Source organism: Thermoplasmatales archaeon, from assembly GCA_026127925.1.
Lineage (GTDB): Archaea > Thermoplasmatota > Thermoplasmata > Thermoplasmatales > Thermoplasmataceae > JAKAYB01.
Genome location: JAJSLM010000001.1, coordinates 346,029 through 441,057 on the forward strand (window position 1 = coordinate 346,029; position 95,029 = coordinate 441,057).

96 protein-coding genes and 6 tRNA genes are annotated in these 95,029 nt (G+C 41.0%); 68 read left to right on the forward strand and 34 right to left on the reverse strand.

The features are described 5' to 3' along the window. Nucleotides 1-7: 7 nt before the first annotated feature. From LVQ96_01730 to LVQ96_01750, 5 genes are all read right to left on the reverse strand, one after another. Nucleotides 8-739 (reverse strand): ABC transporter ATP-binding protein, encoded by a 732-nt coding sequence (locus tag LVQ96_01730; protein ID MCW6169874.1) that lies wholly within the window; start codon nucleotides 737-739, stop codon nucleotides 8-10. A 292-nt stretch (nucleotides 740-1,031) separates the two neighbouring features. Then, nucleotides 1,032-1,400 (reverse strand): MarR family winged helix-turn-helix transcriptional regulator, encoded by a 369-nt coding sequence (locus LVQ96_01735; protein MCW6169875.1) that lies wholly within the window; start codon nucleotides 1,398-1,400, stop codon nucleotides 1,032-1,034. Then, a complete protein-coding gene (locus tag LVQ96_01740; protein MCW6169876.1) occupies nucleotides 1,393-2,037 on the reverse strand; it encodes a hypothetical protein in 645 nt (214 codons plus the stop codon). The genes LVQ96_01735 and LVQ96_01740 overlap by 8 nt, the downstream gene beginning before the upstream one ends. Further along, entirely contained in the window at nucleotides 2,034-2,840 is an 807-nt protein-coding gene (locus LVQ96_01745) for a hypothetical protein (GenBank protein MCW6169877.1), read from the reverse strand. The genes LVQ96_01740 and LVQ96_01745 overlap by 4 nt, the downstream gene beginning before the upstream one ends. Further along, on the reverse strand, nucleotides 2,837-3,628 hold the full coding sequence (locus LVQ96_01750) for an ATP-binding cassette domain-containing protein (GenBank protein ID MCW6169878.1): 792 nt from the start codon (nucleotides 3,626-3,628) through the stop codon (nucleotides 2,837-2,839). Before LVQ96_01750 ends, LVQ96_01745 begins: the two co-directional genes overlap by 4 nt. Nucleotides 3,629-3,854: 226 nt before the next feature. On the opposite strand from LVQ96_01750, the gene LVQ96_01755 reads away from it, so the two are divergent. From LVQ96_01755 to LVQ96_01810, 12 genes are all read left to right on the forward strand, one after another. Continuing rightward, nucleotides 3,855-3,928 (forward strand) — tRNA-Lys (locus LVQ96_01755). A gap of 18 nt (nucleotides 3,929-3,946) precedes the next feature. After that, nucleotides 3,947-4,210 (forward strand): DNA-directed RNA polymerase subunit H, encoded by a 264-nt coding sequence (locus LVQ96_01760; GenBank protein MCW6169879.1) that lies wholly within the window; start codon nucleotides 3,947-3,949, stop codon nucleotides 4,208-4,210. Beyond that, the gene (locus LVQ96_01765; protein ID MCW6169880.1) at nucleotides 4,207-7,803 is read left to right on the forward strand and encodes a DNA-directed RNA polymerase subunit B; all 3,597 of its coding nucleotides are present in this window, start codon (nucleotides 4,207-4,209) and stop codon (nucleotides 7,801-7,803) included. Before LVQ96_01760 ends, LVQ96_01765 begins: the two co-directional genes overlap by 4 nt. Next, entirely contained in the window at nucleotides 7,800-10,463 is a 2,664-nt protein-coding gene (gene rpoA1, locus LVQ96_01770) for a DNA-directed RNA polymerase subunit A' (GenBank protein ID MCW6169881.1), read from the forward strand. The genes LVQ96_01765 and rpoA1 overlap by 4 nt, the downstream gene beginning before the upstream one ends. Continuing rightward, a complete protein-coding gene (rpoA2, locus tag LVQ96_01775; protein MCW6169882.1) occupies nucleotides 10,460-11,995 on the forward strand; it encodes a DNA-directed RNA polymerase subunit A'' in 1,536 nt (511 codons plus the stop codon). The genes rpoA1 and rpoA2 overlap by 4 nt, the downstream gene beginning before the upstream one ends. Nucleotides 11,996-12,015: 20 nt before the next feature. Next, complete coding sequence (locus LVQ96_01780; protein MCW6169883.1) at nucleotides 12,016-12,444, forward strand: NusA-like transcription termination signal-binding factor; 429 nt, start codon at nucleotides 12,016-12,018, stop codon at nucleotides 12,442-12,444. Between the two features lie 56 nt (nucleotides 12,445-12,500). Further along, nucleotides 12,501-12,851 (forward strand): translation initiation factor eIF-1A, encoded by a 351-nt coding sequence (gene eif1A / locus LVQ96_01785; protein MCW6169884.1) that lies wholly within the window; start codon nucleotides 12,501-12,503, stop codon nucleotides 12,849-12,851. A 2-nt stretch (nucleotides 12,852-12,853) separates the two neighbouring features. Then, on the forward strand, nucleotides 12,854-13,633 hold the full coding sequence (locus tag LVQ96_01790) for a serine protein kinase RIO (protein ID MCW6169885.1): 780 nt from the start codon (nucleotides 12,854-12,856) through the stop codon (nucleotides 13,631-13,633). 19 nt (nucleotides 13,634-13,652) lie between these two features. Further along, the gene (locus tag LVQ96_01795; protein ID MCW6169886.1) at nucleotides 13,653-14,219 is read left to right on the forward strand and encodes a KH domain-containing protein; all 567 of its coding nucleotides are present in this window, start codon (nucleotides 13,653-13,655) and stop codon (nucleotides 14,217-14,219) included. 46 nt (nucleotides 14,220-14,265) lie between these two features. After that, nucleotides 14,266-14,340 (forward strand) — tRNA-Met (locus LVQ96_01800). 115 nt (nucleotides 14,341-14,455) lie between these two features. Beyond that, nucleotides 14,456-15,478, forward strand: coding sequence for a methyltransferase (locus LVQ96_01805; GenBank protein ID MCW6169887.1), 1,023 nt, complete (start codon nucleotides 14,456-14,458; stop codon nucleotides 15,476-15,478). Between the two features lie 210 nt (nucleotides 15,479-15,688). Further along, nucleotides 15,689-16,009: a hypothetical protein gene (locus LVQ96_01810; protein MCW6169888.1), complete on the forward strand. Its 321-nt coding sequence runs from the start codon at nucleotides 15,689-15,691 to the stop codon at nucleotides 16,007-16,009. Between the two features lie 18 nt (nucleotides 16,010-16,027). Here LVQ96_01810 and LVQ96_01815 read toward each other — a convergent pair whose 3' ends face one another. Next, nucleotides 16,028-16,750, reverse strand: coding sequence for an ABC transporter permease (locus LVQ96_01815; protein ID MCW6169889.1), 723 nt, complete (start codon nucleotides 16,748-16,750; stop codon nucleotides 16,028-16,030). Beyond that, nucleotides 16,740-17,579 carry an ABC transporter ATP-binding protein gene (locus tag LVQ96_01820; GenBank protein MCW6169890.1) on the reverse strand — a complete coding sequence of 280 codons (840 nt, stop codon included), beginning with the start codon at nucleotides 17,577-17,579 and terminating at the stop codon, nucleotides 16,740-16,742. Before LVQ96_01820 ends, LVQ96_01815 begins: the two co-directional genes overlap by 11 nt. Nucleotides 17,580-17,725: 146 nt before the next feature. Between LVQ96_01820 and LVQ96_01825 the strand changes: the two genes are divergently transcribed. From LVQ96_01825 to LVQ96_01855, 7 genes are all read left to right on the forward strand, one after another. Next, nucleotides 17,726-18,010 (forward strand): DUF357 domain-containing protein, encoded by a 285-nt coding sequence (locus LVQ96_01825; protein ID MCW6169891.1) that lies wholly within the window; start codon nucleotides 17,726-17,728, stop codon nucleotides 18,008-18,010. Between the two features lie 108 nt (nucleotides 18,011-18,118). Beyond that, the gene (locus LVQ96_01830; protein MCW6169892.1) at nucleotides 18,119-18,598 is read left to right on the forward strand and encodes a 30S ribosomal protein S13; all 480 of its coding nucleotides are present in this window, start codon (nucleotides 18,119-18,121) and stop codon (nucleotides 18,596-18,598) included. Between the two features lie 6 nt (nucleotides 18,599-18,604). Then, nucleotides 18,605-19,219 (forward strand): 30S ribosomal protein S4, encoded by a 615-nt coding sequence (locus tag LVQ96_01835; GenBank protein MCW6169893.1) that lies wholly within the window; start codon nucleotides 18,605-18,607, stop codon nucleotides 19,217-19,219. Next, nucleotides 19,216-19,599, forward strand: a complete 384-nt coding sequence (locus LVQ96_01840) for a 30S ribosomal protein S11 (GenBank protein MCW6169894.1) — start codon at nucleotides 19,216-19,218, stop codon at nucleotides 19,597-19,599. The genes LVQ96_01835 and LVQ96_01840 overlap by 4 nt, the downstream gene beginning before the upstream one ends. Further along, the gene (locus tag LVQ96_01845) at nucleotides 19,553-20,425 is read left to right on the forward strand and encodes a DNA-directed RNA polymerase subunit D (protein ID MCW6169895.1); all 873 of its coding nucleotides are present in this window, start codon (nucleotides 19,553-19,555) and stop codon (nucleotides 20,423-20,425) included. Before LVQ96_01840 ends, LVQ96_01845 begins: the two co-directional genes overlap by 47 nt. A 79-nt stretch (nucleotides 20,426-20,504) precedes the next feature. Next, on the forward strand, nucleotides 20,505-21,323 hold the full coding sequence (locus LVQ96_01850; GenBank protein MCW6169896.1) for an NAD(+) kinase: 819 nt from the start codon (nucleotides 20,505-20,507) through the stop codon (nucleotides 21,321-21,323). Then, nucleotides 21,310-21,672 (forward strand): Mov34/MPN/PAD-1 family protein, encoded by a 363-nt coding sequence (locus LVQ96_01855; GenBank protein ID MCW6169897.1) that lies wholly within the window; start codon nucleotides 21,310-21,312, stop codon nucleotides 21,670-21,672. Before LVQ96_01850 ends, LVQ96_01855 begins: the two co-directional genes overlap by 14 nt. 59 nt (nucleotides 21,673-21,731) lie before the next feature. Here the strand turns inward: LVQ96_01855 and prpB are convergent, their stop codons facing one another. Further along, nucleotides 21,732-22,643: a methylisocitrate lyase gene (gene prpB / locus LVQ96_01860; GenBank protein ID MCW6169898.1), complete on the reverse strand. Its 912-nt coding sequence runs from the start codon at nucleotides 22,641-22,643 to the stop codon at nucleotides 21,732-21,734. Nucleotides 22,644-22,712: 69 nt separating this feature from the next. Next, nucleotides 22,713-24,050 carry an MmgE/PrpD family protein gene (locus tag LVQ96_01865; protein ID MCW6169899.1) on the reverse strand — a complete coding sequence of 446 codons (1,338 nt, stop codon included), beginning with the start codon at nucleotides 24,048-24,050 and terminating at the stop codon, nucleotides 22,713-22,715. A gap of 79 nt (nucleotides 24,051-24,129) precedes the next feature. Here LVQ96_01865 and LVQ96_01870 point away from each other — a divergent pair, with 79 nt between their 5' ends. Then, complete coding sequence (locus tag LVQ96_01870) at nucleotides 24,130-24,342, forward strand: hypothetical protein (protein MCW6169900.1); 213 nt, start codon at nucleotides 24,130-24,132, stop codon at nucleotides 24,340-24,342. 159 nt (nucleotides 24,343-24,501) lie between these two features. Beyond that, complete coding sequence (locus LVQ96_01875) at nucleotides 24,502-25,170, forward strand: hypothetical protein (protein ID MCW6169901.1); 669 nt, start codon at nucleotides 24,502-24,504, stop codon at nucleotides 25,168-25,170. A 240-nt stretch (nucleotides 25,171-25,410) separates the two neighbouring features. Here the strand turns inward: LVQ96_01875 and aspS are convergent, their stop codons facing one another. Then, the gene (aspS, locus tag LVQ96_01880; protein MCW6169902.1) at nucleotides 25,411-26,697 is read right to left on the reverse strand and encodes an aspartate--tRNA(Asn) ligase; all 1,287 of its coding nucleotides are present in this window, start codon (nucleotides 26,695-26,697) and stop codon (nucleotides 25,411-25,413) included. Between the two features lie 76 nt (nucleotides 26,698-26,773). On the opposite strand from aspS, the gene LVQ96_01885 reads away from it, so the two are divergent. After that, entirely contained in the window at nucleotides 26,774-28,084 is a 1,311-nt protein-coding gene (locus LVQ96_01885) for a nodulation protein NfeD (protein MCW6169903.1), read from the forward strand. Between the two features lie 260 nt (nucleotides 28,085-28,344). Beyond that, nucleotides 28,345-29,328 carry an ROK family protein gene (locus tag LVQ96_01890; GenBank protein ID MCW6169904.1) on the forward strand — a complete coding sequence of 328 codons (984 nt, stop codon included), beginning with the start codon at nucleotides 28,345-28,347 and terminating at the stop codon, nucleotides 29,326-29,328. 102 nt (nucleotides 29,329-29,430) lie between these two features. Here the strand turns inward: LVQ96_01890 and LVQ96_01895 are convergent, their stop codons facing one another. Then, nucleotides 29,431-30,126: a helix-turn-helix domain-containing protein gene (locus LVQ96_01895; GenBank protein MCW6169905.1), complete on the reverse strand. Its 696-nt coding sequence runs from the start codon at nucleotides 30,124-30,126 to the stop codon at nucleotides 29,431-29,433. Nucleotides 30,127-30,259: 133 nt separating this feature from the next. Then, a tRNA-Thr gene (locus LVQ96_01900) sits at nucleotides 30,260-30,333 on the reverse strand. Between the two features lie 297 nt (nucleotides 30,334-30,630). Between LVQ96_01900 and LVQ96_01905 the strand changes: the two genes are divergently transcribed. The 11 genes from LVQ96_01905 (at nucleotide 30,631) to LVQ96_01955 (ending at nucleotide 38,939) form a co-directional block, all read left to right on the forward strand. Continuing rightward, nucleotides 30,631-32,799, forward strand: a complete 2,169-nt coding sequence (locus LVQ96_01905) for a minichromosome maintenance protein MCM (GenBank protein MCW6169906.1) — start codon at nucleotides 30,631-30,633, stop codon at nucleotides 32,797-32,799. Then, a complete protein-coding gene (locus tag LVQ96_01910) occupies nucleotides 32,796-33,101 on the forward strand; it encodes a DUF424 family protein (GenBank protein MCW6169907.1) in 306 nt (101 codons plus the stop codon). The genes LVQ96_01905 and LVQ96_01910 overlap by 4 nt, the downstream gene beginning before the upstream one ends. 5 nt (nucleotides 33,102-33,106) lie before the next feature. Then, nucleotides 33,107-33,796, forward strand: a complete 690-nt coding sequence (locus LVQ96_01915) for a ubiquinone/menaquinone biosynthesis methyltransferase (GenBank protein MCW6169908.1) — start codon at nucleotides 33,107-33,109, stop codon at nucleotides 33,794-33,796. A gap of 128 nt (nucleotides 33,797-33,924) precedes the next feature. Continuing rightward, nucleotides 33,925-35,595: a pyruvate kinase gene (gene pyk, locus LVQ96_01920; protein MCW6169909.1), complete on the forward strand. Its 1,671-nt coding sequence runs from the start codon at nucleotides 33,925-33,927 to the stop codon at nucleotides 35,593-35,595. 84 nt (nucleotides 35,596-35,679) lie between these two features. Further along, nucleotides 35,680-36,474 (forward strand): peptidylprolyl isomerase, encoded by a 795-nt coding sequence (locus LVQ96_01925; GenBank protein MCW6169910.1) that lies wholly within the window; start codon nucleotides 35,680-35,682, stop codon nucleotides 36,472-36,474. Further along, complete coding sequence (locus LVQ96_01930) at nucleotides 36,455-37,261, forward strand: RNA methyltransferase (protein MCW6169911.1); 807 nt, start codon at nucleotides 36,455-36,457, stop codon at nucleotides 37,259-37,261. Before LVQ96_01925 ends, LVQ96_01930 begins: the two co-directional genes overlap by 20 nt. A 175-nt stretch (nucleotides 37,262-37,436) precedes the next feature. Continuing rightward, on the forward strand, nucleotides 37,437-37,805 hold the full coding sequence (locus tag LVQ96_01935; protein MCW6169912.1) for a 50S ribosomal protein L18e: 369 nt from the start codon (nucleotides 37,437-37,439) through the stop codon (nucleotides 37,803-37,805). 5 nt (nucleotides 37,806-37,810) lie between these two features. Continuing rightward, nucleotides 37,811-38,224, forward strand: coding sequence for a 50S ribosomal protein L13 (locus LVQ96_01940; GenBank protein ID MCW6169913.1), 414 nt, complete (start codon nucleotides 37,811-37,813; stop codon nucleotides 38,222-38,224). A gap of 2 nt (nucleotides 38,225-38,226) precedes the next feature. Continuing rightward, complete coding sequence (locus tag LVQ96_01945; protein MCW6169914.1) at nucleotides 38,227-38,637, forward strand: 30S ribosomal protein S9; 411 nt, start codon at nucleotides 38,227-38,229, stop codon at nucleotides 38,635-38,637. Nucleotides 38,638-38,644: 7 nt separating this feature from the next. After that, nucleotides 38,645-38,863 (forward strand): DNA-directed RNA polymerase subunit N, encoded by a 219-nt coding sequence (locus LVQ96_01950; protein ID MCW6169915.1) that lies wholly within the window; start codon nucleotides 38,645-38,647, stop codon nucleotides 38,861-38,863. Between the two features lie 3 nt (nucleotides 38,864-38,866). Next, nucleotides 38,867-38,939, forward strand: a tRNA-Pro gene (locus LVQ96_01955). Nucleotides 38,940-39,577: 638 nt separating this feature from the next. Here LVQ96_01955 and LVQ96_01960 read toward each other — a convergent pair. The 8 genes from LVQ96_01960 to LVQ96_01995 all read right to left on the reverse strand — a co-directional run bounded on the left by LVQ96_01960 (nucleotide 39,578) and on the right by LVQ96_01995 (nucleotide 44,996). Beyond that, nucleotides 39,578-39,799, reverse strand: a complete 222-nt coding sequence (locus LVQ96_01960; GenBank protein MCW6169916.1) for a hypothetical protein — start codon at nucleotides 39,797-39,799, stop codon at nucleotides 39,578-39,580. A 93-nt stretch (nucleotides 39,800-39,892) separates the two neighbouring features. Then, nucleotides 39,893-40,081, reverse strand: coding sequence for a 30S ribosomal protein S27ae (locus tag LVQ96_01965; GenBank protein MCW6169917.1), 189 nt, complete (start codon nucleotides 40,079-40,081; stop codon nucleotides 39,893-39,895). Next, nucleotides 40,078-40,383 (reverse strand): 30S ribosomal protein S24e, encoded by a 306-nt coding sequence (locus LVQ96_01970; GenBank protein ID MCW6169918.1) that lies wholly within the window; start codon nucleotides 40,381-40,383, stop codon nucleotides 40,078-40,080. Before LVQ96_01970 ends, LVQ96_01965 begins: the two co-directional genes overlap by 4 nt. Then, nucleotides 40,371-40,880 (reverse strand): DUF359 domain-containing protein, encoded by a 510-nt coding sequence (locus LVQ96_01975; GenBank protein MCW6169919.1) that lies wholly within the window; start codon nucleotides 40,878-40,880, stop codon nucleotides 40,371-40,373. The genes LVQ96_01970 and LVQ96_01975 overlap by 13 nt, the downstream gene beginning before the upstream one ends. Beyond that, nucleotides 40,858-41,052, reverse strand: coding sequence for a DNA-directed RNA polymerase subunit E'' (gene rpoE, locus LVQ96_01980; protein MCW6169920.1), 195 nt, complete (start codon nucleotides 41,050-41,052; stop codon nucleotides 40,858-40,860). The genes LVQ96_01975 and rpoE overlap by 23 nt, the downstream gene beginning before the upstream one ends. Nucleotides 41,053-41,154: 102 nt before the next feature. After that, nucleotides 41,155-41,736: a DNA-directed RNA polymerase gene (locus tag LVQ96_01985; GenBank protein ID MCW6169921.1), complete on the reverse strand. Its 582-nt coding sequence runs from the start codon at nucleotides 41,734-41,736 to the stop codon at nucleotides 41,155-41,157. A gap of 252 nt (nucleotides 41,737-41,988) precedes the next feature. Next, nucleotides 41,989-43,476 (reverse strand): hypothetical protein, encoded by a 1,488-nt coding sequence (locus LVQ96_01990; GenBank protein MCW6169922.1) that lies wholly within the window; start codon nucleotides 43,474-43,476, stop codon nucleotides 41,989-41,991. After that, nucleotides 43,473-44,996, reverse strand: a complete 1,524-nt coding sequence (locus LVQ96_01995; protein MCW6169923.1) for a hypothetical protein — start codon at nucleotides 44,994-44,996, stop codon at nucleotides 43,473-43,475. The genes LVQ96_01990 and LVQ96_01995 overlap by 4 nt, the downstream gene beginning before the upstream one ends. Nucleotides 44,997-45,450: 454 nt before the next feature. Here LVQ96_01995 and LVQ96_02000 point away from each other — a divergent pair, with 454 nt between their 5' ends. The 9 genes from LVQ96_02000 (at nucleotide 45,451) to LVQ96_02040 (ending at nucleotide 54,815) form a co-directional block, all read left to right on the forward strand. Beyond that, complete coding sequence (locus tag LVQ96_02000) at nucleotides 45,451-46,614, forward strand: acyl-CoA dehydrogenase family protein (protein ID MCW6169924.1); 1,164 nt, start codon at nucleotides 45,451-45,453, stop codon at nucleotides 46,612-46,614. Between the two features lie 17 nt (nucleotides 46,615-46,631). Next, nucleotides 46,632-47,660 carry a hypothetical protein gene (locus LVQ96_02005; protein ID MCW6169925.1) on the forward strand — a complete coding sequence of 343 codons (1,029 nt, stop codon included), beginning with the start codon at nucleotides 46,632-46,634 and terminating at the stop codon, nucleotides 47,658-47,660. A gap of 34 nt (nucleotides 47,661-47,694) precedes the next feature. Next, nucleotides 47,695-48,957, forward strand: coding sequence for an arginine deiminase family protein (locus LVQ96_02010; GenBank protein MCW6169926.1), 1,263 nt, complete (start codon nucleotides 47,695-47,697; stop codon nucleotides 48,955-48,957). Between the two features lie 142 nt (nucleotides 48,958-49,099). Then, nucleotides 49,100-49,756: a 30S ribosomal protein S3ae gene (locus LVQ96_02015; GenBank protein ID MCW6169927.1), complete on the forward strand. Its 657-nt coding sequence runs from the start codon at nucleotides 49,100-49,102 to the stop codon at nucleotides 49,754-49,756. Between the two features lie 9 nt (nucleotides 49,757-49,765). Then, nucleotides 49,766-49,859 (forward strand) — tRNA-Met (locus LVQ96_02020). A 308-nt stretch (nucleotides 49,860-50,167) separates the two neighbouring features. Then, on the forward strand, nucleotides 50,168-51,322 hold the full coding sequence (locus tag LVQ96_02025) for a hypothetical protein (protein ID MCW6169928.1): 1,155 nt from the start codon (nucleotides 50,168-50,170) through the stop codon (nucleotides 51,320-51,322). Nucleotides 51,323-52,144: 822 nt separating this feature from the next. Next, nucleotides 52,145-52,579 (forward strand): hypothetical protein, encoded by a 435-nt coding sequence (locus tag LVQ96_02030; protein MCW6169929.1) that lies wholly within the window; start codon nucleotides 52,145-52,147, stop codon nucleotides 52,577-52,579. Between the two features lie 703 nt (nucleotides 52,580-53,282). Next, entirely contained in the window at nucleotides 53,283-53,624 is a 342-nt protein-coding gene (locus LVQ96_02035) for a DsrE family protein (GenBank protein ID MCW6169930.1), read from the forward strand. A gap of 9 nt (nucleotides 53,625-53,633) precedes the next feature. Beyond that, nucleotides 53,634-54,815: an MFS transporter gene (locus tag LVQ96_02040; GenBank protein MCW6169931.1), complete on the forward strand. Its 1,182-nt coding sequence runs from the start codon at nucleotides 53,634-53,636 to the stop codon at nucleotides 54,813-54,815. Here LVQ96_02040 and LVQ96_02045 read toward each other — a convergent pair. Both LVQ96_02045 and LVQ96_02050 read right to left on the reverse strand, forming a co-directional pair. Further along, nucleotides 54,808-55,182, reverse strand: a complete 375-nt coding sequence (locus LVQ96_02045; protein ID MCW6169932.1) for a hypothetical protein — start codon at nucleotides 55,180-55,182, stop codon at nucleotides 54,808-54,810. The two genes, LVQ96_02040 and LVQ96_02045, sit on opposite strands and share 8 nt — an antisense overlap. Then, nucleotides 55,179-57,734 carry a penicillin acylase family protein gene (locus tag LVQ96_02050; GenBank protein ID MCW6169933.1) on the reverse strand — a complete coding sequence of 852 codons (2,556 nt, stop codon included), beginning with the start codon at nucleotides 57,732-57,734 and terminating at the stop codon, nucleotides 55,179-55,181. The genes LVQ96_02045 and LVQ96_02050 overlap by 4 nt, the downstream gene beginning before the upstream one ends. Before the next feature lie 169 nt (nucleotides 57,735-57,903). Between LVQ96_02050 and LVQ96_02055 the strand changes: the two genes are divergently transcribed. From LVQ96_02055 to LVQ96_02075, 5 genes are all read left to right on the forward strand, one after another. After that, complete coding sequence (locus LVQ96_02055; GenBank protein MCW6169934.1) at nucleotides 57,904-59,733, forward strand: amino acid permease; 1,830 nt, start codon at nucleotides 57,904-57,906, stop codon at nucleotides 59,731-59,733. Nucleotides 59,734-59,894: 161 nt separating this feature from the next. Next, on the forward strand, nucleotides 59,895-60,992 hold the full coding sequence (locus LVQ96_02060; protein ID MCW6169935.1) for a DUF763 domain-containing protein: 1,098 nt from the start codon (nucleotides 59,895-59,897) through the stop codon (nucleotides 60,990-60,992). A gap of 615 nt (nucleotides 60,993-61,607) precedes the next feature. After that, on the forward strand, nucleotides 61,608-66,749 hold the full coding sequence (locus LVQ96_02065; protein MCW6169936.1) for an ATP-dependent helicase: 5,142 nt from the start codon (nucleotides 61,608-61,610) through the stop codon (nucleotides 66,747-66,749). A 62-nt stretch (nucleotides 66,750-66,811) separates the two neighbouring features. Further along, nucleotides 66,812-67,081: a hypothetical protein gene (locus LVQ96_02070; GenBank protein ID MCW6169937.1), complete on the forward strand. Its 270-nt coding sequence runs from the start codon at nucleotides 66,812-66,814 to the stop codon at nucleotides 67,079-67,081. 3 nt (nucleotides 67,082-67,084) lie between these two features. Further along, entirely contained in the window at nucleotides 67,085-67,588 is a 504-nt protein-coding gene (locus LVQ96_02075; GenBank protein ID MCW6169938.1) for a winged helix-turn-helix transcriptional regulator, read from the forward strand. Nucleotide 67,589: 1 nt separating this feature from the next. On the opposite strand, the gene LVQ96_02080 is transcribed toward LVQ96_02075, so the two are convergent. The 3 genes from LVQ96_02080 to LVQ96_02090 all read right to left on the reverse strand — a co-directional run bounded on the left by LVQ96_02080 (nucleotide 67,590) and on the right by LVQ96_02090 (nucleotide 70,413). Continuing rightward, nucleotides 67,590-68,537 (reverse strand): hypothetical protein, encoded by a 948-nt coding sequence (locus tag LVQ96_02080; GenBank protein ID MCW6169939.1) that lies wholly within the window; start codon nucleotides 68,535-68,537, stop codon nucleotides 67,590-67,592. A gap of 313 nt (nucleotides 68,538-68,850) precedes the next feature. After that, entirely contained in the window at nucleotides 68,851-69,009 is a 159-nt protein-coding gene (locus tag LVQ96_02085) for a hypothetical protein (protein MCW6169940.1), read from the reverse strand. 393 nt (nucleotides 69,010-69,402) lie between these two features. Continuing rightward, nucleotides 69,403-70,413 carry a zinc-binding dehydrogenase gene (locus LVQ96_02090; protein MCW6169941.1) on the reverse strand — a complete coding sequence of 337 codons (1,011 nt, stop codon included), beginning with the start codon at nucleotides 70,411-70,413 and terminating at the stop codon, nucleotides 69,403-69,405. Nucleotides 70,414-70,514: 101 nt separating this feature from the next. On the opposite strand from LVQ96_02090, the gene LVQ96_02095 reads away from it, so the two are divergent. Continuing rightward, complete coding sequence (locus LVQ96_02095; GenBank protein MCW6169942.1) at nucleotides 70,515-71,240, forward strand: HesA/MoeB/ThiF family protein; 726 nt, start codon at nucleotides 70,515-70,517, stop codon at nucleotides 71,238-71,240. Nucleotides 71,241-71,434: 194 nt separating this feature from the next. Here LVQ96_02095 and LVQ96_02100 read toward each other — a convergent pair whose 3' ends face one another. Together LVQ96_02100 and moaC are read right to left on the reverse strand one after the other, a co-directional pair. Beyond that, nucleotides 71,435-71,923 (reverse strand): molybdenum cofactor biosynthesis protein MoaB, encoded by a 489-nt coding sequence (locus tag LVQ96_02100; GenBank protein MCW6169943.1) that lies wholly within the window; start codon nucleotides 71,921-71,923, stop codon nucleotides 71,435-71,437. Beyond that, nucleotides 71,895-72,347, reverse strand: coding sequence for a cyclic pyranopterin monophosphate synthase MoaC (moaC, locus tag LVQ96_02105; GenBank protein MCW6169944.1), 453 nt, complete (start codon nucleotides 72,345-72,347; stop codon nucleotides 71,895-71,897). The genes LVQ96_02100 and moaC overlap by 29 nt, the downstream gene beginning before the upstream one ends. A gap of 84 nt (nucleotides 72,348-72,431) precedes the next feature. On the opposite strand from moaC, the gene LVQ96_02110 reads away from it, so the two are divergent. After that, on the forward strand, nucleotides 72,432-72,944 hold the full coding sequence (locus LVQ96_02110) for a hypothetical protein (protein ID MCW6169945.1): 513 nt from the start codon (nucleotides 72,432-72,434) through the stop codon (nucleotides 72,942-72,944). A gap of 169 nt (nucleotides 72,945-73,113) precedes the next feature. Here LVQ96_02110 and LVQ96_02115 read toward each other — a convergent pair whose 3' ends face one another. Continuing rightward, complete coding sequence (locus LVQ96_02115) at nucleotides 73,114-74,271, reverse strand: fructose-1,6-bisphosphatase (protein ID MCW6169946.1); 1,158 nt, start codon at nucleotides 74,269-74,271, stop codon at nucleotides 73,114-73,116. Nucleotides 74,272-74,706: 435 nt separating this feature from the next. On the opposite strand from LVQ96_02115, the gene LVQ96_02120 reads away from it, so the two are divergent. The 3 genes from LVQ96_02120 to purQ all read left to right on the forward strand — a co-directional run bounded on the left by LVQ96_02120 (nucleotide 74,707) and on the right by purQ (nucleotide 77,603). After that, nucleotides 74,707-76,260, forward strand: a complete 1,554-nt coding sequence (locus LVQ96_02120) for a site-2 protease family protein (protein ID MCW6169947.1) — start codon at nucleotides 74,707-74,709, stop codon at nucleotides 76,258-76,260. 401 nt (nucleotides 76,261-76,661) lie between these two features. Next, nucleotides 76,662-76,811 (forward strand): 50S ribosomal protein L40e, encoded by a 150-nt coding sequence (locus LVQ96_02125; protein ID MCW6169948.1) that lies wholly within the window; start codon nucleotides 76,662-76,664, stop codon nucleotides 76,809-76,811. A gap of 39 nt (nucleotides 76,812-76,850) precedes the next feature. Continuing rightward, nucleotides 76,851-77,603 (forward strand): phosphoribosylformylglycinamidine synthase subunit PurQ, encoded by a 753-nt coding sequence (gene purQ, locus LVQ96_02130; protein MCW6169949.1) that lies wholly within the window; start codon nucleotides 76,851-76,853, stop codon nucleotides 77,601-77,603. Here purQ and fliE read toward each other — a convergent pair. Continuing rightward, complete coding sequence (fliE, locus tag LVQ96_02135; protein ID MCW6169950.1) at nucleotides 77,595-78,134, reverse strand: flagellar hook-basal body complex protein FliE; 540 nt, start codon at nucleotides 78,132-78,134, stop codon at nucleotides 77,595-77,597. The genes purQ and fliE overlap by 9 nt on opposite strands. 5 nt (nucleotides 78,135-78,139) lie before the next feature. After that, complete coding sequence (locus tag LVQ96_02140; protein ID MCW6169951.1) at nucleotides 78,140-78,433, reverse strand: hypothetical protein; 294 nt, start codon at nucleotides 78,431-78,433, stop codon at nucleotides 78,140-78,142. A 196-nt stretch (nucleotides 78,434-78,629) separates the two neighbouring features. Here LVQ96_02140 and LVQ96_02145 point away from each other — a divergent pair, with 196 nt between their 5' ends. Further along, a complete protein-coding gene (locus LVQ96_02145) occupies nucleotides 78,630-80,525 on the forward strand; it encodes a 2-oxoacid:acceptor oxidoreductase subunit alpha (protein MCW6169952.1) in 1,896 nt (631 codons plus the stop codon). Continuing rightward, entirely contained in the window at nucleotides 80,515-81,441 is a 927-nt protein-coding gene (locus LVQ96_02150; GenBank protein ID MCW6169953.1) for a 2-oxoacid:ferredoxin oxidoreductase subunit beta, read from the forward strand. Before LVQ96_02145 ends, LVQ96_02150 begins: the two co-directional genes overlap by 11 nt. Before the next feature lie 2 nt (nucleotides 81,442-81,443). On the opposite strand, the gene LVQ96_02155 is transcribed toward LVQ96_02150, so the two are convergent. Continuing rightward, nucleotides 81,444-82,025 (reverse strand): LysE family translocator, encoded by a 582-nt coding sequence (locus LVQ96_02155; GenBank protein MCW6169954.1) that lies wholly within the window; start codon nucleotides 82,023-82,025, stop codon nucleotides 81,444-81,446. Nucleotides 82,026-82,443: 418 nt separating this feature from the next. Between LVQ96_02155 and LVQ96_02160 the strand changes: the two genes are divergently transcribed. After that, nucleotides 82,444-83,079: a class I SAM-dependent methyltransferase gene (locus LVQ96_02160; GenBank protein ID MCW6169955.1), complete on the forward strand. Its 636-nt coding sequence runs from the start codon at nucleotides 82,444-82,446 to the stop codon at nucleotides 83,077-83,079. 32 nt (nucleotides 83,080-83,111) lie between these two features. Here LVQ96_02160 and LVQ96_02165 read toward each other — a convergent pair whose 3' ends face one another. Further along, nucleotides 83,112-84,413 (reverse strand): ORC1-type DNA replication protein, encoded by a 1,302-nt coding sequence (locus LVQ96_02165; GenBank protein MCW6169956.1) that lies wholly within the window; start codon nucleotides 84,411-84,413, stop codon nucleotides 83,112-83,114. Nucleotides 84,414-84,489: 76 nt separating this feature from the next. Continuing rightward, entirely contained in the window at nucleotides 84,490-85,779 is a 1,290-nt protein-coding gene (locus LVQ96_02170; protein MCW6169957.1) for a bifunctional folylpolyglutamate synthase/dihydrofolate synthase, read from the reverse strand. A 107-nt stretch (nucleotides 85,780-85,886) separates the two neighbouring features. Here LVQ96_02170 and LVQ96_02175 point away from each other — a divergent pair, with 107 nt between their 5' ends. The 5 genes from LVQ96_02175 (at nucleotide 85,887) to LVQ96_02195 (ending at nucleotide 89,211) form a co-directional block, all read left to right on the forward strand. Continuing rightward, the gene (locus LVQ96_02175; GenBank protein ID MCW6169958.1) at nucleotides 85,887-86,603 is read left to right on the forward strand and encodes an alanyl-tRNA editing protein; all 717 of its coding nucleotides are present in this window, start codon (nucleotides 85,887-85,889) and stop codon (nucleotides 86,601-86,603) included. A 13-nt stretch (nucleotides 86,604-86,616) separates the two neighbouring features. Beyond that, the gene (locus LVQ96_02180) at nucleotides 86,617-87,735 is read left to right on the forward strand and encodes a hypothetical protein (GenBank protein MCW6169959.1); all 1,119 of its coding nucleotides are present in this window, start codon (nucleotides 86,617-86,619) and stop codon (nucleotides 87,733-87,735) included. A 117-nt stretch (nucleotides 87,736-87,852) separates the two neighbouring features. Continuing rightward, nucleotides 87,853-87,924: transfer RNA gene (locus LVQ96_02185), tRNA-Cys, on the forward strand. Nucleotides 87,925-87,950: 26 nt separating this feature from the next. Then, the gene (locus LVQ96_02190; GenBank protein MCW6169960.1) at nucleotides 87,951-88,823 is read left to right on the forward strand and encodes a hypothetical protein; all 873 of its coding nucleotides are present in this window, start codon (nucleotides 87,951-87,953) and stop codon (nucleotides 88,821-88,823) included. Continuing rightward, on the forward strand, nucleotides 88,813-89,211 hold the full coding sequence (locus tag LVQ96_02195; protein ID MCW6169961.1) for a hypothetical protein: 399 nt from the start codon (nucleotides 88,813-88,815) through the stop codon (nucleotides 89,209-89,211). Before LVQ96_02190 ends, LVQ96_02195 begins: the two co-directional genes overlap by 11 nt. Here LVQ96_02195 and LVQ96_02200 read toward each other — a convergent pair. Next, the gene (locus LVQ96_02200; protein MCW6169962.1) at nucleotides 89,192-89,614 is read right to left on the reverse strand and encodes a hypothetical protein; all 423 of its coding nucleotides are present in this window, start codon (nucleotides 89,612-89,614) and stop codon (nucleotides 89,192-89,194) included. The two genes, LVQ96_02195 and LVQ96_02200, sit on opposite strands and share 20 nt — an antisense overlap. 125 nt (nucleotides 89,615-89,739) lie before the next feature. Between LVQ96_02200 and LVQ96_02205 the strand changes: the two genes are divergently transcribed. The 7 genes from LVQ96_02205 (at nucleotide 89,740) to LVQ96_02235 (ending at nucleotide 94,467) form a co-directional block, all read left to right on the forward strand. Further along, nucleotides 89,740-89,883, forward strand: a complete 144-nt coding sequence (locus tag LVQ96_02205) for a hypothetical protein (protein ID MCW6169963.1) — start codon at nucleotides 89,740-89,742, stop codon at nucleotides 89,881-89,883. Between the two features lie 2 nt (nucleotides 89,884-89,885). Further along, nucleotides 89,886-91,742 carry a hypothetical protein gene (locus tag LVQ96_02210; protein ID MCW6169964.1) on the forward strand — a complete coding sequence of 619 codons (1,857 nt, stop codon included), beginning with the start codon at nucleotides 89,886-89,888 and terminating at the stop codon, nucleotides 91,740-91,742. After that, nucleotides 91,742-92,272, forward strand: coding sequence for a hypothetical protein (locus LVQ96_02215; GenBank protein MCW6169965.1), 531 nt, complete (start codon nucleotides 91,742-91,744; stop codon nucleotides 92,270-92,272). Before LVQ96_02210 ends, LVQ96_02215 begins: the two co-directional genes overlap by 1 nt. A 1-nt stretch (nucleotide 92,273) precedes the next feature. Further along, the gene (locus tag LVQ96_02220) at nucleotides 92,274-92,603 is read left to right on the forward strand and encodes a hypothetical protein (protein MCW6169966.1); all 330 of its coding nucleotides are present in this window, start codon (nucleotides 92,274-92,276) and stop codon (nucleotides 92,601-92,603) included. Further along, on the forward strand, nucleotides 92,600-92,875 hold the full coding sequence (locus LVQ96_02225; GenBank protein MCW6169967.1) for a hypothetical protein: 276 nt from the start codon (nucleotides 92,600-92,602) through the stop codon (nucleotides 92,873-92,875). Before LVQ96_02220 ends, LVQ96_02225 begins: the two co-directional genes overlap by 4 nt. A gap of 556 nt (nucleotides 92,876-93,431) precedes the next feature. Next, a complete protein-coding gene (locus LVQ96_02230; GenBank protein ID MCW6169968.1) occupies nucleotides 93,432-93,932 on the forward strand; it encodes a winged helix-turn-helix domain-containing protein in 501 nt (166 codons plus the stop codon). Nucleotides 93,933-93,966: 34 nt separating this feature from the next. After that, nucleotides 93,967-94,467, forward strand: coding sequence for an IS630 family transposase (locus tag LVQ96_02235; GenBank protein MCW6169969.1), 501 nt, complete (start codon nucleotides 93,967-93,969; stop codon nucleotides 94,465-94,467). Nucleotides 94,468-95,029 lie beyond the last annotated feature (562 nt).

A 95,029-nucleotide genomic window follows, 5' to 3' on the forward strand; every position in this document is an offset into this window, starting at 1 on the left:
TATTCCATTACGAAATGCCTCTTGTCATGATCCTTTCCACAACGTCTTCTATGCGTTCGTCAACAGTTGCTAAATCCTGAAGTTCTTTAATACTCCCCTGCCAGGTGATTTTCCCATGGCTCAGTATTATGACGTTTTTGGTTAATCTTGTTGCTATTTCCATAATGTGTGTAGAGACAAAATACGTTGCATTGAGTTTTTCAAGCAGCCTTATGACTGCGCTCTGAGTCGGGATATCAAGATAATTTAACGGCTCATCAAGTAAAATTACTTTTGGGTTATGAACGATAGCAAGAGCTACTGATACTTTCTGCCTATTCCCTCTGCTCAACGTTACAACCTTGGAATGTTCATACTCGAACAGATCTAGTTGTGACATCAGTTCACCTGCTCTCTGATAGGCATCTTTTATTCCCCTAAGTGCAGCAATGTACTCTATGTTCTCTCTCACAGTTAACGTGGGATAAGGATAGGCATCTTCAGGCAAATAGCCAAATATTCTTTTTGCTTCTGTGCTTGTTGGATCAAAACCACCTATTTTTGCTTCCCCGGAGGTCGGTTTCAAAAGTCCAACTAAAATCTTTAAAGTAGTCGATTTCCCCGCTCCATTGGGGCCAAGAAGTGCATATCTGTCCCCGCATGAAATTTTAAAAGTAACCTCATCCAACGCCGTGACAGTGGGGAAGTTCTTTACTACATGGTCAAATTCTATACAGTTTCCAGTTAACAATTCCTCCAATTTTAGCCACACTCAGAAGTTCGTAATATCTTTAATCTATTAAACGCTTTTAATATTTTATTATATAAGTTCTAAAATTATTTAGCTGAGTTCTTGGTCAAAGCAGTCTATTTATAAGAATATATGTTTTCCTCTTTCTTTGAATGGCGCATTCATGAATATAATTTTTCTGAACGTGTAAAGATCATCTGTTTATAAGGTCCTTATGGCTTAATCTGTTCTGTGTTACACAGATGATAATCATTTTCTGCAACGGTCTTGTTTCGCCAACTAACTTATTATGTTACACGTACTATTTTTGAGGAGTTCCATCGGCAGAAAAAGTAGAGTTTTTTTCTTCTTTATCCTCCAACTCCAACTCGTTAATTGCTGAAATGTATTTGCGAACAGTTTCGAATCCCTTTTCCGTAATCTTAATTGTTACTCTTTTTGATGAGAAGAATGAATGCTCAATGATTGTAACATAGCCTGATGAACTTAACTTCAGGAGGTGATTACCTAAACTCCCCTTTGCGAGTCCCGTGAGTTTTGACAATTCAGTAAAACCAAGCTTTCTGTTCATGGACAATGATATGAGAATAAGAAGACGAGGAGATGATTTAAGAGCTCTATCATTAAAGATCGAAGACAGTCTTTTCAAAGAATCTGGTTCATTAGTCATCTATGATCATCACACTCTGGAAATAGGCATTATATATCCCGGCTATGCCGCAAGCCAACCACGTGATTGCTACGAGTATCCATACTACAGTTAAAATCAAGTAAATCCCGGACTCAATACCAGCAATACTGATTCCACAACCAGCGACAAAACTAATTAAAGCGACCCATGTTTCTGGGTGAAATTTTGTCATACTTTTTCTCACGGTGCTGATTATCGCCCAGGGGACAAATAATGCGAGAATAACATACAAAAGCGCAAAATAGCCAACAAAACCAATTACCGCTAAGAATGTGAGGACAAGCATAACCACCAAAAAAAATAAAATAAAAATGCCCCAGTCCTTCCATGTAGGCTGCTGTTTAAAAATTCTGGAGACCTTAAACGCCTTGTTGAATATATACCCTGTAAGGAGCATAATAATAAGAGAACTCAAGATGTAAAAGGCGGGGAGAATCCAGTTATTAAGGGAAAAAACAGGATAAAGTAAACTAGGCAATGTATAAAGGAAGAAGGCTACGGCCCATCCGAGGTAGTAGAGGCCAAACGAACGTCTAAAGATATAATCTTCGAAGTCAAAGGCTTTTTCTATAAGAGATCTACTTTCTTTCAAATATTTCTCGTCTTCAGAGATCATATCTGCCTCATCCCCTCGGTGTCCTGTGGCTTAATGTGCCTGAAAATATAAATATCTATCGCAAATAACACCAGTTCCCATAGAACAAGGCTCATCAAGAGGGTGAACCAGCTTAGGGTTTCAGGATGAGACGAAACAAAACTGCTTATCGGTTGTTGATTTGCAAAGGCAGCCTGGATAAGGCTCGGCCCTGAGTTCCATGGAGATAAGTACATCAACAGTTTTGGCGGAGAAGCATAAATCATAAGATAGCTTAATGAAAAAACTAGAACCATGGGTATGAATGATAGAAATTGTACGATCTTTACGTTACCGTATGAGATCACGAGTAGAACAAGCATTACAGATATGAGCATGAAGAAGACCCCAACAAGTACAGCGATTCCAAAGGTCTTCAAAAAGGATAGATATGTGGGGAAGACATTTACTTTTAAAGAAAGGTAGAACATGGAGGCTGTAAAAACAATCCCTATCACGACCAGAACCAGTGAGACAAAAATCCACGCAAGTAGAAGATCCAGAAGGTACCTTGATCTCAAAAGTTTCGTATATTTGAATGAGAATATTAGTGCATTTGTTGACCACGCCATTGACATGGCTAATGTTACGGAAACAGAGGAAAATGAGATTAGGGCTATCAATGCGTACCAAGCCGAAGTAATGGGCATAGCAGTTAAAGGCGTGAGGAAGGATCTATCCATGACAAATGCACCTAATGCCGCCCACATTAAACTGAAGAACCCTCCCCAGAACCAGAGAAATTTGTTTGTCACCAACGAATGAAAATAATATTTGGCAATCATTTAACCACGTCCTGTATTGAATTTACTAAATCTGTTGAGGACGACAGAGGGGTATCTCCCTTATCCAGGGTTACGCAGAAAGTGCCGTAACATGTTCGGATAGTTGAAAGTGCTGATGGCACGTCCCCCCTGGTAAGGTATAACCTGTTTATGTCACTCGAATTAAACTTGCCATACAAATTACCATCAATTATTAAGTAAAGCCCCCAATCCGGAAGCGATTTTAAGGCGCCGAAATCGTGTGTGTTTATAAGCACACTGCCTTGAAAGTTTTTCAGGTCATTTACCATCATGAGCCGTCTGCGCACATCAAGACTCTCAAATGGTTCATCAAGAAGAGCAAGTTTATATCCAATCTCCAAAGCCATTATGTTGCAGAATGCCTTATCCTGTCCTGTGCTAAGTTCATTTGTTCTTTTTGTAAGTACATCCAATAGTTCGTAACTCTCAAAGTGTTTGAAAACCTTTTCAGAATCGATACCGGATATAGAACAGTACATCTCTACCTTTTTTTTCACAGTAAGATCTAATAGACGATAGACGGTGTCAAGGTTACACGCGACACCCGTCACGCTATTTGCATTTTTAAGATCAATGCCAAATACTCTTATCTCACCTTTTGTTGTCTTTGCGAGGCCCATGATACCCTTTATCATCGTGGTCTTCCCAGATCCGTTTGAGCCAACTATTGCAATTTTCTCAGAATCAATACGAAGGTTTATGTTTGAAAGAACATTTTTCATACCCTTCGAATACGCCAAACTTATGTCATTTAATTCGAGTTCCATTTGAAGTGTTATCAAGTTTCATTATTAGAATGGATTCAGGTGTCTAAATTTCAGACTATATTGAATAGCGAATCGTGAATAGAAGTCCCCCTATCATCTAGCGATCCCTATATCTAATCGTTAGCAGCAAAAACATTCATCACATTCAGTTTCTCTCACTAGCGGGTTCCTTCATCCATCTTAACAAGGTTTATAAGCAAAGCATTTATCACATTGAGCTTAATATGGGCCCATAGCTCAGCCAGGTAGAGCATCTGGCTTTTAACCAGGTGGTCAGGGGTTCGAACCCCCTTGGGCCCGTGCCGGAGGAAGAAAAACATGAGTAAATTTAACGTGTTGCAACACGAATTAGTTCCAGAACATCACCTAATTTCAAAGGATGAAGAGGATAAGGTTTTAAAGGAGTTAGAGATAACGAGAGACCTTTTGCCAAAGATAAGCAGGAGTGATCCAGCAATAAAGGCGCTTGAAGAAATTCATGGTCCGCTCGAAAGCGGTAGAATAATTAAAATAATTCGTAAGAGTCCTACGACTGGATACTCCGTTTATTATAGGGTCATCGCGGATGAGGTCTTTAAATGAAGGAACTTGTTGACTATTTTTTTAAAAATGAAAGTGTTGTCAGCCATCAAATAGATTCTTACAATAATTTTGTCGCTTCTCTGGGCAATCCAAACAGCGTAATGCAGCAGATTGTGGATGAGACGAAAGTATCGGATGAAGATTTACTAGGCACAATTGTGCTCGATCCATCTAAAGTCGGAGGTCGTGATATTAAAGTCTATTTTGGCCGTACACGGGACAATGGTAAATTCGTAGGTGAACAGACAATCTGGGTCGAGCGTCCGGAAATCAAGGAGGCGTCAGGAGCATCAAATCAAATAGTCCCTAACGAAGCAAGGCTTAGGGATCTCAATTACATGGCACCCATTTTTTTGAAGGTCAGGGTTGTAGAGGACGGGCAGGAAAAAGATTCGGAATCAATAAAGATTGGAGAAGTCCCCGTAATGGTTCGATCGAAAATATGCACACTTTATGGCAATAATCTGGATCAATATATAGAAAAAAATAATGGTCCAACAAACGTTTCCAGGAAGGAAAAGCTACAATATGTTGGGGAAGATCCAGACGATTCTGGCGGTTATTTTATCATCGGCGGTTCTGAAAGAGTAATAGTTTCTCTAGAGGATCTTGCACCAAATAAAATCCTCGTAGAATACGAGGAAAAGTATGAGACACGCGTTGAAGTTGCTAAGGTATTCTCCCAGAAATCTGGTTTCAGGGCAATGACCGCTTTGGAGAGGGGAAACGATGGCGTGATCAACGTTTCTGTTCCCAGCGTTGCGGGTTCTATTCCTTTAGTTATCCTGATGAAGGCACTCGGTATGTCGAAAGATGTCGATGTCCATAACTCAATAGCATCCCTTCCTCAGATTGAGCCTATTATTTATGCAAATATAGAAGAATCAAAAAGCCCGAAGGTCTTCCCTCCGAACGGTGTTAACACAACAGAGGATGCGATAACCTATCTCGAAAAGAGATTTGCTGCTGGTCAGGCAAAAGAATTCAGAGAGAAGAAAATATCACAGATGCTTGATAGATCTCTGCTCCCGCACCTCGGTGATGGAGTTGAGGATCGACTTAAGAAGGCAATATACCTCGGTAGGATGGCCCGTTCACTTCTTGAACTTCATGTTGGAGTAAGGAAAGAGGACGATAAGGATCATCTTGCAAATAAGAGGATAAAACTGGCCGGGGATCTCCTTGATGAATTATTCAGGAACGCATTCCAATCGATTATGAAAGACCTGAAGTATCAGTTGGAAAGAACGTACAACAGGAAGAAAGGCATAAGACTTAAACCGGCCGTAAGACAGGATCTTCTTACACAAAAGATGCTTCACGCTATGGCCACTGGAAACTGGATCGGTGGACGTACCGGTGTATCGCAGCTACTGGACCGTGTTTCCAATGTAAGCACATTGAGCCATCTCAGGAGAGTTATATCTCCATTGACTAGATCACAGCCACATTTCGAGGCTCGTGACCTTCATCCAACACAGTGGGGACGAATCTGTCCTAACGAGACACCCGAAGGGCAGAATTGTGGCTTGGTTAAGAATGCGGCACTTATAATTAACGTTACAGAGGGTATAGATCCCGAGGAGGTTATGGCCTTTTTGAGATCGGCAAAGGTTGGCGAAGTTAAAGGTGAAAATGCCGAGACAGGGCGGGTCTATCTCAACGGAGATCTCGTGGGCTATTACGATGATCCAGAGACACTTACCAGAGAAGTCAGAGAGGAACGAAGAAACGGGAACCTTTCCTCTGAAGTGAATGTGCGTTACGATCCTTCGACACGTGAAGTTATAATAAACTGTGATCGTGGGCGATTAAGAAGACCGCTTTTAGTCACAAGAAACGGTGACACAGTCGTAACAGATCATATGCTTAAGGAACTTGAAGAAGGTGAGGTAGGCATAGAGGATCTTCTGAAGAAAGGTGCAATCGAATACCTGGATGCAGAAGAAGAAGAAAACGTGTTTATTGCAGTTTATGCATATAACATACCTGAGAGATGCCCAAAATGCTCAGAATTTTTATCGAGAAACAGCGTAAGATGGATTAACCCTGGTCAGGGAGCTGAGAATCCAATTATCCTAGAATGCGGTCACTGCCACGCAAACTTTGAGGTAGAGAGACTCCTTACAGACAAGCATACACACCTTGAGATTGATCCGTTCCTTATCCTAGGAGTTGTTGCTTCCATAATCCCATACCCCGAACACAACTCTTCACCGAGAATTACTATGGCTGCAGCCATGACAAAGCAGTCTATCGGTCTATCATCTACAAATTTCAGGATAAGGTCCGATACTAGGGGGCATGTCCTTCATTATCTTCAGGTCCCGCTTGTAAGAACGCGGGTCATGGATTTTATAAAATATGAAAAAAGGCCAGGTGGTCAAAATTTTGTTGTTGCAATATTGTCTTACCAGGGTTATAACATCCAGGATGCACTTGTTTTCAATAAAGCGTCCGTTGAAAGGGGCTTGGGAAGAAGCACATTTTTCAGGACTTATAGCGCCGAAGAACGGCGTTATCCTGGTGGGCAGGAAGATAAATTCGAGATTCCGTCACACGATGTTCTAGGTGCACGTTCTGAGGAATACTACAAGAATCTTGATGAGAGCGGAATCATTTTCCCAGAATCCTATGTGGAAGGGTCCGATGTTCTCGTCGGGAAGACTTCTCCTCCAAGATTTCTTGAGGAAGGTGCCGAAAAACTTGGTCCGCAGAGACGAAGAGAATCCTCTGTTACGATGAGGCCGAATGAGAAGGGATACGTTGACAATGTTATACTTACAGTCTCTGAGAGTAACAGCAGGGTGCTTAAGATCAGGGTCAGGAGCGAGAGAATACCGGAACTCGGTGATAAATTCGCATCCAGGCATGGTCAAAAAGGCGTAATTGGTGCCCTCGTACCGCAGGACGATATGCCTTTCACCGAGGAAGGCGTCATTCCAGATCTGCTTATCAATCCTCATGCCATCCCTTCAAGAATGACCGTCGGTCACCTTCTTGAGATGATTGGTGGCAAGATTGCATCTCAGCAGGGAAGGATTATCGATGGAACCATTTTCGGTGGCGAGCCCGAAAAGAGCTTGAGGGAGGGACTTATCAAAAGTGGGTTCAGATACTCTTCAACCGAGGTGATGTACGATGGAATAACGGGTGAAAAATTCAAAGCAGATATATTCACCGGTGTGATCTATTACCAGAAACTGCATCACATGGTCGCAGGGAAATTCCATGCAAGATCCCGTGGTCCGGTCCAGATCCTGACAAGACAGCCCACAGAAGGAAGATCGAGGCAGGGGGGTCTCAGGTTCGGAGAAATGGAAAGGGATACGCTTATTGCTCATGGTGCTGCAATGGTTATCAAGGACCGCTTACTCGATCAGAGCGATGGTACAATCATATATGTGTGCGGAAATCCTTCATGCGGGCATATAGCTATTCTTGATCGCAGAAAAGGAACGCTTAGATGTCCGGTCTGTGGCAACACGGGAAATATCTACCCCGTTGAAACCAGCTACGCATTTAAACTGATGAGGGATGAGCTCAGTTCTATGGGCGTTATGATGAGACTTATTTTGGGTGATCTTAAATGAACGAGGGTATTTCAAAAAGAATAAACAGGATTCAATTCGCGCTTCTTTCACCAGAGGAAATCAGGAAAATGTCCCAGGTGAAGGTCATTACAGCTGATACGTACGACGATGACGGCTACCCAATTGAAAGAGGATTGATGGACCTTCATATGGGTGTTATCGAGCCCGGTTTGAAATGCGCCACCTGCGGCGGCAAAGTGGATGAATGTCCAGGGCATTTCGGGCACATCGAGATGGCCATGCCTGTTGTGCACGTTGGCTTTATCAAAGAGATCAAAAGTTTCCTTGATGCGTGCTGTGGTGTCTGTGGAAGAATAAAATTGACAGAACAAGAGATGAGCGATTATCGCGTCAAACTGACAGAAGAATCCATATCAAACAGTGAACCTGAGCATTTTGCACTGATGTCAAAGAAGGTAACTGATTTGGCAGGCGATAGACTTGTTTGTCCGCATTGCGGGGCGCAGTTAAAGAAGGTTATACTGGATAAACCGACGACGTTCAGAGAAGAGGGAATTAAGGTAACACCAAAGGAGATTAGAGAGCGACTGGAAAGAGTTCCGGATGGTGATTTGATATTTTTCGGCCTCAACTCTGAGGTTGCAAGACCCGAATGGATGGTTCTTACTGTTCTCCCGGTACCACCAATTAACGTGCGTCCTTCAATCACATTGGAAACCGGAGAGAGAAGCGAAGATGATCTCACACACAAACTTGTGGATATCATAAGGATAAGCCAGAGATTAAGGGAGAGTAGAGACAATGGTTCGCCACAGTTAATAATAGAAGATCTATGGGACCTTCTTCAGTTCCACGTTACAACGTATTTTGATAACCAGACAGCTGGAATACCACCTGCTCGTCACAGATCGGGTAGGGCTCTCAAGACGTTAGTCCAAAGGCTCAAGGGTAAGGAGGGAAGATTTAGGTCAAACCTTTCTGGTAAGCGTGTTAACTTTTCTGCCAGAACCGTGATCTCGCCAGAACCTTTCTTATCGGTGAACGAGGTTGGTGTTCCTGAAAAAGCAGCCAGAGAACTGACGGTGCCAGTATCGGTGAACGTATTCAACATAGATGAAACCAGGGCTCTCGTAAAGAGGGGTCCGGAGCCACGCGATGAATTCGGGAAGTACGTTGCAGGAACGAATTATGTCATTCGCCCCGACGGAAGGAGAATGAAGGTTACGCCACAGAACGCGGAAGAAAACTCTACGCGTATAGAACCTGGATGGACGGTTGAACGTCAGCTCCAGGAAGGCGACATAGTCCTTTTCAACAGGCAGCCTTCACTTCACAGGATGTCAATGATGGGTCATACTGTCAGGATTCTCGACGGCCAGACTTTCAGGTTTAATCTAGCAGATTGCACGCCATATAACGCTGATTTTGACGGCGACGAAATGAACATGCATATAGTTCAGAAGGAAGAGGCCAGGGCTGAAGCCCGCATAATAATGAAGGTCCAGGAACAGATCATGTCACCCAGATTTGGCGGGCCAATAATAGGGGGCATTCATGATCACGTAACCTCTCTTTTCCTTTTGACTCATGGAAACCCACTCTTTACAGAGGAGGAGACAATTCACATACTCAGTTACGTGGAAATAGATCGTCTTCCTGAACCTGAAATAGTTGACGGGAAGAAACATTACCATGGAAGGGATATTTTCTCATTAATATTGCCCTCTGGAATAAATCTTAAATTCAGAAGCAAACTGTGCGCTGGCGCAGGCGAAAAATGCGAATATGAGAACGATCCGGAAGATAAGGACGTGCTGATTATCGACGGAAAGTTGCTCCATGGAACGATAGACGATGCAGCCATTGGTGCTTTCTCTGGTGCGATTATAGATCGTATTTTCAGGAGCTTCGGACCAAAGGAGACGGCACGATTTATTGACAGGATGACAAAGCTTGCGGTAGGCTTTATCTCTTTTAGAGGATTCTCAACGGGAATCAGTGATTATGACTTGCCGGAGAGTGCCATAGAGAGGATCAACGAAATCGCAGAAGATGCAATTAAAAAGATAAACAAACTTATTGATATATACCGTGCTGGGGAACTTCAATCGTTGCCAGGACGTTCTATAGAGGATACGCTGGAAATTGAAATCCTATCGGCGGCTGGTTCCGCAAGGGATGAATCTGGTAAGATAGCAAGCCAATTCCTTGGTCTCAACGATCCGTCGGTTATCATGGCCAGATCTGGTGCAAGAGCAAAGATGCTGAACATCTCCGAGGTTGCCGGTATGGTTGGGCAGCAATCCGTCAGAGGCGGTAGAATTAACAGGGGTTATTATGGCAGGACGCTCCCTCACTTTGAAGTCAACGATATAGGTGCAATGTCCCGTGGCTTTGTTCAATCCTCCTATAAAGAGGGCCTGAATCCAATAGAGTACTTTATGCACAGCATAGGAGGTCGGGAAGGTCTTGTCGATATAGCCGTGAGAACATCCAGGAGCGGTTATATGCAACGTAGACTGATCAACGCTTTTGAGGATCTCAAGGTTGACGAAGAGAGGATGGTGAGGGATACCATTGGCTCCATTGTGCAGTTCAAATACGGAGAAGATGGCGTAGATCCTACAAGAAGCGATCATGGTGACACAGTAGACATCGATCAAATGGCATTTGACATAAAACAGGAGGCCAAGAAATGACAGTACTTATATTCAAGGATTCCAAAAAGAACGTTGAATTATTCTCGAAAAAAATGCCATCAAAGTATGCAGTAGACTTCGAGGTTCCAGACGAAATATCAGAAGCCTATGTGACAACGGACGGGAAATCATTCATCTATCGTTTGTCCCTGGGGGAGAAATCGTCATTCGAGGATTCAAAGAATATTTTGAAGAAAAAGAAGACCGGTTTAAAGAGCATTATAGAAATAACGAAGGTGGAAAAGACAGAACCCCTCAGGATCGCGAGCTTCAAGAAGTCAGGAAAAAAGTTGGGTTCATTTACGAATTTCGATCTCGTAGACTTGCAGTCTATAAAGATGTTAGAGAAGGCAGATTACGCCCTCACACTGGCACCAGATATACAGGGCATAATCAAAGAGGCCAAGGAAAGGAAAATAGATATGCCTGAATCTCTGGCTGAAAATCTTGTCAAGTACAAAAAGGAGTTCTCAAAAAAGGAGTTTTCTGAGCTCCTTGATCGCGTAGGCAAGGAACTTTCAATAAACATGATCGATCCACATGAGGCAGTTGGAATTATAGCTGCCCAGAGTATAGGCGAACCAGGTACCCAGATGACGATGAGAACATTCCACTTTGCGGGTGTCAGGGAGATGAACGTCACACTCGGTCTGCCGAGGCTGATCGAGATCGTTGATGCCAGAAGAACTCCAAGCACTCCCAGCATGACAGTATTCCTGAAAAAGGAATATGAAGAAAATGAGGACATGGTTCTCAGCGTAGTGAAGGAGCTCGAAAGCACGACGGTTCTTGATGTATCAGATATCGTCACAGACATTTCTGAGATGAAGCTTGTCATTCGTCCGGACAAGGGAAAGATGAAGGAACGCCTTGTTGTAAACGACGATCTCGTCAGTGCTTTATCCAAGGTTAAGGGAATAGTAATAGACAATTCGGATGGAAAAGACATAGAGATAAGATTGCAGAAGGAATCATTCAGTAAGCTCTATCAAATGCAGGAGCAGATCAAGATTCTTACCATAAAGGGAATACCTGGAATAAAGAGGGCAATAGCAAGGATAGAACCATCCTCAGGTAAATGGGTAATCTATACTCAGGGATCAAACCTCAAGGAAGTGCTTGAAGTCGATGAAGTTGACTCGAACAGGAGCTACACGAATGACATAATAGAGATCTATAACGTTCTTGGTGTTGAGGCTGCAAGAAATGCAATATTTAACGAAGCACTCAGGACCTTGAGTGAACAGGGTCTCGAAGTTGATCGCAGGCACCTTATGCTTGTTGCTGATATGATGACATTCGGCGGTTCTGTAAGAGCTGTAGGCAGACAGGGAATTTCCGGGAAGAAGAGCAGTGTCTTGGCCAGGGCTGCATTTGAAATAACTACAAAGCATCTGCTCAAGGCAGGATTAATCGGCGAAATTGATCCTCTTACAGGGGTCGCAGAGAACATAATAGTTGGGCAACCAATTACGCTTGGCACAGGTGCTGTAGACCTTGTTTATAATGGAAGGCGAAGTGCTCAGAAATAAATTGGTTATGGTAAATTCTTATGAAGGAAATAACAATTGACAACAAACTGATGGGGTATATCGCCCTTTTTGAAAAACTCGGTAAGATTGACGTCAAGGAATGCCTTGAAAATGACGATATGGTCCTTTTCCTGGTAGGGGAACACAAGATGGGTGAGATGTTCAAACGGAATCCAAATGTCATGTCCGAACTGAAAGAGAAGATAAACAAGCACATTCTCGTTGCAGAGGTATCAAAGGACCTTCTAAGCATGGTTAAAAATCTTTATTATAGATTCAAAGTGAAGGAGATCTATATCTCGTGGAAAATGGAGCAGACCGAGGTTGTTGTCTCCGTCGAGCAGACCGAGGTCGGGAAAGTGATTGGAAAGGAAGGCAGGAACATAAAACTCTTCAAGGAAGCGCTTTCCAGATATTTCAATGTTAAGAGTCTCAGCATCAAGCAATAATGAGTGCATAATTTCTGTTAATTTTATATTTTAGTTGGTAATTTAGAATGGTAGCAATGAATAACGATCAAGGCAATGAAAATGAAGGCATCGGCATTGGTGAGGGCGAGAATGCAATAAGAGTTATACTGCCGAATAAGAGAAAGGGCGAGATGTTTGGCGTAGTTGAAAAACTGGCCGGCGCTTCCCATGTTAACGTCCTTTGTGAGGACGGTTTTACGCGTAACACAAGAATTCCAGGAAAAATGAAGAAGAGGATGTGGATCCGTGAAGGTGATCTAGTCATCGTTAAGCCATGGCAGTTCCAGACGGAAAAGGCGGACGTAGTTTATAGGTACACGCAAACTCAGGCAAATTATCTCAGCCGAAGCAATATATTGCCGGATATTATAAACATTTTCAAATAATTATGAATGATGAAAGCGCGCTTGAACAGCTTCTGAAATCAAATGAGTATCTTCATCACATCGATATGGACAGGAAGACTGCGGATCTTGTTTTTGATCGCAGGACAATAAAAGCAATATATAAATTGATGAGCGACCGTACGATCGAATACCTGGATTTTCCGATATCCTCCGGAAAGGAATCGGTTGTGTTCAAGGTGTATGCCAAGGGAAGGCCATTCGCGCTTAAAGTCTACAAACTCTCCACGCTGAGATTTGGGTCCGTTTGGAGATACATAGAGGGGGATCGTAGGTTTTCCAAGGAACAGATAAAGAGATCGAACATCGTCTTCATATGGGCAAAGAAAGAAATCGTGAATATGCAAGAACTAAGGCGATATAAAATTCCGGCACCCAAACCGATATTGTATTATCGGAACCTTGCGCTAATGTCATACATCGGTTCGAAAGTTTCTCCTGCGCCGATGCTGAAGGAATATTCTGGGGACTTCAATAAGGTATTTGAGGAAATCGTTGCATCTATGGCGGTGATGAATCAGAAGGCGCACATTGTGCATGCAGATCTGAGTGAATACAATATACTGTGTTTTCGCGGAAAATTCTACTTCATAGATCTTGGGCAGGCGGTCTCGATAGAGCATCCATGGGCAGAATATTTTCTTCAGAGAGACATACGTAACATGGTAAACTTTTTTACGAAAAAGGGAATTAAGACAAGTGTGGACGAACTATACAAGAGCGTCACGGGCAATGTGAGAACGAAGGAGTTCATAGTACAGTAGGTTTGAGGAAGGTGAAATTTTGAAAACAAATGAAAGGACTTACCTTTCATCAATAAAAATCCCGAGGGACAGGATCGGTGTCCTCGTCGGCCAGAAAGGGAAGATCAAAAGGAAGATAGAATCGATGGGTGAAGTTCAGCTCGATGTGGATTCGAAAGGCGGCGACGTCGAGGTCTATCAAGTAGGGGATCCCCTTAAATCATCCAGGAGCATAAATGTCGTTCAGGCCATAGCTCGTGGATTCAGCCCTGCGAATGCCGCTCTGTTATTTTCTGAGAACGAAGAGCTCGTAGTCATACCTCTGAGGGATTTTGCAAAACCAGGCTCAAGACGCATTGAGGACATTAAGGGCAGGATAATCGGGACAAAAGGAAGCACAAGGCGCATCATCGAGGATCTCACGTCATGCAAGATATCTGTTTACGGCGATACGGTATCATTGATCGGGGATTATCTCTCACTTGAAGCTTCCTTGAAAGCCGTAAACATGCTGATTAACGGAAGCAGGCACAGAACGGTTTACACGTTTCTGGAGAAGAATGCCAGGCAACTCAGGTTGCAGAGGATCGAGGAAAGTTTTGGATGATTCGCCCACGACAATATTATATCATTTTTTAGTATACCCTCTGGAGAGCGGGGTAGGGTAGTTAGGAAATCCCGACGGGCTCATAACCCGTAGATCAATGGTTCAAATCCATTCCCCGCTATTTTTCTGTCGCAGGTTTATATTTTTTCATACCATTCACATAGGCCTTCGCTCAGGCACATTTCTCGTGTCCTTGCGATGGTATAAAATTCTAATATATGATGGAGCGTAAGACATTGGCGAGTACAGGAAGAAGAGTGAGAAGCCCCTACCTAAAGGTTCCGAAGGTAGAAGCATCCAGAACCATCAAAAGGCTGAAGCGTGAAAGGAAATTAAACTCTGAGTTGGAGATCATTCAAAGGGCGAAATTTATACTCGTCCCACTCCTAGATGATCAGATTCCTTTTTCTGGGTACGGGAATTTTCATTACAGAAAGAACAAGATAATCAGTAAATACATTTCCTTCAAGGCATTCAATGAAACATTTATCAGCCCAAAGAAGTTCAGATGGGTCAGGATTGGCAGGTCCCTGATCATAAAGAACTCTTATCTGCGCTCCAGAAGGAAGAGAAACCTGTCATTGATAGCCAGGGTACTCAATGTGGATACAATCTATGTGGATAACGGTATATCGGATGACCTGATGCGCATCCCCAAATTATCGCCCATTTTTGGCAAAGGGGGAATCACGGTGCATAAGGAAAATGGTGTAATTTTCACGCTTGACCCTGGTAAGGCAATGTTTTCTCCAGGAAATGTCAATATTCGTGGAACACCTTTTCCAAAAAATCTTGTGCATGGCATAGCCTTAGACATGTTTGCCGGGATCGGTTATTTTTCGCTTCCTTTGGCAAAGAAAAACCCGGACCTGAAAGTCTATGTGGCAGAAATTAATCCCGTATCTTTTACTTATCTCGAACGCAACGTCTCAGCCAATGGTCTTTCTCACAGCGTGATTCCATTCAATGGCGATTGCAGACTGGCTTTCCCTGATGTAATTGCAGATATCATAATTATGGGGCATTTTGAATCCATATATTATTTAAGTGCGGCACTGCTTCACTCCCACCCAGGAACTGTGTTAAACATGCACATAGTTGCTGATTCAAGGAAACCACAGTCAGCGTTCCACGAAGTCAATGAACGTGCCAAGGCATTAGGAGCAATTTTGGACCTTATAAGTACTGTAAGGGTAAAGTCCTACGGTCCTGGAATGGATCATTTGTCCACTCTCTGGAGAGTTTCCAGATTCGTGTGATAAACCACATTATAAATTTTCGGATTGCAAATGGTTATGTACTCCAGAGGTGCAGTAATTACCCAATTCGTAAGAGAAAATAGTGAATAACTTCGAAGGAAAAGACAAACAGGTTCCATAAGTCATCTCCAGTCATTAAAGTGCATAACTTATTAATGCTGGCCGAGCAATAAGAAGTAATAAATAATTTCGTTGCATATGTAAATTAGTTTGGTAAACAATAATTATAAAGCGAGAGGTAGAAGAGGCGCAAGTTTTTACGAAAAACGAAAGGATGGATACAATAGACCTGTGAGAAAATTGAACATGAGAAAGAGTGAGGAATTCAATTATCTTTTGGGAAAACTTGTTGAACCTCTTTCAGACAGCGTGAAAGGTTCGATCATGGGATCAATCTACGCCATTGCATCTAAAAAAGGTGTAAAGGAAGCCAAGGAATTTATCGATAAGAAACATGATGAAGGCGTGATTAGCGCTGAACTTCAAAAGAAACTCATTGACCTTGTCTCGACGTATGGAAAAGTGCGCTGATTCTTAGCAGTTGTTGTTTTAGTTTTCCCTCCATCTTGTGAGGAATCTTGCGAGCACGAAGAGAACTACGGTTTCTAGGATAAGTACTGGTACCTCGAGGAACAGCATAGGTGACAGATGGAAAATGGATTGTGCTATAACCGCTGCAGGGGTCACCGGAGAGATTGAGAGCGCATAGAGGGCATATCGAGGTATATAGTTATATGGGTAGAATGTTGGTGGCAGGACCGTCATAGCCACCGACAATATGGCTGCGATGCCCCATACATTTCTTACATGTTTTATCATCCCCGATATTATGAAAGAAATTGATGATGTTGCTATGACAAGAAGCACCAGCACACCAATGAGAATAAATATCGCTATGGTGTTGAAAACATGGAATATAACACCAAGGATCGAATAGAGGGCTATTCCAGGAATAGAAAACATGAGATAACTTAGAGTAAGCGCCAGCATGTAGTCCGAAGGAGAGACCCTTGTCGGGACATAAAGATCCTGCATTCTCAACTGCAGCCTCATGAACGCGGCATCACCGGCGCTTGACAGTGCGACAGATGCCACGGTTATTACGAATCCTCCAACAATAGCAAACTTTACGAGTTCCCCCTTAGTTATTATGAATACTATGAATAGCAGGGAAAGAGGTGTCATCAGCGCCGCTATTATGTACGATGGTCCTCGCGGGATTGCTTTAAGGCCGTAATACCATGCCATGAGGCCAACATATTTAAGATTCAAGGAACACCCCCATGCTTATGAAAAGATCATCAAGGGTGATCTGTTTTATCGTGAATCCCATGCTTATGTACTTTTCTGCGTCATCTCTCTTGATATACCTTATGAATGTACCACCGACTTTGATGCAGTCATTGCGTTCTTCGTGTGTTTCGGCCCTGAGCATTCCATTAAATTTTCTGAGAAGCTCTGTTGGCTTACCGTGCTCTATAACGTTCCCATGATCCATCAGGATGAGGTCTTCAGAAAGCTGCTGTGCTTCTTCCATGTAATGCGTGGTGAGGATTACCTCTGATCCTATCCTTCCTATCGCTGACCATACCTCAAGTCTCGATATTGGATCGAGCCCTGTTGTGGGTTCGTCTAGAAAAACAACATCAGCATTTGAGGCCAGTGCCATTGCCACAAAGACCTTTCTCTTCATCCCTCCGGAGAGTGTGTCGGTCGGGCTGTTCTTGAACTCCCGAAGATCAAGTTCATCAAGTGACTTATTCGTCTCATCTCCAGCCTCCTTGAAGGAGAATCCTCTTCCGACCAGATACAATTTTACCTGCTCATATGCAGTCATTATGCCTACAAGCGATGCTTCCTGAGGAATACTGACCACAGATCTTCTAATCTCCTTTGTGTTTTTCAATATGTCAAGGCCGTTAATGCTAGCTGATCCAGAGGTCGGCGCAAGCTGGGTAGAAAGAATCCTTATAAACGTAGTTTTCCCGGCACCATTTCTACCTATTATGGAGGTAATGCGCTTGCTTGTCTGGATGTCAATAGCATTCAGGGCTACGAGACTCCCGGAATATCTCTTCGTAAGTTTCTCGGTTACTATCATGAAAGGAAATTATGTATATGTGCGATGTATAAAACTTAATTGCTAAAGAATACAAGTGTGAATAACCCGCTTATGAACGTTTTCTCTAAATTTACATACGAATCGCAGAAGAATAAGATTATAATCCCATGTCATTCTTATGTGTCGTGGTAACTAAAGAAAAGGTAGAGGAGTATATAGAAATTGAAAGGAAGGCGCTGGACAAGCTCAGGATCTCACCACCAGAAAATTCTTTTCTGCGTGAATTTGCGGATGATGCCCTTACCATGATAAGGAGCTACTTTGTGGACGCTAAGCATTTCTTGGAAAAGGAGGACCTTACAAACGCTTTTGCAGCCCTAAATTACTCCTACGGCTGGATAGATGCCCTTGTAAGGCTCGGGATATTCGACGGCGGCAATGATCACACACTGTTCACTCTATATAAATAGAAGATGGTGAATAAGTTAATATGCCGCGTTAGCATAAAAGAGAGCAAAAATGAAATTTCTTAATATAAGAAGCAATAACGGTAACACTCTTAAAATGGATAGGTATTAATGGTAGACAAGAAGAAAGATAAGGATGATGAAAACTTTCATTACATCGTCAGAATCGGAAACAAGGATTTAAATGGTGAGAGATCAGTAAGACTGGCACTTGCTGACATTAAGGGTATCGGGGATCGCCTAGCAGAGGTAGTTTCTATTAATCTTAAATTGGATGGATCAAAGAGGCTAGGAGATCTTGACGATGATCAGATCGATAGACTGAAGAAATACGTGGAATCAAAGCAGTATGAGGCTGTCCCGGAATGGATGGTCAATCACAGGTACGATGAAATCACGGGCGCCACGCAGAATTTAATATCCACAGATCTTGAAACACAGATTACTGATGATATTAACTATATGAAGAAAATAAAATCATACAAGGGGATAAGACACGAGAAGGGAAAGAAGGTAAGAGGGCAGAGGACAAAATCAAATGGTAGAAAGGGCCTTTCTGTCGGTGTCCAGAGAAAGAAGGAGGCACAGTGATTATAAATGGGAGATCCAAAATTTCCGCATAAGAAGTATTCCACGCCCAGGCATCCGTGGGAGAAAATAAGAATTGACGAGGAGAAGATTTTACTATCAAAGTACGGCTTGAAGAATAAGCGCGAACTTTGGACGGAGATGGCAACCCTGAAGTCATTCAGGAGTCAGGCCAGAACTCTTCAGGCCAGATTGAGGACAAACGATCCTAATGCAATGAAGCAGTTCCAGTTGATGATAAGAAGATTGAACAGGTACGCTCTTCTTCCGGAAAATGCCACTCTGGATGATGTTTTGTCCTTAACTATCGATAATATCCTTTCACGCAGGTTGCAGTCTGTTGTATTCCAAAAAAATCTTTCCATAACAACAAAGCAAGCCAGGCAGATGGTTACCCATGGCCACATATTGGTGAATGGCAGAAGAGTAACGATCCCCAGTATGCTTGTGCAGAGGTCGGACGAGGATAGTATATCCTATGCACCAGATTCTCCATTTACTGACGAGATCCATCCTATCAGGAAGGCGATCTCAGATTCTCAGGGTGTACAGGAATCCAGTGAAGAACCAGAGGAATCTGCAAGTGAAGAGAAACCGCAAAATCCGGGAGCTGATGTGAAATGAACAAAACAGGCGTTGCGCATATTTTTGCTTCCCAGAATAACACAATTATCATTGTGACTGATATGACCGGTGCAGAGACCATAGCTAAAGCTTCTGGCGGAATGGTAGTAAAGAATGACAGGGACGAATCCAGCCCATATGCCGCAATGAAGGCAGCAGATCTCATCGCTCAGAAATTAAGGGAAAAAGAGATTTCCGACATAATAATAAAGGTAAGAGCTCCTGGCGGAAGCAGATCCAGAATACCAGGACCTGGCGCACAAGCGTCTATTAGGGCTCTTTCCAGGGCAGGTTTTAAGATAATCAGGATAGAGGAGGTAACTCCTGTTCCACATGATGGAACGAAGAAAAAGGGCGGAAAAAGAGGTAGGAGGGTATAGTCCCATGTCTCTGAAAATTATTGAGTCTTCAGATCGATTTATGAGATTCTCCGTCAACGAGATTAATCCGTCGATTGCGAATGCACTGCGGCGCACGATTATGGACGATATCCCAAAACTCGCTATCGACAAGGTTATTTTCCATCACGGCCAGATCAGGGATAACGAAGGAAACGTGTACGATTCGTCGCTTCCATTATTTGATGAGATCGTGGCTCACAGGCTTTCTCTCGTTCCGCTAATCACTGACCCGAAGATGAATTTCAGGGAGGAATGCAGTTGCAAAGGGGAAGGATGCCCTCTCTGCACGATGTCTTATTCAATAAACCGAATCGGTCCAGGTCTCGTTACTTCTGCGGATCTGCAGCCATTGGGAAATCCCGAGCTTGTTCCATCTGATCTGGAGATTCCTATCGTTAAGCTAGGACCGAAACAGGCAATTCTCGTCACGGCGGAGGCACGCATGGGAAGAGGAAGCGAGCACGCTAAATGGTGTGTAACCTCTGGTGTTGCATACAAATATCACAGGGAATATATTGTGAAAAAATCTGAGATCGGAAACTGGCAGAACTACAAGGATAAATGCCCGGGAAGCGTCATCGGTGAAAACGATAAAGAGATCAGATTTACAGATGATTATGGATGCACACTGCTATACCAACTTCTTGACAACCCAAACGTAGAGCGGTTCGAAGACCCTACAACATATATTTTCCAGTTCGAGACTGATGGGTCGTATAAGGCTATCGATGTCCTGGAATATGCACTGAAGAGACTGCCACAGAGACTTAACACTCTTCTGGATAGTCTTGTGGTTCAGGATTAGTGTAAAAAATTAATTTTTTTTACCCCAGACGGAATGTTATAATTTGTGATAGGCATTCAGCCCTATAATCGGTGATTAATTGAACGTTGGTATAGTCATACGGAAAAATTGTCAGAGATGCGCAAATGTCGCTGAGAGAATCGTCGACATATTTCCGCCTGACTGGCGTTGCTTCTACGACAGGGAAGTCTCAAGGTTTCTTGATGTAGAAAGCACTGATTTTTCAAAAGTTGCGCTTGATTTTATGATATCTATAGGCGGAGATGGAACAGTTTTAAGGGCCCTTCAGGTGAATAGCGCCCCTGTTATCGGAATAAACATGGGCAGCCTTGGGTTTCTCAGTGAGGTTGAGATAGGCGATGTAGAGAGCTCCGTTTATTCACTCATACGAGGGGATTACAAAATCGAGGAAACCCTGAAGCTTAAGGTGAGTATCAACGGGGAGGAACTCCCCGAGTGCACTAACGAGGTCGTTGTTCACACACGCAAAATTGCGAAGATAAGGAAATTTGAAGTATTCGTTGGGGATAATTTTTATCAGCGAGTTAACGCGGACGGAATCATAGTTGCTACCCCGATAGGATCAACATCGTACTCTTACAGTGCAGGTGGACCGGTGATATTTCCAACTTTAGACGCCATGACCGTTTCATTTATAGCCCCTTTCAGGGCGGGTGGTCGCTCCCTTGTAATTCCAAATGATCAGGTGATAAAGATCTATTTGCTTGGCACGGATCAGGATTCCATGGTGATAATAGACGGCCAAAAAGAGTACCGCGTGGACGTTGGCGATGAGATTTCGGTCAGTGTTTCCAAGAACAGGGCAAAATTCATTACGTTTCAGAGATCTTTTTACGATAAGGTAAGGGAGAAACTGCTTGGCAATGTGGTCGATTAGGCGTAGAACGCTGCGGATGATACTCGAAGCGTCGAAGGACACATACCCCAAGGAGTTCGGTGCCCTTCTGAAGGCAGAGAACGGTGTGATCTATGAGATAGCGATCCTTCCTGGAACAGTTAACGGAGACAGACATACTATATTCTATATGTACAACAAACCAATAGACTTCAGCATTGTCGGTTCTGTCCACTCTCATCCCTCAGGAGTTACTTTACCTTCCGATGAGGATAAGCACATGTTCTCAAACAGCGGAGATATACATATAATCGTTGGATATCCATACGAGATAGATCATTTCTCGGCATACAACAGAAAGAGTGAATCGATCCCACTGAAGGTTATCTAATATTTCATTCCATAGATTTTCTTTGGATTCTTTATACTGTTTGTTTGGAGGGATTATAATTATTTTGAACTCCTATCTTTCTTGTAGTTTCGCGAAGCCAGATTAGAATCCTCGTTCTCGTAGTCATCGTATCCAATCAGAGTGTAGAACTCTGTCCTTGTCATCAAGCGGTCCATGATGCCTGCCTGAGTTCCGTTTTTGGCTATGAATGAGAACACCGCTTCATTTGTAAGTAGGGAAGCCCTGAATGCCGTGAGCGGAAAAATAACCGCTTTATATCCAATTCGTCTTAGTTCGTCAACAGTAAGTAGCGGGCTCTTTCCAAACTCCGTCATGTTTGCCAGAAGTGGTGTCTTTATCCCTCTTGCAAACTTTGCAAACTCTTCCTTGGACTCCAAAGCCTCTGTAAATATCATGTCAGCACCGTTTTCCGTATATTCTTTCGCTCTTTCTATCGCATCGTTCAGACCGGTAACGGATCTTGCATCTGTCCTGGCTATGATAACAAAATCATCATTTTTTCTTGCCTCAACAGCAGCTTTAACTTTAAGAATCATTTCCCTTGGATCAACAAGAACTTTTCCAGAAAGGTGCCCGCACTTCTTTGGAAGCACTTGATCTTCAATGTGGATAGCAGATGCTCCCACGCTTTCCAGCACCCTCACAGTTCGTGTAACATTTATTGCTTCGCCAAATCCAGTGTCCGCATCAACTATAAGTGGAAGCTTGGAAACTTGTACAATTTTTCTAACACACTCCGCCACCTCCGTAAGCGTCGTTACTGAAAGATCTGGCAATCCCATGGACCCAGCAACTCCAGATCCAGATAAATAAAGTGAATTAAACCCTGCTCTTTGAGCCTGTAGGGCTGCTATCCCGTCAATAACTCCTGGTGCCACTGCAAAACTGTCTTTTAGGATATTTCTTAAGGCTGATGGCCCTTCATTTACATTATCTCTTAAAATTGACATATGGAATACCTGTTCTATTATCCCAGCATTATAGATTATAGTTTCCTAGTATGTGTTGAGCTCCGGAGACTAGTTTTTGTTGCTTACTTCCTGTGAAAGGAGCTCGAACAGGTCATCAATTTGTCTCTTCTCTATGCTTTTGCAAAACTCAATAACTTCCTTAGCTCGTTCTTTGCCCATTAATGAGGCGGCTTTCTTTTCTAGATCGTTCCATGAATAAGGATTCCTAAAATGTCCTTTTGGTACCTCGATCTCCTCGGTTTCTTCTACTCGATCGGTCTTTACAGTTATCTTTATTGGAAGATACTCGGGATACATCTTGTTGTACTTTTCAGTCACCTTGAAATCAGTCCTGTCGATCAGATCAAGCAAATTTTTTTCTTCGAAATAAGTCTCCTGGAATGTATCTGGGGTAGGAGCACCGTGAAGAAGTGTGTAGGCTATAATGAATGGCATGCTGTGGTCTGCAGTCTCTCTAGTCTTAGGCCTTCGTTTTTCTGGATCTTTTATTATAATCTTGTTTGCCACTTCGAAAGTCTCTACGGTTACACTTTGCACGACACCTCTTAACCTTTTATGAAGGGACTCGGCAGCTTCGGCAGCACTCATGGCGTGGTATTCGACAGGATAATTCTTGATCATTGTTTTGAGTACTTTCCCGTATGTTATGTTGAGATCAAATGCTCCTGAGACCTGTTTGAAGAATCCGAATTCACCCTCAAATATAGGCGATGGCCCGGTCAGTCCTTCTTGTGCAAGAACGGCAGCAAAAACGCTGTTCCTGCTTGCATTTGCGGCTGTGCATCCTTTCCACATGCTGAGTTCTCCTGATCTGGTCTGTCTGAGACTTATGTTGTTGTTTATCGCAAGACCAAGCAGGTTCTCGAACTTTGTTTCCTCTAGATTGAGGATCAGTCCGAGTCCACTAGCAGAAGAAATTGAATCGTAAGTTACGTGATCCCAGCCCATGTCACGAATGGAGACCACATCGGACAAAGAACAGACTACGTCATAGGCCATATTGACACCCTTCAATATTTGCATACTCGAAAGTCCAAAAGCATCTCCTATGGCAAGCATGGGGGGTATATTGTCTGAAGGGTGAAGGGCTTCCTTCGAAAGATAAGTATCATTAAAATCGAGGTAACGTGTCATGGTCCCATTTATAAAAGTAGCAGTGTCAACAGACGCCTTTTCATTTGAGAAATAGATGTGCGCGTTATACTTTCCGTTAGCAGGTAGCAATGCTTTCTTTTCTAAAACCACTGGTTCTGATCTCATTGCTCCAAATGATACAACAAGAGAATCTGCAACTCTTTTCTTGAGTTCGTCTAACAATTCACCACTTAACGGATGATCCAATATGTCATTTGAATGTTCTATTATTTTTTTAACTACTGTATCCATCAATAGGACATTTATTCAATATATTTAACTGTGAGATTATACGCTCATTTTTTCTTGTGGTTACGAATCGGTGTCACTGGTGAAATGCTCAAAAAAACTTAACTACGTTAGGGATCTTGGTGGATGGATTGTTAGTGATGTTAGTAAACGAACACTCTTTACTATAGACTATATAGGGAAATCAGCCATATCACCTGCTCCAAATTATGTCACACCCTTTATGAAAAAGACCTGGATGCTTTCTACAACGAGTCTGTCCGTTACATTTGTTGACATCTTATTCATTAAATAAAAAGTAAGTGTTTGTACACTGTGAATAAACATTTTTTCAATTTGCAAGAAAGCTAAAAATAAATTACTGTATCATTGAGATAAATATCCCCAAATATAATGTCAAATGAAAAAGATATTTATACTTTAATATCTATCACTTAATGGTGACAAAATACAAATGAATTCTAAATTTTTGACTGTTGGTATAGTAATTTTGGTTGTAGGTCTTATAGTCTTATTGTTTGGTTTCGGGGTATTCACTGGATCACAAAGTAACCTGACAGGTTACTCAGCCGGAGTAGCAGCTACGCCACAGATAAATATCACGTCTAGTTCTCTCATAATGGTTTCTGGTTCCGGGATGTACCTAGTTAATAATTCGGCTATTGGTAACATTATGGATTATTCAACGGCAATGAGCAATGTCATGCATCCAAATTATCTGGGCGGTTATAGTGTGGGGCCAGGTTTGTATTATGTAGTCTACGTAACTAACAACACGTCGACACCAGCTTTACCTTCCGGTCATAGTTATAAAATAGTATCACAAGGCTTCCTGTTAAGTATCCTTGGTATAGTCTTGGTCGTCGTCGGTGTTATACTTGCTGCACTATCTGGAGTAATGAAGAAAAAAGGTAATGAAACAAAAGCTGAGGAGAAAAAACCGGAAGAAACAAAGCCAGTGCAGCCTGAGGAGACTAAGTCGGAACAGCCTGAGCAAAAAGATTCTTCTCCACCTGACGCTGAGTCGGGGAAGCCACAAGATAACCCTAAAACAACAGAAAAGAAAAATACTTCGTCTTCTTCAAAGCCTCCTAAGTCCAGGAAAAAAACTGGAAGCCAATAACTAGTAAGTTTCATTTTCCATTTTCAAATTTTTTAATCGTTTAGGTCGATGGTTTAATTTAATTTCAGTTCGTTTTTAGTTTGTTCGGATCTGTAAACGAAATATTTAAATATAAGCTTTAGAATATATACATGGTCATTTATGGCACACAAAAAATTTGATGAAGATGACCCAGAAATAGCTAGTGCAGAAGAAATGGACGAAGTTGCATTTGGGGAACCAAAAGGAGAAAAGAAAAAATCAAGGAACGATTCTCGTTCTGTCTCTAGGAAATAAACTGACTTCTCTGATATTTTGTAAATCTAGCAGAATCATCGTGAGACGCTCCAGACCTAATCCCCACCCTGCGTGTGGTGGCATACCATATCTGAACGCTTTCAGGTGAAATTCAAAATCTGCTGGTTTCAAACCTTTTTCCTTTAACCTTTTTTCTAATAAATCTATTTCGTGGATACGTTGCGCTCCTGACGTGATTTCTTTATCCCTATATTGCAGATCGAATGAATTTGTTACAAGGGGGTTATCTTCCTTTGGCATAGTATAAAACGCTCTCACTTGGGACGGCCATTCAGTTATAAAATAAAACGACTTGAACTGTTCTCCAATGATTTTGAGTTGTTCCGGACTAAAATCTCCACCAAAATCCATTTCAACATCATTTTTGTGTAGATAGTCAATACATCTCTGATACGATATTCTGGGGAATGGAATTTCAGGGATTTCGATTTGCGTTGACGCGAGGTCGGTAAAAGTATTGCTTAAAGCAACAGATTCTATACCTGCCTTAACAGATCTTTCTAACATGCTCATAGCGTCATTGTGGTCGGAAAAACTCATTTCAATATCTATAGAAGTGAATTCATTCAGATGTCGGGGTGTGTTATGTTCCTCGGCTCTAAAGGCAGGTCCCACCTCAAACACTCGGTCAAATCCTGCGGACATGAGCATTTCTTTGTACAACTGTGGACTCTGGTTAAGATATGCATTTTTTTCAAAATACTTTACGCCGAAGAGATCGGCTCCGCCTTCTGTTGCAGCAGCTACGATTTTAGGCGTGTGGACCTCAATGAAGTGCTCAGAATTCAGGAACTTCCTTATGCCCCATAATAGCTCGCTTTCCAGGTGGAATATTTGCAATCTTTCAGGCTTGCGAAGGTCAAGAAATCTATTGTTAAACCTTGTGTCAAAATCAGCTTCAACTGGATCTGCTATTCCCAAAGGAAGTGGGGTTAATGAACGATTAAGTAAGGAAAGATCGATTACCTGGACCTCCATTCCCCCTTTGGCTTGGGAGTGTTTATTCAGTATACCTGTGAGCCTTATCACCGATTCTCTGGTAAGTTCATTGATCATTTCTCTTGTTGAATCATTGTCCAGCTTGAGTGTTGACTGAACGATACCAGTGTTGTCTCTCACCATCAAAAAGGCAACGTTCTTTAGTTTCCTGATATCCTGAACCCATCCCGCTATATCAACTCGTTTTCCGTCTTCTGAACCAGATAGTTCATAAATGTAGTTTCTAGACATTTATGGTTAATCTCATTGTATTAATTAAAATAATAGATGATCGAAAGACTAAATAATCAATATACAATAGTTAAGTGTGAAGGCTTACAAGATTCTCCTGTTTGTTATTTTCGCGGCAACACTAGTGGCCATGGCTGGTGCTTCCCATGCGAGCGGCCAGAAGGTAGTCGTTGTCTTGAATCTGGATGAAGAAATTGATCCAGGCTCTGGAAATTTCATAGCAAGTTCTCTCTCATCTTTAACCCCAAGCACAACTGAGGCGGTGATCATCAACATGAACACCCCAGGCGGGATTCTCGAGAATATGCTTCAGATGGTTAACGCAATTAACAGTACCGAAGCAAAAGGGATCAACGTTTACACATATATACCGGCAGACGGAATGGGGGCATCGGCAGGCTCTTACGTCGCGATGGCTACAACTGGGATATATATGGGCTCTGGCTCCTATATCGGTCCATCAACGCCGATTGTTGAGGGTGGAACCGCCCTCGAAGAAAAGCATACAACCGATGCTATGGCTGCATTGATGGGAAGTATGGCGATAGCGCATAACAGGAATGCAACTGCCGCTGAGAATATGGTGTTCAACAACACAGCTTATACCGAAACACAAGCTGTATCAATCAATCTTGTAACCGGTTATTCTCCAAACCTTACGGCCCTCATCACGTCGCTTCATTTGTCATCTTATCCGGTAGAAACAGGTAATCCAAATTTCTATGATGATTTCCTCAGCTTTTTGAGTAACAGCACAGTAGATGGCATATTTATCCTTATAGGTGCTATCGCAATTCTAGCGGATCTGTTTCATGGAACTGCAATACTGTCTGCTGTCGGGATAATCCTTATTGCTCTTGGTCTTCTTGGTGCTGAGATCATTGGTGCCTCTCTTGTCGGAATTATACTCCTGCTGGTGGGTGCCGTTTTGATCATCGTTGAGGCGAAGACAGGCCACGGGATTTCACTTGTAGCAGGTGTCGTAACGGCGCTGATCGGCACATTTCTTCTGGCTTCGCCATATCTTTCTAGTAATGTTGGATACTCACCGGCCCCATATGGCGCCAACAGCTACATTGTTGCTATTGCGATTGGTGTTATCGCAGTATTCTTTGGGTTTATGATCAGAAGAATTGCCGTCACTTTTAAAGCAAGAAAATTTACAGGTGCAGAAGTGTTAATAGGACGGACAGCAAACGTAAAGGAATCCCTTTCGCCAAAAGGATGGATATCAATAGATGGTGTTCGATGGGAAGCAAAAACTGAGGATAATTCATACATAGATAAGGGACAGAAGGTAACTGTAACCTCGCGCGATGGCTTGGTATTACTCGTTAAACCTGTGAGTAATGAACCGCCAAAAAGTGAATCGAACAAAGATCAATGACGGGGTGAGATAGTTGTATCTAAAGGAAACTGCCGCTTGAAAAATTTGGTGATACGGTTAGAGGTTCATATTTTTCTCTCTCATCCGGAATAGTTGTATTTTTCAAGATCTATGGCATAAATCATGGGAAAAAGTTAAACTTTGGATGCATTGATAATCTAAAACTTACTTGGTGATTACCATAGTATTAGGTGAGCGAACTTAAGATGTTCAGTAAAACATGCGCATTTAATTTATAACTATATTGTATTAAGTCTCCTATGCCAAAATTCATTTTAGGATACGATGTTGGTGGAACCAAGGTATCCGCGGTGTTGGGTGATGAAAATGGAAGAATACTGTCTGTTGTAAGGAAACCCACGGTTAGGCACCTCGGACCAAAAAAACTTCGAGACGATCTAATAAATATGGGCTGGGAGGTAATGGAACGCAGTGGCATAAAACAGCCAGACAGCATTGGTGTAATTTTTGCTGGTCTTGTTGACCAGAAGAGGGGGTTAGTCATATCATCTCCAAACATTCTCGGTCTAAGGAATTTCAACATTACAAAGATGCTTGAAGACGAATTCGGGACTAAGGCTTACCTTGAAAATGATGCAACCGCAGCCACTATTGCTGAAAAACTATTCGGATCTGCCAAGAATATGGACAATTTCGTATACATGACAATAAGCACGGGAATAGGAGGAGGTGCATTTGTCAACGGACAGCTTTACAGGGGAGCTCACGGAATGGCTGGAGAGTTTGGACACATGGTTATAATGTCCAATGGGCCAATATGCGGATGCGGACGACGTGGCTGTCTTGAAGCAGTGGCCGGTGGGAAAGGAATTGCCCGCCGAGCTTCTGAAAATATTACTGCAATACATGAGTCACATCTTTTCTCTAAGCTAAAGCCTTCCGAAATTGATGCAAAAAAGGTGTTTGAATTTAAGAGGAAGGGGGATATGTTTTCGCAGCTGATCGTTGAAGAAACTATATACTACTTAGCTGTTGGCATAGTCAATGTGATAAATATCATGGATCCGGAGGCAGTCATAATAGGCGGTGGAATCGCAGATGCTGGAAATGACCTTTTTGTTCCATTGAGAATGGCAATAAGGGAAGAGTTTAAAAGCATGTACAGACCGGTAAAGATTCTGCGTGGCCTTAAGAACGGGCATGATTTGGCTCCAGTATCTATACCGATATTCAATGAAACGGAGACGAGCATGCATAATAGCCCGGTAGCAAAATCAACGTAATCCCTGGAATTGCCGTTCAAATATACCAGTCACTTTGAGGGCATTCCCAAAATGATTCCAAAAATTATTCTCTTCTGTTAAGAATCAAAATAACCTCTGTTTTCACAAATTTTCCAGAAGTTTAATGATCGCTTTTCTTTCTATTCTCTTTAAAATTCTGTGTGTTGACGCTAATGATATACCAAGTTTTATTGAAAATTGTTTCATTGTCAGTTTCCTCGGTATATCGAAATACCCGAAATCATATGCTTTTTTCAATATTATCACTTGTTTTTTGGTCAACCTAGCAGATTTAGCAGGAGACGATACAGACATCCCTCCATTGGAAAAAACATCCGATGTTTTCTTTATAGTATACGGGACATCAAGTTCTTTCAACAGTTCCATGAATTTTTTGGATTCATGTTTTATAATGAGGAAATTGAATTTCATAGATTCCTGTGAAATCTTAATTGGAGGTACTAAAAAGATGGTCTCGTAATACCTTTCTATTAATTTTTTCAAGACAGGCGGGACTCTTTGAGATATGAGTATTGTATATTCACCAGATCTGTTTCCCGTTGATAATATTTCAAAACTCTCCAAGTTATATAATTTCAATAGTTCTTCTTTTTTAGATAAGAGGGTGAGACTGCTTTTCTTGATATCTTTGCCCTCAAGAGAAGCAATATACACTATTTGATCTGGTCCATAATTTATTATGTCGTGCACTAGTAGTTCCTTTTCATGAACATAGAAATGCGGATTTATTATTCCTAGTTTTTTTAAGTCAAGTTCAATTGTTATACTCTTTGCCATTATGAAAAAGGTAATATGTTCCCTATATTTGTTTTAATCTTAATCAAACTTATGAAACCCCAAGACAATTGAATCAATCAGGCTGAGAGATTTCCTGGTCTCTATATAGCAAAAACTCCTCATTATAAAAGTAAGCCGCCGACGGGGTTTGAACACGCGACCTCGTGCTTACCAAGCACGCGCTCTACCATGCTGAGCTACGGCGGCATTAGAAGGGTCATTGCCTATATGATTATTTAATTTACGCGAAAAATCTATTTAGATTATGAACCAGCGATCTGTAAGTTAAAGGCACAACCAAAAGACATTTATTAATTTGCAGACGGTTAATGGGGAGGAAAAATTTCTTCTATACCCAAAGAGAAATGATGGAGATCGAGTATATAGTGTACGAATAGTAAAATATGCAGATTTACCGTACAGGTGATTGAAAAATAGGTTGCACCTGTTGTGTGAATAACACAATATGAGCACATATTAATACGGGAGATTTAAACTTAAATTATGCTTTGGTATGACAGAAAAGTTATTTCACATGTTATAGATTTGCATGTAGAAATGATCCCGATAGGAATTGAGGAAGAAGATCGATTGAGAGAATCCTGGCTCAGGATTTACTCCGAATACGGATATATGGATACAATTAACAGGGTAAGCAGTGTTTATCCGGACGAAAAGTCAATTTACGTTTCATTTAAGGATCTTTCTGATTTTGGACGGCATAATTCATCGTTTGAATCCGCCATTCTGGATAATCCGGAGCATCTACTTGCACTCGGAGAAGAAGTCTTGCGCAGTCTCATACATACCGATCGGGTAAATGTTAATCGAGTTAACCTCAGAATATCAGGTCTTAGTGAGGATCAAAGCTTCAGAAAAGAGATAAGGCAGATAAGGAGCGAGGATATTGAGAAGCTGCTCTCTATAAACGGCATAGTCCGAAAGAATACGGAAGTTCTCCCTCGCCTTCAGGACGCAGCTTTTGAGTGTTCTGTATGTGGAGCCATAACGAAGGTCAAGCAGTCAAAAGGTAAAATGGAAGAACCTGCTAAATGCTCAAACGAACTTGAAAGTGGAATCGAGCATAACAAGGCAAAGTTCAAACTTGTTCCTGAACTTTCGGAATTTGTAGATACTCAGAAGATTGAGCTTCAGGAAAATCCAGAAACACTTGAGGGCGGAACCCAACCACAGCGAATTACCGTGATTATTGAGGACGATCTCACTGGCAGGCTCTATCCTGGGGATCGGGTAACCATCGATGGGATTGTTAGGGCAGAACAGAAACGTATTGGAATAGTAACTTTGACTGAGTTCGAGATATACTTTTATTGTGTAAATTACAAGAAATCCAAAGAGCTAGAGGAAATAACAATTTCTTCAGAAGACGAGGAAAAAATAATCGCCCTTTCCAAAACCCCGTCTTTGATCGACAAACTGTCATCATCCATTGCTCCAACAATATTCGGGCTCGACATGATAAAGACGGCACTGGTCCTCCAGATGTTTGGCGGGGTAAGAAAAGTCATGAAGGACGGGACAACGATAAGAGGGGATATCCACATACTGATGGTTGGAGACCCGGGAACCGCTAAGTCTCAATTGCTGAAGTATATGACTGAAATATCGCCAAGAGGAGTTTTTACTTTCGGCAGAGGCTCAAGTGCTGCTGGATTGACCGCTGCCGCGGTTCATGATGAGTTTGGTGAAGGCCGATGGACGCTTGAGGCAGGTGCTCTTGTCCTTGCAGACAACGGTTTCTGTGCAATCGACGAAATGGATAAGATGGATGACAGAGATACAGCCGCTATGCATGAAGCGATGGAACAGCAGACAATAACTATTTCCAAAGCTGGAATAATGGCCACGCTGAAATCCAGGTGCTCTATTCTTGGTGCGGCAAATCCAAAATGGGGAAGGTATGATCCTAACAGGTCCATAGTCGATCAGATCGATTTCCCGCCTCCTCTGCTCTCTCGTTTCGATGTAATTTTTAAGATTATTGATCGTCCTGAAAAGTCTTCCGATGAGCGTTTGGCGGATCACGTTCTCAGAGCACATCGCGTCGGTGAAATATATCGCAGTCTCGAGGAAAACGAGATCGTTGATTACGAGATACCGGATGAAGAGTATTTTGCGCCCATCGTTGAGAAGGAGTTAATCAGAAAATATGTGTCTTACTCAAGAACTCGCGTGTTTCCAAGACTCTCCGATGAAGCCATAAAACTGCTGAAAGATGAATATGTGAAAACGAGAGGCGGGAACACAGAATCAATACCCATTACAGCAAGGCAGCTTGAATCAACAATCAGGCTTGCTGAAGCGGCTGCTAGAACAAAACTATCTCCGCTCGTTACCGCAGAAGATGCAATGCTTGCAAAGAAGATTGTCGATTATTATCTCAGAGATGTGTCAATGACTGACGGTGGTGTAGATATAGATATCCTGTTGAGTGGAACAAGTTCCAAACAGAGGAACGATTTGGAAACAGTTTTTGATATAATCAAAGAGCTAAAGGCTGAAAGCAAACATGCAGCTGAGATCAACGAGGTTATATCTTTGTCTGTTTCGAAAGGCCTCACCGAAGAGCGAGCACGAGATGCGATTGAACATCTCAAGCGTTCAGGACAGATATATGAGCCTTCATACAAAAAGTTGGACGTGATTCGTTGAATCAGATCACTATGAAAATTACCGAGGCTCAGAATGAGGTAATCTTGGCTGCTGCGGATTCCAATCTTATAGACAAGGAATTCAGGGAAGGAAAATTCCACATTAAGGTTTTATCTGGATTTTATGGCAACATGCGTGTATCGGACGAAACCTTTACCTCGTCCCTTGGTATTTGTACAATCGCAAATCTGGTCGGCAAACACGTTGTAGGACTAGCAATCGATATGGATTTTATAGATTCAGAAAACGTAATTTACATTGACGGAATACCTTATGCGCAGCTCGCTAAAATAATAGAGTGAAACATTTGCAAGAAACATACGAGAATAAAAGTAAGGTGGTAGAAGAGATTTTTAACACTATCAGCGAAAAATACGATCTTGTAGATTCAATAATTTCGATGGGGCAGGACAACCGGTGGAGAAAGGGCATGATTCGTTCACTTCATCTCCAGGGCGGAGCCTCTGTTCTTGATTGTGGAGCCGGCACTGGAAAGCTAACTGAACTCGCTCTTAAAGAATGCCCAACCTGTCACGTGGTGCCAATGGACGTTAATGAGAGCATGGCTAGGAAAGTCACCTTGAAGAACGTTAAATTCGTGATCGGGAGTGCCGAGGAAATACCTTTCCCCTCAAATTCATTTGAGGCGGTTGTTTCAGCATATATGACAAGAAATCTTACCCACGTCGATGCATTCTTTAGGGAATCGTACAGGGTCTTGAAGCCCGGTGGAACCCTTGCAAATCTTGACGCATACAACCCTACCCAGCAGGGTTTTTCACAGCTCTTTTCATTATACTTTTACAAGTTTGTTCCCAAGCTGGGCAATCTGATCACGCGCTCCACGGCATATTCTTATCTCGCCAGTTCGGTGAAACATTTTTACAGTCAGGAAGAGATAAGAAAGATGATACTTGACGCAGGATTTGAGACCTGTTCTGCAAAAAGTCTCATGTTTGGAGCCGTAAACATTCATATTGCCAAAAAGAAGGCATGATTTGCGAGTTGTTTTGCGTGGTAGACCTTTTTTAGCAGGCGCATCAGAATTTGCAGCGTTATGACCAGACAGAGTTTTTATCTTTTGCAATTGCTCTCGGTTAAATATAAATTTTTCATACCTTATTTATGCCACGAACAAAGATTGTATCTACGATAGGGCCGGCAAGTTTCAAGAGATCGCTTTTGAAAACAATGTTCAAAAATAACCTGTCGGCAATAAGAATAAACACAGCGCATATAGAGCCCGGGTACATACAAAAGGTCAAAACGGTTGTCGATGAGATAAATTCTGATGTTCACAAGCACGTTGGCATAATGGTAGATCTAAAAGGCCCTGAATTAAGAACTGGCGCTTTTAAAAACGGTTCACTTCAGGTGAATAGGGGTAAAGAATACACGGTTGGGAAAGGTGGCGACATAGAACTTAATCATGATAGTGCACTAGCTTCTCTTCACGAAGGCGATCAGATACTGCTCAGTGACGGAAAGATCCGGATGAGGGTCACAAAGGCAAAGGGAGGAAAAATTTCCGTAAGGTCCCGGGATTCGGGTGCGTTAAGAGATCGAAGCAGGGTGAATATCCCAGGCAAATTCATAGAACTTGGCACACTCACAGATCGTGACATTTCCTTTATGGAGGAAGGCATCAGAGCCGGAGTTAATTTCTTCGCCCAGTCATTTGTACAGAGAGACCAGGATGTGATCGATCTCCAGAAAATGATAAACGAAAAGGGAGGCAATCAATATGTCATATCCAAAATCGAGACCAAGAGCGGAATGCAGAACCTGAAAGAGATTGTCAGAAATTCAGACTTGGTAATGGTCGCGCGTGGAGATCTTGGCGTTGAGCTTCCGCTGAGGGAGGTCTCGGTTGCGCAGAAAGAAATCATCAAGATCGCGCACAAAGTCGGTGTTCCCGCTATCGTTGCAACTCAGATGCTTGAGTCTATGGTAAAATCAAGTAGTCCAACAAGAGCGGAGATATCGGATGTAACGAACGCAATTCTCGACAACGCGGACGCAGTCATGCTCTCCGAGGAAACCGCAATTGGTGAATTCCCCGTAGCTGCCGTCCGGTACCTCAGGATGATTTCTGATTATGTGGAATCTGAGCGCGAAGAGATGCCTGAACCTGCAGAATTTTTTGGAAACCCTGTTGCTTATTCGATCGCGAAGGCATCCAAGGTTGTGTCGCAGGAAATCAGAGCTGATGCAATATTGGCATTCACCAAAACTGGAAACACGGCAAAGATGATTTCTGCAATCAGGCCTCATGCACCACTAATTGCTGCTGTTGAATCTGAGGGCGTTGCTAGGAAATTGAACCTTTACTGGGGCGTGGAGCCAACGGTTCTTGATTTAGCAAATCTGGAGGATCTGGATTTCAATAACGTTCTAAATATAATCTTGAAGAATTCATCCCTGAAGAAGGGCAACAGGATTGTTATAACTTCAGGAGCCCCATATTTTGTCTTTGGCGGAACGAATGAAGTACGAGTCGCTACAGTTGGGAACTTTGTAGGTCGCGGTTACCCCCTAGGAAAGTCCATTAACGGAAAAATAACATTGAAACAGTCTGGAAAGGGAGACATTCTTGTTGTTTCAGGCAACACAGTAAATGAATCCGCAGCATCAAGATTTCGGGGAATAATATTTACTGAAGATATAGCCCAAAAACTTAAGAACGATCTCATCTCGAAGAAAACAACAATACTTTACAGGACCAGACTTGCGGGCGGAATAGATGAGGGGCAGATGGTGCACATCGATGGGTTCACTGGTGTAATAATATCCTGATACTCTGCTAATCATGGGAATCTATCTCGATAGCTATAAATACGTTCTTGAGCTTTGGGCGTATTCGAAATTTGGTGAAACCTGATGAATGATGGCGATTTCATAAAGATTAGTTACGAAATGTATGTCGGCGACGAAAGAAAACTGGTTCTGACAAGTGATGAAAAACTTGCCAGGGAAAGCAATATCTACCAGGATGGGGCAAAATATGAGGATCAGATTTTGATAGTTGGTTCTGATAAACCCATTAAGGAAATAAGCGAAGCACTGAACAAATCGTTTCGCGAGGCCGTTATTGGAACGGATTACGAGATAAGGATAGAGCCCGAGAACGGCTTCGGAAAGAGAGATCCGAAGAACATTCAGCTGCACACATTTCGCGAACTGCAGAAGGAAAAAATAAATCCGGAGCTTGGCATGGAAGTTACACTGAAGGGCAGAACTGGAAAGATTATTTCTCTTACGCCAGGAAGAACTCTGATAGATTTCAATCATAAGTGGGCCGGAAAGGTAGTATTTTATAAATACAGAGTCAACGCGGTTATCTCTTCCCCAACAGATAAAATCTTGGCACTCCTGGATCTGGATTATCCGAACGGATCAAATGGTTTCAGTGTTAGCGAGAACAATGAAATCTTAGAAATACTCGTTCCCGATGATGCAAAGTTCAACAATGAATGGCTTGAATCTAAGTTCAATTTTGTAACGGATGTTAGAAAGTACGTCAGCACAAATGAACTGAAACTTGTCGAAACGTATCCGAAACCTGAAGGTTCAGAGGCAAATGCCGAAACTGGAAAGACGGAAGAAGAAAAGGAACAGAAATCTGAAGTCGATAATAAACCAGTAGAGGAAAACATTGAGCAAGGAAAATCCTAGACCGCTGAAAAGAAAGAAGGACAAATTCAACGAGGAAGATCTCGCGGACAGACTGTCTGAGCTCTCATCCCGAGTTTCAGTTGTTTTGGTGAGTCCAAAAAATGAAGGGAATATTGGCGCAGTTGCGAGGATATTGAAAAATACTGGTTTAAGCGATCTGCGCCTCGTAAATCCGCCTGCATTAGGCGATGAAGCCTTTGCCAGATCTATGGGTGGAAGAGAGATTCTTGAAAATGCAAAAATTTTTTACGATTTTGAGGAATCGATAAAAGACTTTACAATTGTGGCAGGAACATCAAATGTTAAAACGGATGATGAGAGAAAATTCCTGAGAATACCTGTATCTCCTGAAACATTTTGGAAAAGTATTCTCCCAAAGAAGGGTCGGATTGCAATTGTATTCGGGAGGGAATCTGATGGATTGCGAAACGAAGAACTAGCAAAATGCAACTTTTTCATCAATATACCAGGGAATCCAGAATACAACGTCTATAATCTTTCCCATGCGGTTGGTATACTCCTTTACGAAATGATCAGGCAGGTTCCCTATAGCCAACTGCGTGGATCGGAGCTTATTTCTCCCAGAAATTTCGAACTTCTTGTGGGGCGCGTTGAGCGGCTGATATCCGATTCGAGTTATCCGGACTATAAGAAGGATAAATCGATGGTAATGATTCGCAGAATACTTTCAAGGGCGAATATTACACAGAGTGAGTATTACAAGATTATGGGCGTCTTAAAATACATAGGTGGCCCGCGTTACGATAACGACGAGGAGAGAGATTGAGAACAATATGCATCTCATTTGTTCGTCAAGTTGAAAAGTTACAACAACTATTTTATCTATAATCCGTAATTTTGAAATTTAAAAATTTCCCATTGTGGAGCATGCTAAATTGGTGATTTTCGTCAAAAACTTTTATTACCGGTAAACTATGAGGTTTACCGGTCGGTAGAATCAAATGTCGATAAGATCAACTAAAAAGGAAAATCCATATCTACGAGATACAATAGATACGTTACTGCAGATTTCAAGAGAGAATAATTCGAGCCTATGGAGGACTATTGCTGATAAGATGAGTTCTTCCCGTTCTAGGTATGCAGATGTCAATCTCTCGAAGATCGATAAGGTGGCAAAGGATGGCGAGACACTCGTTGTTCCAGGAGCAGTCCTTGGCTCCGGTCACCTGAATAAGAATGTCACGATAGCAGCATTAAAATTCTCTAAAAAGGCTGCTGAAAAGGCAAAAACTAGCGGATCAACAATTAAGTCTCTTGTAGAGCTGGCTAAAGATAACCCGAAAGGAACAAATGTAAGAATCATGAGGTGAATAATTTGCAATTGATAGACGGAACTAATCTCATTTATGGGCGATTGTCATCGTATGTTGCAAAGCAACTTTTAAACGGCGAGGAAATTGTTATAGTGAATGCAAACAAGGTAGCTATAACCGGTTCCAAGGATAACATTTTCAAGAAGTTTGAGGCTCTCCGTGACATAGGCAGCGTAAGAAAAGGGCCATATTATCCGAGAACATCAAATCAGATACTTAGAAGGACTATTGGAGATATGCTCCCAAAGACCAAGACCAGAGGAGCGGAAGCATTAAAGAGATGCAAAGTTTACAGTGGATTTCCCGAGGATTTGAAAAAACTGGAGCCTAAGTCTCTGGATGAAGTGAAAAATAATAAATCCACGGGATACCTTACTCTAGGTGAAATATCCAAACATCTTGGAGGAAAATATTAATTATGGCAACAAAAAATGAGGTTGTGTTAACCTCTGGTAAAAGAAAGACGGCCGTTGCAAGGGCACGTGTGAAGGTTGGAAATGGTAGAGTTACAATTAACGGTTTTCCGGTAGAATTGCATCCGGTTGAGATCCTCAGGGAGAAGATAATGGAGCCTCTAACGCTCCTTGGTGATAAACTCAACACTATTGACATAAGCGTTGAGGTTTCCGGTGGCGGGACGACAGGTCAGGCAGATGCCTCGAGAACCGCAATAGCCAAAGGTATAGTCGAGTATTTTAAGGATGATGCAATTGAATCTACGTTCAGACAGTATGATAGAACCTTGCTTGTAAACGATATCCGAAGAAAATTAGCGAAAAAACCAGCAGGCAGGGGTGCTAGAGCAAGGACCCAGAAATCATACAGGTGATTTAAAAATGATGATTCCAGTGAGATGTTTTAGTTGCGGGCGCGTAATTGCTTCTGATTACCAGAAATTCAACCAGAAAATAAAAGAAATACGTTCTGATGGAAGAGAACCGACCCCACAAGAAATTTCTGCAATAATGGACGATCTTGGCTTAAAGAGATATTGCTGCAGAAGAATGGTGCTATCCCACACGGACTTGATTGACGAAATACTGCCATTCTCATAATCTGGGACCGTGGGGTAGTTTGGTATCCTACCAGCTTGGGGTGTTGGTAACTTGAGTTCAAATCTCAACGGTCCCATTACTGATAAAATTCATGCATTATTTTCTTGACATATTTCTTTTAACTTGGATTATTTATACTCTATTATGGCCTGTTTAAATATATTTATACTTAGGAAAATCTAGCTGCCATCCTACACCTTCATTCAGTGTATAGTGACACCCCAATTTCCATTCCTTTATTTAAGGCGGGAGGACGGTAGAGGGATATTATCCATGTTACTTAATAAGACTAATGAAAGATCATCATTAACTCTCAGAGTACTAGTAAGAATTTTCCGTGGTGATAGCACTATCAACATTCTATTGTAATATGTCGCAATAGCGTTTAAGAAGTCCAAGAGCGTGGACCAGAATTAATTGACAGTACATTTAGCTTTGAACGTTGACGATGAGGTGTACGTTGAATATGAGAATCCCAGGAAATCTTACAACCGAATTTTCAACGAAGTCTAAAGATAGCAGAAAAAAAGGATGCTCAGGGATTGAATCACCTGAAGATTTATCAAGCCACGAGATATGATTCATTCATTTTGAATGCATCTCTGATTTGAATCTGGAAATACTATGCTAAACTCTTTGTTATCTAAAATATCACTAAACCCATTTGAGTCAAGTCCAACTCGAAATTACGATAGTCAAATTAGAGCGAATATTCTAACTATTTCCCATGGTTAAAGTAGTCTTCCGTTTCTTAATTCTAACTAGCATCAAAATGGCTATTGCAAAGAAAATCAGACCTAATACGTATCCGAGATTGAAAACCGTGCCACCACCCATGGGTATTTCCAAATAATTAATAGAGTTCATTACCCATAGCACCATTCCAACAACTATGAGCATAATTAGCAAAGTGGCCTCATCTCTAATCATTTTCACATCGTGAAATATAACACTTTTTTGTATATAAACGTTCACAATTGATGAAATTTTAATGTGTATGAGAAATCATTTAAGTAATTTTGTCTCTTATTACGCTTTTTTTCTCGTTGTTTTAGGTTTTTCAGAAGCTTCTTTTCGAAATTCGGTATAACCGCACTTTCCGCACGTAAATCTGTCCTTGTGCTCAGCAAGGAATACACCTGGTCCGCATCTGGGGCAAAATCTTCTCTTCCTCTCAACTTTGTTGTCGGTAACAGAATAAAGTTCTCTTTTCATCATTGAGTCGCTGTCTCCTTTGTTTTCAACCCGTTCCTGAACAATTCATAGTCCGGTTCATACAGTAATGCATTCTCTTTTGTGTCATAAATCTTTGAATATCCAATAACCTCATTTTTTCCCGTTTCTTGGATATTCCTATCAACAATGACAAGCTCTTTTGGAGCACCTGTATTTTTGGCAATTAAATCCTTTATCTTTTCCCGACTGGGAGTTGGTTCTCCAGCAAATACTATTCTATAGCGTATCTCCTTTCTATGAAGTAACTTATTTTCGGCCTGTTTTTCTATTTTTAATTCTTGCATCTTATCTCCATCCTGGACAAAATATGATCAACTAATTTCTTAATGTTTTCATTAATTTCTATGCATGCCATTCCCACATCCGGAATGCCGTAAGCAATTACTGTATTTTGATCTGAATAAAAAATTATTGGTATGACAGACAGATCTTCCTCTCCTTCAATCTCTATCCTTCCTCCGTTTCCTTTCATCAGTCTCTCAATGAGAAAGAACAAATCATGACTTATGACGCCTGGGGCATTTTTTATACTTTCAGATCCTGAACGATGCGTGAAATAACCATCACTGGTTCTTTTTGTCTTTAGATCGACGACTTCGAGAAAAGGTTTTATCCCGTTTTGTTCAAGTCTCTCGGTGGTAACGTCGCCAACAGAAACAATCCTTTTCTCGGAGAATTTAGTCTTAAAAACCTCTGGGTTGCAGAGTTCCCCATTGTTGAGCGTAATCAACCTCCTGGCATCATCGCTCAGTACGAATTCACTGCCTGACTCTAATTGCATAAGCACCTGGTTCTACAATATTGGCCCTCTTCGCTATCTCCGATCTTGCAGGGTCAATAATTATTAGAAAGCCATACCATTCGGTAGTTGTTTTCTCGTTTGCATGCACCGGACAGGTTTTCTCCGTTGTTAGAATCTTGCATTTTTTACATGCCCTGTATTCCTGTTTCATTTCTCCACCTTTCTTGTAAATTCACCTTGATCTTCTAACGATATATAATGCATATTTTCACCGTTTACGAAATTGCCAGTTGCTTATTTCCCTCACAGGCGATTAACTTTCGACCTTCTTGATCAGCCATTCTGGTTTACCCAAACCTACTTGCTTCATGGTAAGACCGATCTTGCTATCCTTTGCAGAGAGGGAACTAAGATTTAGAGATACTACGCGAACCCTGAGCTTGTCTCCTATTTTGATTTCCTTTTTTGTATCCTTTCCAATAAGTCTCTGGCTTCCAGCATCAATGTCGATTCTGTCGTCCATTACCTGGCTCTTATGAAGTAATCCTTCGAAAGGACCAAATCTTACAAAGAGACCGAATGGTTGAACAGAGACAACAAGGCCTTCAACGATCTCCTGCATCTCCAAATAGTATCCCAGTGCATTGTATCTGACTGTTTGATAAACTCCGCCATCTCCGTGCACTATTACGCCATCGCCTATTGGTTCAACATTCATTATTGATATTACAAAGTATTTTCCCGGTGAATTATTCTCGTTCCCTTCACTCTTGAAATCAACAAGTTTCCCCTCCAACGATGCCTTTGTAACCTCAAGCATCGCCCTGTCATAATCTTCAGATAGCTTATCCGGAGGTATCCTCGCAACATATTCTTCTTCAACTTCTACATACATAGTTCATCCTCTTAACAGAATTAACCTTGATCTTTGCGGATATTATCTATGATTACTTTAAATTATCTAATTCAATTTTTCGTCTGTTTCGTATTTCAATCAAATTCATCTCATGAACCACTTATAAACTTCTTCTGACGTCTGTATGCTCATCCAAGCAATTGGTCTCAATTGATAAAGTAGCGGATCACTTCAAAAGTACAATAAGAGTTAATGGGACCATAGTTTTGAAATGTTTGTTCCAGTCCTTCTTCAATGAAAGATTGAATTGTAAAGGTCCTCACCGTAACTTGTAGGAAGCGGTTTGCCTTCTACGATCTTGAAAGATGGGCTTTCAGTTTCAAGCCTATTCGCCCTGACGAACATCATCCCATTTCCTCTCTTATCATAATAGGCTGCTGCAAGATCGTATAAATGCGTGACAAAGAATACCTTAATATTTTTCTCAATAAGTGCATTGATGATCTGTTTTGCAATCTCCGAACCTTCGATAGAGTTTGTTGCCGCGAAAGATTCATTAAAACAGACAAGACTCCTTGACATAAGGTGGTCAACAATGAGATTCATCCTGCTCAATTCTTCGTCAAATTTACCTTTATCCATTCCCGCGTCTTCTTCTCTCTTGAAATGAGTAAATATAGCGTGCACTATCGGAATTTTTGCATATTCGGCGGAAACAAAGAGTCCGCTTTGCATTAATAATTGAGCCTGGCCCAAGCTTCTTAAGAAAGTCGATTTTCCACCTCCGTTTGCTCCGGTTATCACCAGGAGTCTTAGCTTATCTGTACTGAGGTTGTTGCCCACCGGCTTTTTCTGCAACTTTATACCGAGGGATATGTCGCAAAGTTCCCTGAATTCCGTAGCGCCGTCAAAGTCCTGTGCTATGGGAAAGACTATGGGCATAGAGGTCTTTTCAATAGCATCGTACAGATTTATGCTTGCAACACAAAATCCGATCTCCATCTCAATTTCATTTATGAATCCAAGGACGTTTTCAGCAGAATCCTGTAGTGCATTAGTTACGTCTATTATGGCTTTTCTTCTCATTGCAGATAATGCCTGCGCACCGGCCTCATCCCTTTCAGGTAAGACATATGTGTAATGGCGATTCCTATGCCTCAATGATATCCTTGGAAGAGCGTGCTTAATCTCTTTTGGCTTCAGCAGCATATAGTCAGATATCGAATTTGCTTTGCCAATTTTTCCTCTCACACTGATACCGCGCTCGAAGCTTAAATTAGCCAAGTGTCTTCTAATATCTCTTATATACTCTGAGCTAAAATTTTTCTGCATAAATTCTACGAGAGAACGGAAACCGTTTGAACTAAACTGATTAGAATTCCTAATTAATGTGCCCCTAACGTATTCTATCGTATCGATATAGATAGATAATATTGATATGGATTCGTTGAGAATGTATTCCGGGTTGGAACTTCCCATCCAGAAATGGTGCTCCCTAGCCTTTGAAACCGATTTAAAAAATCGGTCATATATGTCCCTTATAATTTCCGAATTTTTAAGAGAATCCTCGATTACTTTTTGGCGATATTTTATAGTATCCTGCTCCATGATAGGATTCAAGACAATCTCCATAGCTATTTTCTTTAGCTCTTTGTCGCCACCAGACATAGCATTAAACACACGTTCAAGCTCAAAATCTTTCACAAGGTCATTGCTACTCCATGGAAGCTCGTCGAAAACGCGATCACTCTCTTTATTAAACAGTAAAGATGGTCTCATAATTTTATCCGCTCCGATATTCTCTCATAGGTCAGTCCATACTTATCTGCGAGCGCATTGGCATAGGCCAACCCATTTGACTCTTGTCTTAAGATTTTGAATGTTCTTATTGCAGGATTATCCGGATCAACCTGACTTACCATGCTCACTGTGCCATTAAGTCTGGTCAAGTGATCGATGAAAGTAACGTAAACACACAGCGATCCTCTATCCCTCACTGTTTTTATGATCTTTGTTCCTATGGAAACGGCGTCCATCACGGAAGCAGAACTAAGCATTTCGTTTATTATAACAATACTGTTGGAGGTCGACCTGTTCAGTATTTCTTTTATGCGATGAAGATCATCCTCAAGTTTACTTCTGAGATTTTCAAGGTCTTCGCTTTTTTCAAAATGTGTGTATATTCCGTCACAAAGAAATAGTTTTGCTTCCGTCCCGGGGACCGGAACGCCCAGCAACCCGAAAAAATGCAGTTGACCAAACGTCCGTGCAAATGTAGTCTTACCACCATTGTTCGGGCCAGTTACGACAACGATCCTCTCTTTCTCTGACAGGTAAAAATCATTGGTTATGGTTTCTTTTTTTTCCGATGCTAATTTGGCTGCAAGTGAAATATCAAAGGTTTCCTTAGCCGTCACTGCTTTACTGTTGGATATTTCAGGAATGCAGAAATGAAGGCCCATATCTTTCATAGGTCTGAGGAAATCACAGTACGAGATGTAGAATTGCAAATCATTGTAAAAATTTGATACTGTTGCATTCAAAAAATTCTCATTTGATTCATAAAAATTCTTCAACTTATTAAACGGTTCATGGAATATCTTTGCAACCAGAGCAAGAATGGCTGCCTCGACGTGAGACATTCCATTGTTTTCTTTTATCCTAAGGCTTTCCTTGTGTGCGGCATACTCACCGAATCTTTGGAATGATTCAATAATTTCCTTGCTATAATCCTCGCCACCTGAGAATCCAGATACAGTAATTTTTCCACTTCCTATAACCATGAGGTATTGCAATTTGGAAAGATCGTAATGTATTTCTTTCGCTGTTTGGGCCAGCGTCTTATAGGCTTCAGAATCTATGTAGTCAAGGAGAAAATCACGAAAAGAAGCTAGTCCAACCGATCTTATCTTAAGCTTGGAGAATTCATTTGACAAATTTTCAATAGATGAGGAATAGAGCATTACTGCCTCAAGGAACCATCCTTCTCTCTGATATTCGTAAAGCTTCTCTAGGGCTGATAGGTGTCCATTAACAGTTTTTAGATCAGATGAGAATTTCTTCAAAAGGCCCAATAATTTGTCATCCTCGAGATCTCTGAATATAGCCTGCCGAAACTCAATCGCGCTTACGTCATGGAGTGGAGATAGAAACAAAGTCCTCAGTTTAAATTTTTCAAAGGGCTTAATTATCCTGGAAATGACAGGAGCAAGATTCAAATCCTTGAAGAAATCAGGTTCCGACGCATATTCCTCATAAAAATTTTCCGTAGATGTTCCAAGCAGACCTTTAAACTCCATACAAATCGCCTAACCTAAATCCTATAGGATCAGTTAAAGGAGTTATCAGTCACGTCTGGACAATTAACGGGAACTCCATCCCACCACAACGTATTCGTGAAGACAATTTAACATTTACGATCGTTTATTATGCTCTCAGAAAGGAAGTAAACGCCAAGAATATTAGAGAAACACCCGCTATTGAATGCGTTCTATCTTAATCACGCTCTACAGCGTATTATGCACGAAAATCGTTGGCCTTACTTAAGGTTCAAATTATAATATCTTAAATAGAAAATAAACTTCGCACAACAAAAGTAATGAGTATTATTCCTAAATCAGGTCCGCGGAAAAACTATGACCTGCACCAAAAAGGAAAGATTATAGCATTCAGGTCACTAATCCGGGGCTTTCATTCTCGTACCATGGAGAGTTTATAAGGGATAAAATATAAACTATACAGTAATCCTCAACAATGCCTTTCGAACCAGATGACGAGACGTTAAGCATGCTGAAAAATTCGGTTAAAGAATTCGTTTTAAGAGAAGTTGAACCTATGGCTTCGCGAATCGACAATGAGGATTATTTCCCAGAATCTGTTTTCAAAAAAATGGGGAAAATGGGATATCTTGGAATAACTGTTCCCGCAGAATATGGAGGTTCAGGTTTGAACATCGCGGCACAGGCAATAATAGAAGAAGAGCTTGGTTATTCATCGCCTTCTCTGGCACTCTCGTATGGTGCCCACAGCAATTTATGCCTAGACAACTTATATAGGAATGGATCGGAACTGATTCGAAGGGATTATGTTCCAAAACTTGCATCTGGAGAATGGATAGGTTCTCTAGCTTTAACGGAACCCGGTTCAGGTTCAGATGCATTGGGCATGAAATCCGAAGCCTGGAAAGATGGTGATAAGATTATCTTGAATGGCTCAAAAACGCTTATCACAAATGCTCCATTTTCTGACCTGTTTCTTGTTTATGCTAGGACAGGCGATAGTTACTCTGCGTTTGTAGTTCTTAGTTCGGATAAAGGTTTCTCACGGGGGAAAAAGTTCAACAAAATGGGAATGAGGGGATCCCCGACAGGCGAAATTTATTTTGATAACATAGTTCTCGGAAAGGATCGGGTCGTAGGGGAATACGGCAACGGTAAAGATATTATCCTATCTGGACTTAATTCTGAGAGAGTCGTACTCTCATTCATTTTCATAGGATTAGCGAGAAGAGCGCTGGAAACTGCGATAGAATACTCAACACAAAGAAAACAATTCAATACACATCTCTATCGTTTTGAACTGATAGAGGAAAAACTTGCTTATATGTATACAAAATATGAGACCAGCAAACTTTTAGCCGAGAAAGCTCTGCGTAATCTTGAGCGGAATCGTATGGATTCTCTGAGCGCGGCTGCCGCCATAATGCATTCAACAGAGTCTGCGGAATATATATCGAGAGAAGCCATACAGATCTTGGGTGGTCTCGGATATACAAAGGACATGGTCGTGGAAAGATTGATGCGAGATGCCATCCTGGGTCAGATAGGAGCGGGCACAACAGAAATCAGGAAGCATCTAATTGCCTCCGCTCTTGTTAAATCGTTTAAGAAAGATCCAGAAATTCTAGGCAAGGCCTAAGATAATGCAGTGATTTAATGTCTAAGGGAATGAAATGTATAGTTTGTGGTAAAAACGACGCACAGATCGGTGCATTATGTACAGAATGTTTTATCGATGCACTGAAAATAGATACGAGGGATTCTATACCGCTGACTCAATGTCCAAAATGTGGTGCAATCAAAATAGGAAACAGGTGGGTGTATAGCGACTTCAAACACTACTTGGGAAGACTCATTAAAGATGCCGTTAAATCTGATCAAGGTGGTGTGGAATTAATCATCCCTGCAAGCGATATAAAGTTGGATTTTGACAATCAATCGATTTCTTTCCGCTTGGTAGTAAAGAAAGGTGAGACTGTTATTCAAGACAAGATGTTATCCGTGAAAATAAAGTCTGCAAAGGAGAGTTGCCCGAGGTGTAATAAACTCACGGGATCGTATTATGAAGCAATCATACAGATAAGATCATACACCACTCGAAAAACACGGCAACTTGAGCAGGCAGTTAATTTGATCAAGGAATATACGAAAAAAGGTACCGGTAAAGAAGGTTTCATGATCACGAAAACTGTAAGCCTACCTGAAGGATACGATATTTACCTTATGTCGAAATCCGACGGAAACAACGCTTCACAGTTAATCCATGACAATTTCTTTTCGTACGTTCTGGCAACAAAGAAGTTAGCCGGAAGGGAGGGCGGAAGCGATCTATATAGATACACATATCTTGTACGTATACTCGATCTTTTGCCAGGTGAAATAATTTCAAATTCAGAAGGCAAGTTCATCGTCGTGGAGACAACGCCTTCAAAACTGACAATCGTGAGTCCAGAATATTCTACGAAAAAGTATCTTTCAACAAGAGACTTCTTCAGCAACAATTACATTTTCCAGGGAGAAAAAGCAGTATTAAGGAAATTTGTACTACTCTCAACATCGGGTGATGAGAGTGAAGTCATGGACACAACGGACTTCAAGATGTTCACCGTAAGGGAACGCTTAAGTCACGACTTCGACGCATACATTTTTGATGGAAAAATATTTCCTGTACCTACAGCAAATTAATTCAACTCCACAGAAATAAGGTAATGGAATTCTTATGAAAGCGAAGGCAGAATGGCACACATTGAGAAAAGTTATGATACATAGGCCTGGGACTGAAGTTGACTATGCAATGTTGGCTCCCTCACCTTTCCTTTTCGAAAGACCATTCAGGGTTAGAGATGCTATAAAGGAGCATGAAAACCTTGAAGAAGTAATGAAAGCGAATGGGGTAAAAGTCGAGCTTTTAAGCGATATTGTTTCTAGGAAAGGCGATACGAACAAGGCATTTAGAAGACTTTTAGAAGATAAAATTCTTAAATCCGTTGTTTTTTACGGGAATAAAGAAGATACAGTCGCTGCTAAAACAGAGCTCAAACGGAATTTACCTTCACTCGATTCACTGACCCTCTTTAACATATTAACACTTGAACCCTCCATCGATTTGAAGCGTGAAACACCAGGGTTCACGAAATACCCGACAATTTACTCCAACATACCTCTTGCAAACCTTTATTTTATGAGGGATCAACAGGCCGTAGGATCGAAAGGCGTAGTTGTCGGCCGTATGAAAAAGGAACAGAGAATGAGAGAAACTGAGATAACGGAATTTGTGATAAGATATGCCTTCGGTGAAAAGAACGTCGCAAAGATTGATGAAAATGGATTTTTTGAAGGCGGAGATTTTATTCCCGCAGGTGACTTTTGCCTTATAGGAACTGGGCAGAGAACGGATGAGAATGGTGCTTTTCAGGCGATAAATTCAGATGTTCTTGACTACGAAGAATATTGTGTTGTAGAAAACCCAGAATATAGTATTTCTAAATCATCGAAATCAAACAGCATGATAAATATGCATCTCGATACGTACTTCAATATCGCAGGTAACGGTGTTGCTGTAGGGTCTGTGGAATCAATGAAAAAATCAATTGCCAGAGTTTACACAAAGGATAACGGAAAAAAAACTTTGCAGGAAAAGACTACGCTTTACGATTACATTCTGTCAAAAGATTTCAACATAATCGATCTTACCTTGAGTGAGCAGTTGAGTTATTCGTCAAATTTCCTGACAATTTCGGACAATAAGATTATTGTCGCAAATGTTTCAGATATTCTTAAACTCCTTATGAAGGGCCACCGCTTCCCGGTTGATATTGAAAGGAGAATATCTAAGGAACTTAATGTTAATGGAAAGAACAAATTGTTCCCAAATAGAAAGGAAGTAAGTGATCTAGGGATAGACTATCAGCAGGTTGAATTAAGTCAACTCACTGGAGGATATGGTGGTGCGCACTGCATGACGGCTTCTTTGGAGCGTTAAATCCTATTTTCTGAATAAGTGCCGAAAACCTAGGTATTTATGAAACTCAACAATATTATTGAGAAAAATTTGCGAAACATTTAATTCTGCGTTACCATTAGGAGGAAGCTTCAATTAATATTAATTTAATTAGAGGGATTTAATGGCAAAGGATAGAGCTCAAAAAAAGAGTAAGGATAAGTGGAAAGAGAAAACATGGTATAGTATACTCGCTCCAGAGTATTTTGGAAGCAAAGAGATAGCGGTAAGCTTAGGATCCTCACCGGAATTAATGGTAGGAAGGAATGTTGAATATTCCGTATCAGATTTAACTGGGAATCTTAAGAAGTCAAATTCAAAGATCGTATTTCGGATCAGATCATGCGCAGGAACAAAGTGCTCCACTGCGTTTGTTGGTCATTCCGTTAGCGATGATTACATAAAGAGAATGGTTAGAAGGCGAAAGGAGCGTTTGGACATTGTACAAACCATCTATTCAGCAGATAATAGTGGAATGGTTTGTAAACTCGTTATTGTTACAGACGGTAAACTGACAAACACGAAGAAGCTTGAGATTAGAAAATGCGCAGAAAATTTCCTTCAGGAAAAGGCAAAAACATTAAATTACGGTGATTTGGTTAAATATGTTATAGGCGACGAAATCCATAACGATCTTGCTGAAGCTGCTAGGGACATTTACCCAATCAGAAAGATAGAAATAAGAAAAACCGAGGCCATAGGATTACCTCCGAGTGTACAGGAAACATACAGCGAACCTCCGAGCACCGATGAGCCTGAAAAGCTCGAAGAAGCCTCATAAATCATCGATGCCGGGATAGCTCAGTTGGTGGAGCGCCGGACTCATAAGAATTTGATTGTTCTGGGAAATCCGGAGGTCTCGGGTTCGACCCCCGATCCCGGCATAAAATCGTATCTGATATTTCACTATAGTCGAATTGACTGATGCTCTCTGACATTGAGGGCGCAATATAATTTCATTGCTGGTACGTTTAAAAAACGTTGGAAGAAGTAGGCTATGATCCAGGATTAAAAGTCTGAATTATAAGTGGTTAACGATAGTGTTGTAGGCTACACGTCGTTTATCTCTTAAATTTCAGGGTTCTAAATAGATTACATTGAGAAACCCCTTTTCCGATTTCCTATAATTCTGTTCTTGAAAATTGTAGCAATCGTAGTTACAATATATATATATCAAAGTATTTTGATTCATATGAACAAAAAAATAAAGTATTTAGGTGTTGTTTTTATGGCGACTGTGATGGTGTTTCTAGTTTTTTCCGGAATTACACATGCTGCTGTAGTAAATAATAAGAGCCCTGTAGTGAATGGCGATTCTCAGGCAATAGTTAAAACTTCTAGCCAAAATGCAACTGTTATATTTGCTAAAGAATTTGATTCCTGGTATCTTACTAATTTCCCAGGAAGTACTATAAACGAATTCAAAAGTATGAGTACAGTGGAAAGAGATACGATTGTTAAGAAATTTCTTGAGAAAGAACCAAGCTCTATTGAACTTTTACGATGGAATAGAAATCAAGAATTGTTACGTTTTAACTCTTTGGATGCAAAATTAGCTAACAAAACTTTCTCATCTTTGAGAAATGAGAAATTCCCACCTGGTTTCTCTAAGCATTTGGTTGGTGCCAATGTCTTTTATGAAAAACAGACAGGTAGCGTCTCATCTATACTTTTGAAAATATCACCAGACTCATTGCCAAAAGGAGTCTATTTTGATAGTGGAATGTGGGTAATGGTAACAGTGAATTATTTTGTTTATCATGCTCCATGGTGGCTCGGGGGATGGTCTGTTACTTATGGTGAACATGACGTAATCAACTCCCTGTATGCCGGAAACAGCGCCCAAAGATATTATAATCACGTAACTAGCGAAACCAATGACTACAGTATACTTGCTAGCATTGCTCTAGCCGTTTTGGGCGCAACGGTAGCTCTTGCCCCTGCTACGATTGGTTTAAACGCATTAGCTGGAGCAATAATAGGGGCGGCACTTATTGCTGCTGGAGCGGTCATTCAGGTTCTCCAAGTAGTGTGGGATAACGACTTCACATCTCTCTACGAGTCTACCTATGCGAATGAACACAGCGGGGATAAATATATATGGATGTTTGATAGCGTCGATTATTACTATCCATGGGTAACTGTTGTTGGTTCCCTTGTATCATCTATTGGGATGTACGGGTATTTGAGCAACATGAACACTATAACTTTTATTCCTAATGTCCCTATGGTAGCATATGAATCTTTCTCAGGTGTAGCCATAGTTGCTTCTATAAGTGATTTAGCTCATGAAATAGCAAACAAGATAGGGTGGAACACGTGGGGATATGGAGGATCATATTCCTGAAGATTTAGTGGGAGAGTGAAAAAAACGAATTTGGATGAAGTATTCACGTATGCGTTGATTGGCTTTTCGGTATCTTTTTTACTTATCTTTTTCTACTCGGTAAAAGCTTACAAATGGTCCAAAGGAAAGAACGCACCAATCTTGTATGGGAGAATGCTATTATCTGCTTTATTGTCTTTATACTTTATACCAGTTACGATTTTTTTCTTAATGAATCAAGAAAGTATAAGGTTCCCTCTAGTAGATTTAGTATTTCTGCTAGGGCCGTTAATTGCTATTTGGGTATCCTTATTATTTGTGTATTTAAAATATGGGTACGAGGGTATTAAACAAAAACCTGTCAAGTAAACTGACAGCTTAACTGAGCCTTTATTTGTTTATTCGAAACAATTGTTTACAACTTATCAATTTAGGCACTTGATTGATGTTCACCTCAACCTTACTAAATTATCAAACAGAATCTCACATGGCTTTGGTATCCTAGATATCTTAATTGCCGAGAGCTTTGTTCTATTGTTTCGACTATTGTTCGCACTAATGATAGATAACGCCAGACTATGCTGTAATTAAGGTTGTTACAGGCGCAGTATTAGCGACGATATTGAGTATAGACACTAATTTTATAACTTCCGATAATAACTCGTATTGCGGTTCAATACAAACTAAATTTTTATATTTCACTAAATAATATAACAGTGATGATGCACCATTGAGAGCTGTCATACACAGATGGATAACCAACGTGCGAATTGAATAGTTTCCCCATGGGAAACCAAACGTTAAGGAACTCAGATTCAGTGGGCAATTATTGAGGTAAGTTCCATGATAATGAAGGAAAAGACAAAGTGGTATCTTGGAATATTCGGGTTTGTAGCTTTTGTTTGGCAATTAATTTTTTTCTTTATACTCCCTAACAATTTATTCTTCTTGCTCATAGCTGACTCACATTTTATTGGTGTTTCATTTATTATTCTATTCAATGTGGTGCTTCCGTGGATCTTTTTCAGTTTTTTGGCTTCAAGTGAATCGACCTCGTTAATAAAGAGGAGAGCCGGTTATCTCTACGTTATCGCGTTTTTGCTATTTACATTTGCAATCTATGGTGCGCTTTTACTTGTGATTCCGCGATACGGCGTTGGTCGGGCACTTTTTGCGGTCGGTGTAGCAATTCTGGATGCGGTAGTTCTTGTATTAGTAACTATTGCATCAAAATATAGGATCGTAGGAAGGCGGTCGAGAGCGGAGCTAGAGCATTAGTATTTTCCTATTTTTAACCATCGTATTATGAATAATTCGAGATGTTAGGTTTTCAACCATCAAATATTGGTCTTATTTGAGCATCAAAACATTGATAATCTATTTCAACGTAATAATACAGTTTGGTAGGTTATATGATTTCTAATCATAGCGCCTTTCGTCGAAGAGGGAATCATTTAAAGACCACTTCCTTAATTTGCTTAATTGTTACTATCGCAATTGCAGTATGCACAACTGCCTTAATAATTCAGAATAGCGTTATCAGCGACGAGATCCAGATGTTATTTATATTTGCACTAGCGATTATATACCGTAAGCACATCAAGCCCATATTACTCGTGATAATCTTCATTGTGTCTGGTGTTATAATTTATATAGGTTTCGACGCTAATTTGTTGTTTATCATTCCGTTCTTATATGATCTTGGCTTGACGTATAATCTGGATTAATGGTCTGAGTAACCGATGACAATGTTATCCGGAAAGCACGAAAATCTGATGGCTCGAATCATGTTCTCTCTAAAAGTCTAAAAAGCTATCGGATTAGCACTTGCGAAATGCTTCGATAAGGTCATTTTATTCCAAATCCTTTCAAGATGAAATCTTGATTCATGAAACGATGGCTATAGCGTAAGTAAGTAACACAACCACCATCTGCTTTTCCTTGCATTAACGTTATATTAGATAAATCAATTGCTCTCGCTATGAAAAAAGTTTTGTTTTTGCTAACATCTGGATCAGATTCACCAGAAAAAGCTAATTTGAGTCTAATTACGGCTGCCAGGCAGTTGAAATCAAACCGATATGCAGACGTAAAGGTACTCTTGTATGGTCCTATGGAGAAATTTGTTACTAAGCTTGAAGGATTTGCTCTTGATTCTTTTAAGGAACTTGTAGCAGCAAATGCCATTGATTCTGCCTGCGTGGCTATTGCTAAAAACTACAACGTGAGTGACGAATTACTAAAAATTGGAATAAAATTAGAACCTTTCGGGGAACGGCTTGCTCGGTTCATAAACGAAGATTATGAAGTAATCACGTTCTAGATAATATAAATGAAAGAATTAAGGGACCATTCAAAACTGTTAGTCGTAGAAGCGGCTTTCATAATTCTGGTCATGACCTTCATGATCAGGGCCAGTAACAACATGCTTATGACAACAGTGCCTCTTCTCACAAAGTATTCCTTCGGATTCAGTGAAACGGAAGTAGGGATAATTGAGGCTTTGATGTCGGCAGCAGGTTTCTTGACCACCGCTTTTTTGAATACAAGGCTGAATCCAGGACAGAGAAGATTCGCATTTATTACTTCGACTTTTGTGTATACGTTGATCTTGATAGGATTCTGGCTTTCGAATACTTTTTCCGTATGGATCCTTGGTGTAGCCAGTGGGGCTGTTCTGGGTATGATTATGCCAAATATCATCACCTCTGCCAGTCTTTTCAGCGACATCAGGACACGCGAAAGGATATTATCACTGTATACCGTCGCGCTTAGTGTAAGCCTCATAGCAGGTCCGGCAGTAGAATCATATATCCTGAAATTAGTTCCGCTTAAGGAAGCGTTCCTCTTATTCAGCTTATTTGGGGTTGCTGCAACAATTATTTCGCCAATGATCCGTTTTCCAAAGGAACCTATAACTGGAGAAAAAACAAAGGTCTGGTCTAATTCTGGATTCCAGGCCTCGGTATACAATAATCTGGCGTACGGTATTCCTTTCTATGTCCTGATAACTTTCGGGGGAATTTATGAAGTAGAGCAATTTCATATTTCTCTGTCACTTGTGAGCCTATTGTTCTCCTTATTCTTCCTTACATCTTTCCTTGGTCGACTGTACTATTCATTTAGGCCACCGAAGAGCATAAAGCAACACATGACACTTGCAGTATCCCTGACATTAATTGGCATAATTTTTATGATAGAGGCAAGGAGTCTCCCAGTATTCATGATCTCCCTGATGGTGCTTGGTGTTCCGCATGGGCTGACTTATCCACTTTCTGTACTATCACTGAGCAGGGCATTTAAACCCCAGCAGAGAAACGTAGCTAACAGCTGGTTCTTTTCACTGAATATGCTTATAGGAATTATACTGCCTCTGGTTTCGGGCTTCTTTATAGAACGCGTAGGTTTCAAGGATTCATTTCTCGGTATCCTCGCCGTAGTTGTCATAATAATGATTCTTATGTTCGATAGTTTTAGGCGATGGAAAATATCAGATAGCCGAACTGTCAGCTAGCCTTTTTCTCCTCGTGTGCGAATCGTAATGTAAAAGCCGAACCAATCATTCCACCTGCCCATGATATAATGAATGAAATTATAAGGAGCATAAAAAGGAGTGGCAGAAAGCTTCCCAACCCCATGATCTGGCCAGCTAGTGACGCATATGTGAGAGAGAGCATGCCATTCCGGAAAAAAACGGAAATTAGAGTGCCTAATACGCCTCCAACTCCCAGCGAGGCTGATGTGAGCAGACCAAAATTTAGAAATAAGCCAAGTACTGCGGCAGTTACGAACTGCAGATACCAGTAACCAAATGCAGATAATGCCAGCGACAGCACGGCCTGGAGGGTTATAGCAATGCCTATCTCGTATACTGTTTTCAAGGGCTCACCCCGCTTTCGTATTGGTAAAAGAATTGTTTCGGTGCGTCCTTCGGAATCAAGAGGTAATAAACGCCGTTATTCCACGGAATGAACGTATTGCTGTAATACTGGCTCAATGGATTTTCGGATATGCCACCGGGATATATTCCTACAGAGCTGGCAGGATGCGACATGTTAACTACCATTCTCCAAGAAGGGCCAAAATTAGAGATGAGGCCGTAGGCTGCATTTATGGTATTCGAATCTCCCGCAGCTGGGATTTCCTTCGTATTCATAACGGACACACCGAAAAGGCTGGAGAGATATCTTTTATGGAAATTACCCCAGGCCCATTTGGTAGAATATACTCCAGTACTCCTTGTTAGTTGGCTTATGGTCTGGTTGTAGCTCAACAGCATAACCGTAGTTGCGTTTCTGTGCTGTCCATTTAGAGGATTGTTGAACCAAGATATATTGGGAGCATTGGAAGTCCAGTTCTCCAGATCCTCAATAAGTGGGCCATGATAAGTGGCGTCGCTGCCCATGTAAAAGGCAGTAGAGTTTAGTCCCTCAGCAAGGGTTATGCCATAGTGTTCAAGGTAAGGGCGGAACGTATCGTTAACATAGTTTGTAAGCCAGAAGTAATATATCGTTTCTGCAGTAGAGTTTATCGATGCATCGCCGTTCCAAGTAGAGAGACTCGTGTATTCTGGAGTCCCAGAAAATCCGTACGATTTCAGTGCACTTAACAGCGGCTTCAAAAACAGATTAGTGGTGTAGTCGTGAACGGTAAGCTGAATTTTTTCCATCTTTGAAGTATCGATTCCACTAGTTGTGTTCAGAAGTTGATATATCTCGTCAGCGCGGTAGCCAGACTCATAGTCCCAGCCAAGATAGTATGAATAGTTCTCGGACACAGATACCTGATTCGCAGAAAAAACGAAGCCTCTCGCGGGGTCGTAAACGTGAGGGAGCAGGCTTGTGTTTACGAAGCCTACCCAGTTATACGATCCATTTCCTGGTAACACCGCTCTGGGATTCCCTCTGCTGATTATTGGAACATATCCTAATGAAAATATCCCTATATTTCCCTTAGAATCTGCCACGGCCCAGTTCTGTATTCCCACCTTGAAGAATTCTGTTTCGTTCTGCTCGAATCCAATAACCGAATTTGTCCTATCGATTCTCAGGAAGAATGCTAGTTCGTCGGTGGGAATAAATCCGGTCCAATTCATTGCGATCACATTTGGCGCGTTCTCAATAACTACGCCGTTGTTCGCCAGTTTTACCATTAGTTTTGTTGGGACCGAACCTTTAACGTTTATGGTCTCGTTGAACACCTGAAACTTTGTCCAGTGTCCATCGGACATATACTCCAGGTGATTGGAGGGGTTCACTGTTTCGTTGTAGAAATATACCTCCTGGATCTGACCATTTGTGGCACCCCATGCGACATTTGAGTTATGTCCGAGAATTATTCCTGGAAAACCGGGAAAAGAAACGCCGACGACATTCATTCCAGGTGAAACAAGCTGGAAACCCATCCATACAGAGGGAACTGTTGTAGTTAGATGGGGATCATTTGCCAGCAATGCCACATAGGACCCGTTAACCTCAGTCCTTATAGCCCAGTCGTTGCTTCCAAAATCCTTAAGGCTTAAAGACAGATTCAAATCCTGTCCAGTAGCGTCTGAAATTATCTGTGAAATTTGCTGGGGGGAGTCGAATACCGTTGCCACGTTAGGGATTACGAGGCTTGCAGTCTTACTCAGGTTAACAAACGGTTTATAGAAAGATAAGTTGTTAACGTCTCCCTGCTTGGTATAAATCGATGGATTCACGCTATATGGCACAATCGGATTCTGTACTCCCGCAGGATATTCTGGATAGAGAGCTTCTATTACGCTTGTTGGCATCTGTTGCAGTGCATAATTGAAAAGTATTGGATCGAAGTTACCGTTAGAGTTTACCCAGAGGAAGTACTGCATCAAGGAAAAAAGATCGGTGAGATTCCAGTCCGTCGGCTTGAAATCAAGCAACTTGAAAAGTATGGGATAATTTGCATAGTTCAGATTGTTAACGTAATCGTTGATTCCCTGTATAAATTCAGAGCCAGCTTTATATGTGAAACTGTTCTTACTTAAGTTAGAGACCTCTTCATGAGCAACCTGACAATCCATTAGAAGCCTGGAAAGAGTGTCCGAGGAGATAGCGGAAGGGCCAACAACAGAAGCTAGATTGCCGTTTGCCGTTCTTTCAAGAATCGTTAATTGTTCCAATCTATACTGTGCTTCCAGGTATCCCTGTTCATAAAAAAGAGCCCACGTGTGGTTAGATGCTATGCCAGTAAATCCATCAGGTTCCCTATAAACGATAACATTAGCTGTGCTGTCGTTCTGGGTAAGATTAAATTCGGAAACGACTGTAGAATTTTTTGGGATCGGTGGAACCCATACGCCCTGTGTAGGGTTCAAAAGTCTAGCAAGAGGAGGAAGAGGACCCAGGGGGATATTGATGACAACCATCAAGACAATAACTATGGATACACCTGCAATTAAAGCAGATTTTTTCATGAGTGGTTATGCTAATAGCAATTTATAATTTTTTCATTAACAATTTTCTTGATGGATATTTCCTTTGGGTATCCATCGATAGAGCAAAATAATCACTGCATTAAGCCGATTATGCATCGAACTAAATTTAGACAAAACTTATTTTAATGTGGGATTATACCGCTTTATAATGACAGAGAAAAGCGAGACGAAGGGCGAGCTTAGCAGGCATTTAACCTTCAAAGACGTCTTTTTTCTATCGTTCGGCGGTATGTCGCCCCTTCTCAGTATACTTACATACGGGGCATTCGCGATTACGCTCGCAGGCTTTAACGCGCCGGTTGTAATGATAATCGGCACTTTACTGGTACTGATAAACGGGCTTGTTGTTACTCAATTGTCAAAGAGATTTGCAACCTCCGGTGGCTATTACAGTTATGCATTTCAGGGCTTATCTGAAAGATTAGGATTTGATACTGGGTGGATGTACATATTTTATTCAATTCTTTATGGATTGGCCTATCTTGCTGGTTCAATCTTTATAATAGATACAGTTTTTAATATTCCACTCTTTTACACATTTCTCCTGATAATGGTGCCGTCAGTTGCTTTTCTCATAATTGGCGTGAAAGCATCATCAAAGTACGCATTATACGCGGTTATACTCGAAATAAGTCTGATGCTGGCAATTGTGGCTATATCATTTCTTGTCACCAAGGGAAAAGCGTACATACCCAATCCGATCGTTTTTCATACATCCGGAGGCGATTTCGCATTAGGGATACTATTCGCAATGGGTATACCGACCGGTTACGGAGCTATAGCTCCGCTTTCAGGGGAAATCAGAAATCCAAAAAGGATCGTTGGCCGAAGCGTAATCACGGTCATACTTTTCGGGGGGCTTCTTGCCACTCTCATGATCTATGCCTTTGCTAACCTTGTATACCAGAATCATATTGAGATACCGGTACTGGACAAGCTTCCTATAATAAGCATACTCAAGAACAACTTCGGGGAATTTGGTATATATCTTTACTATGCCGCAGCAATAGCGACTGTCAATGATGGTATCCTGGCAGTTCTGTCTTTCGGTTCAGCTGCCTCTAGGACAATATTCAGAATGGGTTACGACAGAACATTTCCGCACGTATTTTCGCTAAATTGGAAGGATAGGCCAATCGTTGCAACAACTTTCGTTGGTGTCGTCATGGTTGCACTACCTTTATTCATGCTGAAATATATGGACGCCGAGACTATGTTTATTTTCTTGGGGACTGTGTCTGCGCTTGGAGGTCTTTTCATCCATGTGAGTTCAGATTTTTCACTTCTGCATGTGGGGATAAGAAGCGGTCGGAGGTTTATGTTGCGGGCAAAAGCCGGTATAATAAACTCTTTCAGGGCTTTCAAGGAACCCCTGTTAGCTGCGGTTGGTGCCATTATCAGTACGATCGTGCTTATCTACTCTGCAGTTTCGACGGTGACAGATTACACTACTCTTTTCCTTGCCTGGATCGTCATAGGTTTTGTCCTGTCTGAGGTAAAGAGTATATCGTCGAAAACACATTACCGGATTGATCTTTCAGATGAAGACAAAATCGTGGTGGAAAATTTAGTATCAATGAGGGTTAAAGATGCAATCGACCCAAATCTTGGTGTGGTTGTTACCATGGGAGATACCATAAGATCTGTTATGGATAAACTGAGGAGTATGAATATTCCCAAGGCCATTGTCGTCGATCATAAAGGCGTTCCGTTAGGCACAGTGGATATAATTGATATGTTGCTTCTCCCCAAGAGCGCATTAGAAAACAGCAGAATTTCACAAATGCCGCTTGACAAAGTTACCACAGTTGATTCAGAAGATGAAGTCACCGATGCCATGCGAATTCTAAGAGGAAGCAATATAGGGGTACTGGCTGTCATAGACTCCTTAGGGAAGTGTATCGGCACTTTAACCGAGCGACAAGTTTTGATGAAAATTGATTCTGCAGTTGATAATAAAACAGCCAAAAAGGCTTAACTTTAAGCATGAAGATTTTCCACTCCTTATGTCTGCAGTGCAATTTAAGCTGAATGACTGATTGCCATATATTATCCCTGTCGAGGCTGAGAATAATACTGGGAAAGCATTATTAATAATGTATAAGGTATTATCTACAGGATAAAATGCCGAGAACCGGTATGTCAGTACTTCCGCTTCATTATGGACATCCTCCCGAATATTTATACAAAAGGATGATAAGGTTAAGCGGATTAATTTCAGACCTCATAATAGAGAAATTTGGTTCGGAGCATCTTCTTCAAAATTTTGCCGATCCATTCTGGTTCCATTCTTTATCACTTGCAACGGGATTTGATTGGAATTCAAGCGGAACTACTACTGCAACCTTAAGCGCCCTTAAAGAGTACTATTCAAAAAAAAGTGAGAATATTGTCATAATAGGTGGAAAGGGCAGGCAAATGGGAAAAATTGCGGAGGACTTGAACTCAGCTGTAGATACAGGTTTTATAAGCGATCATAAAGCGCAGTCTCTAAGGAGAAACGCTAAAGAACTTGCAAAAGTCGATAATAATCTATTACAAGATACATATGATCTTTATCTTCAGTTCATAGTACTTGATGGAAAAGGAAAGTGGTCTCTTGTCCAACAGGGCATGAATTCATCATTGCGGATGGCCCGCAGATATCACTGGATATACAGCACTGTATCCGAAAGACTTAATGATGGTCGTAACGGTATTTCCACAGAAAAGACTGTCGAAGACGTACTTGATCTTACTACAAAGTTGAGTGAAAGGAACAGGAGTGATATGGTTGAACTAGCGAGGGAAGGTGCGCACAAATTTTATTATGGCGTTGTAACCGATAAACAGAGGACGCTCGATAGCTTCAGCAAAGACGAACCAGTACTAAGGATGGATTACAAGATCAACTGGAAAAAGATGAGGGAACTTTATGAATATCAGCCAAAGGATTTTGACGAGCTATCGAATTTGAGCGGAATAGGAAAATCAACCATCCGAGCCTTGTCATATCTTGCAGAGGTCATATACGGTGATCAACCGTCCTTTGTCGATCCAGTAAAATTTTCCTTTGGACTCGGTGGAAAGGACGGAGTACCAAAACCGATTAATGTTAGCGACTATGATAAAGCAATAGAGTTCTATGATGAATTATTGCACGGATCGGATCAGAGAAAGATCATACTTGATAACATTGCAAGAGGAATGGCACGTGATAGTTATATCTCAACAAGTAGTCTTCGCAATAGCACGTAGGTAAAACATAAAACTGTCCTGAATAAATAGCTATATTAGTGCAGTGAAAGATCTGAAACTTACGCCCGGATTAATAATTGTATGTGGTGCGTGAGCTCAACTGGATATGTAACAAATATAAGTTCATGCATTCCCTGAGGCGGGAGATGGAGGGGGCTTTTCAGTTCTGGCGGAGATCATGATGAATGCAGAAAACATCTCGTATAACCGGAACGGATTCCGTGACACTGTAATTGGCCTGAAAATCCTTGCGTACAATCTCAAGGTCATAAAAACACAGATCATGGGAAAAAGTCTGGAGAGTTAATAAAAATCGACAGTTGCTAAAAGTTGAGACACATCGAATGATTATAAACAAATCTGTTGAATAGCATTATCGTCAGGGTGAGATTACTGATCATCTGCTCAGGCATGTTCGGTTATGAAACAGCATATGTTTAGCCTTGACTCAACCATCTACTGCTGAAAACCACGCGCTTTGGCAAACGCAGAAAGATACAAACGGATGAAAAAAAGAACGATATTTAAGTTAAGAAAAATGGTTTTTGCTTTCATGTCTAATTTATCTTATAAACTATTATATACTTTTTTAAACTTAGCTTCAAGTTATAGCAAATGGAAACCGAACTTTCTGAATTCAAAGTAGAGGACTATCTCCCATTCCTGGATCCAATTATCTCTAAATGGTTCAATACAAAATATGAAGGGTTGACGGATCCACAGCGTAGGGCGATACCTATAATTCACTCTGGGCAAAACGTTTTGGTTTCCAGCCCGACCGGCACGGGAAAAACACTCACCGGTTTCCTGTCTATCATAAACGAGCTGTTCAAACTTGGAAACGAAGGAAAACTTGAAGATCGCATTTACTGCATCTATATAAGCCCATTAAAAGCCCTGGCAAACGATATAAATAAAAATCTCAACGAACCTCTTCATGAAATTTACGATCTCTCTACAAAGGAGGAAGAAAAGGTTCCAAAAATACGTGTAGCTGTTCGATCTGGTGACACTCCACAGTCTGAAAGACAGAAGATGTTACGTACTCCACCGCATATACTCATTACCACGCCAGAATCCTTTGCCTTAATTCTCTCGTCCTTGAAGTTCGCGGAAAAGATTCGTGACGTCAAATGGGTCATAGTCGACGAGATACACGAGATATCGTCGACGAAAAGAGGTGCTCTGCTTTCCGTAAACCTTGAACGTCTCCAGAGTGTTGTAGGTAACTTTGTAAGAATCGGCCTTTCAGCCACTCAGGCACCGTTAGATCTTATAGCCAGTTACCTCTGTGGATACGATGGCGAAAGCAGAAGGCCCTGTGAGATTGTTGATGTTGACGCAAAGAAGTTTCTCGATCTTAAAACGATAACGCCTGTTGCTGATTTAACGAAGAGTAACTACGAGGTCGCAAACGACAGGATGTACGAGATACTTGCAGACTTAATCGAGTCTCATAAGACAACACTGGTATTCACTAATACCAGGAGCGGGACTGAACACGTAGCCATGCGCCTAAAAGCAAGAGGAATAGAAAGTATAGAGGCACATCATGCCTCTCTTGGAAAGGAAAGCCGGCTGAATGTTGAGAACAAATTGAAGAACGGAGAGTTGAAATGCGTAATAACTTCGACGTCTCTGGAACTCGGTATTGACATAGGTTACATAGATCTTGTAGTTCAGATTGGCAGTCCTAAATCCGTTTCCAAAGGTATCCAAAGGATTGGGCGGTCCGGTCATGGCATTAATGATATGTCTGTGGGGCGTTTTCTCGTTTTCGATCTCGATGATCTCATGGAGTGCGCCGTGCTTACAAAAGCAGCATATGACAAGGAAATTGACAAGGTAGTTATTCCTTCGAATCCCCTGGATATACTATCACAGGCGATAGTTGGCATGTCAGTAGAGAAGGTATGGGGGGTGGAAGAGGCATATAGAATAATTCGAAACTCACACTGTTTCCACACGCTGTCTCACGAAGATTACATGAATACTCTTGACTATCTCTCAGGAAAAATCGAAGACAACGTGATTTACTCAAAGATATGGTACGATGCCGAAGAAGGTTCTTTTGGGAAGAAGAAAGGCAGCCGTATGATATACTTCATGAATATAGGCACGATACCGGAGGAATCTGATTATCAGGTAATGGACCAGAACGGTAGGCACCTGGGCCAGCTTAGCGACAAATTTGTGGAGCGCCTACGCCAGGGTGACATATTTGTTCTTGGTGCCAGGACATACATGTTCCTCAAAACACAGAGAAACCGCGTGAACGTAAAGGACGCGACGGGTCTGAGACCAACGGTTCCTTCATGGACCGGCGAGATGTTGCCCCGAAGTTATGACCTGGGAGTTCTTATAGGAAAATTCCGAGAAGAAGCTGCAGACAGGATCAAAAATGGTGAGGATATAAGGGACTGGCTCAAGACAGGATATCATCTGGACGATAATAGTGCAAACAGTTTGATTTCCTACATCAAGGCACAGATGAATTTTGGGATTCCAACGGAAAATAAACTTCTCGTGGAGGGATACAAAGACAATTCCGGGCTCTACAATATCATCTTTCATGTCCCTCTTGGGAGAAGAGTTAACGATGCACTCTCACGCGTTTATGCCCTGGCCGTTTCAAACGCACTTGAAGTTAATACCAGAGTAACCGTCACAGACAATGGATTCATACTTGCCTCGGAAAAGGAGATACCTATTTTGAAAACGCTTGAAATGGTGTCTCACGATAGCTTTGTGGATTACGCGCGAAGATCTATTTCCAACTCGGAGGTTTTCAAGCAGAGATTCCGTCACTGTGCTGCAAGATCGCTGATGGTTTTGAGGAAATACAAAGGTTATGATATCTCTGTAGCGAGGCAACAGCTTCGAAGTGATAAGCTGCTTAGAACACTTGAAGAGATCAAAGGTTTCCCGGTGGTAAAGGAGACTTACAGGGAGGTCATGGAAGACATGATGGACGTTCCACGAGCTGCAGATTATGTACGGGATGTAATTGAAAAAAAATCATTCATAGTCCGTAAATATTCTTCTGAAACCAGCCCATTTTCCTATGGGATGATCCTCGCAGGGATATCCGATATGGTATTGATGGAAGATCGCTCAAAGCTCCTGAGAGAACTCCAGTCTAAGATACTGGACAAGGTCTATGGCCCAGATGAGATAAGATTTCTGATCAAGGACCAGAAATCGGTTGAAAAGTATTACGAATCCAAAGTCCCTCGAATAACTGATTATGATTCATACATGGAGATGTGCAATCACTTCCTCACGATCGATCCTTTTAAAAATCGTGTAAACAGCCCTTTCCCATATGCTTCTGTCGGTACCCTTGACCTCACGGCAAAAGCGATGGAAAACGGCGATATACTATCGGCTTATGTGAGAGGTCCGGTCTGGGCATCGAAAGACAATTACGAAATTGTTAGACGACTATTTTCCACGGAAAAGCCATCAGATCCGGCATCGCAAAAAATATTGCAAAATTGCAATAGTGTAACCTTTAGTGAACTTAAGAGAAAGACCGAACTCCCAGAAGAAGAATTACGCGATCGCATTATGAAGTTAGAATCATCGTATCTCATTCGAAGGAACCAGATAGAGGGTGTTACAGTCTATATATCGAATGATATTGAAGAAAGTGCGATCGATTATGCTGAGGCTTTGTCAATAGCTTTATTAAAAACCATTTCGAGTTACGGCCCTTTGACGCTGGATGAAATCGTCATAAAGTTACCAGTCAGTGAAAAATCTCTGGTCAATGCTCTTGATGAATTATGCAAGAATGAAACCGTAGTTTATGATTACATCACTCCTGTCTTTGCAAAGCAATACATCCTCAAGGATGACCTAAATGTCCTTCTGGGGAGTGGTCCACATAATTTGCTGGAGCTCAGGATCGGTAAGTTCTCCTCGGACGTTACTAACGTTCATGAGTATTTTGATCGCTACGGGTATGCATACAGTGTTGAAAACATAAAGGCAAGAGTTAAAAAGTTCAATCCTGCCGAATTTGACTCCATGATCTCCAAGAACGAAATACTTTATGGAAAGTTCATGAAGCACAAGTGGACATTTATGGCCAGGTGGCTTGCAGAATCACTGCATGACCTGCGTTTTGAGGCGTTGGAGAATGACGAAGAGCAAATATACGAATTAATCAATTCAGGAGAAGACACAGAATCAAAAATTATATCCTCTTCCGGTCTCCCGGCGAAACTTGTAAGGCAGGTGCTGCGAGATCTGGAATATCGTATCGCAATATCGCGGGACAAGACGAAAAAGATAAGGACCCAATTTGGAATAAATGGGCCTATCAATCCCTCTAGGTCGCTCAAAATATTTCTGGAGAAAATGGGGCCGCTATCGAAGCACGAGATCGGACGCAATTTTTGGTTCTATCCGGACAAACCGCTGGCGGAGGCTAACGCGAAACCAGTTTTTGTTCAAGATGATTTTTATTATGGTGGTTTAAAGATCGATGTTGCTGGAAGAAACTATGCAATACTGCCTATAGTGGATCCGCTTGAGATATATCTGCCACGGAGATACTTAAACGAAATAGACTACAATTATGTCTTTGTTGAAAACGGAAAAGAATCTGTTAATATGAACCTTGACGTGTCTGATAATGCGTTATGGATCAGCAATATATCAGGGGACACAAAGCATAGTGCTGAATTCCTCCAATGTGCTCTTGATATTGAACAGAAATTCGGATGCGACAGCATGATCATAGCTAATCCACCCGAGAGTTTGCTCACAGGCCCCACACATCCTGCTATCAAGACCGAGGGCAATTCACTTATAAGTGGTAATTTCAGTGTGGCCGAAATGGAGGATGAAGAATTATTCATCAGATCTGCAACATTCCAAAGTTCTATGAGTGTCAAAAATCCGTATGATGCCCTAAGAAGGGCTATTTTTGGTATCAGGTCAGAATCGGAGAGTTCACTGATAGGGTTGAAGGGAAACCTTATAACGGACTATTTTGTCTCGAAACTGCTCTATTCCTTCTCCGGTCCATTCATGGTTCCTGCTCTTGCGACAATGGAATCCATATCCGTATACAGGGCATTAAGAAAAAAGGAGCTGTCCGAACTTGATCAGGTCGTGATCAGAACTGTGATGGAACTTGGAAGTGCATCATTATCAGATATTTATATCAAAAATGATATGATCAAAAGCAAAGCCTCCCAAATCATCAGGAAACTGTTCAGTGATTGTATATTAGCAAAGGATTTTTATGGGAAATATGTTTTTGTTCCTGAAATATACTCATATGAGGAAGCCGTGAATATAATCTTGCGCTCGCTAATCAACACCATCGGGTTCGCTGATTCTGAATTAATCAATTCAGTGGTTGGTTCACCAGTTGCATATGATCCGAATAAAGCAATAAAAAGCCTTCAAAAGGATATGAAAGTCTTTACGGTCGCAATTCCTGGAAAACAAAAGATCCTTTTCACGACAAGAGACTACTTAAACTCCAAAGATTATAAAGATAACTCACGTATTCTAATGCCAAAAGACATGGTAATATTGTGTTTTTCGGATTACCTCAAGAGAAAACTGGGAACGATTAACGTTTATGTTCTAATTCACGACGGCGAAATGAAGGCAGCCTTCAAGGGAAGGAAGTTTATCAAAAACATATTCGTGGATAAACTCTACGCAGACGAAAAGGAAAAGGCACATCTGGTATCTGAATTCAAGAAACTTGGATATTCTTTGTCTTTTCCATAGATTTAACGTGAATGGAGTTTTTAGGTTGAATAATTTATTTACTTGGCATCTATCAAGTTCAGATGAATGATCCATATTATTACCTATCTGGAATCGCGATTGTGCTGTCAATTTTTCTTCTCGTAGTGGGTCTAAAAGCCTATAAAAAAAGCAAAATAAAGTTGTTACTTTTTCTGAACGTTACATTCCTGATCATACTCATTGATTCCTTTTTAGCGCTTCTAGTTGGTTTCAACATAATTCCTGTTCCATATTCAATGAGTGATCTGTTCCTTGCCTCTGAGATTGTCGTAATGATTCTGTTCTACGTTGGTGTCGTTCGAGGTAATTGAGACTTGGATAGGATTTCTGAAGCTAGGGAGTTGATAACTTCAACAGTACGTTCCAATCCTGGAATCCATTTTAGGGAACTTCAAAGAATAACCGGTTTAGCCAATGGTCAGATACAATATCACCTGTACCAGATGGAAAAAAGCGGTTTAATCAGCGTAAGATCCGATGGGAAATTAAAAAGGTACTTTCTCATAGAATCTACGGGATATGATGAACGAAACTTGATCCTTTATTTGAGGAGCAGTGGAACAAGGCCTCTGATATTCAGGTTGGTAATCGAAAAGGAGATCGATTTAGGGAAGTTATTGAAAAGTAAGAAAAGCCCAAAAGGAAACAATGAAGTTGTTGATTTACTTACAAAGGAGCAAATTGCAGCCATAAGAGAGGAAGGAGAAAAGCGCTACCTCTATCTCAAAAATCCTGAACAGGTGATCGATACGATGCGAAAGTACAAAGAGAGTTTCCTTGATTCACTTTCCATGAATCTATTGTCGCTGCTTGAGTAATTTAGATGTGTTTTTTTCTATAATACCCGTAAGATGTTCCAAGTAACGCAAAACCGGTAGCAAGCCCTGCTCCAAGAAACTCTATGTGTTCGTATAGAAATTCCCTAATATTATTTAGCGCATTATAAATGACTGTATGATTTAAGAGATTAAATGTTGGCACAGAAAAGAACGGGTCCTGAACAATACTGAATGAGTGGTTACGGTTTGTAGCGTTGAACTGGTAAGTGAATACAACTGCAGGGAACAGCTTCAAAGGAATAAATCTACTTCTATCGTGTCCCAAAACTTCTGGTTTATCATTCATAGTATAGTTGGTATTCCACCAGTAATACGCATTGACGTTCTTCTCTCCAGTAATGTTCAAATAGTAATTTCGTTCTTTGGAATAATTGCTAAATTTATAGTGATTAAGTGAAAAATAGGTATGATTCAGTGTTCCAGCCCCTAGAAATTGGTAAAGTGAAACATTTCCACTGCCTTGGAAACTGCTGCTTGATATTTCTATCGTTATCTCAAGTGTGGTCACTTTCTCTGTGGAATTTGGAAGATACCCAGTGGTTCTATTCGTAATTATATTCACATTTACAGTTTTTTCAAAGGAGAAATTTGGAAGTTGGCCAGTAATATTCTGATCAGTTATGTTCATCATTCCACTCAGTACTGGAATTGAGTCAACCGTTGCAGAGTACTCGTTCTGATATCCGTTTATCTTTTTGAAGTCCCATTTTGCAAAATTAAATGGAAAATGATATGTTGTACCGTCGTTTGTTACAGTAATGGACGAATAGGAAACATTGAAGCTCTGATTATTTGTGGTATTTATGTAAACTTCCGGCAAATTTCCAAAAACCATCTGCCCACGATCCTGAAAAGGACTTGCAAGTGAAACTGAGGTGAGTGCAAGACTTAGTGAAACAACCAGAACTAAAATGAATATTTTCTTCAAGTTAATTGTTAATTTAACACTATTTAAAATCTTTTCTGGTACAATATATCTTTTTTAATCATTTTCCGGCCATAGTGTGTGTTATATACGGACCACTAACTTTAAATCTTCCAGATCACGATACAGCACCGAAGTCCCGGTGTTCTAAGATATTTACTGCTCCGAATCGCCTTATGCAGAAATGTGTGTTTGATAAGATTTCTAATTTGAAATCTTGTGATCTTCTCTTTATAAAATTTTAAAATTCCAGCGGAGTGTCTACTCTATTTATACTCGATTTAATATCGTCTATTCTCTCTTTTATTTACCGGATTCAGGAGAATTCTTCTTGAAGTTCTAGCATGATCATATTGAGCACTTCTTCGAAAGTTTCTGCATTATATTCTCGCAATCCCCCCATCTCAGTCCGAAGTTTTGCCAAGAATTGTTCACCGTCTTTATCAAATTCAATGTTACATATTAGTTCCTGCACACTATCACCCCACCCCGATTTTCTAGAACTATAAACATTTTCTTATTATTCTGGAGCTAACTACGCCATTACCGAATTTGCGCGTTATTCTGATATTTTGGTTGTGTATACGCCAATTTTTAAAAAAATTCCAATAGGTAAGCTGTTAAAACAAAAGCGTAAAATTTTTCTTTTCGAGACGGTCAAAAACTTGGTCTATCTTTGTAGTCTATTCTGTACAATTTAATTTCTCAAACAGCTGCAGACTCTTTCATTTACTGCTCTGAGAGTGCATTCCACCGTCGAAATGATTGTTACTTGTGAACTCCATCAATCAAAATTTGTCAATGCCTTTCAGGATCATACAAACGCAAATTTCATGAAAACTCATTCGGCCATTTCTTTCAATTTTTTTCAAAGTTTGAGCATTATTCTGCCAACTGATCTCTTTGCTAGCATATCCTCATATGCCTCATTTACCTCCGTGAGACCTACGGTTTTGTAAACAACAGAGTGCACTTTACCAGTTTTATTTAGCTCTAGTGCCTTCAACACGTCTTCTTTCGTGGAACTTATGCTTCCTTTGATAGTATTCCCCTTAAGAATAATCAATCCGAGTGGCAGTGGTACTGCGGTCGGATCTACGTTCCCTATGACTATCATTCTCCCTCCGACTCGAAGAGAACGAAGAGACCTTTCAAATGTAGGCAACCCAACAGACTCGAGTACAACGTGCACACCATCACCCGTTAGATCTTTTACTTCCTTGTTGAAATCTTTCCCCGTGACCACGTGATCGGCACCCAGTTGGTACAGCTGCTCAGATTTCCATGGAGAGCTTGTTTCTGCAATAACGTGTCCCCCCAAAGCTTTCGCAACCTGTATCGCGTGCGTACCCACGCCGCCGCCTGCGCCGGTTATCAAAATGTTTTGCCCTTCCTGTAGTTTTCCTAATCTGGAAATAGCATGAATAATCATCCCTGTCACGCAAGCAGCTATCGAAGCGTCAGGAGCTGGAACGCCATCGGGAACCTTTACCAGTGAAATTTCCGGAATGTTTAGGTACTTCTCATAGGCGCCATTGATCATCTCCCCAAACGTTCTTTTGTAGGGACACAGATTCTCACTCCCAGAGAGACAAAATTCGCATTTTCCACAAGGCACATAGATTAAGCTTGAAACTCTGTCTCCAACCTTGAAACCTTTAACGTCGTCGCCTTTCTTCACAATACGCCCCGCTATTTCGTGCCCAGGAACTATGGGAAGAGAAACTCTTGGGAAAAATCCTTTTTGCGTAAGGATGTCTCGGTAGCAAATGCCGGTTGTGTCCTGCTCTACAAGGACTTCATTGGACAAAATCTCAGGTTGTTTCAGTTCTTTTACTTCAAGTGGCTTGTTGAGTTCAGAGAGAACCACAGCTTTCATAACATGTGATTGCGCGGGTACGTAAAATGATTACGAATCGGTCCAAAGAGTGTCTCAAGACTTGAATATCCTTATTAACGATTTTCAATTTCTGTTAATGCATGAATTTTGGGATTCGCTACTCACGGGAAATCGCCCTCAAAGAGATATCTATAGATGGTTATATTGCTCTGAAGAAATCTAAAGTGAGTGTCATAGGTCTGGGATCTACCGGGTCTGTTTCCGCTGATCTGTTCGTTAGAGCCGGGATATCAAAGATCGCGTTAGTAGATGGAGATAACGTGGATATTACGAATCTGCACCGGCAGATACTATACGACGAATTGGATGTTGGAAAGAACAAAGCCGAAATGGCAGCATTTCATTTAAAGAAGATTAACTCGGATACTGAAATTGCGAGTTTTCCAGTTAATCTTGATGCAGAGAACATTTCGGAATTACTCGATGGAACCGATTTGGTTATGGATGGCACAGATAACATGCGGTCGAGGCGAGTTATAAATGAGTACTGTGTTAAGAATAGTATACCATGGGTTTTCACTTCTTCCATTGGCACTGTAGCTGAAGTGAAAGCCATAATACCAGGGAAAACTGCGTGTCTATCATGTTTCATAAGAGACACCGATGAAATGGACATGAGCTGTGAACAGTTAGGCGTACTTGCCTCTGCTCCTCTAATAGCCTCCTCTATCGCCTGGACTACAGCGGTGCGTATACTGAAAGGAGAAGATGTTTCGGGAAATTTAGTTTTCATAGACGCGTGGAATCTGGATGTAAGAGAGATCAGCATTGCAAGGAATCCAGAATGTCCAGTATGTGGCAATTAGGCAGATTCTGAGCATTTAAAGCTCTATCATGTGTATTAGCAGGTTGGTCGTGAAGGAGAGAAGGTTCATAATTCCCTTAAGTGATTTTAAGGCTATTTGTTGTCGCGTTGAAGAGTACCAAAGTTAAAGGTGAATGGCTAAATTTTGCTGATCTTCGAAATACCCAATTCACATGGCGATGCATTTCTGTGAGATCACCTATTTAGTTCATGGTGCATATGATCGATCTGTTCAAGTATGATCTTATTTACTCCAAGCTCAGCGGCCTTTGGTGAACCGGGAAGGCAAAAAACAGGTTTCCTGTCGATCACAAATGCGGATGATCTGGACATCACGGCAGAAGTTCCAATTTGCTCATAGGAAAGGAGTGAAAAAATGGTTGAGAATGCAGTAATTTCGAACTCTGAAATCGAAGATATGGCCTCTATTGTCACATCATTCTGCGTTAGTCCGGTTCCTCCAGAAATCACAAGGGCGTCGCTATTTGCCAGAAAATCTTTTGCTTTATCAATTATGCTTTTCTTATCGTCTTTTACGACTGCATAGTTGACTACGGAATGCTCTGTTCCGTTAATAAGTTCCTTTATAATCCTGCCAGATTCGTCGTTCTCTTCAGTTCTGGAACTACTGCACGTAATGACAGAAAATCTGGCCCTAAATTCCTTTTCTCTGTGCGCTTCCATGTCCCTTCACCTTTTGGTCTACTTTTATGTCGTAAATAATTGTGGATGGATAATTTCCGGTTTCGTCTTTTTCCATATATTTTACCATATCCCATATTGTCAGTAGAGACGAACTTACGCCACTTAGTGCATCCATTTCAACCCCAGTTTTCCATTCAGCTTCCACTGAGCACCTCACGGTAACATGATCGGTTTGTAGCTCCATATCAAAATCTATCGCCTCAATAGGGATCTGATGACAGTACGGCATTCTTTGCCACGCTTCCTTCACGCCCTCAAGGGCAGAAATTTTAGCTGATGTAAAAACATCTCCTTTCTTAACTCGGCCCTCCTTTATGGCCTTAATTGTTTCATCCTTGAGTTTAATCTTCCCCGAGGCAACGGCTTCTCTTCTTACTATTTCCTTTCCCGAGATGTTTATCATTGGCAATTAATGGCGTTTTATCTAAATAAATTTCCCTTGGCGTAACCGTAAATCTATAAACAACGTTCAATATTTGGTAGATTAATGATTGGAATCATACCGGTAAAGAAACCAGCAAGGTTGAACGACAAACACTTCCTGAAACTTGGAGATTATAGTATATTGAAAATAATCTATGATAAGGTATCTTCAGTAATGGACGCTGTAATATATTCAAAAATTGAACTTTCTCTCCCTTATGTTCCGGATGAGTCAGATAATATCATTGATCTGGTTTTGAAATTGTCTAAAAAATATAATGAATTTTTTCTTATCGGGGGAGACATGCCTTTTTTCACGACTGATGATCTGAAATTGATGATAAAGAACTTTAGCGGAAACATAGTGGTACCGGTGCACAATGATCATTCTTTTGAACCATTATTTTGTATTTATTCCGGAAATTTGAAAAGCGGTAAGAGTCTCAAAGAAGTTATACTGAAGGCTGATTATTTTGGCCTAAGTGACAATTTATTTTCCAAATACGCATTCTTCAACGTTAATACTGAGGACGATTATCAACGTGCGATATCTATATACGCCTCCCTGAATAAATAACGCTGATCACTGGACTGTTCCTAAATCTAATTTTAAAAAAAAATCATAAAACGATGACATGTTCCGCGACATATCAGATTCTCACGCAAAAATGCCAGAATCTTAACACAAACGAATAGAAAAAATAATAGTGCTGCGACAATTTTATTATCTATAAATATTTTAAAAATTAGTCCATATCTCTCGTGGTTATGCCCAAGTTCTTTTTCCTAACAGCTCCTTCGATAGGCTCGAACTGTCCTTTGTATTTTTCAAGAACATGTGGCAAAGTCGTATACTCCATTTCGTCTTCAGGAAGGCGGTGTGGTTCAAATGGACCCATGCGTCTAATGTAATCGACAATTTCCATAGCTGTCTTTCTCGAGCCATCGAAAGCCGGATCATCGAACATGTCCACAGGTCCAGAAAGTTTTCCGTCCTTAAGAACGAATCCTAGTGCAACGACACGTGGTGGTCCATCAAAGCGGGTCATTTTAGAATCCTTTTGGGAAACAGGCATAAGTGGTCCATTAAAGGATCCTCTCATCCACCCAGAAACTAGATATGGGAATGAGAAGGCTTCCAACGATTCTCCGGAAGCCGGAAGCCCTGACTGTATTCGAACGATGCCTGCAGGATCATCCTTGCCGACATACTCCCCTGCAATAAACGAGAGCTTGTCCGTGGTTATAACAGCGACATTTTCGTCTGGAATCTTTTCATGTGAAGGCTTTGTAAATATACGTTTTATGACATATCTGCTCTTCGACCCAATAAGGCCCAATATGTCGTAAAGGTTTTCCGGGGTACCAAGGAATATCTTCTTAGATTCTATTATATCCCAAATCTCGAAAACAAAACCATCGTGCATGTTCTGATCAATAACTAGTCCTGGTGTATTGAACGGATCTGCGAACATCTTATAAATGGGGTAATTGAACGCACCAGGTTCCGTTTTATCCATCATGTAAACAATGAATGGTTCTGATTTTCGAGGAGTAATTTCCATCTCAGCCACTCCCGGGCCCATTCCCTTGATATTTCCTGAAAATGCATCCTTGAGAAGGTCTTGGCCCGCACCGTATAGCCCATATCTCTTGGCCACTGCTGTCCCGGACTTAAAAGCATTCCAGGCAAGTTCATGTATCTCTGGGTTGTCTATGCCTTTGTCATGAATCATGGTTATCTGTATATCGTCTCCAATACTTGAGACATGGAAGTCGCTGATCAATGATTTTCCGTTCTCCTTGACAAATGTCCTGACCTCGTCAACAACGGGCTGAAATACAACCGTGTGGCCGGGCAAACTACCTATATCTGCCTTTATATGCGATATTGTTACTTTCATAAATAGTATTTTAAAAGTAGGTATTTTAAATTTTCGCTAGAACATTTTTGTATACGTGTAATGACGAAGTAATTTATGTATTGGTTCGGCAATATGTGTATAATTTTCAAGCTAATTGTAATACTGGACCAGGTCGCACTTTTTCTGGTTGAATTACGGAAAATAAGCAAGAACGCTCCGATCTTTAGAGAGGAGAGGATGTCAGAAAAACAGCAAACCAGAAGAAAAACAAATTAAACGTTAAGTGTGGATAGCATCCTGCACGATCCACCTCGTAAATCTATCCGTCGTTACCTATAAACCTGTCTGAAATTGGTATATTGGGAAATAAAGTTAAGAGACGACCATTTAATTTCACATAACTGTGAAAACTGCAGGCAACAGTAAAATTTTCATAAAAAAACATTAGTATAATCATTTCGTATAGGGGGTGGAATGATCAGTGGACTTGAGATTGCAATTTTACTAATTTTTGCGTGGATAATCGTAGTGATATATCTCGGGCCGAGGATCTCAAAAACCAAACATTTCTCACTGTTTGGTCCAGCTATTATGATAAAGATCACCAAGAATCGCGGCGTTATTGAACGATTTACAAAAAAATTCCCTGGTAGGTCGTTCGGAAAAATTTCCGTTATTATTGTTTTTGTTAGTGCTATTTTAGCTGTCGTGATACTTGTTTACGGTGCAGTTCTTTCTTTTGCGATTAAACCATCGCATCCGGCAGGTCTTTCGTTACTCCTTGCCATACCCGGAGTCAATCCGGTGATACCGATCGGATTCGGGACTGTAACTTTGATACTTGCTGTTGTAATTCATGAATTCTTTCACGGTGTAGTTGCAAAGAAACAGGGCATAAAACTTTCATCAGTAGGGGTACTCTGGTTTGTCGTTCCGGTCGGTGCCTTCGTAGAGCCAGACGAACAGGAAATAACTAAATCCGACCCAGTTGTCAGGAGGCGAATAGTTGCCGCTGGTCCCGGCATTAACATTGTTTTGGCCGTTATATGCTTCCTTCTAGTCGCCTTACTGGTGGTCCCCGTTGCGTCTCCTACACATGACGGTTTATACGTCGAGGCTACAGTTTCAGGCTCCCAGGCATCGCATGTGATATCCAATGGTGAAGAGGTGGTATCGCTTGGCCATTACACTGGCAATGTTATCCAGAATCTTACTACTATCTCAAATTTGACACCAGGGCAATATTATCCTGCATCCGTTTATTATGGCGGGGCCATTCATTCTGTTAAAGTTATGGCAGGATTGACTATTTATTCAACCATAAGTGGCTTGCCGGCAGCGAATATTTCGATCCCTGTTGGCTCTGTTTTAGTTAAGAGTAATGGTTTAACAATTTACAACGCAACAGTGCTAACTACCCAATTAAATAAACTCCCTCCAGGTTCTAAAGATTATCTGGAAATGATGGTGCCGATGAACGGAGGAATGATAAAGAAGAATTTCACGCTTATAACTACATCTGAATATTATTATTATGCAAAATATGATCCATCTCAGAACAGCAATGCTTACAAGAATTATAGCTTCATAGGCATTACAAGCGTTTATTCTGGATTTGGGGGATATACGTTAGGTTACATGCAGTCAATGTTATCTGGTAGGCAGGTTTTCACATCACCTTGGTCTGGAATGTTAGAATACATAGCACTCCCGTTCTTATATCTCTCACCAATTCCCAGCTCTTTAGCTTCTATGTATTCTACGCCATTCTCTCCGCTCTTATTCTGGGGTATATTCGACATGCTGTACTGGTTATTCTGGTGGAATTTCCTCCTCGCGATAATGAACGCGCTTCCGGTTGTAGTTTTCGATGGTGGACAGTTTTTCAGAGATAGTATGCTGATCGTCGGCAGACACAAAGCACTCTCTTGGCTCAGCAAGGAAAACAACGTCAGATCCGTAATGATCGCGTCAAGTCTTTTTGTTCTGTTTTTGTTTGCAATAGAAATATACTTTTTGGTCGTTTGACATTAAATTACTTTATTTTGGCATAATACCTAAAAATTTTACATTTGATCACGTTCATCCTTGCAGTGAAATTTCTGTAAAACAAGGTAGTTTAGTGCAAAAAATTAGCTTAGATGAATCTAGAATGCTAATCCTTCATTTCCGAAAAATAGTTCATTCACGTTATTGTCTCTGAGTTTACGTCCGAAGATCTTTTCGCTTATCTTTTCAATGTTCCGGAATACATTTCTATTATCGACCCAATACATCACCTTCCTTATCCTGCAATTCAGTTGTCTACGGAAATTAACGGCTACAAAGGCAGAGAAACAATGAACGATCCTCAATTGGTATATCGGGTGTGCCGGTGGGACAAATGAGAATTGCTATATAGCCGGTGAATATCCCTAATTAGAATTCATATGGCATTCCCTGAAGCAGTTGAAAGAAGACTGAACAAAAAGATTTGCATGAGATGTAACGCTAGAAATTCACCAAATGCTACGAAATGCAGAAAATGTGGATACACTGGCCTTAGAATGAAAGCGAAGGAGAGAAGAGGTGGTCAGTAGACGGATTCTAGCTTTCATCCGTCTGCTGCAATAGTACGGATGGAAGGAACAAATTGTGAATACGAGGCTTATCAATCGTTCAAGCGAATTGGGTTCCTTCCTAGGTATGTTCATGTCAATGAATTAAAGAGAGACAAACTATCTCTTGAAGATTTTTCGGTGTTGTTTATTCCTGGCGGTTTTTCTGCTGGAGATTATATTAGGGCTGGGGTGATTTTTGCCCAACGCCTTGCCAGTTCCTCTTTGCCGGATCTCATAAAATTTTCTGAAGCAGGGAAACCGATAATAGGGGTATGCAATGGTTTCCAGGTTTTATGTGAACTCGGTTTCCTACCCGGGTATGACTTCACGAGGCGCTTTGCCCTTTCACTCAATGATTCCAACAGGTACGAATGCCGTTACACTTATGTAAAAATGCATTCTAAGAATAGACTTCTTGCCGCAATTGATCTTGGGGAAAACTATCTTGTCCCGGTGGCACATTCGGAAGGCAAGATCGTTGTTGACCACCAGCATAAGATACTTGAACGAATGGAGGAAGAGAGCCAGATAGTCATGAAATATACTGATCCTTCCGGGAACGAAGCAGATTATCCTTGGAATCCCAACGGCTCTGAAGGAAATATAGCAGCCTTGTCCAATCCCTCTGGGAATGTTCTTGGCCTCATGCCTCATCCAGAGCGTCTTTATGATCTCCCGCTGAATTCCGATAGCAAACTAATTAAAAACCCTGTTCTTGGAAAGCTATTTTTCGAATCGCTCAGGAAATATGTGGTCTCAAAGTCATTTTGATGCCGAAGTTATTGTCCTGAAGAACTCTCTGACATCCTCTTTGAATTCTTCCAGGCTTCGGTCGTTTACTATCATGTAATCTGACAATGAAATAGTACGTCCGATACCCCAGCCCAACTCTCTATTATCGCGTTCATAGAATTCGGGTTCAGTCCTGACATCGTCCTGTCGCGCCCTTTTAATTATTCTCATAAAGCGTTCCTGTCTGTTCGTGTAAATTGCAACTACCTTGACATTGTCAAACTTATCCCGGAAGAATGCTAGTTCCTCATCGTTCCTCAGTCCATCGACCACTGTTTTATCAGGATCTTTAATTGATTCGGCGGTCCTTCTCGCCCATATATCCATGCCTTTAGCCTTCCTTTCTGAAGTCGCAAATTTACCAATCTCCGAATCGATTAACGGTATATTATTCAATGCGGCATGTTTTTTAACGGTATCTCCCATGTGAACATCAACGAACCCAAATTCCTTGGCAACTTTCACGAATTCGTCTTTTCCAGCACCCGGCATTCCAGTTACAATAAGCATGGTGATCAGGAGAAAAGGAAACCCATTCCTTCCTGGGCATTATCATTCTCTCTGTCTATCTGGGTCAGGATATCCTCTTCCTGTTTTCCGGAAAGTAAGACAACTTTTCCACCCCACTGCTCTTTTATTTTAGAAAATGCTTCCTCGGAACCGGAAAAAACAATAAGGACCTCATCAGTTTTCAGCTTATAGCCCACACCTTCCCTCTCGTAAATAGATTGTCTTCCCACCAAATCATCAGAGAGCATCTCATTAATTATCGATCTATCCTTTTTGTTTACAACAAAAACTTTACGCATACCACACCATAATACTAACGATATTAAAAATACGATCGTGAGCCAAAATCATGTAGCTCTTTAACAATAATATAAATCTGTCCTTTACAAATTACTGTTGGGAGAGTACGAGCACTATTGACCAGATCATGAGTATGTCGCAAAAAAACTGCGCAAAACGTTTTTAATGATTTTTGAATACCCCCCCGGTCTTAATATGGATCTAAGTTTAACAATAGGAGGCCCGCAAGGCGGAGGTATCGATACCTCTTCTAATATGATCAACCGGGCATTTGCTGAAGCCGGATACAACGTTTTTGCAGTAAGAGAATATCACTCAAACATAAAAGGGAGACACAGTTACAACCACATAAGGGTGAAAGAAGAACGCCCCAGGTCTCTCAGGTACCCAGTTGACATACTTGTAGCTTTAGATGCCGATACCCTGTATGAGCACATGGACGATGTAGTTGCTGGATCAAAAGTTATATACGACAAGAGTTTTGAATCTGGAGATCTATCTCAGGCAAGACTCATAATGAGGGACACGGCAAAGAGCATTAAGGGAAGACTCCAGAGTGAGAATCTGCCACTTAATGTGATTGGTGCAATACAGCATATGAAGAATAATGGGGCAATAACAATCGCTGTCCCCTTCGATGCCGTGGTCAATAGCGCTATAAGCGGTGGTACTCCAACACGATATTTTAACACTCTTGGTTCAGCTATAACACTTTCTATAGCAGGACTTCCTGTTAATTTTACCAGTGAAGCAATAAAACAGGTTTTTGCCAGTAAGCCAAAGGTCGTTGAAGACAATGTGAAAGTTGTTGAAGCCGCCTATAAATACTGTGAGGAGAACAAGCTTAGTGGCACTACCCTTAAATCATTCCCGAAGAAGCAGAGATTACTGCTAACGGGAAACGATGCCGCTGCTATAGGCAAAGTGATGGGGGGGCTTAGGTTCCAGACATACTATCCTATAACACCAGCCAGCGACGAAAGCACCGTTCTAGAAGAACACGAGACACTATCGTTAATTGAGAACGAAAAGAACAGTCTGGAGAAAGCCGGGGTCGTCGTGATACAAACTGAAGATGAGATTTCTGCAATAACCATGGCCATGGGTGCGGCTTTGACCGGAACGCGTTCCGCTACGGCCACAAGTGGTCCAGGTTTTTCACTTATGGCCGAGGGAATATCTTTCGCAGGTATGGATGAAGTTCCTGTAGTCATAACCCTTTACCAGAGGGGAGGACCAAGTACGGGTCTTCCGACGAGAAACGGTCAATCGGATCTGTTATTTGCGTTGAACACTGGTCACGGCGAATTTCCAAGAATAGTACTTTCTTCTGGGGACATCGAGGAGTGCGCATATGACGCAATGAAAGCTCTAAATTATGCACAGAGGTATCAACTTCCGGTCATACACCTTATAGACAAGAATCTTGCCACTACGTCCGATTTGATTCCGGAGATTGACAAATCTAGAGTTAAAATAATTCCGGCTCTTTCTGTGTCTGAAAAAGAAGATTTTCTTAGATACAATCTAAACACGGAGAACGGTATCTCTAAAGTCGGTTATTTCGGTAAGAATATATTCTGGATGACTGGAGACGAGCACGATGAGCTTGGCCATGTAACTGAAGACCCTGAGGTCAGGGACAGGCAGATGCGAAAGAGATTCCAGAAACTTGAGACAGCCGCACACGAGATCCCGCTTGAAGACAGGGTGCAGGTGTTTGGTGAGAAAGATGCAGACCTAACCTTTGTCACTTGGGGTAGCCAGAAGGGTCCGATCCTTGATGTTATCGATGATCTCAAGAAGGAAGGGATAAAGGCAAATATGCTATACCTGAAGATGTTTGAGCCTTTTCCGTCCGAATTCGTAAAGAGCTTCCTTTCAAGAGCAAAACTTGTAGTTGATGTTGAAAGTAACCTCCTTGCACAGGCTTCCAGGGTGATAAGACTCGAGACAGGCATAGAGATAGAGAATGCTATCCTGAAGTATTCCGGGAGACACATGACGGAGGACGAGATCCTTTCGGTTGCGAAAAAGATAATTAATAAAAAGGAGAAATTTGTTGTGGAGGTGCTTAAAAATGGCGCATAATTTTAAAAGCGATGTTGTAGTTGACTGGTGCCCTGGATGCGGGGATTTTGGTATACTCACGTCTATAACCCAGGCACTCACAGAGATGAATCTTGGCGGTGAAGATGTAGTAGCGGTTTCGGGCATCGGATGTTCCGGAAAAACACCCCATTATTTGAACATAGCTGGGGTTCATACCCTTCACGGAAGGGCAATTCCTTTTGCCACAGGTGTAAAACTTGCCAACCCGAATCTTAAGGTTATACTGCCGAGTGGAGACGGGGATCTTTTAAGCATAGGGGCAGGGCATTTTGTCGCTGAGGGAAGAAGGAACACGGGCCTGACTATAGTCCTTTTCGATAATGCTGTTTACGGTCTCACGAAAGGCCAGGCGGCACCGACGATGGCGCTGGGGGAGAAGACAAAAAGTCTTGCAAGGGAAAATATATTCGGTAAGGTCAATCCAATAGCTTTGGCATTATCCTCGGGTTATTCATTCGTCGCCAGAGGATTTTCCTTTGACATGAAACAATTGAAGGGACTGATCAAGATGGCACTGAATCATAAGGGATCTGCAGTTATAGACGTCCTTCAACCATGCCCGACCTACAACGACGTAAACACAATGGACTGGTACAGGGAAAGAGTTTACAGGCTGGAAGATGAGCCATCGTGGGATCCTGTTGTAACCAAGGACAACGCAGATTCTGCAGCCATGAAATTCCAGCAGGCTTATCAGAAGGCACTTGAATGGGGAGAAAAAATCCCGACTGGTCTATTCTACCAAAACAAAACGATTCCGAGCTTTACTGAAAGACTCAGTCAATTCGTTCCGAACTATCTAACCAATCCGCCAGCAACTCAGGTGGTATTCAACAAGGATCATTATACGGTTGTAGACCCAGAAAAGACATTTAGTGATAAGATCATCGACTGATCTTAGGCAAAAGCTAAGTAAATAAACAAAATTCCGAAAATCACGAGTGAAGCGACGCTGAATATCTTCACTCCAAACTCAACCTTTTTTCCATATTTTATTGATGTTTTATTAACAAATAATGATAGGAATGATATCCATATCACTATACCAATGAAGAGGAATGCTATTGGAATTATGCCGAATTTTCCGTAAACGCTAAGGCCAGCAGTTAGCCACCACCCAATTTGCAAAGGGTTTATGAGACCAATTGTAAGGCCAATTATGTATCCGTTCCCACCTCTGCCTTTGTCGCTATCTGCGTTCACATTAGATCTCGAAGTCACAAAAGCAAGGTAAAGGAAAAAAAATGCTCCCGCAATGTATATGTACCTGCTGAATCTCAATATGCCTATCCCTGTTCCGAGGAATAATATAATTACCATAAGAGTAAAATCTGCAGTCATTGCACCTAAGCCTACAACAAAGCTCTTTGGCGCAGATCTTATGGCTCTCTGAATCATGATTGCCGTAACTGGGCCAGGTGGCCCTGCAAGCGAGACCCCTAATAAAAGACCCATAAGCGCGAGGATAATCTGATTCATAAGTTAATGGTTAAATCTTTATGGTATAAATTTACTTCCCATTTATTGTAGGTGGGTAAATATTCAGGCTAATGTGCACAATCGTTCCTTTGTACGCAGAATCATGGGCCCAAAGATATCTACATTAAGCATGCTTTATATCTTCATAATCGTGATGAAATATTCTGAAACTCAACACTGCTATAAAAAATGTAGGAATTTATGTAAGTACGCGAGGTTTTCAAACAGATTAGGCAGTTGTTGCAATCAGATTATTTCGGAGAAAAAAGGAAGGGAAACAGACATAGAGTTCTTCGCCGGTATATTGTCCTTTACCAGTTGAGTAGAAAGAGAAATTTTGCAGGAATAGATGACGTGTAATTAGTTCAAAATGCGAGTTTATGGGCAATATTTATAAATCATTGGCAGTTTTAGCGCCATGGTTTCACCCGATTTTAAAAGAAAAGAAGAACTGTTGCGATTTCTTAAGTGTTCGGAGGACGACATTTCAAAATTGTTTAGGAAGGCAGAAAGCATAATATCGTACGTAGATTCACAAATAGGGGGCAAGGATTACTGGCAGGTCTCATATTCAGAACTTTCCTGGCTTTATTCACTTGTTTGCCTAATGAGTGCAAAAAAGGTTGCAGAAACAGGCGTCGGCCCTGGTAGTACGTCATTTGCAATACTTTCTGTGCTGAAACTGGATAATGGAAAGTTATACAGTTTCGATAAGGGTGAAAGATACGGTGAAGCAGAACCTAAGCCCGTTGGTTTCCTTGTGCCAGAAAAACTCCGGAAAAATTGGTCCCTTGTTCTCGGTGATTCGAAGAACACTCTGAAGAACGTTCTTGAAAAAAACGCTCCGTTTGATATCTTCTTCCATGATTCTGAACACACCTATGAGCACGTAACTTTTGAGCTTGAAACAGCTTTACCTTACCTAAACAAAAGGTTCGCAATAGTGATTGATAACTATGACTGGACTGAGGCACCAAAGGATTTTTCTAAGAAACATAATTTCCTGTTGTTGCCTATGGTGGATGATATGTGCTTTCTCTTGCCTAGGATCTGAGTAACAAGTTTCAAAAACCAGCTCTCCGTGGATCAGCTATCATCATCGGATTGATCCATTTTATTGATGAACTCATCAAATCCTTCCTTTGTGAGCTTCTCTTCGCCAGATATGTTATCAAATCTCGCCTGACGTGTAACGTTCTTTCCTTTAAACAGAGAAAGGTTATCGTCTTCAAGAACGTATTTTTTGAAAACTGCTGGGTCCCCATTGATCCTGACAAATCGAGTGCGTCCGTACCTTCCAAGACTCTTCGTTGTTGTTATCACAAGACCCAGTTCCTCAAGTTCTGAGAGAATATCACTTGCACGTCTTGAGGTGAGAGCCTGAAATCCGAGTTCATTACATATGGCACGATAATTATCCATAATTTCCCCAGTTATGAGAAGTTTATCGCTCAGTTCCTGTGTCACAATCGTGCTTAACAGAATTATCTTGTTATGGAGAGGAAGTGTAAGGATTGTCTCCTTTACCACATCCATTTCAAACTTATCTCGGGCAGCATAGACTTCTTTTTCTGTTACCTTTTCACAGCTGTTCCTTTCGGCAATTTCTATGGCTATTCGCATGAGGTTGATAACCTTCCTGGCATCTCCATGTTCCTGTGCCCCTATGGCCGCGCAAAGGCTTATCGCCCCCTCATCCACGAGTCCCTCGTTTGTTACGCCATTTAGCCTGAATTTCAATATGTCTTTTAACTGTGTTGCGTTATATGGAGGAAAAATAAGGCTTTCCTGATTCATCCGACTCTTGATCCTTGGTTCCATCTGGCTCATTATGTTAGTATCATTCGTTATCCCTATTATAGAAACCTTGGATAGTGTAGGCTCTTCAAGGATTTTAAGAACAACATAAAGCGAGTCTCCGCCGCTCTTTTCCACGAGCTTGTCTATTTCGTCAAGTATGATTATAACAAATCCAGAAAGGCCGTTTATTCTTGAAATAAGTTCACTGTAGATCCTGTCCGTGGTCCAGCCAAGCAGCGGTATCTTCTCATCTGCATCACTCAAGCCATTTACGAGTGTTGTCAGAACTGAATACGGTGTATCATTTACCTGGCAATTCAGGTAGCAGGTTGTTACCCTGTCTTTAGTTGCCTCCTTTAGAAGATTTATCACATGCCGGGTTGTTGAGGTCTTCCCTGTTCCGGTTTTTCCATAGATCAGTATATTTGAAGGCCTAGTATTCCTCACAACACTACTGAGTATGTCTACAAGGTGCTGTATTTCCTCTTCTCTGTGAGGAAAGGAATCGGGAATAAAAGACTCATTAAGGAGTTCCAGATGGGCAGAAACCTTGTTTTCCGAGTTAATGTATTTTGAAAATGGATTCATAATTCACCGGTAAAGGATCGATAAGTGTAGTTAGTACTAAAACCTTTTTTAGATCAGAATAGTTAACAATTCAAGATCATGCTTTCTGAAGAAATTCAATTTTTCCTTTGTTCTCGTATTCGATTATATCGCTTATGAGATAAATCGATCCTGTAACTAAAACGAAATCTGAAATCTCGCATGCCCTCCTATAGGCTTCCATTGGGTCCGGAATCACCTCAGAATGCTCGAATATACCATTAGAAATATTGCTCAGCGTCTGAGCGGGTAAAGATCTCAAAGGTTCGTTTGGTGTGGTGAATATAATCCTATCGGAAAGTCTCCTCAGTGCCCTGAGATATGAATATTGATCTTTGTCTGATAACATCCCTACCACAAGCAACGGTTTTAGTGGTGTCAACTTGCTAAGTGCGATCTGTAATGCATCTGCTGCGGGCGGATTATGGGCAGCATCAACCATGACCATTGGATTTCTTCTGATTATGTTCATTCTTCCAGGCCATTTTGTCGAGAGGATTCCACGTTCTATGTCGGTCTTTTTTAATCCATCTGCCCCAGAATTTTCCAATGAAAGCACAGCTGTTGCAATATTCTTGGCTTGAAATTGTCCTATTAGACGCGTCTCTATGTTATATTCTTCGTTTGTTGTTATGAGAGTGAAGCTTGTCCCGTTGAGGTTGCTTTCTAGATCTGTTATCTTGCTATTTGTTTCCACTGAAATATATTTAGAATCCTTTAGATCGCATATTCTTTTGAGGACCTTTACGGCTTCAGGTTTTGTTTCTAGAACTACCGTGGGTTTCCTCTTCTTTATTATGCCCCCCTTTTCCATGGCGATCGAATCTATTGAGCAACCAAGTCGGTCAAAATGTTCGTACCCGATCTGGGTAATAACGGATACTTCCGGCATTACTATGTTCGTCGAATCAAGTCGGCCACCCAGTCCCACCTCAACCGCAGCATATTCTACGTTTTTCCTTGCAAATAGATCGAAGGCCATTAGGGTCGTCGTTTCGAAAAAAGTGGGGCGCATTTTTTTTGCGGCCATTGCATCTATGAAATTCCTATTCTTGGAGACAAAGTAATTGATCTCATCATCCGTTATCATCTCGTTATTCACAACAATCCGTTCGTTAAACTTTAGCAGATGCGGCGAGGTATACAGTCCCGCTGAGTATTTCTGATGAAGTGTATTGTATACGAAGGCTGAAACTGATCCTTTGCCGTTTGTTCCTGCTATATGTATCGACTTGAATTTTTTCTCTGGGTATTCTAAATAGTTCGAAAATTCTCGTGTAACAGCTAAGCCAAGCTTGATACCATCACGGGTTAGACCATACAAATAGGACAGGTTATCGTCGGACACGATGGGGATATAGTGATGTGAATCATATACTTAACTTCAAAAATAAGAAGACAAATGTAACATGCAAATTACTTAAACACATTTAGTATTCAAGATACGGATATATTATGGACACTAAGCAACTTTATTTGGACAACCAATATCTCAAGGAAGCCGATGGAACTGCACTTTGGTTTGAATTCACAGATTTAATTTTGGATCAGACGATATTTTATCCAACCATGGATGGCCAGCCCAATGACAAGGGAAAGGTTCTGATCGATAACAAAGAATATCTTATAGTAGATACTTGGCAGGATGGTTCGAGTATACACCTGATGTCTCTTGACACGTTCCCTGCGGACACAAAAGGAAAGAAAGTGCATCAGATTATAGACTGGGATATACGCTATCTTCACATGAGATTCCGTACTGCTCTGAAGGTTCTCACAGCGTTAACGTACTCTATGCTTAAAGGTACGACAAGGATAAATCAGACCTACGATACTGAAGCATGGTTCGACATCGAAGTTGAAACTTTGACTCAACAGGATGTAGAATCGCTTATTGCAGAGGCTAACAAGATAATGCAATCCGGAAAAGATGTAACATTCTCTTATGTAGAACGGGCGGATTTTCTAAAAGACCTAGATATGATGAAGATATGTAAAGAAAAGGTACCCGACGGAGATAAAATGAGAGTTATGCACATAGAAGGCCTCCCTTCGCAGATGGAATTCGGAACAAACGTTTCAAACACAGAGGAAGTTGGTACCATCAATTACAAGACCACACTTACCAAAGGTGTTCTTAACAAGAGGATTAATATTACATTAAGTCCTTAACATTTAAAGTATTATGGACGCCGAACAAGACCCAAAAAAAGTACCGAGGACATTTGACACGGTTTTAGAAATCTTCAGTCTCGTTTTGATCGGCATAGCAATAATCTCTTTTTTCTACCTTTTGCCCTCAACAATTAGTGATTTTCAAATTATTAGGAGTATTCCAACATATCTGTACCTGATCTTTAGTTTTACACTTTCCTCAAGTATTTTCCTCTTGATTATCACAGCTGTCGCACTTACCTCTGCTATAGCAATTGTGACATTTGTTGTGAAACTCAAAATGTTCTCGAAAGGTTTCACCGGTAGAAATTCCGCCATATATTTCCGTTATTTCTCTTTATACGTTCTTGTCCAGCTTATATTTTCGGCCTTTATTGATTATCTTATCCCTTCACTTGGTAAAGAGTTTCCATATAATATGTCATTTCCTGCTCAGAACTATTTTATATCCTCCTCTGTCCTCCTTTCTACCTTCCTTTTGGACTTTGTTCCCGTAGTTATTGCTCTCTGCGTTTATCTCATAATTATTGGAAAATTTAGCCTCAACAATCTATTGAATTACGATGTGAAAACAAACAGTTTACTACTTATTGCAATGATTCTGGCAATTATAATCGCAGCCATAGAGGGAGGTCCTATAATTATACTCATCTCCGATCTATTCATAACATTTGTGTTGAATATCATAATCCTTAAGTTTGGGTTCTTCAAAGGTTTCCTTTCCTATTTCACTTTATCAATGGCAGGAATTGCCGAAAGTGCGATCTCCTCGTTTAATCCTGATTTGGCGTTAGTGATCTATATAATTCTCATGATCGTGGGATTCCTTGGAATTTATTCTCTGTTCTCAATGGAGAGGTTTGCACTGAAGCCTCCGACAAACAATGACATTAATCAAGATCTAGGATCCGATCATCAGGAGATTAAAAAAGAGCGAAGCCCGAGAGCAAATAATGTACCGAGAATAGACTTATTTGTGAGAAGCTCGTGTCCAAATTGTGGAAATACCAGTTTTCATGTTCTCAAAGACATGACCCTGAAGTGTTCGAAATGTGAATATGAATTGGGCAAAGAGGCAATGGGACCTCCCAATATATCAATAGAGTACAGGAGAAACCTTGGAATTTGAGTTTGATCGGAGAGTTCCTACTAATAAATGCTTAGCCGCACGAACTTATGCCCATATAGTTTTCCCTTTAGCTTAAGTAATTTATATGGCGTGAATATCAAGAATGGCAAAACAAACGGATAGGTGGCAGAGCGGTCATGCGTGGGACTGCAGATCCCATCTAATAGGGTTCAACTCCCTACCTATCCTTTTAATTAAATAAACGGATACTTTTTATGTTTGTTTGGATTATTACAGAGGGTAGCCCAGAGTTTAATCTACAATTGAAGAGATGGTATGAAAATCTAAAGGCACATTCAGTAATCACAGCAGAGACTTATTTTAGGCACTTACTCTTATGGTGCGATAGGGATAACACCAATCCTATGGAACTTCTGGAACTTGCAAGACGTGAAGATTTCAGATATAAAATAATGGACGTTATAAGGGAAATGGAAAAGGAAGGCAAGGCAGGGTCATATATTTCGTATGCTGAAAAGCCCGTAATTTCTTGGCTTAGATTTAATGGAATTAATGTTAAGCTAAACATCAACATCAAGAACGAAAATCGTAATTTAAGGTCAGAGAATGAGAGAGTGCCAAGCAAGGAAGACTTGGGAAAGATATTAAGGATGGCTACCGCAAGAGCGAGGGTATCGGCTTCATTAATGGCGTATTCAGGTCTAAGACCAGAAACATTAGGAGATTATGAGGGGACAGATTGCCTTAAACTTTCAGACATAGAAGGAGTTAAACTATCAACCACAGGAGTAGAATTTGAGAAAATTCCAGCAAAGATTAGAGTAAGGAGCAATCTGTCTAAGGCAAGGAATGAGTATTTTACATTTCTGAGCAAGGAAGGATTGGATTACTTAACAGAGTATTTGGGCAAGAGGGTATTGGAAGGAGAAAAACTAACGTTTAATTCCCCTATTCTGCAATTAGACCCAAAGGGAGAGAAAAAAAGAGGACAGGAGCGAAATGAACACCTAAGAACAGCGTTGGTAGCAAGAGACATTAAGAAGGCTATTGTTAATGCTGGTTTTGATTGGAGACCCTATGTATTGCGAGCTTATTTCCCCTTGGAGGCAGTTCATAATGGGTCATAAGGGAGACATTGAGGCGAGATACAGCACGAACAAGAGGCTACCGCCAGATATGATAGAGGAAATGCGAGAGAGTTATCGGAAGTGTTTGAAATTCCTTGAAACCAGAATATCCGAGGTATCGGAGGACAACGCCAAGCTATTCTTACAGCAACAGCTCTTATCGGCAGTGGGCTACAAGCAGGAAGAGATAGACAAGATAGACCTTACAAATGTGAGCAACGAGGACTTTCAGCAGTTGTTAAGGGACAAGGTAGCGGGAGCGATGAGCGACAACGGAGCGAAGCAGAAGGTCATACCCGTAAGCGACATAGAGCAGTATATTAGCGATGGATACGATTTTGAGGCAGTATTGCCTAACGGCAAGGCAGTTATGAGGTTGAGGTTCTAGAATGGCCCCTTAACCAATCATAATCAAACCACAATACATATCGCCTTCTCTGTCTTTTTTGACTTCCTTCTATTATTTTCATCAATAACGTAAGGTCTCTTTCCTCCGTGAAATCAAGCATTCCTTTTCTAACGGGCTTTCCATATTCCGCATTTGACTTTTCCATAAATGTGTCTCGTATTTCATCAAAAAGAAGAAGTGGCGGATTACTGAAATCTACTAAGACTCCATTTTTTATTAGCTCGTCAATATGTCTTATGGTGGTTTTCTGATTCATCTTTCTTTTTAGAAGGGTAGTAAGCTGGTATTGAGTTAGAAATGTATCTTTCGATGATAGAACATTGATTATTTCTTCGCAGTAAGCACAAGGATAATATTCAATATGGCTATTATATTCACTCATCGTAATAGTTATGGTATTAACCCTATTTATTCTTTCATTCAATTAGAAGTTAGATAAGAATGAATGACACAGGTAATACACGGGTTAATCGGGTAAATATACAGATACCCAAGAACCGCTTCGCTATGAAATTCCCTAATTCAGCCATTCTTCAAATCATACTTTCTATGCCTAACGAAGTGGAAGGCGAGGAACTAATCGGTGCGGTGGGCGTTTGGCTCAATATTCTGGATATAGAAAGGGCTAAATATATTGGAAGAGGTAAATAATTATGACAATTAATAAACCGCCTATGCGAAAAGCTGGGCATAGTAAATTGACATTTTTTGCGGTAGTGATGGGTATTTTGGTATTTATTTTCCTATATTCCTTTGTTTTAATTGGAATTGACTTAATTATAAGTATTGTTGTCATTTTCCTGACTTTTGGCGTTTTGGAATTGACTAATACTAAAAATGACGTGCTAGATGAAAACCTATTCTGTATTATTGCCGAAGCAAAAGAGGAAGATAAGGCAAACACTCAAGGTAAGCTGTGGAGGGAAAACCAGAGGTTTAGGACTTATGTTAGGAAAGTGGATATTGTTGACTATATCCAACAAAAGAGGAATACGAATATTGCCCTTATTGGCGGTGCAGGAAGCGGAAAAACCACGCTTTCATATTTTCTTATTCAAGAATTCAAAGCTAAGAAAAAACTTATAATTCAATATAAAAACACAGACCGATATAGTGAATTGAATATACCGACCCTGCGAATTAGCGAGGCAATTCCTAACGTTTTTGTGGACATAAAAACTTTCGTTGAAGTGTTTTTAGTGGCTTTTCATATTGCAGAGGGTAAGACAGGCATTCAGGCGGGACAAATCCCAGCATTAGTTGAAAGCATCGCAAAGGAAAGCCACTCGTGGACGGAGTTCAGGGATAAGGCGTTTGAGCAAATGAACACGGAAAAAGACGGGAACACGAAGGCCTCTTTGCAGTCCATTCTAAATAATGTGAATTCCGTATTTTCCGAGAAAATGATAAATTATCCTATTCCTGAGGAAGCGGTTTTAGATTTTGAAGGGCTGACAGAAACGCAATTTGTTTTTTATGGGGAATATATTTTAAGGCAATTATTCCAAGAGATACTAACGAAAAGGAGGTTAAACACTATGTTTTTTATTGACGAAGCGAGTTTGTTCCTGAAAACAAAAGACGGATTTCGCAAGGATACCATAATACCGCATATGTCCCGATTAATCCGCTCCACAGGGTCTATGCTTCTGGCTACGCAGGAGTTAGACGATTTAGGCGATGTAGTGCAGGGCAACACAGCCACGATATTTAGCAGTAAACAGCTTGGTGAGAGAAGTCTTAACAGAATTAAAGCAATTAATTTGCTTTTGCATTGGATAATTACAAGACTGATGAGTCATGAGTTTGTAGATATTGCAACTGACAATTTAGATGATATCTATATTTATACTTTGAAAAACCCGAAGCCTGAATTTTATCCCGTGAATGAATTAAGGATAAAAGGGGACAAAGCCGTTGAAACAGACAATAACAAGTTTGAGAACGTTAAGTACGAGGACAAAATCATAAATTCTCTAAATGGTGCGTTGAATATTCAGGAAATAGCCAAAGCGTTAAGTCGGACCAAGGATAAAGAGGAAATTGCTAAGGTCAAACTTAAAATTAAAAGTGTCCTTAAAAAAATGATGACCAATTCTGAAATAATCGCTGAACGAACAGCTAATGTAAAGTTCAGGAATGGGCAGGCGTATGTTGTTGAGGAAGTTGTTTATTGCAGAAAAGGGTCTTATCCAAGTGATTATCATACTTATCTGGTTAATGCGTGTGCCGAAATCCTAAAACAGAAAGGCATAGTCTACGAGGTGAAACCTGACGGGATAAGTAGTGCTGATATTGAGACCAAGAAGGCAGTATATGAAATTGAGACAGGTTTTAAAAATTCCATAGCGGATTTGGAAGGAAGGATAAATGCGTATCAGAAGCAGGGGAAAGAAGTCTTAATTATAGTCCCTAATGACTTAATCAAGCCGAAATACGAGAACAAATATCCGACAATCAAGATTCTAACTTTAGTAGATTTGTGGGCTGGAATGCAGGAGGAGGTATAATGAAAGTTTGGAAACAGGTAGGTGTGTTTTTGGTGTCGTGGTGGATAATAGGTGCTATTCTTTCTCTATTAATAGGCTGGATAGCGGGACTTATTGGTATAATGTGTGCAGTATTCATCGTAATGCGATTTAGAAGGAAATATCCGAATGTGCAGAAGCAGATAGATAGACGGGAAACGAAACAAGGAAATGACAACGTGAAAGAAATCAAAAGACAGTATATCGCTGAACATGGAAAGAAAGCGTGGAGAAGAGAAGGAAAGCCTAATTTAAAAAGAGCATTGAAAACAGAAGTGAAGTGGCTTAAACAGAATTGGAAAATCCAGCAAAAAGATATAAAAGAGCAAGAAAAAGCGAGGCAACGGGCATTATGGGAGAATGGAAAGGCACACGCAAGAGATAGCAGAAAATATTTAACTTATACTCAAAAACTCAAGCTTAACTCTATGACATACACGCATACCCCTGACGAAATAGAGAAAATAGCACAGGACTGGATTGCTGAAAACAAGGCAAAGGAGGGGAAATAAAATGAAAGAGAGCAAAAAAAAGAACTGGTGGAAAAGTCTTACACCACAGGAACAGGAAAACCAGAAAAACGTTAAAAAGTTGTTCCATAGACCCTTTTTTCAAAGGAGGAGGGAAGATAAGCAGATGAGAAATGCACAAGCATACGCAGAGAAGCAGTTAGCGGATTTTCATACGCACCTTGATAATTTAGAAAACTATGCGAATGAGATAAGGATGTGGTTTCCCCGATTGAAGACGCGGTTAATCGGTTATCTTATTACGCAGGAGGCTGAAGAACTGAAAACAGAAGAAATATTCGCCGATGAAGGCGGGGGAGGTGAAGAAAAATGAATAATGAATTTGAAATTGAGCCTATTTCTGTAAAAAAGAACGTTATCGTTAGGCGCAGGGATAGAAATGCTCTTAATGACGTTCTGGAAGATAGCGGTATCGTGGAAGTCAGTCAAAAGGTATATGCCGATGCCTTCAACTATGCGAGGGAAACAGGCAGAGACGTAGTTGTGCAGGGAGCTAAAATACAGATAACAATTGCTGAAACAGGCAGATTCCGCAAACACAAGGAAATACAGGTAGCTTTTGAAATGCCAAGTATACGGTTGTAATTTTTATGACCTTACTTTTTTTTGCATTTCTGATAACTATGGTATTCTATGGTTTTATTTTTTTGAAGGTTTTAAGAGACAAGATAATAGAGAGAAGAGAAACCCGCAAGCACAAGGGAAAAATAGCAAAGAGGAGGGAAGCGGTATATACAATAGAAATGCCAGATGTAATTATTAAACCGAAAAGGTAGTTATTTATATCTTTTCTTGCAAATATTATTAGGGATTATGTGAGGAACAGGGATTTAATTATTGTTGAGGAAGCAGACACTAAAATATGCGTCATCTGTGGTAAGACGATATACGAATGGGAACACATTGAGCATATCATACCCTATATCAATGTGCATAAATCCTGCGGGAAATCCATTAAAATACGAAGAAAGTTGAAGGTAAAAAGGCGTAGAGAATGATAACAAAAATAAAAAACGAAAATGCGAACATAACAGAAGCAGGATTGCGGGAAATCTTATCAGGCAAAGTAGAAGTAATGGAAATATACACAGCGTAATAAGTATTGTCGTATACTTTAAATATTCTGACACCTTATGAAATTATGAAAAAGCTTGTGATAACTAATGCAAAAGAGATGTCTATAGCAATACGGAACGAGATATCCCGTTCAGAGGAATCAAGGTATGATCACCGGTTGCATGGCATACTTCTCGTCAGCGAAGGAATGAACTGTTATGACGCGGGAAGCATACTTGGTGAGAACCCCAAAACAATGGAAAGGTGGGTAAACGGATTCAACGAGAAGGGTTTTAATGCCCTCATGGAGGGGAAAAGACACGGAAGACCATCAAGGCTCACACCTCAGCAGATGGATGTAATAAACAACGACCTGAGAAAAGGACCCGGAGAATTCGGATATGAACAAAATCTCTGGGACGGAAAGCTTCTCATGCATCATATCTCCGAGAAATTTCACGTGAAAGTGAGTGTAAGGACATGCCAGCTGATCTTTCACAGGCTTAAGTTCCGCAGACGAAAGCCCAGATCGGTAATCTCCAAGGGCGATCCTGTGAAACAGGACGCTTTTAAAAAAACTCTCTGAAGACCTGAAGAGAGGCGATACAGATATATGGTCACTGGACGAATGCCATTTCTACCAGCATGGAACCACCCTGGCCATGTGGATACCACCCGAAGATAAGGATCCATCAGTACTGCAGTATCCCACAAGGAAAGGTATGAGCGTATTTGGCGCTGTGAACATCCGGACAGGAGAATTCGCAGGCATGATGTCAGATGTGTTCAACGCCATAACCTTCCTGAGATTTCTTACCGTTCTGATGAAGCGTGGAGAAGGAAGGAAGATGCAGATCATTCTGGACAACGCCAGATACCATCACGCAAAGTTGCTCCTGCCATGGTTGGAGAAACATAAAGAACTGCTATTTCTTGATTATCTCCCACCATACTCCCCAAAACTGAATCCCATAGAGCGGGTGTGGAAACTCCTGAAAAAATTGAAATTGCATAACCAGTACTTCCCCGATCTTAAAGGAATGATAAAAGTGGTTGCCAGGCAGTTCCTATTATGGATTGAAGAAAATGAAATCCTCAAAACACTATGTCACATGGAATGAGGAACATATACGATAATACTTATTGCGTTATGTATAGATAGGAAGGATTTTGATATATCCGTGTTTTCCGAAATACATTATGGAGAGAAGGAGGGCATCGGCGTCTATTACCCCAAATATCGAGATGGTAGTTGTGCAGAAGCCCAATACTTCAAATTCAGGTTATACGAGAATGACGTGGTAGTTGAGAGAGCTAACCGAAATGACGTAAGAGAATATGAGAAGGAACGTTTTAGACATTTGTTAAGGTAATAATATGAGATGTAAAATATGCAGGATAAAAATAGACGAGGACGAGGTCATAAGCGAAGTGAATACAACGGGCTTATGCGTGGAATGTTTGAGCAAGGTAAGGTTCTGTAATTCGTTGTTAAGGAAGTAATATTTTTTTGAGGAGGCGGATCTATTTCTTACCCCTAATCCGCTTTTCCTTTGGAAATGGTTATATACTTTTTTTGTGTTTTTTCAGAAATTATGCCTTCTAAATCGCTTTGTATGACACGATAGAAGGAGGGAAGGTATTATTATACCCTCTCTTTTTGCCTTTTAGGTAATGCTTTCT

Excerpts from the sequence above, each read along its gene's own strand:
- LVQ96_02145 (MCW6169952.1), top strand. The coding sequence starts at position 78,630 with ATGGATCTAAGTTTAACAATAGGAGGCCCGCAAGGCGGAGGTATCGAT.
- LVQ96_01925 (MCW6169910.1), top strand. The coding sequence starts at position 35,680 with ATGAATGATGGCGATTTCATAAAGATTAGTTACGAAATGTATGTCGGC.
- LVQ96_01840 (MCW6169894.1), top strand. The coding sequence starts at position 19,216 with ATGAACAAAACAGGCGTTGCGCATATTTTTGCTTCCCAGAATAACACA.
- LVQ96_01890 (MCW6169904.1), top strand. The coding sequence starts at position 28,345 with ATGCCAAAATTCATTTTAGGATACGATGTTGGTGGAACCAAGGTATCC.
- LVQ96_02220 (MCW6169966.1), top strand. The coding sequence starts at position 92,274 with ATGAAAGAGAGCAAAAAAAAGAACTGGTGGAAAAGTCTTACACCACAG.
- LVQ96_01765 (MCW6169880.1), top strand. The coding sequence starts at position 4,207 with ATGAAGGAACTTGTTGACTATTTTTTTAAAAATGAAAGTGTTGTCAGC.
- LVQ96_02120 (MCW6169947.1), top strand. The coding sequence starts at position 74,707 with ATGATCAGTGGACTTGAGATTGCAATTTTACTAATTTTTGCGTGGATA.
- LVQ96_02010 (MCW6169926.1), top strand. The coding sequence starts at position 47,695 with ATGAAAGCGAAGGCAGAATGGCACACATTGAGAAAAGTTATGATACAT.
- LVQ96_02050 (MCW6169933.1), bottom strand. The coding sequence starts at position 57,734 with ATGAAAAAATCTGCTTTAATTGCAGGTGTATCCATAGTTATTGTCTTG.
- moaC (MCW6169944.1), bottom strand. The coding sequence starts at position 72,347 with ATGATAAACATCTCGGGAAAGGAAATAGTAAGAAGAGAAGCCGTTGCC.
- LVQ96_01855 (MCW6169897.1), top strand. The coding sequence starts at position 21,310 with ATGTGGTCGATTAGGCGTAGAACGCTGCGGATGATACTCGAAGCGTCG.
- LVQ96_02090 (MCW6169941.1), bottom strand. The coding sequence starts at position 70,413 with ATGAAAGCTGTGGTTCTCTCTGAACTCAACAAGCCACTTGAAGTAAAA.
- aspS (MCW6169902.1), bottom strand. The coding sequence starts at position 26,697 with ATGTCTAGAAACTACATTTATGAACTATCTGGTTCAGAAGACGGAAAA.
- LVQ96_02115 (MCW6169946.1), bottom strand. The coding sequence starts at position 74,271 with ATGAAAGTAACAATATCGCATATAAAGGCAGATATAGGTAGTTTGCCC.
- LVQ96_01895 (MCW6169905.1), bottom strand. The coding sequence starts at position 30,126 with ATGGCAAAGAGTATAACAATTGAACTTGACTTAAAAAAACTAGGAATA.
- LVQ96_02210 (MCW6169964.1), top strand. The coding sequence starts at position 89,886 with ATGACAATTAATAAACCGCCTATGCGAAAAGCTGGGCATAGTAAATTG.
- LVQ96_01780 (MCW6169883.1), top strand. The coding sequence starts at position 12,016 with ATGAAGGAAATAACAATTGACAACAAACTGATGGGGTATATCGCCCTT.
- LVQ96_01965 (MCW6169917.1), bottom strand. The coding sequence starts at position 40,081 with ATGATGAAAAGAGAACTTTATTCTGTTACCGACAACAAAGTTGAGAGG.
- LVQ96_01845 (MCW6169895.1), top strand. The coding sequence starts at position 19,553 with ATGATGGAACGAAGAAAAAGGGCGGAAAAAGAGGTAGGAGGGTATAGT.
- LVQ96_02025 (MCW6169928.1), top strand. The coding sequence starts at position 50,168 with ATGAACAAAAAAATAAAGTATTTAGGTGTTGTTTTTATGGCGACTGTG.
- LVQ96_01995 (MCW6169923.1), bottom strand. The coding sequence starts at position 44,996 with ATGGAGTTTAAAGGTCTGCTTGGAACATCTACGGAAAATTTTTATGAG.
- LVQ96_01945 (MCW6169914.1), top strand. The coding sequence starts at position 38,227 with ATGGCAACAAAAAATGAGGTTGTGTTAACCTCTGGTAAAAGAAAGACG.
- LVQ96_02100 (MCW6169943.1), bottom strand. The coding sequence starts at position 71,923 with ATGGAAGCGCACAGAGAAAAGGAATTTAGGGCCAGATTTTCTGTCATT.
- LVQ96_02195 (MCW6169961.1), top strand. The coding sequence starts at position 88,813 with ATGGGTCATAAGGGAGACATTGAGGCGAGATACAGCACGAACAAGAGG.
- LVQ96_02150 (MCW6169953.1), top strand. The coding sequence starts at position 80,515 with ATGGCGCATAATTTTAAAAGCGATGTTGTAGTTGACTGGTGCCCTGGA.
- LVQ96_02175 (MCW6169958.1), top strand. The coding sequence starts at position 85,887 with ATGGACACTAAGCAACTTTATTTGGACAACCAATATCTCAAGGAAGCC.
- LVQ96_01905 (MCW6169906.1), top strand. The coding sequence starts at position 30,631 with ATGCTTTGGTATGACAGAAAAGTTATTTCACATGTTATAGATTTGCAT.
- LVQ96_02015 (MCW6169927.1), top strand. The coding sequence starts at position 49,100 with ATGGCAAAGGATAGAGCTCAAAAAAAGAGTAAGGATAAGTGGAAAGAG.
- LVQ96_01735 (MCW6169875.1), bottom strand. The coding sequence starts at position 1,400 with ATGACTAATGAACCAGATTCTTTGAAAAGACTGTCTTCGATCTTTAAT.
- LVQ96_02040 (MCW6169931.1), top strand. The coding sequence starts at position 53,634 with ATGAAAGAATTAAGGGACCATTCAAAACTGTTAGTCGTAGAAGCGGCT.
- rpoE (MCW6169920.1), bottom strand. The coding sequence starts at position 41,052 with ATGAAACAGGAATACAGGGCATGTAAAAAATGCAAGATTCTAACAACG.
- LVQ96_02000 (MCW6169924.1), top strand. The coding sequence starts at position 45,451 with ATGCCTTTCGAACCAGATGACGAGACGTTAAGCATGCTGAAAAATTCG.
- LVQ96_02205 (MCW6169963.1), top strand. The coding sequence starts at position 89,740 with ATGAAATTCCCTAATTCAGCCATTCTTCAAATCATACTTTCTATGCCT.
- LVQ96_02180 (MCW6169959.1), top strand. The coding sequence starts at position 86,617 with ATGGACGCCGAACAAGACCCAAAAAAAGTACCGAGGACATTTGACACG.
- eif1A (MCW6169884.1), top strand. The coding sequence starts at position 12,501 with ATGAATAACGATCAAGGCAATGAAAATGAAGGCATCGGCATTGGTGAG.
- LVQ96_02215 (MCW6169965.1), top strand. The coding sequence starts at position 91,742 with ATGAAAGTTTGGAAACAGGTAGGTGTGTTTTTGGTGTCGTGGTGGATA.
- pyk (MCW6169909.1), top strand. The coding sequence starts at position 33,925 with ATGCCACGAACAAAGATTGTATCTACGATAGGGCCGGCAAGTTTCAAG.
- purQ (MCW6169949.1), top strand. The coding sequence starts at position 76,851 with ATGGAAGGAACAAATTGTGAATACGAGGCTTATCAATCGTTCAAGCGA.
- fliE (MCW6169950.1), bottom strand. The coding sequence starts at position 78,134 with ATGCTTATTGTAACTGGAATGCCGGGTGCTGGAAAAGACGAATTCGTG.
- LVQ96_02030 (MCW6169929.1), top strand. The coding sequence starts at position 52,145 with ATGATAATGAAGGAAAAGACAAAGTGGTATCTTGGAATATTCGGGTTT.
- LVQ96_02140 (MCW6169951.1), bottom strand. The coding sequence starts at position 78,433 with ATGCGTAAAGTTTTTGTTGTAAACAAAAAGGATAGATCGATAATTAAT.
- LVQ96_01970 (MCW6169918.1), bottom strand. The coding sequence starts at position 40,383 with ATGCAAGAATTAAAAATAGAAAAACAGGCCGAAAATAAGTTACTTCAT.
- LVQ96_01830 (MCW6169892.1), top strand. The coding sequence starts at position 18,119 with ATGGTAGACAAGAAGAAAGATAAGGATGATGAAAACTTTCATTACATC.
- LVQ96_02005 (MCW6169925.1), top strand. The coding sequence starts at position 46,632 with ATGTCTAAGGGAATGAAATGTATAGTTTGTGGTAAAAACGACGCACAG.
- LVQ96_01950 (MCW6169915.1), top strand. The coding sequence starts at position 38,645 with ATGATGATTCCAGTGAGATGTTTTAGTTGCGGGCGCGTAATTGCTTCT.
- LVQ96_01835 (MCW6169893.1), top strand. The coding sequence starts at position 18,605 with ATGGGAGATCCAAAATTTCCGCATAAGAAGTATTCCACGCCCAGGCAT.
- LVQ96_01760 (MCW6169879.1), top strand. The coding sequence starts at position 3,947 with ATGAGTAAATTTAACGTGTTGCAACACGAATTAGTTCCAGAACATCAC.
- LVQ96_01865 (MCW6169899.1), bottom strand. The coding sequence starts at position 24,050 with ATGGATACAGTAGTTAAAAAAATAATAGAACATTCAAATGACATATTG.
- LVQ96_01750 (MCW6169878.1), bottom strand. The coding sequence starts at position 3,628 with ATGGAACTCGAATTAAATGACATAAGTTTGGCGTATTCGAAGGGTATG.
- LVQ96_02095 (MCW6169942.1), top strand. The coding sequence starts at position 70,515 with ATGAATTTTGGGATTCGCTACTCACGGGAAATCGCCCTCAAAGAGATA.
- LVQ96_01740 (MCW6169876.1), bottom strand. The coding sequence starts at position 2,037 with ATGATCTCTGAAGACGAGAAATATTTGAAAGAAAGTAGATCTCTTATA.
- LVQ96_02160 (MCW6169955.1), top strand. The coding sequence starts at position 82,444 with ATGGTTTCACCCGATTTTAAAAGAAAAGAAGAACTGTTGCGATTTCTT.
- LVQ96_01790 (MCW6169885.1), top strand. The coding sequence starts at position 12,854 with ATGAATGATGAAAGCGCGCTTGAACAGCTTCTGAAATCAAATGAGTAT.
- rpoA1 (MCW6169881.1), top strand. The coding sequence starts at position 7,800 with ATGAACGAGGGTATTTCAAAAAGAATAAACAGGATTCAATTCGCGCTT.
- LVQ96_02155 (MCW6169954.1), bottom strand. The coding sequence starts at position 82,025 with ATGAATCAGATTATCCTCGCGCTTATGGGTCTTTTATTAGGGGTCTCG.
- LVQ96_02230 (MCW6169968.1), top strand. The coding sequence starts at position 93,432 with ATGAAAAAGCTTGTGATAACTAATGCAAAAGAGATGTCTATAGCAATA.
- LVQ96_02165 (MCW6169956.1), bottom strand. The coding sequence starts at position 84,413 with ATGAATCCATTTTCAAAATACATTAACTCGGAAAACAAGGTTTCTGCC.
- LVQ96_02190 (MCW6169960.1), top strand. The coding sequence starts at position 87,951 with ATGTTTGTTTGGATTATTACAGAGGGTAGCCCAGAGTTTAATCTACAA.
- prpB (MCW6169898.1), bottom strand. The coding sequence starts at position 22,643 with ATGTCAATTTTAAGAGATAATGTAAATGAAGGGCCATCAGCCTTAAGA.
- LVQ96_01990 (MCW6169922.1), bottom strand. The coding sequence starts at position 43,476 with ATGAGACCATCTTTACTGTTTAATAAAGAGAGTGATCGCGTTTTCGAC.
- LVQ96_02070 (MCW6169937.1), top strand. The coding sequence starts at position 66,812 with ATGAATGATCCATATTATTACCTATCTGGAATCGCGATTGTGCTGTCA.
- LVQ96_02035 (MCW6169930.1), top strand. The coding sequence starts at position 53,283 with ATGAAAAAAGTTTTGTTTTTGCTAACATCTGGATCAGATTCACCAGAA.
- LVQ96_01975 (MCW6169919.1), bottom strand. The coding sequence starts at position 40,880 with ATGCAATTAGAGTCAGGCAGTGAATTCGTACTGAGCGATGATGCCAGG.
- LVQ96_01820 (MCW6169890.1), bottom strand. The coding sequence starts at position 17,579 with ATGATAGTAACCGAGAAACTTACGAAGAGATATTCCGGGAGTCTCGTA.
- LVQ96_02055 (MCW6169934.1), top strand. The coding sequence starts at position 57,904 with ATGACAGAGAAAAGCGAGACGAAGGGCGAGCTTAGCAGGCATTTAACC.
- LVQ96_02060 (MCW6169935.1), top strand. The coding sequence starts at position 59,895 with ATGTCAGTACTTCCGCTTCATTATGGACATCCTCCCGAATATTTATAC.
- LVQ96_02225 (MCW6169967.1), top strand. The coding sequence starts at position 92,600 with ATGAATAATGAATTTGAAATTGAGCCTATTTCTGTAAAAAAGAACGTT.
- LVQ96_01875 (MCW6169901.1), top strand. The coding sequence starts at position 24,502 with ATGAATTCTAAATTTTTGACTGTTGGTATAGTAATTTTGGTTGTAGGT.
- LVQ96_02200 (MCW6169962.1), bottom strand. The coding sequence starts at position 89,614 with ATGAGTGAATATAATAGCCATATTGAATATTATCCTTGTGCTTACTGC.
- LVQ96_02065 (MCW6169936.1), top strand. The coding sequence starts at position 61,608 with ATGGAAACCGAACTTTCTGAATTCAAAGTAGAGGACTATCTCCCATTC.
- LVQ96_02125 (MCW6169948.1), top strand. The coding sequence starts at position 76,662 with ATGGCATTCCCTGAAGCAGTTGAAAGAAGACTGAACAAAAAGATTTGC.
- LVQ96_01935 (MCW6169912.1), top strand. The coding sequence starts at position 37,437 with ATGTCGATAAGATCAACTAAAAAGGAAAATCCATATCTACGAGATACA.
- LVQ96_01985 (MCW6169921.1), bottom strand. The coding sequence starts at position 41,736 with ATGTATGTAGAAGTTGAAGAAGAATATGTTGCGAGGATACCTCCGGAT.
- LVQ96_01745 (MCW6169877.1), bottom strand. The coding sequence starts at position 2,840 with ATGATTGCCAAATATTATTTTCATTCGTTGGTGACAAACAAATTTCTC.
- LVQ96_02110 (MCW6169945.1), top strand. The coding sequence starts at position 72,432 with ATGATTGGAATCATACCGGTAAAGAAACCAGCAAGGTTGAACGACAAA.
- rpoA2 (MCW6169882.1), top strand. The coding sequence starts at position 10,460 with ATGACAGTACTTATATTCAAGGATTCCAAAAAGAACGTTGAATTATTC.